The sequence below is a fragment of the Couchioplanes azureus genome (assembly GCF_014648355.1).
GTDB classification, from domain to species: Bacteria; Actinomycetota; Actinomycetes; order Mycobacteriales; family Micromonosporaceae; genus Actinoplanes; species Actinoplanes azureus.
Genome location: NZ_BMQY01000006.1, coordinates 1 through 115343 on the forward strand (window position 1 = coordinate 1; position 115343 = coordinate 115343).

A 115343-nucleotide genomic window follows, 5' to 3' on the forward strand; every position below is an offset into this window, starting at 1 on the left:
CGGCATCTCCCAGATGCACGTCAGCCGCCTGCTCACCAAGGCCCTCACCAAGCTGCGCACGCACCTGGCGACGGACGCCCTCTAGGCCACGCACACAGCAACGCCGGCCCGGTGCGGGCCGGCGTTCCTGTGTCTGCGGCTTGTCGGCTCAGCGCCGGGGCGCGGGTCTGTGCGGCTTGTCGGCTCAGCGCCGGGGCGCGGGTCTCTGCGGCTTGTCCGCTCAGCGCCGGGGCGCGGGTCTCTGCGGCTTGTCCGCTCAGCGCCGGGGCGCGGGTCTCTGCGGCTTGTCCGCTCAGCGCCGGGGCGCGGAGAGGGCCCGGCTGGCGACGCCGGTGGCCGGGCCGTACGCGGTGAGGAACTTGTCGCGGAACTGGTCCATCCGCCAGACCGGCGCGCCCGGCGCGGGCTTGATGCCGTCGGTCCAGTTCCAGCCGGCCACCCGGTCGAGCACGGCCTTGTCCTTGGTGACGATGGTGATCGGCACGTCGCGGCTCGCGCCGTCGCCGACCACGACCGACGACGGCTGGTGGTCGCCGAGGAAGACCATGACGGTGTTCTCGTCGCCGAACTTCTCCAGGTACGAGATGATCGTCGTCAGCGTGTACTGGATCGAGCGGCCGTACTCGCGCTTGACCTTGGCGGCGTCCTGCCAGACCGAGCCCGACCGCTTCGCGTCCTTCTTGATCTGCTCGTAGATGGCGCCGTCGCCGACGTCGTCCCAGTCGATGAAGCTGGGGATCGGCGCCCACGGGGTGTGGCTGGACACCAGTGGCATCTCCACGAACATCGGCGCGTGGGCCGGACCGTGCACGTTCTTCTGGAACCAGGAGAGCGTGTACTGGTCCGGCTGCGGCGACCAGCTGAACCGCGGACCGGCGTACCCGGTGTTGCGGGAGTCGTAGACCCGGTTGTAGCCGTAGAAGCTGCCCTCCGGCCAGGCGCGTTTGGCACCCGGCATCACGCTGATGGTGTCGAAGCCGGCCCGCTTGGAGAGGCTGGTCAGGGTGAGCCGCTCGCTGGCGGTCAGGTTGCGGTACCGCTGCTGGTTGTTGATCCACAGACCGGAGAGCAGGGTCGCGTGCGCCAGCCAGCTGCCGCCGCCCGCCGTGGGCGAGGTGAGCCAGCCGCTCTTGGCCACGTAGCCCGCCTTCGCCAGGTCGGCGGCGCCCTCCTCGAGCACCTTCACCGTGCCCGGCGCCAGCGCCGGGTCCTCGAGCGCCGACCGGCCGTAGCTCTCCACGAAGGTGACCAAGAGGTCCTTGCCGCGCAGCCCGGTGAGCAGCTGGTCCGGCGGCGTCGCCGCGAAGGCGTCGACCTTCACCTCGCGGGCGAAGTTCTCCTCGTCCTGCAGTCCGGCCTGCACCGCGACCACCCGGTCCCAGGCGTACGTCACGCTGGCGCGCGCCGCCACCGGGGTCTTCTCGAAGATCTGGACGCCCAGCACGAGCAGGACGACCCACACGGCGATACCGGCGAGCGAGGTCCGCGCGCTGGCCGTGCGGTGCCGCTCGGCCGCCTTGGCCACCCGCAGGGCGGCGCGGGTCATGAGCACGAGCACGGCGAGCACGAGCAGGACGATGCCGGCCAGGGCACCGACGGCCGCGGCCCGGCCGGAGGAGTCCTGGACGAACGCGTACGCGTCGTCGAACAGCTCCCAGTCGAGCACCAGGTCGAACGGGCGGGCGAGCACCTTGTTGAAGCCCATGTCGAGGGCCTTCTCGACGGTCAGCACGCCCAGCCCGGCCCCGAACGCCGCGGCCGCGATCCGCTTCCACCGGCCGCGCAGCAGGAGCACGATGCCGACGGCGAGGAACCCCTCGATCGGCAGCCGCACGTACGTTCCCGGCCGGGCGAGCCGGCCGACCACGTTCGGCATGATCAGCGCCGCGAAGATCAGGACGACGGCGCCGGCGGTCAGCGCCCGGCCGGCGATGCGGCGCAGCCGGCGGGGCTGCGCGGGGGTCTCGTTCTGCTGCGGCTCCGCCGGCACGTCGCGCGAGGCCGGTGCCGCGGGTGCGGGCCCGCGGAGGCGGGAGAGCAGCGCGGCGCGCAGTGAAACAGACAAAACGAGGTCCTCCTCCTCCGACATTCCCAACGGAGGAACGGATCTCCGGCGGCCGCAGTTCAATACCGCGCGCCGCGGCCGCGCTGTCCACACGTTATCCACAGCCCGTTTCGGCCGTTTCGGTGGGCTTCGAGGTCGCCCGGTTTCGGGGGTGCCCCGGCTGGATACGGTGGGAGGCCGGGGACGCCGCCCCGCCACCGACGACGGGAGTCCTCCGAGCTCATGCCACCGACCGCAGATTTGCCCGACCTGCTGCAAGGGGTGGCTCCGATCCTCGACCGGTGGGGCTACCTCGCCCTGGCCGGCATCATCGGCGTGGAGAGCTTCGGCGTACCCGCACCCGGCCAGACGTTGATGATCGCGGCGGCGATCTACTCGAACTGGGGCAAGCTCGACATCTTCGGGGTCGCGGCCGTCTGCTTCGTGGCGGCGGTGCTCGGCGACAACATCGGCTACTGGATCGGCGTCCGCGGCGGCCGCAAGGCGGTGCACCGCTTCGGCAGGTACATCTTCATCACCCCGCACCGCCTGGAGAAGGCGGAGCGCTTCTTCGCCCGCCGTGGCAACCGGATCGTCGTCGCGGCCCGCTTCATCGACGGCCTGCGCCAGCTCAACGGCGTGATCGCCGGCATCACCGCGATGCCCTGGAAGCAGTTCCTGCTCTACAACGCGATCGGCGCGGCGCTCTGGGTGGGCTGGTGGACGACGGTCGCATACCTGCTCGGCAACCACCTGGTGGCCATCGTCGAGCAGGCCCACCGGTACAAGTGGTGGGCTGTCGCCGCGGTGGTTCTCGCCGTCGGCGGGTACGTGCTCGTGCACGTGCGCCGGCGCCGCAACCGCGATGCCGAGGCGGTCGAGCAGGAATCCCAGGCTTGACCCTCACCCGTCCGGGTACCGCTGAGGTGACACCGGAGGGAGTGATGAGTGTGACTGCAACAGCCAGACCACTGGACCGCCGCCGGGACCGGGCGACCGCCGCCGGCGACGCCGCCGAGAAGGCCCGCGCGGCCGTCGCCGACCTCGACCACCAGCTCGAGACGATCGCCACCCTGACCGCGCAGCAACGGGACTCGCTGCGCCGGGCCACCGACGAGGCGGCGCGGCTCGAGCGCTCGCTGAAGGCGGCCGCCCAGCGCCGCGCCGAGCTGGTGAAGGACCGCAGGAAGGCGGTCGCCCGGGCGGAGAAGGCCCGCGCCAAGGCGCGTACGGCCGAGGCCAAGTACGACAAGGAGATGCTGGCCGAGCTCGTCCGCCGCGAGAAGGAACGGGACCGCGCGTCGCATCCGCCGAAGGGATAATCGCGGGATGACCACGATGGAGCGATTCGCGTTCGCCGGGCGTACGTGTGTGATCACCGGGGCGGCGAGCGGCATCGGCGCCGCGCTCGCGCTCGACCTGGCCCGGCGGCGCGCCGTGCTGGCGCTGGTGGACAAGGACGCCGACGGGCTGGCGCGGATCGCCGAGCTGGCCCGCCGGACCGGCGCCAAGGACGTCAGCACCCACGTCGTCGATCTGGGCGACGGCGGCGACCGGCTGGACCTGGCGGCCGAGGTGGCCGCCCGGCACGGCGGCACCGATCTGCTCGTGAACAACGCGGGGGTGGCGCTGAGCGGGACCTTCGAGCAGGTCGACATGAAGGACTTCGACTGGCTCATGGAGATCAACCTGCACGCGGTGGTGCGGATGACCAAGGCGTTCCTGCCCCAGCTGCTCGACCGTCGCGGCTCGCACGTGGTCAACGTGTCCAGCCTCTTCGGCATCCTCGCCCCGCCGGCTCAGGTGGCGTACGCGACCAGCAAGTTCGGCGTCCGCGGCTTCTCCGAGTCGCTGCGCCACGAGCTGTCCGGCCGGGTCGGGGTGACGGTCGTGCACCCCGGCGGCGTGCGCACCAACATCGCCACGAGCGCGCGGATCAGCGGCCCCGACGTCGACGGCGAGCAGGCGGCGCAGCTCCGGCAGTTCAGCGAGAAGGCGCTGACCCTGCCGCCGGAGGACGCGGCCCGGCAGATCGTCGCGGCGGTGCAGGCCCGCAAACCCCGGCTCGTGATCACCGGCCTCGCGAAGGTCGCCGACCTGCTCGTCCGGATCGCCCCGGGCCGCTACTGGGCCTTCCTCGAACGGCAGATCCGCCGACAGGGCTTCTGAGGCACTCGTCAGGGCCGTGTCGGCGCCATGTCGGCGCCGTGTCGGCGGGCGGCCGCAGGCTGGGCCCATGACCGCAGATCTCGTGATCGAGGCCGAGGGCCTCGTCAAGCACTTCGGTGCCACCAAGGCGTTGCAGGGGGTCGACCTCGCCGTACCGCGGGGCACGGTGCTCGGCGTGCTCGGCCCCAACGGCGCCGGGAAGACCACCGCCGTCCGGGTGCTCTCCACCCTGCTGGTGCCCGACGCCGGCCGCGCCCGGATCGGCGGCTTCGACGTCGTCCGCGACGCCGAGCGGGTGCGCCAGGCGATCGGTCTCACCGGCCAGTACGCGTCCGTCGACGAGGACCTCACCGGCCGGCAGAACCTGGAGCTCTTCGGCGCCCTGCTCGACCTGGGCCGCTCCGGCGCCCGGCGGCGGGCCGGCGAGCTGCTCGAATGGTTCGACCTGACCGGGGCGGCGGACCGGCCGGCCAAGACCTATTCCGGTGGCATGCGGCGGCGCCTCGACCTGGCCGCGAGCCTGGTCGGCTCCCCGGACGTGATCTTCCTGGACGAGCCCACGACCGGGCTCGACCCGGCCAAGCGCGAGGACATGTGGGACGTGGTGCGGACCCTGGTCGCCGGCGGCGCGACGGTCCTGCTCACCACGCAGTACCTGGAAGAGGCCGACGCGCTCGCCGACGCGATCACCGTGATCGACCACGGCCGGGTCATCGCCCACGACACCCCGGACGGGCTCAAGCGGGTGGTCGGCGGCCAGACCCTGGAGGTACGCCCGGCGCTCCCGGCCGACCTGCCGCGGACCGCGGCGATCCTCTCCACCGTCTCGTCGGGTGCGGTGGCCGACGAGATCCGCAAGGGCGTGCTCGCCGTGCCGGTCGCCGGCGACGCCGCGCTGACGGAGGCGGTCGCGCGGCTGGCCGGCGCCGGGGTCGCCGTCACGGAACTGTCCCTGCACCTGCCGAGTCTGGACGAGGTCTTCTTCACCCTCACCGGAGCCACCCGCAAGGAGGTCGCGGCATGACGACTCTGGTCGAGAGGCCCCGTACGCCGATCCAGCCGGCCGCGGCGCCGCAGCGGCGGCCGTGGCGCCTCCTGCGCCACTCGCTCGCGCTGGCGAAGCGCAGCCTGATCAAGACGTGGCGCACGCCGGAGGCGCTCATCGACGTCACCCTGCAACCGGCGCTGTTCCTGGTCATCTTCGTCTACGTCTTCGGCGGCGCGGTCGCCGGCTCGACCCACGAGTACCTGCAGTTCCTGCTGCCCGGCATCCTGGCGCAGACGATCGCCACGGGCTGCATCGCGATCGGCGTCAACCTCAACACGGACCTGCAGAAGGGCATCTTCGACCGGTTCCGCTCGCTGCCGGTGCCCCGCTCGGCGCCGCTGGTCGGCGCGGTGCTCGGCGACGTCGTCCGCTACCTGGTCGTCACGCTGGTGACGCTGGCGATGGGCTACGTCATGGGCTTCCGGATCACCACCGACCCGCTCCGCGCGGTCGCCGGCTGTCTGCTGGCGGTGCTGTTCGCACTCTGCCTGAGCTGGTTGCCGGTCCTGGTGGCGATGAAGGTACGCACGCCCGGCGCCGTACAGGGCGTGATGTTCGCGCTGATCATGCCGCTGAGCTTCGCCTCGAACCTGTTCGTGGCCGCCGAGACCCTGCCCGGCTGGATGCAGGCCTTCGTCGACGTGAACCCGCTCACCCATCTCGTCGGGGCGGTCCGGGGGTTGTTCGTCGGCACGCCGCTCGACGCTCACCTGTGGTGGACGCTCGCCTGGTGCGCCGGGTTCGTGGTGTGCTTCATGCCGCTGGCGCTCCGGGCGTACCGGAAGAAGGTGTGAGCAGCCGGTCCATCAGCTCCCGGATCTCGGCGACCGTGGTCGCGACGGGCTCGTCGCGGTGTGCGGAGAGCAGGGTCCGGCGGAGGTCCTCGGTGCCGAGGGCCTCCGTCAGCCGTCCGCTGCGTCCCGGTGGGAGCATCATGCTCATCGAGGCACCGGCCCGCATCGCGCGCGCCCACAGTCTGCGGGCCAGGTCCTCGTCACCGCGGTGGGCGGCGAGCACGGCACCGCCCAGCGCCCACGCGCCCGCGAGCGAGGTGTCGCCGGCCCGCAGCGCGTCCTCGCGGACCACCGTCAGCAGGGTGACGCCCCGCGCCTCCGCGTTCCCGGCCGGCTGCTCCGCCGCCGCCATCAGGTGCAGCACCGCCGCGGCCACCCGGAACACCCCCCGGTGCTGGGCGATGGGCTCCCCGAATTCCGCACACGCCTCGACCACGGCGTCGGCACAGGCGAGAACGTCCGCGAAGTCGCCCCGCTCCCACGCGAGATGGGCCAGGCCCAGACACGCCTGCGCCACGTCGCCGCGGTCGGCCTGCGGCGAGGCCGCCATCACGCGGAGCCGGACCTCGGCCTCGGCGTCGCCCTCCAGCGCCTTCCTCGCGTCGAGCAGGACCCGGGCCGACCGGGCGTCCTGGGCCGCGCCGACCAACTCCATGTGCCGCACGCTGCGGGCCAGCCACTCGACGGCGGTGCCCCGCCCGGCGCCGAAGGCATGGCCCACGGCCTGGGCGGAGATGGCCATCCCCCAGTGGTCGCCCACGGTTTCGAAGAGTGCGTACGCCGCCTCGGCGTCCACGATGGAGTCCTCCGGCATGCCGCCGCTCTCCCGCAGCACCGCCCGGGCGAACAGACCCAGCGCCCGCACGTAGGGATCCGGATGGGCGACGAGCAGCTCGGCGCTGCGCATCGTCCGTTCCGGTACGAACCAGGCGAACTCCGGCAGCGCATCGGCCAGGGCCGCATTCCGCGGGGAGATCTCGGCGGGCCGCTCCCGGGCGAGGACGCGCAACGCCCGCCCGGCGAGCACCATCAGCCGGGGCGGGCCGGTGATCGACCCGTTGATCCGGGCCAGCAGGCAGAGCCGGGCGAGCCGGTCCGCGTCCGGCAGCGGCTTGCCGCTCGCCCGGCCGGAGAAGAGGGCCGAGACCCTCCGCGCCGCCGGATCCTCCGCGTGCAGCACCATGCGGCTCCACGCGGACACCTCCAGGTGCAGATCCCGGATGGTCCAGAGCTGGAACAGGGCGTGGGCCACGTCCACCACGGCCGGCTCGTCGCCCTGCGCGAGGCTCCAGCGCAGCGCCGCGACCAAGTTCTCCTGCTCGCGAGCGGTCTCGGCGAGGGCGTCGAGCTGGCGCGGTCCGATGTGGTCGGCGCCGAGCGCGACCGCCCGGCGCCGGGCCCAGGAGACCAGGCCGGTCATCGCAGGGGTGCGGTCGCCGAGGCGGGCCTCGCCGTACTCGCGGACCGTCTCCAGCATCCGGTAGCGCGGTGGCCCGCCGTCGCCGTCGTCGAGGGTCAGCAGCGACTGCTCCACCAGGGCGGCCAGGCCGCGGCGGACGTCCGGCACCTCCGCGACCGCGGCCGCGGCCTCGGCGGTGAACGGCGCCGGGATCACGGCGAGCCGCTGCAGCAGCTCGCGGTCGTCCGGTGCCAGCAGCTCCCGGCTCCAGTCGACCATCGCCCACAGGCTGGCATGCCGCTCGGGCAGGCCGCGCAGCGCGTCGTCGAGCAGCGCGAACCGGTCGGCGAGGCCGGCCAGCACGTCGTCGATGGGCATGTGCCGCAGCCGGGCGGCGGCGAGCTCCAGGGCGAGCGGCAGATTGTCGAGCCGGTGGCACAGGGCGACCGCCCGTTCCGCGTCCCAGGTCACCGCGGCACCGCCGGCGCGGGCACGGGTCTCGAGCAGGTCGATCGCCTCGGCATCGGGCAACGCCGGGAGCCGGTGCACCAGCTCGCCCGCGAGCCCGAGCGGCGCCCGGCTGGTCGCCAGCACCGCCAGCTCCGGGGACGCGGCGGCGAGCAGGTCGGCGACGACGGCGGCCGCGGCGTCGAGGAGGTGCTCGCAGTTGTCGAGCACCACCAGGCCGTCCAGCTCGGGGACGACCGCGCGCAGCCGCTCCTCGGGAGTCAGCACCCGGCGCTCGCCGGAGAGCGCCGACGTGGGCGTGGCCGTCTCGGCGCCGCCCAGCGCGGCGAGGACCACCGGCAGCACCTCCTCCGGGGCCCGTACGCCGGCGAGCTCCACGACCCGGACCGCACCCGGCGCCCGGCGGGCCACCTCGGCGGCGAGCCGGGTCTTGCCGGCGCCCCCGGCCGCCACGACGGTCACCAGCGGCACCTCGGCGAGGCTCCGGAGCACGGCCGCCACGTCGGAGTCCCGTCCGACGAGGGTGGTCCCCGGCCGGCGCCAGGAGGCCGGCATGACGGTCCGCGCCGGTCGGCGGGGCGCGCCGGGCGGCTTCAGCTCGCCGCGCAGCAGCGCCAGGTGCACGTCGGCGATGACCGGGGACGGGTCGGCGCCGTACCGGTCGGCCAGCTCGGCGCGAAGCCGCTCGACGACCTCCAGCGCCTCGGCGTCGCGGCCCTGGGCCGCCAAAACCCGCACCAACAGCGCCGCGGCCGGCTCGTCGGGCGGGGTACGCGCGACCAGCAGCCGCAGGTCGGCGTCGTGCCCGCCGGAACCACACCCGGCGAGCGCCGCCTCCGCGCCCACCGCGACCACCTCGCCGAACAACCGGGCCGCCTCGGCGTCGCCCAGCTCGGGCACCGCGGGAAACAGGGCACGCGCGGCATCCGCCTCCCGGCGGGCAAGCTCGAGGTCGCCGGCACGCAACGCGGCCCGCGCCCGCCCGGCCAGGGCCCGCGCCGCCACGGCGTCGATCTCCACCTCGTCGGCGGGCACCCGGTAACCACCGGGAACCGCGGCGACGGCCAGCCCCAGCCGGCGCGCGCGGGAGATCAGTGCCTGCACCGCACCCGCGGAGTCCTCCGGCGGATCCCCGTGCCAGACGGCATCGACCAGCGCGCCGACCGAGACCGTACGCCCCGGCGCACCGACCAGCTCCCGAACCACCGCGGCCAGGCGTTCGCCGCGGACGGGCTGCCCGTCGACGGCCAGCGGGCCGAGAGTGGTGATCCGCACCCGCCCATTGTGCGGTCCCCCGGCCCGTCATCGTCCCGGTGGGTACTGAGGCAGGGCCGCCACCCGGATGAGCGCCTCCCGCTCAGGACCCTCCGGACCGCCGTCGTGGCCGGGCACCCCGATCAACCGGACCCATCTCGACGAAGCCGACGCCTCAGTTGAAGGATGCGTAGCGCTTGCGGTTCTGGCCGCCGATGGTGGTGAAGTCGCCGCCGGCGCCGATGGCGGCCCGGTTGCGGTCGACGGCGAGGGTGCGGACGCCGATGACGCCGTTGGCCTGGGGGGCCCAGCCGGTCAGCGCGCCGCGGGTGGTGACCGCCGCGAGCTTGACGCGGGAGACCGAGCCGTCGCTGCAGGCGCCCTGCGCGCCGTTGCGGGGCGTCGTGCAGGCCCGGTCGAAGTGGCCGCCGACGTAGATGGTGCCGCCCAGGGAGGCGACCGCCGTCACGTCGCCGTCGAAGACTCGCTGCCAGCGGACCGCACCGCCGGTGGTGTACGCGAGGACCCGTCCGCCCTGGCCGCCGGTGGCCGCGTACACCCCGGTGGAGTCGACGGTGATGGAGTTGACCTGAGCGTTGGCGGAGGGGCGGAAGCCGCGGTCCACCGCGCCGCCGGCCGGTGAGACGGCCGCGATGCGCAGCGTGCCGCTGACCCCGCCGACCTGGTGGAACGAGCCACCGAGGTAGACCCGGCCGCTCGTGACCGCGAGCGCGTGCACCGCGTCGTCGGCGCTGGGCCGCCAGCTGCCGTCGAGGCCGCCGCTGGTCAGGGAGAAGGCGGCCGCGTTGCGGCGGGTGTGGCCGTCCACGGCGGTGAAGCTGCCGCCGGCGTAGAGGCGGCCGTTGCCGACGGCGAGGGCGTACGGGGCGCCGGTCACCCGGTGCGCGAAGGTGCCGACCGCGCCGGACACCGCGTCGATGCGGGCGAGGTTGTCGCGTGACCGGCCGGAGATGCTGGTGAAGCTGCCGCCCGCGTACACCGAGGAGCCGTTGACCGCGAGGGCGCGCACCGTGCCGTTGGCCGCGGGCGACCAGTTCAGCAGGGCGCCGGAGCTCGCGTCGAAGGCGGCGAGCCGGGCCCGCGCGTAGTTCCGCCCGCCCCAGGCGACGCCGGTGAACGACCCACCGACGTAGACGGTGCCGCCGCGGTACGCGATGGCGTACACGGACCCGTTGAACAGCGGTGCCTTGTCCGGGCTGGCGCTGACCGCGTGGGCGGGCGCGGTGCCGGTGGCGGCGGCGACGGTGGCGGCGGCGGCGATCGTCAGCAGGGCTCGACGCGCGAAGTGGATGAAACGCACATTTCAATCAACCATCCCGACTGTGCGAAAGTCTCGCCGCCGCGCCGTTGCGATTCTTGCCGAGCGAGGCGACCCGCGCCTCCCGCCGCGGCTCGACGGCGCGCAGCTCCAGCATCGCCAGCCATTCCACGAGCTGCCGGTGCACCGCGTCCGGTCCGGTCAGCTCGCCCTGGGTGACCGGCCACTCGGCCGGGTGGACCACCATCGCCTCGGTCTGCCATCCGCCGAGCCCGCCGTGCGAGCCCACCAGCTCCTCGAACGCCGACACCTCGTCGGTCACCGGGTCGACGGCGCTGATCACCACGAGGTCGCCGACGTGCGCCGCCTGCTGGTGGCGCAGCAAGTCGGCGCGGGCCTGCGGACCGTACGGCAGCAGCGGGTCCTGCCCCTCGACGGTGCCGTCCACCAGCCGGTGCGAGCCGGCCGGGCCGTACGCCACCGGGCCGTCGTCCTCGCGCACCACCACCAGCCCGACGCCCGGATGCCCGGCGAGGCCGCCGACGAGCTGGGGATAGACCGCGTCGATGCGGGCCCGGTCGAGCCGCCCGGCGTGCCGGGTCAGGTAGATGAGCGCGAGGTTGCCCGAGGAGACGACCAGCACCGGCGCGATCGGCGAGTGCGGGAAACCCGGCTCCTTGGTCGCCTCCTCCTCGGCCGGGACGCTCGGCGCGTCGGTCTGGTCAGGCGCGGAGAGCCGGGCGACCACCTCCTCGAGGGTCTCGCCGTAGCGCTGCCGGAACGTCGCGCCCTGGCTCTGCCCGTGGTCGGAGAGCACGACGATGCGGTAGGCCCGCGCCGCCTCCCGGCCCAGCCGCTCCAGGACGCCGAGCATCTGGTCGAGGCTCTCCAGCTGCCGCATCGACTCGGGCCGGGCGGGGCCGGCGTGGTGGGCCACCTCGTCGTAGTCGACCAGGTCGCAGTAGACGACCGGGGCGCCGCGGGCCATCTGCTCGGCGACCAGCGAGACGTTCACGTCGCGCAGCAGGATCGAGGCGGGCCGCAGGGCCAGGAAGGCACCGGAGCGGCTGACCCGCGGCTCGAGGTTGCGCCGGCGCTGGAGCCGGGCCTGGTGCAGCTCGGTGAAGACCTCGCCGACGCCGAGCACGAGCGCGCGGGTGAAGCCGAACGGGCTGGCCATGAACGCCGCCCAGCCGCGCGCCGAGCGTCCGGGGAGCTTGCCGTGGCTCACCGTGAGCAGGCTGATGGCGGCGTCGCCGGAGAAGGCGTTGCCGATGCTGACCCCACCGTCGTGCAGCAGGCCGCGGCCGTCGGAGAGGCGCTGCTCGATCGCGGCCGCGTCGCGAGGCCGGTTGGAGACCATCAGCCGGCCGGTGTCCTTCTCGAACCAGCGGAAGGCCGGGATCTGCCGGGCGGCGCCGTGCAGGATGCCCGCCTGCGCGGCGGGGGTGGTCGAGGGCAGGCCGGTGTGCCAGCCGCGCATCGTGTGGGTGCCCGTACGCAGCCAGCGGCCGATGGTCGGCAGGTTGCCCGCGCGGACGGCCCAGCGCAGCACCGGCTCGCTGACCCCGTCGAGCTGGATGACGAGCAGCCCGGGCTCGGTGCCGGGCCGGGGCCGGTGCAGGTCGAAGAGCGGGCCGCCGGCCTGCCGGGCCTGGCGGCGCCGGATGCCGCGCATGAGCCGCTTCGACTCGGTGAGGAAGGTGTCCTCGGTGCCGCTGTCCATCATCCAGTCGAAGATCGCGGCGCAGACCACGGCGAGCACCGCGGCGACGCCGACGGTGGGCCAGCCGCTGAGCCGCTTCGACGGGTCCAGCTCCAGCGCCACGACCATGACGATGACCTGGGCCAGCACGCCCAGCAGCATCGCGCCCCAGCCGCCCAGGGCCGTGATGCCGGCCAGCAGCAGGGGGCGCAGCACCGCGCCGACCACCGCGACGAGCACCACCAGCCCCATCGTGTCGAGCACGTCCGTGGCGCGGACGCCGGGCATCAGCCAGAGCGTGACGGTGAGCACGGTGAAGGTGGTGATCCCGTTGCGCAGGACCGCGCGCAGCCGATCGAGGACGCGCCGCCAGGTCAGCAGCGCGCGCAGCCCGGTTTCCCCTCGTTGTACGGCCACGAGAAGACGATCGCACAGTCGGCCGCTCACCCGTGGGGCGGAACCGTGCTGTCGCCGTACGCGTCGGAACCGATAGCGTCGACTCCCGTGGAGGGCATTGTGCGTCGTCTGGTCCCTTGTGCCGCGCTCGCCGTGCTGTTGGGCGGCTGTGCCGGCAACGTGCAGAGTGTCATGGAAGAACCACCCACCACCTGGACCGTGCCCGGCAAGTACGCGTTCACCCTGGTGTCCGACTGCGGGGAACGCGCCCTGACCGGCAAGTTCCGTGTCACCGTCGAGAGCGACAAGGTGACTCGCACCGAGGGGCTGGACGACGCGGCGCGGCGGGCGCTGATGCTGCGCCTGGCCCATCTCGTACCGACGTTGCGGCAGCTCGAGGCCGAGGCCGAGACGGCGCGGCGGGAGGGCGCGGAGGTGGTGCAGGTCGAGCGGGACCTCGCCGACGCGCACCCGACGCGCATCATGATCGACGAATCGGCCACGGCCACGGACGACGAGTCCTGCTACACGATCGAGGACTACACGATCGGGTTAGCCGCCGAGCCGTCGGCGACGCCGTCGCGATAGGTTCGCCGCAGCTGCGAGGGACAGGGAGGCCCGCGTGCGGGTCGTGCCCGTTCTTGCCGCGATCGCGCTGCTCTCCGGATGCGCCATCCCGCCGGCGCCGCCGCCCGCGCCGTCGGCCCGGGCCGCGCCGGCCTCGCGCGTGGTGGCGTACTTCGCCGACTGGGGCGTGTACGGCCGCGACTTCCAGGTCCGCGACGTGGACGCCAGCGGCGCGGCGGACCGGCTCACCCACCTCGTGTACGCGTTCGGCAAGGTCACCGGCGGCACCTGCGCGCCCGGCGACGCGTGGGCCGCCTTCGGCAAGCCGTACAGCGCGGCGGACAGTGTGGACGGTGTCGCCGACGGCACGCAGGAGCTGCGCGGCACCTTCGGCCAGCTGCGCAAGCTCAAGGCCCGCCATCCCCACCTGCGGCTCCTCTGGTCGTTCGGCGGCTGGACCGGTTCGGACGGCTACTCCGAGGCGGCCCGCGATCCGGCGCGTTTCGCCCGCTCCTGCGCCGCGCTGCTGCGTGACCCCCGCTGGGCGGGGCTCTTCGACGGCATCGACGTGGACTGGGAGTATCCGAACGCCTGCGGGCTGAAGTGCGACCGCAGCGGTCCGCTCGCGCTCGGCGGCCTGCTCGGCGCGCTGCGCGCGGAGCTGGGACCGGACGCCGTGATCACCGCGGCGGTGCCCGGCGACCTCGGCAAGCTGGCCGCCACGGACTACGCGGGCGCGGGGCGGGCGGCCACCTGGCTCAGCGCGATGACCTACGACTTCTTCGGCACCGGCGACACGCCCGGGCCGACCGCACCGCATGCGGCGCTGACGGCGTACCCGGGGATTCCGCGGGAGACGGCGACCGCCGACGCTGCCGTGCGCCGGCTCCTGGCCCTGGGCGTGCCGCCCGGCAAGGTGCTGCTCGGTGTGGGTTTCTACGGCCGGGGCTGGAGCGGGGTGACCAGCGCGGCACCCGGCGGCCGGGCGCGCGGTGCGGCCGCCGGCTCCCATGAGAAGGGTGTGGAGGACTACGACGTGCTCCGCGAAAAATGCCCGCCGACGGGTACGGCGGGCGGCACGGCCTACGCGTTCTGCGGCGACCAGTGGTGGAGCTACGACACTCCCGAGACCATCAAGAGCAAGATGGCGTACGCCCGCAGCAACGGCCTCGGCGGCGCCTTCGCCTGGGAGCTCTCGGGCGACACACCGGACGCCCAGCTCGTCCGCGCGATGGCCGACGGGCTGAGCGGCTAGCCCACCCGGACCCAGACGTCGTCGATGATGCCATGGAACTGGTCGTTGTCGGCGTAGGCGCCCTTGCCGCCGATGCTGAGCGGGCGGCTGTTGGCCACCGACAACCGCGCCGAGATCGCCCGGCTGCCCCGGACCGCGCCGTCGACCACCACGGTCAGCGCGGTCGAAGTACGGCGGCATTCCACGGCGTGCCAGCTGCCGTCGGCGACGGAGACCGAGCTGCGCGCGATCTTGAGCCCGGTCCCGGAGCCGTGCAGCACGCAGCTGGGGTGTCCCGCCGCGCCGTCGATCTGCAGCTTCCACTGACTGCTCGTCGAGGAGTAGCCCTTCTGCACGATGTTCTGGCCGCGGGTGGTCTGGCTGCGGGCGAGCAGCACGGCCGCGCCGAAGGAGATCGGCCGGGTTCCCGGGTTGAGGGCGGCGGAGCTCGTGCTCTGCAGGGCGGCGTGCGGGCAGCCCGAGGTGGTGCGGCACTTCGCCGGGAACCGCAGCGCCTGACCGCTGCGGTGCGGGACCGCGCGGACCGTGCCCCCGTTGCCGGCGATGAGCCGCAGCGTGTGCCCGTGGCCGGACTCGTCGCGGATCCCGCTCGTCCGGCCGCCGTCGAAGGTGTACCGCGCGACGACGGTGCCGCCGGCGGCGGCCCGGGCCGCGGCGGTGACGGCCTGGGCTGCCCGGACGGCCGCCGCGCCGAGACCCGCCTGTCCGGACGCCGGTGCGGCCTGGGCCGCGGGAGCGGCGATGACTGCGGTCAGCAGACCGGCGAGAGCCCCGAAGACGGCGGCACGACGAGATTCCATGACCGAATTATTACTTGTGCGCCGATTATTCACCGCGTGAACGGCATGTGACACCGGGGTGTCGACCGGGTATGAAGCCGGCTCATGGCGCTGCCCATCGAGGACTACGCGATCATCGCCGACACGCAGACCGCCGCCCTGGTAGGCCGCAACGGCTCGATCGACTGGCTGTGCGTGCCCCGGTTCGACTCCGGAGCGATCTTCGCCGCCCTGCTCGGCACCGAGGAGAACGGGCACTGGACCATCGCGCCGGCCGCCGACGTGACCGCCGTGCGGCGCCGGTACCGGCGGGACACGATGGTGCTGGAGACCGAGTTCGAGACCGCCGACGGCGTCGTCCGGCTGATCGACTTCATGCCGCCCCGGGACGAGGCCCCCGACGTCGTCCGCATCGTGGAGGGCGTCCGCGGCCACGTGCCGATGACGATGAAGTTGCGCCTGCGCTTCGACTACGGCCACGTGGTGCCCTGGGTCTACCGGGAGCAGGGCGCGCTGGTGGCGGTCGCCGGCCCGGACGCCGCCTGGCTGCGGACGCCCGTGGAGACGCACGGCGAGAACATGGCGACCCGCGCGGACTTCACCGTGGGCCCGGACGAGCGCACGTCCTTCGTGCTCACCTGGCGTGCCTCGCACCTGCCGCCGCCCGAGCCGATCGACCCGGCCCACGAGCTCGGCGTCACCGAGGGGTACTGGCAGGGCTGGGTCTCGGCCTGCACCTACGAGGGCGAGTGGCGCGACGCCGTGGTCCGTTCCCTGCTCACCCTCAAGGCCCTGACCTACGCACCGACCGGCGGCATCGTCGCCGCGGCCACCACGTCGCTGCCCGAGAAGCTGGGCGGCGTGCGCAACTGGGACTACCGGTTCTGCTGGCTGCGCGACGCCACGATCACGCTGCAGTCCCTGCTCTACTCCGGATTCCAGAGCGAGGCGCTGGCGTGGCGCAAGTGGCTGCTGCGGGCCATCGCGGGCGACCCGTCGCAACTGCAGATCATGTACGGCGTGGCCGGCGAGCGCCGCCTCGACGAGTACGTCGCCGAGTGGCTGACCGGCTACGACGGCAACCCGGTACGGATCGGCAACGCGGCCGCCGAGCAGTTCCAGCTCGACGTCTACGGCGAAGTGATGGACGCGCTGCACCAGGGCCGGCGCGCGGGCCTCAAGGCCGAGGACCCCGCGTGGGGCCTGCAGGTCAAGCTCATGGAGTTCGTCGAGCGGCACTGGACGGACCCGGACGAGGGCATCTGGGAGGTGCGCGGTGGGCCGAAGCACTTCGTGCACTCCAAGCTGATGGCCTGGGTCGCCGCCGACCGCGCCGTGAAGGCGGTCGAGGAGTTCGGGCTGCCCGGCCCGGTCGAGCGATGGAGGGAACTCCGGGAGACCATCCGCGCCGACATCCTCGGGAAGGGGTACGATCCCGAGCGCCGTACCTTCACCCAGTTCTACGGCTCCGCGGAGCTGGACGCCGCGCTGCTGATGGTGCCGCTGGTCGGCTTCCTGCCCGCGACCGACGAACGGGTCGTGGGCACCGTGGAGGCGATCGAGCGGCACCTGCTCGTGGACGGCTTCGTGCAGCGCTACACCCAGCACCCGGGCACCGACGTCGACGGCCTGCCGCCCGGCGAGGGCGCATTCCTGGCCTGCACGTTCTGGCTGGCGGACAACTACGCGCTGATGGGCCGGCACGACCAGGCGCGCGAGGTCTTCGAACGCCTCCTCGCCCTGCGCAACGACGTCGGTCTCCTCTCCGAGGAGTACGACCAGAGCGAGCGGCGGCTGGTGGGCAACTTCCCGCAGGCGTTCAGCCACGTGCCGCTGATCGACACCGCCCGGACCCTCTCGGCCGCGACCGCCCCCACCGAGGCGCGCGTCCGCGAGGGCCTGCGGTGAGGGTCGCTCAGGCCGGCAGGTCCGGCTGCGTGGCCGCCGGCCGGGAGCGCAGCCGTACGGCGGTGATCGCCCGTCCGGTGACCTCGGTGACCTCGGCGGTGTGCCCGTCGATCTCGACCACCTCGCCCGGCTGTTCGGGGATGTGTCCCAGCCGGGCCAGCAGGAGCCCGGCCACCGTGGTGAAGTCGCCCTCCGACCGGTCCACGTCGACGCCGATGTCCGGCAGGTCGTGGATCGGGAACGTGCCCGGCAGCAGCATCGCGCCGTCGTCCTCGTGGACCACCGACCGCACGTCCCGGTCGCTCTCGTCGTAGATCTCGCCCACGATCTCCTCCACGAGGTCCTCCATGGTGACGATCCCACCGGTCGCGCCGTGCTCGTTCACCACCAGGGCGATCTGCTGCCGCTGCGAGCGCATCTGCGGCATCGCGTCGGAGACCTTCAGCGTCTCCGGCAGGAAGAGCGGCGCGAAGACGTGCCCGATGACCGGACCCTCCGCGCCGACCAGCTCGCGCAGGTGCACGACGCCGAGCACGTCGTCGAGGCCCAGCGGGCCGGTCACCGGCGCCCGGGAGTGACCCGCCTCGGCCAGCCGCCGCAGCGCCTCGTCGGCGCGCAGGACGGCCGGCAGCGTGAACACGTCGCGTCGCGGCACGAGCACCTCGCGCAGGGTCCGGTCGGCGATCTCGAAGGCGCCACTGATGATCGAGCGCTGCTCGGCGGAGAAACTGTCCTGGGTGGCGACGATGTCGCGGATCTCCTCGCTGGTCACCTCCTCGCGAGCCGTCTCGGGATCGCCGCCGCTGAGCCGCACGACCGCGTCGCTGACCTTGCCGAGCAGCCAGACGACGGGCCGGGTGAGGGTGGCGAGCAGGTTCAGCGGCCGCGCCACGGCCAGGGCCCAGCCCTCGGCACGCTGCATGGCGATGCGCTTCGGGGCCAGCTCCCCGAGGACCAGGGTGAAGAACGTGAGCACGACCGTCACCAGGATGATCGCGGCCGGTTCGGCGGCGCCGTCCAGGAACGCGAGCGGGCCGATCAGCGGCTGGGCCAGGGAGACGGCCGCGGCCGCCGACGCCAGGAAACCGGCCAGCGTGATGCCGATCTGGATGGTGGCGAGGAAGCGGTTGGGGTCGCGGGCGAGCCGGGCCAGCGTGACGCCCCTGCGGGACTCCCGTTCCAGCCGCTGGAGCTGACTCTCGCGCAGCGACACCAGCGCCATCTCACTGCCGGCGAAGAGCGCGTTGAGCAGGACCAGGATTACGACGAGCGCGATCTGCCAGCTGTAGCCACCCATCCGCGTACGTCTACCCAGAACAGTGGGACGCGAACCGCGGGCGTGCAACGGACGTCACGCGGAAACCGCGCGTAACCCATCGCCTGCGCCCAGCGGGAATGCGACGATCAACTCGATGATCGACACGACCCCGCCCTGGTGGCGCCGCGGGCCCGTGGTGGCCGCAGTGGTCGTGCTCATCCTGCTCACCGAGCTGATCATCGGCTGGCGGCCGCTCATGGAGGCCGTCGACCAGCTGCGCAAGCCGCAGTGGAACTGGGTCGCCGGCGCGCTCGTCGCCGAGGTGGCCTCGATGGGCTCGTACGCCCGGATGCAGCGCGCCCTGCTGCGCGGCGCCGGCACGAAGGTCCAGGTCCGCAAGCACGTGGCCCTGGCGTACGCGGCGCACTCGCTGAGCGCCACCCTGCCGGGCGGCCCGGTGTTCTCGACCAGCTTCAATTTCCGGCACATGCGCCGCTTCGGCGCGTCGCCGGCCGTGGCCTCCTGGTGCATCGCGCTCAGCGGGGTGCTGTCGACCGGCGCGCTGGTCGTGATCGGGGCGGTCTTCGGCATCCTGACCCGCAGCACCGGAAGCTGGCAGACGCTCCTCACCTACATGGGCGCGGCGCTGCTGGTGGCGCTGACCGTGCGGTTCCTGGCGCAGCACCCGGAGTGGCTGATCAGACCCGCGCGCCTGCTGCTCAGCGGGGTCAACCGGGTCCGGCGCCGGCCACCCGCGGCCGGGCACGCCCGGCTGGCCGGCTTCGTCGACCAGCTCCGGTCGGTGCGGGTCCGGCCGCTCGACTTCGCGTACGCCGTGCTGCTCGCGGTGGCCAACTGGCTGCTCGACGCGCTCTGCCTCTGGATGTGCTGCATCGCCGTGGGCGCCGACGGCATCGGTCCCGCGCCGCTCGTGATCGCCTACTGCGCGGGGATGGCGGCGGCGAGCGTGCCGATCGTCCCGGGCGGCCTCGGCGTGGTCGACGGCGCCCTCATCCTGGGCCTGGTCGCCGGGGGCCTGACCACCGGATCCGCGGTGGCGGCCGTGGTGCTCTACCGGCTGATCAGCTTCGGTTTCATCATCGGCATGGGCTGGCTGGTCTGGGCCGTGATGCGCTCTAGGGCAAGAACTCCTCGGGGCGTACCGGCCCACTAGCCGCGTCGGACTTGCGGCCGAACAGCTTCCAGCCGCGCTTCTTCTTCTCCGGCGGCCGGACGGCCTCGCCGTTGAGGACCGCCAGCCGGTGCTGCGCGACCGGGTTCTCCGGCTCCAGCTTCAGCGACTTCAGGAACGCCTGCCGCGCCTGGTCGGTGTGGCCCAGCGCGTCCAGCGTCACGCCGTGCGTGAAGTAGTAGTGCGCCTCCTTCGGGTCCAGCCCGATGGCCGTGCGGGCGGCCTGCTCGGCGTCCGCGTACTGCCGCTCGGCGGCGAGCAGCGACCAGGCCACCCGGTCGTGCCAGAGCGGGTTCTTCGGCTCCACGATGATCGCCCGGTACGCCATCGTGACCGCCTCCTCGTGGCGTCCGAGCAGGGTGAGCGCGCGGCTGGCCATGGCCAGCGGCCGCGCGTCCTCCGGCGCCAGCTCGATGGCGCGGTTGGCCGCCTCGAGCGCCTTGTCGACCTCGTCGAGCACCAGCCGGATGCGCGCCATCAGGATCCAGCCCGCGGCGGACCCGGGGTCGGCGGCCAGGACCGGTTCCAGATGGGCGGCCGCCGCGGCCGGGTCGACCCGCTCGAAGAGGGCGGCCGCGCGGGCGACGCCGATCTCGGTGGGCGTGGTGAGCCCCTCGGACCCGATCCTCTGCGCTTCGCCCGGCGCCGGGGCCCCGGGCGCCTGCGGCCGCTTGCCGGCGTCGACATCGGTCATCGGCGCGCTCCGGCCCGCACGAAGGTAAAGGTCACACGGTCATCATCGGCAGGTGCCCTGCGCTTTTTGAGCGCTTTCGCGGGAAAAACCCCCGCTAGCGCAGCTCGATGACGGCCTCCACGAGCAGCCAGACGCCGAAGATCGCGAAGAGCGCGGCGGCGCCGTACTTGATCGCCTTCTCCGGCAGGTGGCGGCCGAGCAGCCGGCCGACCCCGATGGCGAGCGCGTCGGCGGCGACCATGCCCAGCGTGGAGCCGAGCCAGGTGCCGAACCAACCGTACTGGGTGGCGAGGGTGATGGTGGCCAGCATGGTCTTGTCGCCCAGCTCGGCCAGGAAGAAGGCGCCGCCGACCGCCAGGATCGCCGAGCCGGTCGACCGCTCGGCCTTCGACTTCTCGTCCTCGGTGAGCTTGTCGCCGCGCAGCGTCCACGCGCCGAACGCCAGGAAGGCGAGGCCGGCCACGAGCGAGATCCAGCCGGTGGGCAGGGCGGCGCCGAGGCCGTAGCCGATGCCGACCGAGACCAGGTGCACCACCGCGGTCGCGACGGTGATCCCGATCAGGACCGGCAGCGTGCGGAACCGGGTGGCGAAGGTGAGGGCCATGAGCTGCGACTTGTCGCCCAGCTCGGCCACGAAGACGACGGCGAAGCTGACCGCCGTCGCGATGAGGAAACCGTTCATGACGAGAGACTCCCGGTGCGTTTCCGGACCGGGGCAGGGGCGCGGGGCGACCTCGACCCGGCCAGGTTGTCGTCGCGCGCAGGGCGCGCGGCATGGCCAAGTCGAAGGTCTCGCTCGCCCCGGCGGACCGGGGCCGCGTGGCCGGAAGCGCCGGGCCCTGCGGCTCGGCGGATCAGTATGTCGACCACGACGTTGGGAGCTACTCCCCTTCGCGCTCCGAAGCCTACCCGATCAACCTCCGGCCTGCCGGTGACGTGGATCTCCGGCCCGCGGCTGCCGCGGGCCGGAGATCCACGCTCAGTGGCCGGTGATCAGCTTCTGGAGGTCGAGCCGGGTCGGCGAGACGCCGGCCTCCGCCCGCTTGGCTGCCGCGGCGGACGGGTCCGGCGGCGGGAGCGGCTTGCAGCGCTTGTCGGACATGTTCGCCTTGACCCGCCTCGGCAGCTTGCCGGAGGCCAGGTACTCGGCGATGGTGTCGTCGACGCAGGCGTTGCCGAAGAGCGAACCCGAATGGGTCGTGCCGCCGACGCCCTCGACCAGCGCCGAGCGGGGGAACCGCTTGCGCACCTCCAGGCTGCCGGTGAACGGGGTCGCGGCGTCCAGGGTCTCGCTGATCAGCAGGACCGGCGGGGCGTTCCTGCCGTCCACCGCGACCGGCACGCCGGCCGGGGCGGCCCAGGTCAGGCACGGCGCGTTGTACCAGGCGTTGCCCCAGGTCTCGAACGGCGCCTGCCGGTGCACCCGCCAGTTGTCCGCGCGCCACGTCGACCAGGCGGCGGGCCACCGGGCGTCGGTGCACTGCACGGCGAGATAGATCGCGTACCCGTTGTCGGTGCCCTTGCCCTGCGGGTAGCTCGCGTCGAAGAGCGCCCGCAGCTCCTGCGGGTCCCGGTCGTTCACCCAGGCCGAGAACGCCGAGGCGACCGCCTCCCAGCCGAAGACGTAGTAGCCGGCCTGCAGGAAGACGTCCGTGAGCTCGTCCGGCCCGATCACGCCGCCGGCGGGGTGGTCGATCAGCCGCGCCTGCTCGCGGTAGAAGCGCTTCTCGACCGCCTTGCGGGTGCGGCCGAGGTGGAAGACGTCGTCGTGCTCGGCCAGCCAGCCGAAGTAGATCTTGATGTTGCGGTCGAACGCGATGTCCTGGTCCAGGTTGGCGTCGTACCAGACCCGCCCCGGGTTCACGTTGCCGTCGAGCACCATGCGGCGGACCCGCTGCGGGTGCAGAGTGGCGTAGACCTGGCCGAGGTAGGTGCCGTACGAGAAGCCGTAGTAGTTGATCTGCTCCACCCCGAGCGCGGACCGCAGGAGATCCATGTCCCGCACGGTGTCGACGGTGCGCAGATGGCCGAGGAGGTCGCCGCCGGCGGCGGCGCAGTCCGCGGCGTAGCCCTTGGCCCTGGCCCGCCAGGTCGACTCGAGGGCGGCCGTGGTGGGCACGTACGGGGGGCGGTCGTACCCCGTGTAGTCGCCGTCGCACGCGAGGGCCGGCTCGCTGGAGCCCACGCCGCGCGGGTCGAAGCCGATCCAGTCGTACGCCTGCCCCGCGCCGTGCGGCACGAAGCCGCCGAGCACCGAGAGGGTGAGCCCGGACCCGCCCGGCCCGCCCGGGTTGACCAGCATGACGCCCTGGTACTCCTCGTCGGGCACGGTGTGCCTGATGCGCGAGACCGCGAGTGTGATCTGCTTCCCGCCGGGCTTCGCGTGGTCGAGCGGCACGCGCAGCCGGCCGCACTGGGCCTTGCGCGACCGCAGCACGGTGCTCTCGCACTTGCCCCAGGTGATCGCGGAGTAGTCCGCGCCACCCCGGGTCGGCTCGGCCGTCGCGGCGGTGGCCGCAGCCGCGCCGCCCGCCACGAGCGCCACGATGGCGGCAACCGCCAGAATTCTTCTCATGCCTAGCCCTTCGCGTCGGTTCGCCCCATATGCTCCGGCGCCGCGCATCGGATAGCAGCCGTCCACGCCGGGGCGTTACCACGAAAGAGCCGTCCGAATGCCCCTATTGCGGCAGCCCCGCGCGGTTCGGCGAGGGCTGGCACGAAACGAGGATTGGAGGTCTTGCCTTCGTGACGGATGATGGTCGCCGGACGAAGGCGCGGTGACGCGGTGAGAGGGATCATGAGACTTGGTGGAGTGACCGGCCCGGCCGGGCGGCGCTGGCGTACGGCGACGGCGGCCATCGCGGCCGCGACCGTGCTGCTCAGCGCCGGTTGCAGCGGCGACGGCAAGTCAGCCGCTCCCTCGTGGCAGGAGGCCGGGGCCGAGGCGGGAGGCACGAGCGCGTCCGCTTCGCCGTCGCCGCAGCCCACGCTCAGCACGGTGGCGGTCACCTCCCCGGCCAGGGACGCGACCGACGTCCAGGCCATCGCCGAGATCAAGTACTCCTCCGAGGACCCGGCGAACACCTCGGTCGAGGTCGCGGACGCGAACGGCAAGAAGGTCGAGGGCACCCTCGACAAGGACGAGAAGGTCTTCCGCCCGGCCAAGGCGCTCGGCTGGGGCAAGAAGTACACGGTCACGGTGACCGGCACCGCCTCCGGCGACAAGGGCGGCACCGCCACCAGCTCGTTCACCGTGATGGACAAGCCGTCCAAGCTGGTCCGGGTGGAGAGCTTCCTCGGCGACAACCAGACGGTCGGCGTCGGGATGCCCCTGATGATCTCGTTCGGCCGCGCGATCCCGGAGAAGTACCGCGACGACGTGCAGCGCCGGATGCAGGTCACCGCCACGCCGGCGCAGGAGGGCACGTGGCACTGGGTGAGCCCCACCCAGGTGCACTACCGCCCGAAGGTCTACTGGAAGGCACGCTCGAAGGTTTCCTACCGCGTCCAGCTCCAGGGCGTGCCCATGGGCGACGGCTGGTACGGCCGCTCCGACTACACCGTCAACGTGAACATCGGCCGGTCCTTCGTCATGACGGTGGACAACAAGAGCAAGCACATGACCGTGACGCGGGACGGCAAGGCCGTCAAGCGCATCCCGGTCAGCCTCGGCCAGAAGAAGTTCCCGTCGGTCAGCGGCACGATGCTGGTCATGGAGAAACTGCGCAAGACCGTCTTCGACACGCGGGGCCGGTTCAGCGAGGAAGACGCCTACCGCACCAAGGTCGAGTACGCGCAGCGGCTGACCTGGGGCGGCCAGTTCATCCACGCCGCGCCCTGGTCGAACGCCGAGCAGGGCCGCCGCAACGTCTCGCACGGCTGCGTCAACGTCTCGCAGGACCTGGGCAAGTGGCTGTTCGACAACACCATGATCGGCGACCCGGTCACGATCCGCGGCACCGAGGAGCAGATCGTCAACGGTGACGGCTGGACCGACTGGAGCATGAGCTGGGAGGACTACCGGAAGGGCAGCGCGATCTAGCGATCCACCGGGCCCGCCCGAGCCGGCGGGCCCGGTGGACGCGGACGACCAGCTGCGGGAGATCAAGGCCGTGGTAGACGGCTACGACCACGTCGCGTTCGGCGGCGACTTCACCGTGGTGCCGCCGGACTGGCCCGCCGACAGCTCGCGCGACTGGCTGTGGCCGTCCGGCCTGTACTTCGACGGCACCACCGGATATCGCGAGTGCGACCAGGCGGACGTCGCGCACCCGCAGCGGACCGGCCGGTCGACCACCGTCTGGGACGTGAAGTCCGACTACGTCTTCAGCACCCGGCCGTGGCGCTGGTGCGCGGTCGGCGCCTCCGCGTATTCCGACCACGCCGTCGTGATCTACAGCATGCGGATCGCCTGAGGGGCGAGCGGCGGGATGCACCCGTACGCGCCAGAGAAATATGCGCCGACTCGGGGTAATCGTGGTGTCACGATGCGCTGATGGAGTTTCGGGGCCGGCAGCCGTGCTGGCTGCACCCGCACCTGGGGACGACGACTGTCGACGGCCGTACTCCCCGGGCGTACATGGTGGCGCTGCGGCACGTGGTCGTGACGCTGGACGCGGATCCGGAATGGCGGCGGTGGTGGCGGGCTTCCGGCGTACCCGAGTGCGAACTGGGCATCGTGGCGGAGGACCAGGACCATCTGCGGCCGAGCGCCGACATCCGCAAGGTACGCGGCAAGGTCCGCGCCAACTTCACCTGCGCGGCACCCGCCGCCGTGGACCGGCGCCCGGCCGAACTGTTCCCGCTGGCGGTACGCGAGGTCACCGGCATGTTCGAGGTGATCCGCGAGGCGATCGGCCTCGGTGACCTGCCGCCGGTGCCGGCGCTGCCCGATCTGCCCGAGCACCTCGCGGAGCTCGAGGTGACCCGCAAGCCGCCGCAACCCGATGTGACGCTGTCGCAGATCCAGGAGTTCTTCGTCGAGGACCAGCCGCCTATCCGGCGAGGCGATTGACCCGCTCCGGCCGGTGTGCGCCCGGTGACCGCGGCCGCGGCACCGCGACGGGCGCCGGCGCCACCACCACCGCCGCGCCGCCCAGGCCGATGCCCGCATAGACGACCGGCCGGGCCCACCGCAGCACCAGGCCGTAGAGCACCCCGAGCAGGGCGGTGGCGGCGGCCGCGACGACCAGTTCCGGAAAGCTCAGGTACGCCAGGTACGTCAGCACGCCCAGCAGCACCGTCGACACCCCGGGAGCCAGGAACCGGCGCAGGACCCCCTCGCCCTCCGGATGACGGTTGAGGAACACCAGCGCCGCCAGCGAGGCGAGCGCCAGCAGGACGACGATGCCGAGGGCGCCGCCGACCGCCAGCCGGCTCCCGAGCGCCACGACCGGCCGGTCGAGGAGGACGCAGCCGCCGATGATCAGGCCGCCGGTGAGGCTCTGCGTGAGCGAGGCCGGACGCCACGCGCCGAGCCCGGCGGAGAGCACCCGCTCCCGGCCGAGGGCCAGGAGATAGCGGACGACGGTGTGGTGCAGGGCCAGCATGGCGGCGAGCAGGCCGGCGACCACCAGCGCCCGGCCGAGCGGGACCGTCCACGACGGCAGGCGGGTGGCCGCGAGGTCGAAGGCGAGCTCGGGCCCGCGGGCGGCGGCCGCGGCGGCGATCCGGCCGGGACCGGTCGCCACGGCCGTCGCCCAGCTCGCCGCGGCGTACAGCAGGGCCAGGAGCAGGACGGACGCGACGGCGGCGCGGGCGGTCGTGCTGCGCGGGCGGCGGACGTCCGCCGCATGGGTGACCGCCGTCTCGAAGCCGACGAAGGCGAACGCACCGACGACGAGCAGCAGCCCGAGCACCGGGCGGGACACCTCCCCCAGGTGGCCGGGGTGCAGCGCGGCCCAGGACACCCGGCCGCCACCGGGGTCGAGCAGGTTCGCCACCGCGTACCCGGCGACCAGCACGATCCCGCCGGACACCGGCACGGCCAGCAGCCGGGCGGTGGCCGCCGGGCTCAGCAGCAGGCCGCAGAGCGCGACCACGACCCAGCACGCCGCGGCGACCGCCCACCAGGGCGCGTCGATCAGCGGTGCGGCCGCCGCGCCGACCGTGCCGTAGAGCCCCACCTGCAGGGCGTTGTAGGAGAGCAGCGCCAGCCACGCGGCGCCGACGCCCGCCGGGCGGCCGAGTCCGCGGGCGACGAAGGAGTACAGCGCTCCCGGGCCCGGCAGCCGGCGGATCATGCCGGTGCAGCCCACCAGGAAGAGCAGCAGGAGGGCGCCGAGGGCGAGGAAGAGCAGCGGCAGGGCCGGCAGGCCGCTGTCGGCGTACGCGCCCGGCACGACGGCGGTGACGACGGTCAGCGGGGTCGCCGCGGCGAGCGCGAAGCACGCGACGGAGGCGCCGCCGAGGCGTCCCGCCGCCACAGGAGGCGGGGGCATCGCTTCATCTGACGCCCCGAGGTCCCGGCTATCAACCCTTTGTCATCTATCAGTAACTACAGGTGAGAAGGTTGGCCTGCTCGATAGAGGAACGCCGATGCCGTTCCGGCCGCGGCGGCGCCGGTGCAGAACGGTCGCCGGAAACGCTCAGTTTGCGGCCAGGCGGACCGACAGACCAGGTCATGGGCATGCTCGCAACTCAGCAGCAACTGACGGCGTTCCTCTCCGCCGTGGCTGACCGGCCGGACGGACCCGCGGCGCAGTACGCGGCCGTCGAGTGTGCCGCGCGTGCCCTGGAAACCGACGCCGCCGTGCTCATCATCGACTCCGGCGTGGTCGCCTCGGTCGGCCTCCGCGCCGAGCAGGTGCCGATCGCCGCCGTGCAGCAGGCCGCGGCCGAGCACCGCGACACCTTCGACCTGGCGGGCGTCACCTACGACATCGCGTACGCCCACATCAGCGGCCCGGCGAACGGCCTGCTGGTCGTCGGCCGCCGCCAGGGCCCGTTCTCCGACGAGGACGTCTCGCTGCTGCGCGGGATGGCCCGGGTGCTCGAGCTCGGCCTCCAGACGCTGCACCTCGGGGAGGCGCAACGGCGGCAGGCCGAGGAGAACGAGAGGCTCGCCGGCTCCCTCCAGGAACGGCAGCGCCTCTTCGAACACCTCAGCCGGATCCAGCGCCTGATCGCCCGCCGCGCCCCGCTGCAGAAGATCCTCGACTCGATCACCACCAGCGCGACCGAGCTGCTCGGCCTGGAGATCGGCTCGCTCAACGTGCTGGAGCGGGACGACCCTTCGGTCGGCAGCATGGTCTCCAGCGTCGGCTTCCCGCCGGACATCCTGCCCAAGATGAAGCGTGTCCCGCTGCCCTCGGCGGGTGCCGCCGGCCTGGCCGTCATGACCAACGAGCTGGTCCTGGTCGAGGACTACGAGAACAGCCCCTTCGCCATCCCCGACGTCGTCCGGTCGCGCCTGCGGGCCGTCATGGCGGTACCCGTCCACGAGAACGGCGCGGTCGTCGGCTGCCTCACCGTCGGCACGTACAAGGGCCCGCGGCAGTGGGACAAGCAGTCCCAGGAGGTGCTGAGGGCGTTCGCCGAGCACGTGAGCCTGGCGCTGACCGACGCGCAGACCCTCGAGGCGATGAACCAGGCCTTCCACGACTCGCTGACCGGGCTGGCCAGCCGTGCGCTGTTCCTGAACCGGCTCGACGGCGCCTTCGCGTCGGCCCGGGAGGCAGGCACCGGGCTCGCGGTCCTCTTCGTCGACCTGGACCGCTTCAAGGTCGTCAACGACTCCCTCGGCCACGCCGCCGGTGACCTGCTGCTGACCGGCGTCGCCGGACGCCTCAAGGCCTGCCTGCGCCCGCTCGACTCGGCGGCCCGGCTCGGCGGCGACGAGTTCGCGGTGCTGCTCCCGGCGGCGCACGGCGTGGACGAGGCCGTACCCGTGGCCGAGCGCATCCTGCAGGCGCTGCGCGAACCGTTCGACCTGGCCGGCAAGGAGACGTTCGTCAGCTGCAGCGTGGGCATCGCGTACAGCCCGGCCGGCGCGATCGACGGCGCCCAGGAGCTCATGGTCCAGGCCGACCTGGCCATGTACCAGGCGAAGAAGGCCGGCAAGGACCGCGTCGAGATCTTCGAGCCCGCGATGCAGAAGTCCTTTCAGGCCGGGCTCCAGCTGGAGGCGGACCTGCGCCGCGCGGTAGTCCGGCACGAGTTCACGCTGCGCTACCAGCCGATCGTGCACCTGCGTACGGGCGAGATCACCGGCCTGGAGGCCCTGGTCCGCTGGCAGCACCCGGAGCGCGGCATCATCCCGCCGCTGGACTTCGTCCCGCTCGCCGAGGAGACCGGGATGATCGTGCAGATCGGCGAATGGGTCCTGCGCGAGGCCTGCCGGCAGGCGGCCGCCTGGAACGCCCGCCGGGAGGGCCGGCGTCCCCTGAGCGTCAGCGTCAACCTGTCGGCGCTCCAGCTCGACCAGGCCGACCTGCCGGAGACGGTGGCCCAGGCCCTCGCGGACAGCGGCCTCCCGGCATCGTGCCTGGTGCTCGAACTCACCGAGTCGCTGTTGGTGGACCACCGGACGTCGACGCTGCGCCACCTCGAGCGGATCAAGGCGCTGGGCGTACGGCTGGCCATCGACGACTTCGGTACGGGGTACTCGTCGCTGGCGTACCTGCGCCGCTTCCCGGTCGACATCATCAAGATCGACAAGAGCTTCGTGGACGACGTCGGCGACGTGCCGGCGGCGGCCGCCCTGACCCTCGGCATCATCCAGCTCGGCCAGGCCCTCAGCCTCTCCACGATCGCGGAGGGCATCGAGAAGGCGGGACAGCTGAGCGAGCTGGCGGAGGGCAACTGCGAGCTCGGGCAGGGCTACTACTTCGCGGAGCCCCTCACCGAGCAGGCGATGGGAGAGCTGCTCCTCACCCAGCCCTGACCCGGTCCGCTCCGCACTCCGTCAGCCGGACACGCGGCCCGCCAGGTAGCCGATCGAGGCCGCGCCCAGGCCCGCGAGGACGCTGCCGAGGGCGTAGGCACCCGCAAGCGCGCGGCGCCCGGCCCGGACCAGCCCCACCGTCTCGAACCCGAACGTCGAGTAGGTGGTCAGCGCCCCGCAGAACCCCGTGCCCAGCAACGCGGCGACCGCCGGGGCGACGGGCAGCCCGACCAGAAAGCCCAGCAGCAACGACCCGGCGACATTGACGATCAGCGTGCCCCACGGCACCGGCGACTCGCGCCTGGCCCGCACATACCGATCGGTCAGGTACCGCAGCGGCGCACCCACCGCCGCGCCCACCGCCACCAGCAGCACGGTCACCGGAACACCGCCGCTTCGGTGAGGGCGGTGCCGAGCCACACCGCGGCCAGCGCCCCGACGAGGGTCGCGGCCAGGTAGGTCAGTGCGGTGCCCGGCGCGGCCCGGAGGACGTCGACGGTCGCGGTGGAGAAGGTCGTGTAGCCGCCCAGGACGCCGACGCCCCAGAACGGGCGAAGCAAGCGCTGCTCCGGACGGAAGCGGCGGATGAGCACCATGAGCACGCCGATCAGGAAGCAACCGGTCACGTTGACAATCCACGTCGCCCAGGCGAAGCCCGCCGGCTCGTGCGGCCAGGCGACGGCGATGCCATGACGCGCCAGGGCGCCCACCACCCCGCCCGCCGAAACCGCGGCGAGGACCAGCCCCGAACCACCGCCGTCGCGAGAACCCCCGTCCTGGGCGGGAGCGGGTCCGCCGGCCGGGGCGTCGCCGGGGCAGGCGGCTTCCGGATCCACGGGATCACGCTAGCCCAGCACCAACCCGGTGCGACGCAGCGACTCCGGGCGTGTACGGCGACGACGGCCGTGACCACCAGGCCGGACGGAACCGGTCGAGCGGGGGCGGCGGCTGATCGGAGCGGTCAGCCGCCGCTGCGACCGAGCCCTATCGGGAGGCGGCTCGGCGGTATTGGCGGATCGCCAGGGGCATGAAGACGACGAGCGCGGCGCCGATCCAGATGAGGCTGTAGGCGACCGGATTGCGCAGCGCCCAGGTGTCCGGGACCGGGACGGCGGGGTTGGTGTTGCCGAAGAGCTCGCGGGCGGCCTGGGTCACCGAGGAGACCGGGTTCCATTCGGCGATGAACTTGACCACCGTGGGGAGGTTGCCGGTGGGCACGAAGGTGTTGGCGATGAAGGTCATCGGGAAGATGACGATGAAGCTGGCGTTGTTGACCACCTCCGGCGTGCGGACCGAGAGGCCGACGACCGCCATGATCCAGGAGATCGCGTAGGCGAACGTCAGCAGCAGGACGACCGCGAGGATCGCCTCGGGCACCGACGAGCGGACCCGCCAGCCGACGACCAGGCCGGAGAGGGCCATGACCACGAACGTGACGAGGTTGATGCCGACGTCCGCGGCCGTGCGGCCCAGCAGCACGGCAGAGCCCGACATGGGCAGCGTGCGGAACCGGTCGATGATGCCTTTCTGCAGGTCCTCGGCGAGGCTCGCACCCGTCCAGGTCGCGCCGAAGACGACGGTCTGGACGAAGATGCCGGCCATGAGGAACTCGCGGTAGTTGACCCCGGGCACCTCGATCGCGCTGCCGAAGACGTAGGCGAACAGCAGGACGAACATGATCGGGGACAGGGTCGAGAAGACCAGCACGTCCGGGACGCGCTTGATCTTCAGCAGATTGCGGCGGGTGATGACCGCGCCGTCCGCGAAGGCGGAGACCACGGCGTTCATCGCACGACCTCCTCTTCGAGGGAGCCGGCACTCGGCGAGGCCGCCGGGGACTCGGCGGCGTGACCGGTCAGCTCGAGGAAGACGTCGTCGAGCGTGGGGCGGCGTACGCCGACGTCCATGACCGACACCCCGGCCTCGTCGAGCCGGCGCAGCGCGTCGACCAGCACCGCCGCGGCGGGTCTGCCACCGTCCACCGGCGCGGACAGCTTGCGGGTGTGCTCGTCGACGCCGACCCGGCCCCGGCACGCCTGGCCGAGGGCCTCCGCAGCCTCGCGCACCCGGCCGGGCTCCGCGATCACCATCTCGATCACCTCGCCTCCGACCTGCGACTTCAGCTGGTCGGGGGTGCCTTCGGCGATGACCCGGCCGCGGTCCACCACGACGATGGAATCCGCCAGCCGATCGGCCTCCTCGAGGTACTGCGTCGTCAGCAGCACGGTGGTGCCGCCGGCCACCAGGTCGGCCAGGGTGGCCCACATCTCCGTGCGGCTGCGCGGGTCGAGCCCGGTGGTGGGCTCGTCCAGGAACAGCACCTGGGGCCGGGCCACCAGGGCACCGGCCAGGTCGAGCCGCCGCCGCATGCCGCCGGAGTAGGTCTTGACCGGCCGGTTCGCGGCGTCCTCCAGCCGGAACTGCTCCAGTAGCTCGCGGGCTCGTGCCGCGGACGGCTTCCGGCCCAGGTGGTAGAGGCGTCCCACCATGTCCAGGTTCTCGAAGCCGGTCAGGTATTCGTCCACCGCCGCATACTGACCGGAGACCCCGATGCGTTCCCGGACCCGTCGCGGCTCCCGCAGCACGTCGATGCCGAGGACCTGCGCCCGGCCGGAGTCGGGTTGCAGCAGGGTCGTGAGGACCCGTACGCATGTCGTCTTGCCTGCCCCGTTCGGCCCGAGCAGGCCCAGCACGGTGCCCTCGGCAATCTCCAGATGGAGACCGTCGAGGGCCTTGACCTCCCCGTATGTCTTCACGAGGCTGTCTGCCACCACCGCCATCGTCGTCATGCTGAGCGACGCTACGCGCGCCCTCCGACAATTTCCGTCCCGTGGCCCCGCACGGCGGGGACGCACGGGAGGCCGGGGACGGGCGTGGCGGCGCTCGTCCCCGGCCTCGTCCGGGCACGCTGCGCGCCACCGGCGTCGAGGCCGGCGGGCGCGCGAAGGATCGCGTGGCCGTCCACTGTAGGGGAACCGGTCCCGATCAGCACGGGACACCCTGGGGCGGCGCCGCGGCGAGCACCGGGGGAACCGGCGGCCCCGGCTCGGGACCGCGCTTGACCATCCGGTACGCCTGCCGGAGCCCGGCGTACAGCGGATAGCTGCCGAGGCGAACCAGGCGGTGCTTGAGGCCGGGATGGCCCGGATAGCCGTCCGGCAGGTAGCGGCGGTAGTACGCGACCAGGCGCCGGAAGAAGGCCCGCCGCTGCCGGGGGTGCAGGCGGCCGTCGTTGCCCGCGACCACCAGCAGGTGGTCGACCATCAAGGTGAACAGCTGGTGACGCAGCCAGGGCTCGCAGCCGCGGGCCGAGACCCAGGACAGCATCCGGTCGTACTGGTCGAAGACCTCGAAGTGGCGTTCGCTGCGGGTGGCGGTGATCGCACCGAGACGGCCGATCCGGTAGTGGTAGCAGACCCGGTCGAGGACGGCGATCCGCTGCGCGGCGATCAGCACCGGGTTGCTGAACGAGACGTCTTCGTACCATCCGGGCACGAAGCGCAGCCCGGCCTCCGCCAGCAGCCCGCGGCGCACGATCCGGTTCCAGGCCGTGTGCTGGAGCCGGATGAGGCTGGCGAGGCTCGGGTCGCGCAGCACGCCGCTGCTCGCGTCGGACGCCGCCCGGCCGTCCTCGTGCACCCGGAGGTGGTCGATCAGCAGGACGTCGGGCTGCTCCGCGCGCAGGCGGTCGAGCACCGCCCGCACCGAACCGTCGGGCAGCCAGTCGTCGCTGTCGACGAACCAGACATAGGTGCCGCGAGCCTCCGCCAGCCCCGCGTTGCGCGCCCGTCCCAGGCCGACGTTCTGACTCAGATGCACCACTCGCAGGTCGCCGTGGCGGGCCGCGTACGCGTCCAGCATCGCCCCGCAGCCGTCCGGCGACGCGTCGTCGACCGCGATGACCTCGACCGACGCCGCCTCCTGCGGGTTCAGGCCGGCCCGGATCGAGTCGAGGCACTGGTGGAGATAGCCCTCGACCCGGTACACGGGCACGACCACCGACAACAGCACGGTATTCATCCTGATCACGCTCGACCCCCCGGGTGACGAACGGCCGAACGGGGGTTGTCCGGAACACGTCGGGGGTGAGGCGGGGCGCAAATTCTCACGCCCGGCGCCCGGCGACCGATGGAGGCGGTACCGGATCGGTGGCTGGAGGGGGTAAGGCGTGGGCACAACGGACCGGCTGCTGCGTGCATCCGGCATCAGTGCGCTGGCCGCGATCCTCTGGTTCGTGGTCAACCTGGTGCATCCGGTCGGACCCCGGGCGCTGCTCTGGCTGCCGACCGTGGCCGGCAGCGTCATCCTGGTCATGGGCTTGCGCCGTACGGCGCGGACCGAGGCCCTGCCCGAGGCGACCCGGCGGTTCTGGCGGCATCTGACCGCCGCGGCGGTGTTCATCGGCATCGGCGTGGTGTCCCAGGCCGTGGACGTGCTGGCCGAGGAGGAGCCGCGCGGACTCCAGACGGGTCCCGTCATGCTGGTCACCTGCGCCGTCGGCGTACTGATCATCATGTTCGCGCTGTTCCGGCTGCCGCTCGAGCGGCAGTCCCACGGCGAGATGTTCCGGGTCGTGCTCGACGCCGGCACCCTGATGCTGGCCGCCGCCGTGTTCTTCTGGCACTTCTCCACCCGCGCGGCGCTGAGCCAGGGCGACGACAAGGCCATCTACCTCTCGTTGTTCGTCACGATCATCGCCCTGCTCGCCGTCTTCGCGGTGTCCAAGTTCGTCCTGTCCAGCCACGCCCACATCGACAACGGCGCGCTGCGGCTGCTGGCCGTCGCGATGTTCGTGGGGGCCGTCGCGCCGATGTTCCGCGGCCCGTTCGAGGCGGTGGACCCGCATCTGTTCCCCGACATGTGGAGCACGCCGGTCGTCTACTACTTCGCCGTCCTGGCCGCCGCCCGTCAGCGCACGGCGCTCGGCGGCAAGCGGCGGGGTGTCCCGGCGCCTCGGCGACGGTCGTTCAGCCTGCTGCCGTACGTGGCGGTCGCCGCCGTCGACGGCCTGCTGGTCTACGTGACCTGGACCAACGGCGAGGACGAGGCCGTGGTGGTCGGTTCGGCGGTGGTGCTCACCGCGCTCGTCGTGCTGCGCCAGCTCACCGCGTTCCGGGACAACAGCCGCCTGCTGGCGCGCCTGGACCACAGCGCGACCCACGACGCCCTCACCCAGCTGCCGAACCGCATCCTCTTCCACAGCCGGCTGCAGCAGGCACTGACCGCCCCGGGCGACCGTCCGGTGGCCGTGGCGCTGATCGACCTCGACGACTTCAAGGAGGTCAACGACACCCTCGGGCACGAGGTCGGCGACCTGCTGCTGGTCGGGGTGGCGAAGCGGCTGGAGGGCTGCGTCCGGGCCGAGGACACGGTGGCGCGGCTCGGCGGCGACGAGTTCGTCGTGGTGCTCGACGACGCCGACCCGGCCGCCGCGGACCTGGCCGCCGACCGGATGATGCGCGCGCTGCAGCAGCCGGTCTACGCCGACGGTCACGAGCTGCCGATCCGGGCCAGCATCGGCATCGCGGACGGGCGCTCCGGCGATCAGCCCTCGGTGCTGCTGCGGCACGCCGACATCGCGATGTACGCGGCGAAGAACCTGCCCGGCACGGCCTGCCTGCACTACGAGCCGAGCATGTCGGTGACCGGCAACGACCTCGGCGCGGAGCTGCGCTACGCGATCGACAACGACCAGCTGTTCCTGCTGTACCAGCCGATCGTCTCGCTCGACGACGGCCACATCATGGGCGCCGAGGCGCTGGTGCGCTGGGCCCACCCGGTCCGGGGCACGCTGGCGCCGGACGCCTTCATCCCGGTCGCCGAGCGCACCGGTCTCATCGTCCCGCTGGGGGACTGGGTCATGCGGACGTCGTTCGCCCAGCTCGCCGCGTGGAACGTGGAGCACGGCGACGCCGCCCCGCAGGTCCTCAACGTCAACGTGTCGGCCCGTGACCTGCGCGAGCCCGGCTTCGCCGAGCGCGTGGGAGAGCTGCTCGCCGAGTTCGACCTGGCTGCCGAGCGGGTGGTCCTGGAGATCACCGAGACGATGGCCCTGGAGCCCGGCCCGTCGGTGATCAACCTGCTCCGGCTGCGGGCCATGGGCGTCCGGGTCTCGCTGGACGACTTCGGCACCGGCCACTCGACGCTGACGCTGCTGCACGACTGCCCGATCGACGAGATCAAGCTGGACCGCTCCTTCACCCAGTCGGAGGTCGACGACCGCCCGCCGGTGTCGGCGGCGGTGATCCACCTGGCGCAGGCCCTCGGCCTGCACGCGGTGGCGGAGGGCGTGGAGACGGCGGACCAGGCGGAGCAGCTGTTGTCGCTGGGCTACATCGCGGCGCAGGGCTACCACTTCGCCCGCCCGATGCCCCCGGCCCGCCTCAGCGAACTGCTCGCGGCCAAGAAGTCCCTGATGCCCTCCGCGGCGCCGGCCGAAACCGTGCCCACGGCGTGATTCCCCTCTCGGGGTTGCACCGCGCGCATCCGGGTACATCCGGATGCGTAGGCGACTCACCCCGGGAGGTTCCGATGGGCACCGACGACAAGATCGACAACAAGGCCGAGGAACTCGGCGGCAAGGTCAAGGAGGGCGTCGGCAAGGCGACCGACGACGAGCGCCTCGAGGCCGAGGGCAAGGCCGACCAGACCACCTCGAAGTTGAAGCAGGCCGGCGAGGACATCAAGGACGCCTTCAAGAGCTGAGCTCCCCGCGTACGGAACGAAGGGCGCCCGCCGCTGCGGGCGCCCTTTCTCAGCTGCGCAGATAGGCGAGGACCGCCAGGACGCGGCGGTGCTGTTCCTCGTCGGGCGGCAGGTCGAGCTTGGTGAAGATGTTGCGGACGTGCTTCTCCACCGCGCCCTCGGTCACCACGATCGTGCGGGCGATCGCGGTGTTGGAGCGGCCTTCCGCCATCAGACCGAGGACCTCCCGCTCTCGCGGGGTGAGGTTACGCAGCGGGTCGTCGCGGCGGCGCCGGACCAGGAGCTGGCCGACGACCTCCGGGTCCAGGACCGTCGCGCCGGCGGCCACCCGGCGCAGGCCGTCCAGGAAGTCCGCGACCTCGGAGACGCGGTCCTTGAGCAGGTAGCCCACCGCGCCCAGGCGATCGGCGAGCAGGTCGTCGGCGTACTCCACCTCGACGTACTGCGACAGCACCAGGATCGGGCTGCCCGGCACCTGCCTGCGGGCCTCCACGGCCGCCCGCAGACCCTCGTCGGTGTGCGTGGGGGGCATCCGGACGTCCACGATGGACACGTCCGGCTTGTGCTCGACGATCGCGTCGACCAGCGAGGGACCGTCGCCGACGGCCGCGACGACGGTGCACTCGTTCTCCTCGACCAGCCTGACCAGGCCCTCGCGCAGGAGCACGGCATCGTCGGCAATCACCACCCGCATGCCGACAGAGCCTAGCGGGGCCCTGGCGCTACAGCGGCAGCGCGACCGTGAGCGTGGTGCCCGCTCCGGCGGGGCTGCGCACGTCCATCACCCCGCCCAGCGCCTGGACGCGGTCCGTGAGACCGGCCAGGCCGTGGCCCTTGGCGAGGCTCGCACCGCCCACCCCGTCGTCGGCGACCGTGAGCGTCAGCCCGGTGGCCTCCCGGCGCACGCTCACCTGCACCTCGGCCGCGTGGCTGTGCTTGGCGACGTTGGTGAGCGCCTCGGCCACCACGAAGTACGCCGTCGTCTCCACCGCCGGGTCGAGCCGTCCGATCGGCGGGGCGTCCAGGTCGACCGGAACCGTGCAGCGCCCGGCGAGCGCGGTCAGCGCCGCCTGCAGTCCCCGGTCGACGAGGATCGGCGGGGCGATGCCCCGGGACAGCGCGCGAAGCTCGTCGAGGGTCTCCCGGGTCTGCGCCAGGGCCTCGGCGACCGTGGCGCGCGCGGCGTCGGGGTCGGTGGCGAACTGCTGCTCGGCCCGGCCGAGGTCCATCGCCAGCCGGACCAGGCGCTGCTGCGGACCGTCGTGGATGTCGCGTTCGAGCCGCCGCAGCGCGATGGCCTCGGCCGAGACGGCGGCGGCCTTCTGGGCCTGGGCGGTGTCGCGGGCGGCCACCGCCTCGGCCACCCGCTCGCGCAGCTCGTTGACGCCGCTGAGCAGGGCGCGGGCGAACAGTCCCTCGAGCAGCGCCGAGCCGCGCAGGACGGGATACAGCGTGCCCAGGAAGAAGAAGCCGATGGCCAGGTGGAAGACGATCCGGGTCGAGGTGGCGTCGCCCAGCCCCAGCAACTCGGGCAGGTCGGAGTTCTCGGGGCCGCGCGGGAGCGACCACTCCCAGAGCGGATAGGTGAGGCCGCCGAGCGTGCCGGCCCACCAGGTCACCGCGAAGCAGAACGCGACGGTGCTCGGAACCCAGCGCAGGATGGCGTGGAGCAGGTCGAGCCAGGCCTGGCCGTCGGCGAGCGGCGTGAGGAACCGCCGGGCGGGGCCCGCCCCCGCGGGCGCTTGCTTGTAGTACGGATGCGGCAGCCGCAAGCCGATCACCGGGGCGATCCGCGCCCGCTCGACGGTGGCCAGGCCGCGCGCCAGCATCAGCGTGCCGGCCATGATCGGCACGCCGACCCAGATGACGGCCGTGCCGACGGCGACGGTGAGGCCGGTGAAGCCGGCCACCACGGCGACCAGGCCCAGGGGGAACCCCAGCAGGATGAACTGGGTGTCGAGGCCGACCTGCCGGAGCACGCGGCGGAGCGGGGCCTGATGTGCCGCCGGGACGAGGGTGGTGGTCATGTCCTAGACGGTAGGCAGGGCGGGCTCGCGAACCGATCCCGGTGGCCGCCGGATCGGAGGTAGGGTTAACCCCACCCCTGAGCTGTCCCGATCTGCCCCGCCGCCACCCCCGCGTGCGCGATGCTGGGGGCGTGAGGGACTGGAGGGACCTGCAGACGCGGGTGCAGCGCCGGGCCGAGGCGCTCGTCGGCTCCGGCCGGGAGCTGGGCGTGCAGGTCGCCGCCTACCTGGACGGGCGGTTGATCGTGAACGCCTGCGCCGGGGTGGCCGACGAGTCCACCGGCGCCCAGGTCACCCCGGAGACCACCTTCTTCAGCCCGGCGACCGGCAAGGGCCTGGCCAGCACGGCCGTGCACGTCCTCGCCGAGCGCGGCCAGCTCGACTACGACCTGCGCCTGGCGGACGTGTGGCCCGAGTACGCCCGCCACGGCAAGCAGGACACGACGTTGCGGCACGTCCTGTCGCACGCGGCCGGGGTGCCGGCGCTGCCGTCGTACACCACGGCCGAGGACTTCCTGGACTGGGACCGGATGTGCCGGACGATCGCGGGGTCCACGCCGCTGTGGCCGCCCGGCACCCGGCACGGCGTCCACGAGTGGACGTACGGCTGGCTGCTCGGCGAGGTGGTCCGCCGGGTCGTGAACCGGCCGATCTCCTGGGTGCTCGCCGAGGACATCGCCCGGCCGCTCGGCGCGGACCGTGAGCTGTTCTTCGGCGTACCCCCGGACCAGCTGCACCGGGTGGCCCGGCTGAAGGACCGCAACTGGACCACCGCGCTGGACCTGTTCAGCGCCAACCTGGAGAACTTCGACAAGGTCGCGCCGCCCGCGGTACGCCCCGACCCGGCGCTCGGCAACCGCCGCGACATCCTGCGCACGGACATCCCGGCGGTGGCCACGGTGAGCGCCCGCGGGATGGCCCGGATGTACGCCGCACTCATGGACGAGGTCGACGGAGTACGCCTGATCTCGCCGGACCGGCTGAAGCTGATCACCGCGGTCTGCACCGAGGGCCCGGACTGGACCATCGGCGGCGACCTGCCCAAGACGCTGGGCTACGTGGCCCAGCAGTCCGGGCGGATCGGCTGGGGCGGCAACGGCGGCGGCCTGGCCGGCTTCTACCCGGACCTGGGCCTGGCGGTGGCGGCCACGAAGAACTATCTGGGGGTCAGCGACCAGGACCCCATGGAGGCGTGCGCGGCCATGATCCACGACGCGGTCGCCGGACGCGACTGATCTCGCGACTTCTGGGCGTTTTGCGCCCTGAGGTGACGGTCACGGCGAAACGGCTAAGCCGTCGGCGGGGTACGCCGAACAGTCGTTCGTACCCGAACCCGGATGGAGGTGCCCGCTGTGCCGACCGTACTCATCGCCGACGACGAAGCCGACCACCGTGAGCTTCTCACTCTGGCGCTGCGCCGGCTGGGGCACGAGGTCGTCGCGGTCCGCGACGCGGCATCGGCGCAGCGGGCCGTCGAGGCCGGCGGGATCGACGCGGCCCTGCTCGACGTACGGATGCCCGGCACGTCCGGCATCGACCTGTGCCACGCCCTGCGGCAGGACCCGGCCACCGCCCACCTCCCGATCATGCTGGTCAGCGCCGACGTCTACGGCGAGCGGATCCGGGCCGGGGTCGAGGCCGGAGCCGACGACTACCTGACGAAGCCCTACCACCGGGCGGAGCTTGAGGCCCGGCTGGGCGCGCTGCTGCGGCGCCGGCAATGCGCCGCCACCGTGCCCGCGGCGGCCGCCACCGCCGCCATGCTCGCCGCCCGCGCCGCCCTGCCGGCGCCGATGCCCGTACGGATGGAGCGAACGTTGCCGCTGACGGCCTGATCGACCGCGTAGTGTCCCACCCATGGAGCCCGGGCAGGTGCGGTACCGCAGCGCCGCCGGGCGCTGGGTGCTGGTGGCGACCGTGCTCGGTTCGAGCCTCGCGTTCATCGACGGCACCGTGGTCAACATCGCGCTCCCCGCGATCGGCCGGGATCTCGGCGCGGACGCGGCGGGTCTGCAATGGACCGTCAACGGGTACGCCCTCAGCCTCGCCGCCCTGATCCTGCTCGGCGGCTCCCTCGGCGACCGGTACGGCCGCAAGCGGGTCTTCGCGGTCGGCGTCGCCTGGTTCGCGGCGGCGTCCCTGCTGTGCGGCGTGGCACCCACGACCGAACTGCTCGTCGGCGCCCGGGTCCTGCAGGGTATCGGCGGCGCGCTGCTGACTCCCGGCGCGCTGGCCATCCTCGAAGCGTCGTTCGTGCCCGGCGACCGGTCCCGGGCCATCGGCGCCTGGTCCGGGCTCGGCGGCATCGGCGGGGCACTGGGCCCGTTCCTGGGCGGCTGGCTCGTCGAGGTCGCCGACTGGCGGCTGATCTTCCTGATCAACGTCCCGATCGCGGCCCTCGTGCTCGTGGTGACCGCGCGGCACGTCCCCGAGTCCCGGAACCCGGCGGCCGCGCGCGAGCTCGACGTGACCGGCGTGCTCACCGGGGCGGCGGGCCTCGGCGGGCTCACCTACGGCTTCACCGCCTGGCCGGCGCAGGGCCCGGGCAACCCGGCGGTGCTGGCGTCGCTGGCGGTGGGCGCGCTCGGCATGGCCGGCTTCGTCGTCGCCGAGCACCGCTCCCGGCACCCGATGCTGCCGCTGGACCTCTTCCGCTCCCGGGCCTTCACCGGCGCCAACCTGGTGACGTTCCTGGTCTACGCCGCCCTCGGCGGCGTGTTCTTCCTGGTCGTCCTGAACCTCCAGGTGGTCGCCGGCTTCAGCCCGCTCGCCGGCGGCCTGGCCCTGCTCCCGATCACGGTGCTCATGCTGCTGCTCTCGGCCCGCGCGGGCGGGCTCGCCCGGCGGATCGGCCCCCGCATCCCGATGACGGCCGGCCCGCTCGTCTGCGCCGCGGCCCTGGTGTGGCTGTCCCGGGTCGGCCCCGCGGCGTCGTACCCGGCGGACGTGCTGCCCCCGGTGATCGTCTTCGGTCTCGGCCTGTCCCTGCTGGTGGCACCCCTGACCGCCACGGCCCTGGGCGCGCTCGACGACGCCCACGCGGGCGTCGCCAGCGGCGTCAACAACGCCGTGGCCCGGGCGGCCGGCCTACTCGCCGTCGCGATCCTGCCGCTGGCCGCGGGCATCGGCACCGGCGACCTGACCGACCCGGCGGCGCTGGCACCGACGTACCGGGCGGCGACGCTGATCTGCGCCGGGCTGATGGTCGCCGGCAGCGCGCTGGCCCTGGCCCTCGTGCCCGACCGGCTGCCCCGCGACATGCCCCGGGAAGGGGTCGCCGCCCGCGGCCAGAAGGGGCGGATGACGCGGTGAAGTAGGGTCGGTCGGCGCACGGGAAGTCAGCCATCACCACGGGGGGAAGTGGCTTTGTCGTCCACTGGGAACACGGCCGGCCGCCGCCGGCGGTGGCGCGAGTCCGAGGGCTGCGCGGCCACCGCGGGCGCGGTGCTGGCCATGGCGTCCTACTGCCTCGCACTGTTCGCCCGGGACACCTATCCGTTCGGCGACCAGTCCCGAGCCGTGAACGATCTGGCCAACCAGTTCATCCCCTTCCATGCCATGCTGTGGGACCTGGAGCATGGCGAGGCCAGCGGTGACCTCCTGTTCAACTGGAGCAGCGGCTACGGCGTGCCGTTCCTCGGCGACTTCGTCACCTACCTCGGCAACCCGTTCTCCTGGCTCGTCGGCCTCTTCCCGCGGGACCTGGTCGACCTGCCGGTCTTCCTCGTGACGCTGTTCAGCATCGGCCTCGGCACCGCGCTGATGACCGTCTTCCTCGGCCGGCTGCGGGCCGGCTCGCCCTGGGGCCGGGCGCTGCTCGGCGTCGGCTACGGGCTGTCCGCCTGGGTGGTCAACGACGGCACCTACGACCCCATGTGGATGTGGGGGATCGTCGGCCTGCCGCTCATCCTCCTCGCCATGGACCGGTGCCTGCGGGGGCGCAACTGGGCCCTCAGCAGCCTGCTGGTGGCCCTCGCCTGGGCGGGAAACTTCTACACCGCGGCCATGGCGACCATCGCCGCCGTGGCGGTGCTGCTGGCCCGGCTGATCCTCGCCGGCGGTCCGCTGCGTGACCGGTTCGTCACGCTGCTCCGGGCGGGGGTCATGACACTGGTCGGGGTGCTGCTCACCGCCCCCGTCCTCACCGTCAGCATGCTGGCCAGCAAGGGCTCCCAGCCCCCACCACCGGCCACCTACCGGGGCACGCCCGACGCTCTCGCGGTCCTCGCCCAGCTCCTGCCGGGCGGCCGCGCGGACTCCGCCATGCCGAACATCTTCATCGGCATCCTCGGTCTGCTGCTGGTCGCGGCCTTCCCGTTCCACCGCAAGGTCGCGCCGAAGGAGCGACTGGTCTGGCTGTCGCTCCTCACGCTGGTGACCCTGTCCCAGCTCTGGCGGCCGGGCATCCTGCTCTGGCACGGGTTCGCCCTGCCCAACGGCAGCCCCTACCGGGCGTCGTTCGTCATCACCGGCCTGCTTGTCATGATCGCCTGGCTGTCGCTGGCCCGGCGGCCCGATCCCGTCGCCCTGCTCGCCGGTGGCGGCCTGACCGCGGCCATCCTGCTGCTCTGCCAGAACCAACCCGCCGTCCGGGGCGGGACCTGGCTCACGGTGCTGGTGGGCGGCCCCGCGATGGTGGGCGCGCTGCTCGTGCTGCACTGGCGGCGGGAGGATCGGCGGCGGGCGGCCGCCTGGGCCCGCGCCGGTGCCGCGACGGTGCTGGCGGCCGGGGTCTTCGTCGGCACGGCCTACTCCGCGTACGCCCCGGACGCGATCCGTTCCACCATTGCGTTCTTCGACCCGCTGCCGAGCATGACCGAGGCTGCGACCCGCGCGGCCTTCGCCGACGTCCAACGGTCGCGGCAGTGGCCGCAGCAGCGCACCGAGACGGGGCCGCACCGCTTCGCCAACAACGACCCCGCCCTGCTCCGCGGCGAGGGCGCCCGCTACTACAGCAGTTACCTGCCAGCGAAGACCGCCGAGGCGCTCCAGGGTATCGGCATCAGCTGGACCATGCGGGGACGGCACATCCACAGCCCCGAGGATCCGGTGACCCGCGCGCTGATGGGCGTGATTGCCTACCTCGAACCGCGTCCCGGGGGCTACGCGCTGACCCCCGCGGGCCCGGCGGCACCGCTCGTCACGGTGCACCCCGGCGACGCCGCGGGCCGCGCGGTCACGGACTCCGTCTACGCCCGTCAGCAGGCGTTGCTGGGCGCCACCGTGTACGACGTACCCGAACTGCGGCACACCGCGGGCCCGGCGCCCGTCCGGACAGCGGACGGCTGGCGCATCCCGGCGGCCCGCAAGGGCGATCCCCGCACGGTGTTCTCGGCGCGCTGCACCCCGGGCAGCGACGCGTACTTCTACGACAGCTGGTTCGCCGGGCGGGTGCGGGGGCCGCAGTTCGATCTCCGCTTCCCCGGGAGCGAGGCGATGAACAGCAATCCGCTGCGGTTCCTGGGCACCGTGCCCGCCACGGGCGAGGTCCGGCTCGAGGTGAGCGCCGCGCGCACCCAGAACGTGTCCGGCGACGTGCTGGGCTGCCTCGATCGCGGCAAACTCGCGAATGCCGTGGCACGCCTGCGGGCGACCGGCGCGACCCGGGTCGAGACGGGCGGGCACACCATCAGCGCGGTGCTGCCCGCATCCAGTGCCGGGATGGCCGTGATCAAGGTGACCGCCGTCGACGGCTGGACGTGCTCGACCGACCGCCGCGGTGCCGTCGCGCCGACGTCTTTCCACGGGTTCCTCGGCGTACCGCTGGAGGGTGGGGCGTCCCGGGTGGACTGTTCCTACCAGCCACCGGGACTCCGCGCGGGACTGTTCGTCAGCGCGCTGGCGCTCGCCGCGCTCCTGGCGGGGCTGCTGTGGAACAGGCTCGCGGTGCGGCTCGACCGGCGCCGCTCGCCCGCCGCCGGCCCCGAGCTGCCGCAGCCACGGTGGCCCGTGCACGACGCGGCGGACGACGAGCGGGGCGTTCCCGCCGGAAGGTGACGGCCGTACGGGTCAGCGGCCGCGCGCGAGAGCACGGGGCCGGCCGGGTTCCAGCGACCCGTCGTCCGCGCCGGCGGCGGCGTCCCGGTGCGTCAGGATGCGGCGCGAGAGCAGGAAGGTGACCGGGATGGCGGCCGCCGCGGCGGCCAGCGGAGCGATCCGCTCGCCGGTCCCGAACCACTCCACCAGCACGAAGACGCCCACCGAGGTGACCACGAAGTTCGTCAGGTTGGTCAGCGGGAACAGCAGGAACTTCCGCCAGGTCGGCCGGGTGCGGTAGGTGATGTAGGTGTTGAGGAAGAACGAGCCCACCATGCTGATCAGGAACGCGATCACGAACGCCGGGTAGTAGGGCAGCCAGGTGTGCAGCGCGAGGTACAGCACGTAGAACGTGCCGGTGTTGATCACACCGACCACGGCGAACTTGACCAGCTGGGCCAGCTGGACCGGCATCAGCGGGCCCGCCCCGCGGCCGCCACCCGGCTGTCCGCGCCCGGCTCCTGCGGCGCGGTCGCGCGCGGTGAGATGAAGGCCTGACCGCCCGCGCCCTTGCCGCCGAACGCCTCGCGGGGCACGTTGGTCTCCTTGATCAGGAAGTGCGGGCGGCGCTTCGACTCGTAGTAGACCCGCCCGATGTACTCGCCGATCAGCCCCAGCATGGCCATCTGCAGTCCGCCGAGGCCCACGACGGCGACCAGCAGGGTCACATAGCCGGGCGTCTCGACCCCACCGGCGATCGCGGCCACCGTGATCCACCCGGCGTAGAGGCCGGCGAGCGCCGCCAGGACCAGGCCCACGTAGATGGCCAGCCGCAGCGGACGGCTGTTGAAGGAGATCAGGCCGTCGATGCCGTAGTTGAGCAGCGCGCCGAACCGCCACTTCGTCGCGCCGGCCTCCCGCGCGACGTTGCGGTAGTCGAAGGTGACCGTGTCGAAGCCGATCCAGGAGAACAGGCCCTTGGAGAAGCGGTTGGACTCCGGCAGCGAGAGCAGGGCGTCGACCGCAGCGCGGGAGAGCAACCGGAAATCGCCGACGCCGTCGGTGAGCTCGACGTCGACCATCCGGTTGATGAGACGGTAGTACAGCCGGCTCACCAGGCTGCGCAGCCACCGGTCGCCGTCGCGGGTCCGCCGCGCCACCACCTGGTCGTGACCGCGGCGGTGGAGTTCGATCATCCGCTGGATCAGCTCCGGCGGGTGCTGGAGGTCGGCGTCCATCAGCACGACGGCGTCGCCGGTGGCCTCCCGCAGACCGGCGAGCATGCCCGCCTCCTTGCCGAAGTTGCGGCTGAAGGACACGTAACGCGTGCTGTCCGGGTGCCGCCTCGCCAGGGCGCGCAACCGGTCCAGGGTGGCATCGGCACTGCCGTCGTCGACATAGCACAGCTCGTACTCCACGCCGAGCCGGCCCAGCGTCGCGCGGATTCTCTCATCGAAAAGCTCGATGACGTCTTCCTCGTTGAAGCACGGAACGACAATTGACAGGAGCATGGAGTCACTTCCGAAAGCGTTGATTTCCCCGTGTAGAGCCGGCCGGCTCGCCGCCCCTGCCGGCATGCTACACACGGCGATCCAGTCCGGAAGTGCAAGATCATCGGGCCGGTGAGCGGCCTGCCCACTAAGCTCAGGGCACCGTGGAATGCGCTGGTCATCGCGATCCTCGACCCAGCGGGCGTCCACTATGGATAACGGTCCGGAGACTTCCCGCGGCTATCTCATAGTGATCGTGATCTTCTTCACCGGGACCGCCCGGCGAAAGGGAATTCCGCGGCGCCGAAATCGATGCGGCCGCGCGCTGGATTCCCCGGGACACCGCCGGCACCATCGCGTCACGATTTGTCGGCGGCACACCCCATGCGACCCCTGCCGACCCGCCGGCACGAGCGCGACATCTAAACATGGAACAGTGACAAGATCTACACCGATCGGTGCCCGGCGCCCACGCAGACGCCCCTGAGCTGCATCGATGCACTTTGAGAGGTGAGCCACTCACCTCCCGTTCTTGCCTGACGACCCCGTCGCCGCTACGGTCTGCCACTGCATCGCCGGCCGACGTCCGGCACCGCATCGTTACGACAGCCATTCCTGCCACCCGCGCCGAGGCTTGCCCGCCTGTAGCCACCGGCGCGTGCGCTGCCGCTCGCCTTCTCATCGGGGGAACACTGATATGACAGCCTCGACCCGCGCGTCGAACTGGCGGTTGCTCACCGCCGGGCTCGCCGCGGTCACCCTCACCACCGCCCTGCCCTCCGTCGCCCAGGCGGCCCCGGCCTCGCCCGTCACCGCGGGCGTGCTGGCCGCCGCCGAGGCCGACGCCGGCCTGGCGACGTACGAACAGAAGCTGGCCGTGGCCGTGAAGTTCGGCCGCGGCGACGACACGGCCCTCGTGGAGCGCGGTGACCGCGACTTCGTCATCGAGATCTGGAAGCACGTCAAGGACAACGGCGACTTCCTCGAGGTACGCGCCGCCGCCGAGCAGGCCTACGGCACCATGTCCGACGACGTCAACCCGGACGCCACCAGCGAGGCCTGCTACGAGTTCATCACCACCGGCGTGTTCGCCGCGTACGACCGCGACATCGAGCGCGAGAAGCGGGAGGCCGAGGCGAAGCGCCTGTCCGACCAGGCCCGCGCCGCCGCCGCGGCCAGCATCGACGTCGTCGCCGACGCGGCCATGCTCGGCGGCACCGACGCCGACTTCGCCCGGCTCATCTGGACGCGCGTCGAGAACGACGCCAAGTGGCCCAAGGTCAAGGCCGCCGCGGCCGCTGCGGTCGGCGGCACCGCGGAGCAGCAGCGCGAGTTCATCGCCGCCGGCCTGGCGGCCGCCGCCAAGCAGGACACCGACCAGCGCATCGCCGACGACCAGGCGAAGACCGAGGCGGAGAAGGCCGCGGCCCGCGCCCGCGCCGCGAAGCAGTTCGCCGCCAACCGGATCGGCCTGCCCGTCACCGAGCAGCTGCTGAGCATGCCGGATCGTGACTTCGTCGTCTCGGTCTGGAACCACGAGGCGGACGGCACGGAGGTCCAGGTCGCCGCGATCAGCGCCGCGCGCAACCTCGACCCCGCCGCCTGGAAGGCGTTCATCGACACCGGCATCCACCAGGCCAAGGACCGCGACATCCAGAAGGCCCTGGAGGCCGTCGAGGCGGAGGACCGGCGCCAGGCCAAGGACGTCCAGACCCGCGCCGAGAAGGCCGGCAACCGCAACCTGGCCCTGGCCGCGCGCAACGCCCTGGCCGGCAACGCCGACGCGGTCGCCGCCTTCGTCCGCCAGGGACAGTACGAGATCCGGCCGGACCTGCCCGACCGGCTCCAGGCCGGCCACACCGGCATGTGCCTCGGCGTGCCGAGCGGCTCGCTGAAGAAGGGCGAGCACATCATCCAGTGGCAGTGCAGCGCCGCCCAGGACCAGGGCTGGGTCTTCCTGCCCAAGGCGGACGGCTACTTCGAGGTGCGCAACAGCCGCAGCGGCCAGTGCCTCGCCATCGGCTCGGGGTCCAAGGAGGACAGCGCCCACGCCATCCAGTGGACCTGCAACGGCGGCAAGGAACAGCTGTGGGCACCGCAGACCGACAGCACCGGGCTGACCCGGTTGAAGAACAACAACAGCGGCAAGTGCCTGGGCATCCTCGACGCCGCGAAGACCGGCGCCGCCCACGCCGTCCAGGAGCCGTGCGCCGCCAAGCCCGAGCTGGGCTGGCACAAGCGCCCCCGCGGACTGGTCAACTTCTCGGCCGGCTCGTTCAACGGCGACGCTCGCGAGGACCTGCTCGCCGTCGAGCTCAGCAGCGGCAAGCTGTGGCTCTACCCCGGCACCGCCAAGGCTGACGCGTTCGCCGCCCGCGTGGCGATCGGCGGCGGCTGGAACACCATGGACAAGCTCACCACGGGCAAGTTCAACCGCGACGAGCACGACGACCTGATCGCGGTGGACAAGGGCACCGGCAAGCTGTACCTCTACCCCGGCACCGGCCGTGCGGCCCTCGGCGCGCGCGTCGAGATCGGCACCGGGTGGAACGGCATGGAGAAGCTGGCCGCGGGCCGCTTCAACGGCGACGCCCACGAGGACCTCATCGCCGTGGAGGCCTCCTCCGACAAGCTCTGGCTCTACCCCGGCACCGCCGCCGGCGGAGCGTTCGGCGCGCGGGTGCTGCTCGGCACCGGCGGCTGGAACAACATGGACAAGCTCACCGGGGGCAAGATCAACCGCGACGAGCAGGACGACCTGGTCACCGTGCAGAAGAGCACCGGCAAGCTGTTCTTCTACCCCGTCAACGCCAACGGGACGCTCGGTGGGCGGGTCGAGATCGGCACCGGCGGCTGGAACGGCATGAGCGAGCTCACCCTCGGCCGCTTCGATGCGGACCAGCACGACGACCTCCTGGTCACCGAGAACTCCAGTGGCAAGCTGTTCCGCTACGCGGGAACGGCGGAGGGCGGCAAGATCGGCGGCCGTACCGAGCTGGGCATCGGCGGCTGACCCACGCGCACCCCGGGGCCGGCTCTCCACCGATGGAGGGCCGGCCTCTCGCGTGATGCTTGAATACCCGGCATGCGTCCCGAACTGACTCCTCCGCCGAAGCTGGCCCCCGGTGACCGGGTGGCGGTCCTCTCGCCGTCCTTCGCCGCACCCGCCGAGTTCCCGGCGGTGCACGAGCGGAGCATGCGGCGCCTGCGGGAGGAGTTCGGGCTGCAGCCGGTGGAGTTCCCCACCACGCGGCGCCACTCGTCGCCGCGGGAGCGGGCCGCGGACCTGATGGCGGCGTACGCCGACCCCGGCATCCGCGCGGTCTTCGCGACCATCGGCGGCGACGACCAGATCACCGTGCTGCGGCACCTCGACCCGGCCGTGTTCCGGGCCGATCCCAAGCCGTTCTTCGGCTTCTCGGACAACACCAACCTGCTGAACTGGCTCTGGCACCACGGCGTCGCCGGCTATCACGGCATGTCCACGATGATGTTCCTGAGCCGCGCCACCGGCGTCGGACCCGAGATCTCCGCCTCCCTGCGGGCGGCCCTCTTCGACGGCGGCGACCTGGAGATCACACCGGTCGGGGAGTTCCGCGAGGAGGAGCTGAACTGGGCCGACCCGGTCGCCCTCACCGGCACCGTGCCGTCGTACCCGAGCCCCGGCCGGGTGTGGCACCGCCCGGAGCGGGTGGTGACCGCGCCGACCTGGGGTGGCTGCCTGGAGTCTCTGCATCCCACGCTGGCCGCGGACCGATGGGTCCGGCCGGTCGAGGACTACGCCGGATGCGTCCTGCTGCTGGAGACCTCCGAGGAGATGCCGCCGGCCAGGAGCGTCTTCCGGATGTTGCGCGACTTCGGCGAGCGGGGCCTGCTGGAACAGTTTCCGGCCGTGGTGCTGGCCACCGCCAAGGCCACGGCGCTCTTCGACGTCCGGCCGCTCGAACGGCGGGCCGCCTACCGGGAGGAGCAGCGGGAGGCCGTGCTCGAGGCGTTCGCCGCGTACCACCCCGAGGCGATGATCGTCTTCGGGGTGGACTTCGGGCACACCGATCCGCAGTGGGTGCTCCCGTACGGCGGCCGGATCACCGTCGACGGCCCGGCGCGCCGGATCACCGCCCACTACTGAGCTCGTACCGGCGGGTCACCCGTGGCCCGATGCCGGTGAGGATCTCGTGCGGGTTCGTGCCGGCCCAGTGCGCCCAGTCGGCGACGGTCGGCTCGCCGTCGTCGCCGGGACCGAACATGACGGCGTACTCGCCCGGGCGGACCGGCAGGTCGCCCACGTCCAGCACGACCTGGTCCATGCTGACCCGCCCGGCGATCGGGCAGCGCACCCCGCGGACCGCCAGCGACGCCCGCCCGGCCGCCTGGCGCGGCACGCCGTCGGCGAAGCCCAGCGCGACCAACGCCAGGGTGGTCTCGCGCTCGGTGACGAAGTCCGGACCGTACGAGACTCCGGTACCCGGCGCCACCCGCTTGGTGAGCAGGACCTGAGCGCGTACGGTCATCGCCGGCCGCAGCCCGAAGCACCGGCCCGGCACCGGCTCGACGCCGTAGAGGGCGATCCCCGCGCGCAGCAGGTCGTAGCGGGCCCGCGGCAGATGCAGCGCGGCGGCCGAGTTGGCCAGGTGCACGATCGGCGGTTCGAGGCCGGCGGCGGCCGCCGCCTCCCGGCCCCGCTCGAACTCGCGGAGCTGCGCCCGCAGGCCGGGGGCGTCCGGGTCCTCGGCGTTGGCCAGGTGCGACCAGAGGCCGCGGACGTGCAGCAGCCCGGCGCCGGAGAACTTGCGCGCCCAGGCGAAGAGCTGCGCCCATTCCTCGACGGGCGCACCACCGCGGGACATCCCGGTGTCGAGCTTGAGGTGGACGTTCGCCACCGTCGCGGCGCGTTCGGCCGCGTCCGCGAGCGCCTGCAGCGCCTCCACCGCACCGACGGACACGTCGATCCCGGCGGCGAGGACCTCCTCGAACGTCTCGGCCGGGGAGTAGAGCCAGAGCAGCATGGGCGCGGTCAGTCCCCGCCCACGCAGGGCGAGCGCCTCGGCCACCGAGGCCACGCCGAGCCAGGTGGCGCCGTGGCGCAGCGCCGTACGCGCGACCTGCTCGGCGCCGTGACCGAAGCCGTCCGCCTTGACCACCGCCATCATCCCCGCCGGACCGGCCGTCGCGGCGAGCAGGCGGGTGTTGCCGGCGATGGCGTTCAGGTCGACGACGGCCTCCGCCATCGCCGCGGCGGGCCGGGCATCCGCCGGCGTGGAAATCGACACCCGGCGGATGGTGGCCGACGGCCCTGTTCATTCTGAAGGCCATTTACTGGTCATTCGACCCCCGTCACAGACAGTTTCCGAACCGCCACCACTTTGCGGACGGAGCAATAATGGCAGGCGCCTGACCTGGATCGACGAGCGCGTGGACGCGATTGACGAAAACGATACAGGCGGGCGGGAAGAATGGCGCGACGGTCGGGACGGGGAGGTACGCAGCCCAGCATGGCGAACGGTGAGCAGGCGGTGACGCGGCTGGAGGAATACCTCCGGTCGGCACGCGATCGGGCCTTCGTCGGCCGCGCGGCCGAACTGGCCGCGTTCCGCGCGGCCCTCGCCGGCGACGCCGTCTTCACCGTGCTCTACCTGCACGGCGCCGGCGGCACGGGCAAGACCACGCTGCTGCGGCGCTACGCGGTCGAGGCGGAGCGGACCCGCCGTCAGGTCATCCGGGTCGACCGGTTCGAACCGGGCGGCCTGATCCCGGCGTTGCTGGCGGCGATGCCACCGACTCCGGCCGGCGCGCCGGGCCCGGTGGTGCTCGTCGACGAGTTCGAGCACTGGCAGCCGGTCGAGTGGTGGCTGCGCGAGGAGTTCCTGCCCGGGCTGCCGGTGGGCACGGTCGTCGTGCTCGCCGCCCGTACGCCGCCCGGGGTGGAGTGGACCGCCGATCCGGGCTGGAACGAGGTCCTGCGCGTCCTGGAGGTCGGCGACCTGTCCCCCACCGAGGCCGAGATGCTGCTGGACCGGTATGCGATCCCCCGCCGCCGCCAGCGGTTCCTCGCCGAACTGGCCGGCGGCAATCCGCTCGCCCTGCGCCTGGCGGTGGAGGCGGCCGGGACCGGCAAGGACGACGACGAGATCCGCCTCTGGCTGGCGCAGGCCGTGGTGCAGGAGGTCGTGGGCGAGCTGCCGTCGGCCGCGCACCGGCACGCCCTGGAGATCTGCGCGTACGCGGAGACGACCACCGAGATGCTGCTGCGTGCCACGGTGGCCGAGGGTGACGCCGTGGATCTGTTCCGGTGGCTGTGCGCCCTGCCGTACGCCGAGAGCGGTCCGAGCGGTGTGCGGGTGCGCCCGTTCGTCCGCAACGCCGTCCGGACCGAGGTGCAGTGGCGCGACCCGTTGCGGCACGATGCGGTCCTGGCCCCTCTCGCCGACGGCCCGGCGGTCGTCGAGCCACTGCCCCGCCCCGAGTTCGACGTGGCGGTCCGGGACGCGTTGCGCGCCTGGCGCCGGCCGGACCTGCTCGCCGGCAACCCACTGGTGCACAGCCGCATGGTGGTCACGTCGGACGCCTCCGCCGAGCCGGTGTCGGCCCTGCGGGACGTGCTGCAGTCCACTCTGGAGGCGCTGGGCGCGGATCCGCGGCAGGGCAAGCAGCACCGGGCGCTGGTCGCCACCTACCTCGGCGGCGCGCCCACCCAGGAGGCGGCCGCGGAGCGCCTCGGTCTCCCCTTCAGCACCTACCGCCGGCACCTCAACCGGGGCCTCGAGGTGCTGTGCAGCCTGCTGTGGCGCCGCGAGTCGACCGGCCTCGACCTCATCTGACCGCGGCGGGCCGGTTCGCACCGGCGAGGGCGGTCGCGATCAACAGATCGAGCAGCTCCGGGTACGGCGTGCCGGCCGCCTGCCACATCCGCGGGAACTGCGACATCGCGGTGAGCCCGGGCATCGTGTTGACCTCGTTGACGGTCAGCCCCCGGTGCGGGTCGACGAAGAAGTCGACGCGCAGCAGGCCGGCGCAGCCGAGCGTACGGAAGACCCGGATCGCCTCGGCGCCGAGCCATTCGGTGGTGTCCGGGTCGACGTCGGCGGGGACGCAGAACTCGGTGCGGCCCTCGCGGTACTTGGCGTCGTAGTCGAAGAACCCGGTGGTGACCCGGATCTCCAGCGGCGGGCTGGCGACCAGCCGCCCGTCCGGCAACTCGAGCACGCCCACGTCGATCTCGCGTCCGGGCACGCCGGCCTCGACGAGCACCTTGGCGTCGCAGAGCCGGGCCGCCTCGACGGCTGCGGGCAGCTCGGCCCAGTCGTCCACCCGCGAGACGCCGATGCTGGAGCCACCGCGGGCCGGCTTGACGAAGGCGGGCAGGCTCAGGCGGCTCCGCTCGGCCGCGGTCACGGCGTCGTTATCGCCGCGCAGCACGACGCCGTCGGCCACCCCGATGCCCTCCGCGGCGAGGATCTTCTTGGTGAACTCCTTGTCCATGGAAGCGGCGCTGGCCAGGACGCCGCTGCCGACGTACGGGATGCCGGCCAGCTCCAGCACGCTCTGCACCGTGCCGTCCTCGCCGTACGGGCCGTGCAGGATCGGCATGACGACGTCGACGTCGCGCAGGGCCTCCAGCGCGCGGAACAGGCTCTCGACGAGCGTGGGCCGCCAGCCGTCCGGCTCGGGCGTCATCGCGCGCAGCACCGCCTCGTCGACCTCCGCGGTGGCCCGGTCGGTGCCCACGATCCACTCACCCTCGACGGAGATGCGGACCGGCACCACCTCGTACCGGCTGCGGTCGAGGCTCTGCACCACGCCGGCCGCCGACCGGCAGGAGACGTCGTGTTCGGTGCTGCGCCCGCCGAAGAGGACCGCCACTCGGACCGTTGGGGGCACGTCGCATCACTCCACGCTCAGATGTTCTCGCCGACCGCGTGGATGGTGCGGCATCCGGGTGCTCATCCGGAAGGTCAGTTACTGATCAATCGCGGCGAGCGCCCGCAGCTCGGCGGCGAAGATCAGGTCCGGGTCGAGGCCCATCGACCGGAAGTTGCCCTCGATCTCCAGGCTCACCAGGCCGTGCAGCCGGCTCCACGCGGTGATCGCGCGTAGCAGGACGGCCGGGTCCGCCTCGCCGACGCCGGCAGCGAGCTGCCGGGCCAGCGCCGGCTCCGGCTCGGGTCCCGGGCCGACCGCCTCGAACAGGACCTTCATCGCCTGCTGCGCCGCCGACACCAGGCGCGGGTCGTGCGCGTCGTAGCCGGGCAGCGGCGCGGCGAAGAGCAGCCGGTAGCGGTGCGGCTGGGCGAGTGCCCAGGACCGGTACGCCGCGGCCAGGTCGTCCTGCCGGCGCGGCACGGCCGTGATGGCGGCGGTCAGGTCGGCGTACGCGTCGAGGATCAGCTCGGTGAGCAACGTGTCCCGGTTGTCGAAATACCGGTACAGCGCCGGGCCGGACACGCCCAGCTCCTTGGCGATCGCGTTGAGCGAGAGTGCTTGCGGCCCGCCCTCGGCGAGCTGTCGCAGCGCCGCCTCCTTGACCTCCTGGCGCATCTGCGCCCGGAAGCGATCACGGATCCCACGGGAAGCCATGCCACGACGCTACAACCCTTGCCCCAGGCGAGACCCTCTAGCAGTACGGCACGTTCATTTCTGGGCGGTTCCGCCCGGCATCTTGACAGGAAAAGTTTGATAGTGCGTGAATGTGTTCTCGTATGGAAATACTTCGATGTCTATCTCGAGGAGCACATGCCATGAGCGCCATGCCCGGCCGCTGGAGGCCGGCCGTCGTCACACTCGGGGCGGCCCTGTTGCTGGCCGGCGCCTGCGCCAAGGCGGAGGACGGCGGCACCTCCACCCCCGCCGGATCCGATCCCTCCGCCGGCGCCCAGGTCGTCCGGTCCGCCGCCCCCGGCGCCAAGACCTGCACGCTGGACCGGTTCGGCGCTCGCAAGCTCGACCTCACGACCGCGAAGATCGGGTTCTCCCAGTCGGAGAAGGAGGCCAACCCGTTCCGCATCGCCGAGACGAAGTCCATCAAGGACGAGGCCGCCCGGCGCGGCATCCCGGCCGGAAACCTGCGGATCACCAACGCGAACTCGCAGTTCAACAAGCAGATCAGCGACGTCGAGCAGATGATCGACTCCGGCGTGCAGCTGGTCGTCGTCGCCCCGCTGAACTCCGACGGCTGGGACTCGGTCTTCGCCAAGGCCTCGGCCCGCAAGGTGCCGATCATCACCATCGATCGCAAGATCAATGCCACCCCGTGCGCCGACTATCTGACCTTCATCGGGTCGGACTTCGAGGAGCAGGGCAAGCGGGCCGCCGACAAGATGGCCGCCGCGCTGGGCAACAAGGGTTCGGTGGCCATTCTGCTCGGCGCGCCCGGCAACAACGTCACCACGCTGCGCACCAAGGGCTTCAAGGACCGGATCGCGACGATCGCGCCGGACATCGCGATCGTGTTCGAGCAGACCGGCCAGTTCTCCCGCGAGGAGGGACAGAAGGTCACCGAGCAGCTACTGCAGTCCAACTCGGACATCGACGGCATCTACGCCGAGAACGACGAGATGGCGCTCGGCGCCCAGGTGGCGCTCAAGGGCGCGGGCAAGCGGAAGGGCGAGGTCAGGATCGTCTCCATCGACGGCACCCGCGGCGCGGTCCAGGCCATCGCCGACGGCTGGATCGACGCGGTGATCGAGTCCAACCCGCGGTTCGGCCCGCTGGCCTTCGAGACGGCGACCAGGTTCTTCGCCGGCGAGCCCATCCCCGAGGACATCATCATCAGCGACCGCGAGTACGACCGGAGCAACGCCAAGGCCGACCTCGCCAGCGCCTACTGAGGCTCCCGACCGGAGGAGAACCGCCGTGACCGCCCCTCGACCCGGATCCTGGCGCCGCCCGCTCGCCGTGATCGCCGCCGTACTGACCTGTTCGGCCGGCGCCCTCCTCGCCACCCGGTCCCCCGCCGCGGCCTTGCCCGCCGACACGGCGTACCCCGCCCGCAGCGGCTTCGAGCCGAAACCTCCCCCGCTCAGCACGCCCTGGACCGACCAGGTGTCCACCGCCGACCCGCTCCCGGAATACCCCCGGCCGCAGCTCACCCGGCCCGAGTGGCAGAGCCTCAACGGCGTCTGGCAGTTCGCCGGCGCCACGAACCTCGACAGCCCGCCGGTGAACACGCAGCTGGGCGAGGAGGTGCTGGTGCCGTACCCCATCGAGAGCGCTCTCAGCGGCATCATGCGCCGCCAGGACCACTCGTACTATCGCCGCAGCTTCACCGTCCCGGCCGGCTGGTCCGGCCGCCACGTGCAGCTCAACTTCGGCGCGGTGGACTGGCAGTCCAAGGTCTGGGTCAACGGCACGCTGCTCGGCACGCACGAGGGCGGCTACGACAAGTTCTCCTACGACATCACCGGCGCGCTGCGGCCCGGCGCCAACGAGATCATCGTCGGCGTCTGGGACCCGACCGACAGCCAGGACATCCCGGTCGGCAAGCAGCGCCTCGGCCGCGGCGGCATCTGGTACACGCCGTACTCCGGCATCTGGCAGACCGTCTGGCTGGAGCCGACGCACGCCGCGCACATCACCCGCCTCGACACCACCCCGAACGTCACCGCGGGCGGGCTCGACCTGGTCGTCCAGGCGGCGAACGCCGACGGCCGGGAGGTCACCGCCCAGGTGCTCACCGGCGGCACGGTGGTCGGCACGGCCACCGGCACGGTCGGCTCCCCCCTGCGCGTCCCGGTCCCGGACGCCCGCCTCTGGAGCCCGGACGACCCCTTCCTGTACGACCTGAAGGTCACCCTCGCCGGCGGTGACGTGGTCGGCGGCTACTTCGGCATGCGCTCGCTGGGCAAGGCGATGCTGGGCGGAGTGCTGCGGCCGACCCTGAACGGCAGGTTCCTCTACCAGCTCGGCACCCTCGACCAGGGCTACTGGCCCGACGGCATCTCCACCGCACCCACCGACGCCGCCCTGCGCTTCGACCTCGAGCAGCAGAAGGCGCTCGGGTTCACCATGGTCCGCAAACACATCAAGGTCGAAAGCGACCGCTGGTTCTACTGGGCCGACCGCCTGGGCCTGATGGTCTGGCAGGACATGCCGGCCCTGGCCAGCGGCCGGGAGCCCTCGGCCGCGGGCCGCCAGCGCTTCGAGCGCGAGCTCGAGGAGATGATCGACGAGCACAAGGGCATCACGTCGATCGTCCAGTGGATCCCGTTCAACGAGGGCTGGGGCGAGTACGACGCCGGCCGCATCGCCGACACGGTGAAGGCCTGGGACCCGACCCGTCTGGTCAACCACAACTCCGGCTCCAACTGCTGCGACTCCGACCCGGACCCGGGAAACGGCGACGTGATCGACGACCACATGTACGTCGGGCCCGGGATCACCCGCGCGCCGACCGCCACCCGGATCGCGGTCAACGGCGAGTACGGCGGGCTGGGCCTGCGGGTACCCGGGAACGAGTGGCCCACCGCCGGCAAGTTCGCGTACGAATGGCTGCCCGACTCCACCGCCCTGACCGACCGCTACGTCCAGATCACCGGCAAGCTCGCCGACCTGATCACCGGCAACGGCCTCTCCGGTTCCGTCTACACCGAACCGACGGACGTGGAGGAGGAGCTCAACGGCTTCTTCACGTACGACCGGAAGGTCCGCAAGATGGACTTCACCCGCGTCCGCGAGGTGAACCTCCGGGTGCTCGGCGCGGCGAACGGCACCGTCCTGCCCACCGACCGGCTCGCCTCCCTGCGGGTCACCACGCCCGGCTACACCGACCGCTACCTGCGGCACCGCGACGGCCTGGCGCGAACGGACATGATCACCGCGGGCAGCCCGGCCACCGACCGCCAGGACGCCACCTATCGCGTACGCCCCGGGCTGGCGAACGCCGCCTGCCACTCGTTCGAGTCCCGCAACTTCCCCGGCCGGTACCTGCGGCACCGCGGACACCGCGTCTACAACGAGGCGGACACGGGCGGCACCTTCGCCGCGGACGCCACCTTCTGCGCCCGACCCGGCCTGTCCGGCGGCGGCACCTCCCTCGAGGCGTCCAACCTGGCCGGTCACTACCTGCGCCACCGCAACGCGGAGGTGTGGGTCGACCGGGACACCGGCGGGCCCTTCGCCCACGACGCCACCTGGGCGGTCTCCACGCCGCTGTGGCGCAGCGGGGCCGGCCTGGCCGTCGGGCAGAAGCGCTCGTTCCGGGTCACCACCGCCGGCTACGACAACCGCTACCTGCGCCACCGCGACGCCCTGGCCCGGACGGACGTGATCACCACCGGCAGCCCCGCCACCGACCGGGCGGACGCCACCTTCACCGTGCGCGCCGGTTTCGCCGACACGAGCTGCTACTCGTTCGAGTCGGTCAACTTCCCGGGACAATTCCTCCGGCACGCGGGCTACCGCCTGCAAAGATCCCCGAACGACAACACGACGCTGTTCCACCAGGACGCGACCTTCTGCGCACAACCCCCGCTGAACGGCGGCGCGAGCACCGTATCGCTGGAATCCCTCAACTACCCCGGCTATTACTGGCGCCACTACGCCGAAGCGGTCTACATCGCCGGCAACGGCGGCGGCAACCCCTGGGACAACCCGGGCAGCTACGCCGCCGACGCCACCTGGCACGACGCCGACCCGCTGGGCTGACGCACATGGCGCTGCTCGAAGTCGTCGACGTCTGCAAGGAGTTCCCCGGCGTACGCGCCCTGGACGGGGTGTCCTTCACCCTGCAACCGGGCGAGGTGCACGCCCTCGTAGGAGAGAACGGCGCCGGGAAGTCCACCCTCATCAAGGTGCTCACCGGCGTCCACCACCCCGACCGCGGCCGGCTGCGCTACCGCGCCGAACCGGTCCGGTTCGACTCCCCCATGGACGCCCAGCGAGCCGGAATCTCCGCGATCCACCAGGAGGTCAACCTCATCCCGCTGATGAGCGTGGCCCACAACCTGTTCCTGGGCCGCGAGCCACGCACCACGCTCGGTCTGCTCGACGAGAAGCGCATGGTCCGCGAGGCCAGGGAAGTACTGTCGCGCTACGGCGTCGCCACCGACGTACGCCGGCAGCTCGGCACTCTCGCCCTGGGAGCCCAGCAGATGGTCGCCCTGGCCCGAGCGGTGATGATCGACGCGAGGGTCGTCATCATGGACGAGCCCACGTCATCGCTCGAACCCCGGGAGGTAGAAACCCTCTTCGGCGTCATCGGCGACCTGCACGCCAAGGGCATCGGAGTCGTCTACGTCAGCCACCGCCTCGACGAGCTGTACCGGATCTGCGACACGGTCACGATCCTGCGCGACGGGAAGGTGGTGCACACGGGGAGGCTCGCCGATCTGGAACGCATCAGGCTCGTTGCTCTCATGCTGGGCCGGGAGACGGCGACGGTACGCCGCCAGGGCTTCACCACCTTCGCCACTCACCACAGCAGCAGTCGTTCCGGGACACCGTCTCCGATCCCGGGGAACCGGCAGGCCACACCGAGCCCCGCCGGCGCCGACGCAGGCCGAACCCGGGCAGATGCCAATCCCGCACCGCGCCACACCGGCGCAACCGACGACGAGCCGCAAGCCCACCCAAGCCGCCCCCGCGCAACCGACGACCACGCACACGCCCACCCAAGCCACACCCGCGCAACCGACGACCACGCACACGCCCACCCAAGCCACACCCGCGCAACCGACGACCACGCACACGCCCACCCAGGCCACACCCGCGCAACCGACGACCACGCACACGCCCACCCAGGCCACACCCGCGTAACCGGCAGCGATGCACGAGCCGACACGAGCCAACGCCCCACGGACACGGACCATCCGCAAGCCGACGCAAGTCGCTCGCAGGTCGGTGAGGGCGACTCGCACGCTGGTGATCCGGTGTTGAGGGTTACCGGCCTCAGCAGCAGGCAGCGACTGCACGACATCGGCTTCACGGTGCGGCGAGGCGAGGTCGTGGGGCTGGGTGGCCTGCTCGGTGCCGGGCGCAGCGAGACGATCAAGGCGATCGCCGGCGCGTACCCGATCGACAGCGGCGTCATCGAGGTCGACGGCAAGGACCTCAGACATCCCACCACCGTCCGGGCGGTACGGGCCGGTATCGCCGTGTTGCCCGAAGACCGCAAGGCCGAGGGAATCGTGCCTGGTCTCTCGGTGCGCGAGAACATCGCGCTCGCCGTCCTGCCCCAGCTGTCGAGGTGGGGCCTGGTGTCCGACCGCAAGATCGACAAGATCGTGGACCGGTACATGACCCGCCTGCGAATCAAGGCATCGAGCCCCCACCAGGGCGTCGGCGACCTCTCGGGCGGCAACCAGCAGAAGGTCCTGCTAGCCCGGCTCCTCGCCACCAACCCCCGCATACTGCTCCTCGACGAGCCGACCCGCGGCATCGACATCGGCGCCAAGGCCGAGGTGCAAGGTCTGATCGACGATCTGGCCGCCGAAGGCCTCGGCGTGGTCCTCGTCTCCTCCGACGCCGAAGAACTCGTCGAAGGCTCCCACCGAGTCGTAGTCCTCCGCGACGGCACCATCATCGGCGAACTCCAGGGCGAGAACGTCACCACCGAAGCACTGCTGGAAACAATCGCCACGGCAGCCCACGAAGCAGCGACCGGACCGGCAGTCACCGAGCCGGTAGCTGCCACCGGACCCACAGCCGCCAAGCCAGCAGCTGCCACCGGACCCACAGCCGCCAAGCCAGCAGCTGCCACCGGACCCACAGCCGCCAAGCCAGCAGCTGCCACCGGACCCACAGCCGCCAAGCCAGCAGCTGCCACCGGACCCGTGTCCGCGGGCGAGGCAGCCGGTCCCTCACCCGCCACCGGGCCGACAGCACCCGAACCGCCACCCACCACCGGAGCCACAACACCCCAACCACCACGCCCGATCGGGCCGACAACACCCCAACCACCACCCACGACCAGAGCCACCACATCCCAGCCGCCACCCACGACCGGGGCCGGGTCGGGGGCTGGACCGGCAGCGGCGGGCAGGGTGAGGGACCGGGAGGTTGGCGATGACGACTGAGGTCGTGGCCGGCACACGGGCCGGCGTGGATCTGGGACGGGTGCGCGCCTGGTTGCCGAGATACGGCGTCTACGCCGCGATCTTGGTCCTGGTCACTTACAACCTGCTCTTCACGCCGAACTTCTTGACCCCGGGCAACCTACGGACCCAGCTCGTCCAGGTCGCGCCGGTCGTCATCGTGGCGCTCGGTATGGCGCTGGTGATCGGCACGGAGGGAATCGACCTGTCGGTCGGCTCCGTGATGGCCCTGGCGGCCGCACTGATCCCGCTCTATCTCGGTTACGGTGTCATCGCTGCCGTCCTCGTCTCGGTGCTCGCCGGTGTGGCGGTTGGCCTGGTGAACGGCATCCTGGTCGCCCGGGTCGGATTGCAGCCCATCGTGGCGACCCTGGCGCTCTTCGTCGGCGGCCGGGGGCTCGCGCTGGTCATCTCCGACGGGCAGCTCAAGGACATCCGCAATGAGAGCCTGCTCTTCCTCGGCTCGGGAGACCTGCTCGGCATTCCCGTGCTGGTGTGGATCGCCGCACTGCTGGTCGTCGTCATCGCCTTCGTGGTCCGGCGGACGGTTCTCGGCCGACGGCTCCTCGCCATCGGCGGCAATCGCCCCGCCACGGAACTCGCCGGTGTTCCGGTCACCCGCGTCCTCCTCACTGTCTACATAGTCTGTGCCGTTCTCGCTTCCTTTGCCGGCTTGCTGGCAGTCGCTCGCATCCAGTCCAGCGACGCCTCCTCGGTAGGAATGCTCATCGAGCTTTCCGCCATCACCGCCGTGGTGGTCGGCGGCACCCCGCTGACCGGCGGCACGATCCGCGTCGTGGGCACCGTCGCCGGCGCTCTCCTCATGCAACTCGTGGTGGCCACGATGATCAGGCACAACCTGCAGCCGTCCACCACCGAGATGGTGCAGGCCGTCATCATCCTCGTCGCCGTCTTCGCCGCCCGGGAGAGGAAGAACCGGTGAACCCGCACACCGATCCCTCGACAACCCCAGCCAACACCGCCAACCCAGCCAGAGTGACCAACGCGGCCTCCACCGCAGCCTCAATCACCGATCCGTCCACACCACCCTCAGGTACCGCTGAGCCCCTCACCGCCGCCGGCATCACCAAGCCAGCCACAGCATCCGCGGACACCACCAACGCAGCCACAGCATCCGCCGACACCACCAACGCAGCCACAGCCGTCAGCACGGCGACCGCTGCCATCGCAGCCACGAAGCGAGCCCGCGCCGACGCGGCTGTGGGCACACCGGCGTCCGCGAGTGCGGCCGCAGCCGCTGCGAGGGAGTTACGCCGGTCGCAGCGCATGGTCCGGCTCGCGGACCTGATGCAGCGGCAGGGGGCGCTGGCCGTTCTCGTCGTGGTCGTGGTCATCGCCTCAGCGGCGTTTCCCCACTTCCGCAGTTATGACAACGCCGGCACGATTCTGATCGCCGCGGCGCCGCCCGCCCTTCTCGCGCTAGGTATGACCTTTGTCATCATCACCGGTGGCATCGACCTTTCCGTGGGATCTCTTTATGTCCTCGGCGGCGTCATCTCAGCCTATGCGTCTCAATGGGGTTTGATTCTTGCATTCTTCTTACCATTGGTCGCATGTGGACTGATCGGCTTGATGAACGGCTTGCTCATCGCCCACACTCGGATGGCGGCGTTCATCGTCACTCTCGCCACGCTTCTCGGCGCTCGCGGTCTCATGCGTGCCCTCAGCGATGAGGGCTCCACCACCTACCTCGTGAGCGACGAGGCGTTTCGCGGCTTCGGCACGGGCGCGTTCCTCGGCATCGGTTACCCGGTGTGGCTGGTGGCGGCGGTTTTTGGAGTAGGCATGGTGCTGTTGTCACGTACCCGGTTCGGACATGCGGTCTATGCCGTCGGCGGGAGTGAGGATGCCGCGCGCCTCATGGGCGTGGCCGTGCGGCGTACCAAAGTGTGGGTCTATGTCATTTCCGGCCTGCTCGCGGGCCTGGCCGGGGCGATCAACGCGGCCAAGCTCGGCTCCGGTGTCACGGTGCTGGGCGTCGGCATGGAGCTGGACGCCATCGCGGCGGTGGTGATCGGCGGCACGCTGCTGACCGGCGGCGCGGGCACCATCGCGGGCACGATCGCGGGTGTCCTACTACTGGGGGTGATCCAGAACATGCTCAATCAGGTGGGCAGTGTGCCCACCAGTTATCAGCAGGTCATCAGCGGTGCCTTCCTCGCCGCGGTGGTGGTTGCACAGACCTTCCTGGTTCGCCTCCGTCGCATGACCTGAAACGGAGCTCCACCGACCGGAACACAGACGCGCGGAACACAGACACAAACGGGCGGAAGGGGGCCCCAGGGGCCGGAGGCACATGAGTCGATCGCCGCATGCCCGCCGGAGGTCGCACGAGCGGAGAGCGCGACCCTGTTCCGCACCAAAGCGGGACGGGGCGAGGCGCGACGCCGCGGGGCGAGGCGCGGCGGGGCGCGGTGCGGCGAGGCGCGACGGCCGCAACGGGGCGGGGCGCGAGGCGACGCGGCGAGGCGCGACGCGGCAGGGCGCGACGCGGCAGGGCGCGACGCGGCGAGGCACGACGCGGCAGGGCGCGACGCGGCGAGGCACGACGCGGCAGGGCGCGACGCGGCGAGGCACGACGCGGCAGGGCGCGACGCGGCGAGGCACGACGCGGCGAGGCGCGACGGGCGCAACGGGAAGGGGTGCGACGGGGGCGGCGCAGCGGGGCGGGACGCGACGGGACGAGGCGCGACCGGGCGCGACGCGACGAGACGAGGCGCGACGCGACGAGGCGCGACGGGACGAGGCGCGACGCGACGCGACGAGACGAGGCGCGACGCGACGAGGCGCGACGGGACGAGGCGCGACGCGACGAGGCGTGTCCACCGGGCGCGCAAGCTGTGAACGCAACGCCTGGCAGGATGGCCGCATGACCACGCCCACCCTCGTGTACGACGGCGATTGCGCATTCTGCACCTCCTGCGCCCACTTCATCGAGCGCCGTATCCCGACACGCGCCACCGTGGTCCCCTGGCAGTTCGCCGACCTGGACGCCCTCGGCCTGACGCTCGAGCAGGTGGAGGAGGCCGTGCAGTGGGTCGCCGCGGACGGCACGATCGCCTCCGGGCCGGACGCCGTCGCGCTGCTGCTGCGCGACGCCGGGCGGCTGTGGGAGGTGCCCGGGCGGGCGTTGCAGCTCAAGCCCGTCGGCCTGCTGGCCTGGCCGGTGTACCGATGGATCGCCGGCCACCGCCACCTCATGCCGGGCGGCACCGCGGCGTGCTCGTTGCCGCGGGCGACGCGCGAGCGACTGCACGACGCCTGATCAGAACTGCATCGGCGGCTGACCGACCGCGCCCGGAACGTCCCCCGTGGCGTCGGTCGCCTCGGTGGACGCCGCGCTCCGCGCGGGACAGCGCAGGCACGACCGGGCGAGGCCGCCGACGCCTGGTCCTCCTGCCGGGGAACGTGCAACTCAGTTCAGGCGTGCCGTACCCAACACGTGCCCCTGACCGTCCGCCACGGCCACCGTGCTCACGTCCCGCAGCTGGATCGAGCTCGCCCCGGTCACCCTGGCGTTCCCGCTCGGGGTGGTTCCCCACGTCGCGGCCTGTTCGGCCGCGCCGCCGCCGGCCCTGCGGACCTGGCAGACGAAGGGGCCACGCCCGCTGAGCCGGGACACGGTCAGATCGATCGAGACGCCCCAGGTCTTGCCGGTGAGCACGGCCTGACCGGAGAGACCACTACCCACCGCCGGCTCAAAGGTCGCCGTGACCGCCGGCGGCGACTGCCCCGGCGTCGCCTGTGGCCGGCTCGGCGCCGCCTGCGGCGGGGGCGGCGACGGCCGTTCGTCCCGGTCCAGAACGATCCCGGCCGACACCCCCGCCACGAGGGCGACCGCCGCGGCGGCCAGCCAGCGGATGCCGCTGCGGCGGCGTTGCCGGGCGCGTTCCGCGCGCATCCGGCCGAGCAGGCTGGCGATCCGGTCCGCGCTGGGCCGCTCGCCGGGTGCGACCGCCGCCGGCGGGGAGTCCTGCAAGGACCGCAACAGCTCGGGTACGGACCCGAGCCGCTCCACCTCCGCCCGGCAGTCGTCACAGTCCAGCAGGTGCGCGTCGAGCCGGTCGGTGTCGGCGTCGTCGAGGCCGCCGAGCAGGTAGCCGCCGAGCAGCCTGCGCAGCTCGTCGTGGCCGGGGATCATCGCAGCACCCCCATCTCCTCGAACGCCTGCCGCAGCGCGCGTACGGCGTAGTACGCCCGGGACTTCACCGTGCCCTCCGGCACCGCCAGGTTCCGGGCCGCGTCCGCGACGGTCTGTCCCTCGTAGTACATGGCCTGCACCACCGCCCGGTGGTCGGCGGAGAGCCGCTCCAGCGCCTCGGCGACGAGCCAGCCCTCGACCAGCTGGTCGACGTTGTCGGAGGCGGGCACTGCTTCGACCGCCGCCTCGTCGGCGACCAGGTGCGGCCGGCGCTGTTCGGCCCGCCACGCGTTGGTCACCACGTTGCGTGCGATGGTGAGCAGGTACGACCGGGTACGCCCCGGGGCCGGGTCGAGGTGGTCGATGTGCCGCCAGGCCCGCAACAGCGTCTCCTGCACCAGGTCCTCGGCCTTGTGCCGGTCGTGCACGTACCGGGAGATGAAGCTGAGCAGGACTGCGTAGTGCTCGGTGTAGAGCGCGGTCATCAGCTCCTCGTCGGGACTGACCCGTCGCCGCATGGCTGCCTCCCGCCCGGTCCGATGCCTCGTTGTACCCCGGCGGGGGCCGCCCGGTTCGATCCGCGCGCGGCAAACAGGCCCGGTCCCTCGAACGGGACCGGGCCTGTGCCGCCGGAAGGTTGCTCAGCAGGCTCCGGGGCCACCGAAACGGAAGGTGCGGTCGCTGAGGGCCAGAACTCCGTAGTGCGGGCTCGTGGCCCGTACGGTCGCCCGGGGTTCCGGTCCGTTGGTCATCGAGATGGTGCCGATGCGGGCCGCGCTGCCGTCCGAGACCACGAGGCCGTTGCCCATGTCGGTGCAGGGCCGGTCGGTGGACGCGGCGACCTCGCCGAACCATTGGGTCAGGCCGCCGCGGGTGTAGGTGCCGTCCCAGAGTCGGTCGGGGAAGTAGCCGATCCACTCGGAGTCGTACGCGATCCACCACACCCCGTTGGAGTGCTGGATGCCGAACCGCTTCTGCACGCCGGTCGGGAGGGTGTCGCCGGGTTTGATCGACGCGTTGCCGTACACCTCGAAGCCGCACGCGTTGTAGCAGCTCGGCTCGCGGTTCTTCCAGTAGTAGACGAACAGGTGGGGGTCGTCGTCGCCGTTCACCTGCCGGTCCACGGTCCAGCCGACCTCCACGATCTGCCGGCCGTCGGCGGACTGCACCGCGATCTCGGCCAGCGTGTGGAAGTCGCCGCGGGCCAGCTCAGGCTTGGCGATGCTGACGTTCGCCCAGGTGCCGTCGGTCTCGCCGGTCTGGGTGCCGACCGCGTAGTGGAAGAACACGTCGCCGGTCGCCCGGGTCACCGGCCCGGCGGGCGGCGGCGCCGGCGGCACGAGCGAGGTGTGGACCCTGCGGAGGATGCCGGCCCTCGAGTTGCGGCCCTTCGGCGCGTATTCCGGGACCGGGACCAGCGATCCGCTGGGATCGGCCGACGCGGCGTCCGCCCCGGCGGCCGCGATCGCGGCGCTGCTGGCACCGGCCCGCGCCCGCTTGAGCTTCGAAGGCCGCTCGCCCCACGGCAGCAACGCCGGCGGTACGGGTGCCGGGCCGCCCATGGCCTCGGAGACCGCCGAAGAGACCGGCGAAGAGACCGGCGAAGAGGCCGGCGAAGAGGTCGGCGAAGAGACCGGCGAAGAGACCGGCGAAGAGACCGCGGAAGAGACCGGCGAAGAGACCGGCGAAGAGACCGCCGAGGAGACCGGCGGAGAGGCAGACGATTCGGCACTGGCTTGCAAAGTCCACACGATTCCCGTGGAACCGACTACGGCTGCGGCAAGGCCGGCGGCGAGCACACCGCGGCGGGAGTTCGACACGTATCCGTCCTCGTTTTCGGGGGGTAGCTCGGAGGCGGGACGAGGGGGGACCTCCGGGCACCGGCTCTCGCAGGCGTCGCCGACCATATAACGCTTCGGATACCGGTGGCTGCGCTCGCGCGACCATTCCGCCTGATCGGAGGAGGTCATGGGCCGATCCGGTGAAACATCGGTCAATTCGCTCGACCGTGAGTATCCGAACCGTCGCTGTGGGGCGAATTCCGCCTCGGCGAAGAAAGAGGCAAACCACCGTGAGGTTCTTTCGGGTCCCGGCGAATTGCGGAAAGTCGTTGATCAATTATCGCCCACCACGGCGGCGCGCCGCGCCCGCCGGATCCTCCACGGAGGTATACCCTAGTGAACTCATGGGTTTTGTATGCAACCGGGGAGCCGCCGTGACCGACATCCGCCTCGACCATCTCGCCATCGCGCAGCGCCTGGCCGCCGAACCGCACTCCTGGGCGGTGACCCCCCGCTTCAATGCCGTCGACCGCTGGTACCACCGGCTCGCGGCGGAACCGGACTACGAGGTGTGGCTGCTGACCTGGCTGCCGGGCCAGGGCACCGACCTGCACGACCACGGCGGTTCGGCGGGGGCGTTCCACGTCTTCTCGGGCACGCTCGTCGAGGAGACCGTCGCCGTCTCCCCCGGCGGACCGCTCCGGGCCACCGCTCGCGAGCTCGGCACGGGCGCCGGCCGGCGGTTCGGCAGCCGGCACATCCACCGGATCACCAACCGCTCGGACCTCCCGGCCGTCAGCATCCACGCGTACGGCCCCGCCCTGACCACGATGACGCACTACCGCATCAGCGCGTCGGGCCTGGATGTCGTGACCGTCGAACGCGCCGGCTCCCAATGGTGACCGCCGGAAGCGCCGCCCCGGGCCGAGCGCCCGCGGGATCGGTGGGGATCGACGAGATGCTCGCCCGGGCACGGGCCCGCCTGGTGCGGCTCGGCCCACATGAGACCCATCGCGCCATGGCCCGCGGCGCGGTCCTGATCGACATCCGACCGGCGGCGCAGCGGGCCGAGCACGGCGAGATTCCCGGCGCGATCGTCATCGAGCGCAACGTGCTCGAATGGCGTCTCGACCCCCGCAGCGACGCCCGCCTGGCCTTCACGCACTACGACCTGGAAGCGATCGTGACCTGCCAGGAGGGATACACCAGCAGCCTGGCGGCCGCGGCGTTGCAGGACCTCGGACTGCGCCGGGCGACCGATCTCGCGGGCGGCTTCCGAGCGTGGCGGGAGGCCGGCCTGCCGACCGCCTGAGAGGCCGGCCTACCGGGAGGCCGGCCTGCCGCGCGAAAGCCGCCGTGCCGGCACCCGGAGGAGGACGGGTGCCGGCACGGCGGGCGTCACACGGTGACGCTGGTGTACTGCTTTCCACCCTCGGTGACCACCCGCACCGAGGCGACCTGATCCGGCGGCACCAGCGCGCTGCCGTCCAGCGTCGTGCCCTCGTTGGCGCCGGCCTCGGAGACGACCCAGCTTCCGGCCAGGACCGACGTACCGTCCTTGGCCACGACCTCCAGCCGGCACCGCTCACCCCGCGGAATCCCGGAGACCGCCGCCTTGATCCGCACCCAGCCGGGCGCGGGCGCGACCGCGACCGCGATCCGCGCCTTCGTCCCCGGGTCCACCGCCGTAGCCGTCCTGGTCCCCGGCACCGCCGGCTGGGCGTTGGGCGGAGGCGGAAGCGGGGTCGGCGCCGTCGACTGGCCGACCGCCACACCGGTGGCCACCGACGCCGCGATCACGACCGCAGCGGCCACTCCCACCAGGGCGGAACGCCGGTGGCGGGTTCCGGCCGACTCCTTCCGTATCTGCCGCAGCGTGCGCTGCAACAGCAGGTCCGCGTCGTCCGGCGGCCCGTCCAGCAGCATTGCCTCGGGCACCGCTTCGAGCGCCATCGTCCACTCCCGCAGGGATTCCACCTCGGCCCGGCACTCGTCGCATTCGGCGAGATGCTCGTCGACCTCGCGGATCTGGTCCGCGTCCAACGACTTCGTCAGGTAGCCGGCGAGGTCCACGTGATTCGTCTTCATGATGCAGACCGTTCCGTTCCGGCGGGGCTCAGCGCCTTCTGCTCGCGTAGTGCCCGGAGTGCATAGAAAGAGCGTGACTTGACGGTTCCGGGTGGGATGCCCAGCGTCTTGGCCGCCTCCGTCACGGTGCTGCCCTGCAGGTAGAGCTGCTCGAGGACCTCGCGGTGCTCGGCGGAGAGCCGGCTCAGCGCGTCCACGACGACCATCGAGTTGACCACCCGTTCGGCGTGGTCGTCGTCGGACGCCACCTCCACCGGGCTCTCCCGCACCTCGGGGGCGCGGGCGTTGCGGGCGCGGACCTGGTCCACGACGATGTTGCGGATCACGGTGAGCAGCCAGCCGCGCACCGACCCCTTGCCGTTGACCAGGCTGTCCGGGTGCCGCCAGGCGCGGACCAGGGCCTCCTGGACGACGTCCTCGGCGGCGGCGCGGTCGCGGGTCAGCTGGGTGGCGTACGCGAGCATCGCCCGCCCGTGCTCCTCGAACAGCGATCTGACCAGTGCCTCATCAGCCACCTCCCGGCGACGGTGGAGTCTCAACCCCGGCATCTCTTCCCCCCGGTGACGGCGGTCCCCATGACCTCGACCCTTCGTCGCTCTGACTCTCCACACACGTATGCCGCGTCACAACGGTTCAAGCAAACCTCACTGAACCGGATCCGGCAGGCCTCCGTGTGGAGTACATCCGCTTCACAAGGGGGAGAACAATGAAGCGCACCAGCATCGCCGCCGTGGCCGTCGCCGTGACCGGCGTCTTCGGGCTCACCGCCTGTGCCCAGCCCGCCGAGACCGCGGCCGTCGAGGTCGCGGCCGCCGAGTCCACCACGCCACCGGCCGCGGACGCGCCCGCGGATTCCACCGGAGTATCGGTCCCGGAGCTGGCCGGCGCCGAGACGCCCGACGCGCCGGCGACCCCGGTCCCCGAGCCGACCGTGGCGAAGACCCAGAAGTGGGTGAAGATCTACAGCGGTGCGTCCCGCAAGGACGTCACCCCGCCGGCCAGCATCCGTACGGGCAGCAAGACCGTCGAGCTCAAGGCCGTCCCGAACGCGCAGATCGGCACGTACGTCACCGACGGCGCCGGCCGTACCCTCTACCGCTTCGACGAGGACAGCAACAAGCCGCCGCAGGCCACCTGCAACGGCGACTGCGCGAAGGCCTGGCCGCCCCTGCTGATCAAGTCGCCGGGCAAGATCTTTCCCGAGGGCCTCGACCCGAAGAGCCTCGGGTACGTCGAGCGCGCCGACGGAACCTGCCAGGTGACCATCGACGGCTGGCCGGTGTACTACTTCGCGAAGGACGCCAAGCCGGGCGACATCCTCGGCCAGGGTGTCAACGGCACCTGGTTCGCCGTGAACCCGAAGGGCGGCAAGACCAAGCCGCTGCCGGACTCGATCCAGCCCGCTCCCGCCCAGGGCGGCGAGGGTGGCGAGGGCGGCGACGCTCCCGCCGACCCGGGCTACTGACGGCCGGTCAGAGCGGATAGACGACGGCCGAGCGGCCGCTGTACGGCCGCCGGGTGCCGTCCCGCTCGTGGCCGGTGCCGGGGGCGTCCAGCCAGACGATGTACGGCACGTTCGAGGCGAGCCCGCTGATGGTGGCGGTGATCGTGCAACCGTCGCCGGCCGGCACCTCCTGCCACGTGTAGGGCGGCTGAGTGCCGGAGACGATGGTCTGCTTGACCGCGGTGATGCGGTAGTCGGAGTCGTACTGCCGGGGCCAGGTGACGGTCAGCTTGCCCGCGCCCGGGGTGACCTCGAGGGGAATGAGGACCGGGTCGACGGTCCACTCCTTGGCGCACCCCTCCGGCGGCGACGGCAGGAACGAGACCGGGGGCAGCGCGGGCGACCGGGAGCCGCGGTAGGAGGTCTTCGGGGTCGGCGTGGCGCTGCCGGCGGCGTAGATGGTCCAGCCGTCGCCGGGTGCGGGAGTCGCGCTCGCGGAGGGTGCGGGCGTACCCGTGGCCGAGCCGAGCCCCAGGACCCCGCATCCACCCACGGCGAACGGGACGGCGAGCACCGGCAACAGGAACTTGATGAGCCGCATGCCTGAAGGTTCGGCCCGCCGGGCGGATCCGTTAGGCCCAGCGGTCGGCGACCTTGTGGAGCAGGTGCCCGGCCATCTCGAGGCCGTACTCGGCGCGCTCGACGCGCGTCCGCAGGCCGGTCTCGTCGCTGAGCAGCAGGCCGTCGCCGTCAGGCCGGTAGGTGCCCTTCGCGCTGCGCCGGCGGCCGGCGATCTTGCCCTCGTACGACCAGTCCTCGGCCAGCCAGAGCCGGACGGTGTCGTCGGCGTTGCGCCAGTAGCCCGCGTAGTCGCCGGGCCGGCCGTCGGGACGTGGCTGCGAGAGCGTCACGGCGTCGTCGGGCTTGCCGCCGAAGGCGAGGGCGAGCAGGGACGCCGAGGTGAAGATGGTGGCGTCGAGGTCCTTGGTGCGCATGATGCTCCGGCGGGCGTGGGGGACGGGGAACTCCTTTGTTCGGCCGCCTTGAGCCGTTCTTGAGGACCATGCTGTTCCCAGCTCAAGACGAAGTAAAGCTCATGCCGCGCCAACCCTGACCGATCTGTCCAGGCCGACACCCCCTGGCATCGGAGAGGAGCGACATGAACCAGCGCCGTGCTGCCCTGTCCTTCCTCGCGCCTGCCGCCCTCGGCGCGGCGCTGTTCACCCAGGCGAGAGCCCTGCACCGCAGGGAGCAGCGGTTCCGCCTGCTGACCCGCAACTCCACCGAGATCGTGATGATCACCACGCCCGGTGGCCGGATCACGTACACCGGCCCGGGCGTCACCCGCGTGCTCGGCTGCACGCCCGGCGCGATGACGGGTACGGACCTCCGCCGCCGGGTGCACCCGGACGACCATGCCGTCGCGGTCGCGCACCTGACCAAGGTCGCCGCCCGGGCGGGAGTCACCGCGATCTGCCGGATCCGCCTGGCCCACGAGGACGGCTCGTACCGGACGATGGAGGTCACCAGCGCGAACCTGCTCGACGAGCCGAGCGTCCTCGGCATCGTCAGCAACTGCCGCGACGTGACCGAGACGGTCCGGGCGCACGAGCGGCTCAGCTACGAGGCGAGCCACGACCTGCTGACCGGCCTCGGCAACCGGGCGCTCTTCGGCGCCCGCGTCGCCGACGCCGTCGCCCGTGCGGGGCAGCAGCCGATCAGCATCGTGCTCGTGGACCTGGACGACTTCAAGACGGTCAACGACACCCTGGGGCACGCGGTCGGCGACGGCCTGCTGGTCGAGGTCGGCGAGCGGATGCGTGCCAACGTACGCCCGACCGACACCGTGGCGCGCCTCGGCGGCGACGAGTTCGCCATCCTCTTCGAGGGGCTGGGCGGCGGCGACGTCGACCGGGTGCTGGACCGGATCGCGGACGCGCTGGCCGTACCCGTGGACATCTCCGGGCACCTGCTGGCCGTCCGGGCGAGCTTCGGCGTCGTGGACGGCCGCGGCGGCGACGACGCCGGCGACCTGCTGCGCCAGGCCGACATCGCCATGTACGAGGCGAAGGAGCGCGGCGAGGGCGGCTACCAGCGCTACCGGCCGGGCTCCGAGGCACCGGGCGCCGAGCGGCGCCGGATCACCACGGCTCTGACCGCCGCCCTGCAGCGCGACGAGCTGGTGCTGCACTACCAGCCCGTGGTGGCCCTGCCCGAGGGCCGGCTCACCGGGGTCGAGGCGCTCGTGCGCTGGAACCACCCCGAGCGGGGCCTGCTGGGACCGGGCGACTTCATCCCCGGCGCCGAGCTCACCGGGATGATCGTGCCGCTGGGCCGCTGGGTGCTGCGCGAGGCCTGCCGCCAGGCCGTGGCGTGGACCGCGGAGCTCGGCGACCGGGCGCCCGGCACGATGTCGGTGAACGCCTCGGCGCGCCAGCTCCAGGAGGCCTCGTTCGCGTCCGACGTCGCCGCCATCCTGGCGGAGACCGGGATGGATCCCCGGCGGCTGACGATCGAGATCACCGAGTCCACCGCCGTCGGCGGCGGCGCGACGCAGGAGAGCCTGCGCGCCCTGCGCGCCCTGGGCGTCCGGTTGTCCCTGGACGACTTCGGCACCGGGGCGTCGACGCTCAGCCTGCTCGCGAACTGCCCGGTGGACCAGATCAAGCTGGACCGGTCCTTCGCGCCGGTTCCCGGCCCGGACGCGATCGCGGGGGCGGTGCTGCAGATCGCCCGGGCGATGGGCGTCGAGGCGGTCGCGGAGGGCGTCGAGACCTCGGCGCAGGCGGCGAAGCTGGGTGATCTCGGTTACGTGCGGGCGCAGGGCTTCCACTTCGCCCGGCCGATGAGCCCGGAGCAGATCGCGGCCGCGATCAGTGAGCCGGCGGACTCCCTCGCAACGCGGCCATGACGGCTGCGGCCAGCGTTTCCACGTAGTCGTCGCCGATCGGCGTGCGGGACACGGCGAGCCGCCAGTAGAGCGGGCCGACCATGAGGTCGACCGCGAGTTCCGGGTCGGCGCCCGCGGGCAGCTCGCCGCGCTTGACGGCCTGTCCGACGATCTGCTCGCCGACCGTCAGCTGATGGGTGCGCAGCGCGCGCTGCAGGGTCTCGGCGATCTGGGGATTGCGGGCCGCCTCGGCCATCAGGTCGGGAATGATCTGCGAGGCGATGCGGTGTTGCAGCGCCTTGCTGACGACGAACATCAGGAGCTGCAGGTCGCTGGCGAAGCTACCGGTGTCCGGCATCGGGACGCTACGCTCGGCCACGCCGGAGACGATCTCCAGCACCATCTCCAGCTTGTTGCTCCAGCGGCGGTAGACCGCGGTCTTGCCGACGCCGGCCCGGCGGGCCACCGCCTCGATGGAGAGCCGGCCGTAGCCGACCTCGGCCAGCTCGTTCATCACCGCGTTGCGGATCGCCGCGGTGATGTCGCCGCGGAGCACCGCCGCCCCGGCGGGTGCACGTTTACCTGTCGCCACGGGGGACACTATATACGCGACGACGTGACGGTTGCGTTTCGACGTTCCGTGGGCTAAATTTCCGGCTAACGTCGATACGACGGCGTTTCATCGCGGCACACTGATTAGTGTGGTGCCGCGCATGCACCCAGGTCCTCCGCCCCTGACGGACCGACGAGATCGGAGCGCTACCCCATGCCCCAGACGGCGGTCGCCGATTCCGACACCGGCACCCCGCTGCGGGAGCTGGCCCGCCGGCACGGCCTCACGGCGGCGGGCAAGCTGCCGAGCCTGCCCGCGTACACGCGGATGCTGTGGTCGTACCGCCACTTCATCTCGTCGTACGCGAATGCCAAGGTCACGTCGTCGCTGGGCAAGACCCGGCTCGGCATGGTGTGGCAGGTGCTCACGCCACTGATCAACGCGGCCGTGTACTACGTGATCTTCGGCTTCGTCCTCGACACCGCCCGCGGCGTGGAGAACTTCGTGCCGTACCTGTGCACCGGCGTCTTCATGTTCCAGTTCACCCAGTCGGTGGTGCAGGCCGGGATCCAGTCGATCAGCGGCAACCTCGGGCTCATCCGCGCGCTGCACTTCCCGCGCGCGAGCCTGCCCCTGGCGATCACCACGGTCGAGATCCGCAACACGCTCGCCTCGATGACCGTCCTGATGCTGATCGCCCTCGGCTTCGGCGAGCCGCTGACCCTGGACTGGCTGCTGGTGATTCCGATCTTCCTGCTCCAGGCCGTCTTCAACGCCGGCCTGGCCATGGCGGCGGCCCGGCTGGGCTCCAAGGTCGCCGACTTCAAGCAGCTCGTGCCCTTCATCATGCGCATCTGGTTCTACGGCTCCGCCGTCCTCTACCCGGTGACCATGTTCGAGCAGAGACTCGACGGTTGGCTGCTCGCGGTCGTCGAGGCCAACCCGCTGCTCGTCTTCATCGAGCTCATGCGGCACGCCCTCATGGAGGACGTGCCGCTGGCGGCGTCCCCCACGGTGCTGTGGCTGGAGGCCCTCGCCTGGACCCTCGTGGTGGGGCTCAGCGGGTTCGTCTACTTCTGGCGCGGAGAGAAGGGTTACGGCCGTGGCTGACCAGCGTGAACCCACCGTGATCGTGGACGACGCCCACGTCGTGTACCGGGTGCACCAGGCCGGTGGCGCCGGCACGCACAGCCCGGTCGCCGCCTTCAAGCGGATCATCACCGGCACCAAGCCCGCCACCCTGCGGGAGGTGCACGCGATCAAGGGCGTGAGCTTCGTCGCGTACAAGGGCGAGGCGATCGGCCTGATCGGCACGAACGGCTCCGGCAAGTCGACGCTGCTGCGGGCGATCGCCGGCCTGCTCCCCGTCGAGAAGGGCGCGATCTACGCGGCCGGCCAACCCTCCCTGCTCGGCGTCAACGCGGCCCTGATGAACGACCTGCCCGGCGAGCGCAACGTGGTGCTCGGCTGCCTCGCCATGGGGATGACCCCGGAGCAGGTGAAGTCGCAGGTCAAGGAGATCATCGACTTCTCCGGCATCAACGAACGTGGCGACTTCAGCTCGCTGCCGATGCGGACGTACTCCTCCGGCATGGCCGCCCGGCTGCGCTTCTCGATCGCGGCGGCGAAGAAGCACGACGTGCTGCTCATCGACGAGGCGCTGGCCACCGGCGACGCGAAGTTCCGCAAGCGCAGCGAGCAGCGGGTCCGCGACCTGCGCGCCGAGGCGGGCACCGTCTTCCTGGTCAGCCACAGCGAGCAGTCGATCCGGGACACCTGCGAGCGCGCCATCTGGCTCGAGTCCGGGCTGATTCGCGCCGACGGCCCCACCGACGCGGTGCTCAAGGAGTACGAGGCGTACGTCAAGAAGTGACGGTCCAGGGCGGCCGGGCGGCCCCCCTGGAATCCGTCCGCGCTATCGCATCGACAGATGCACGTGGTTGGTGTGATCGCTGTTCGGTTCACCCGTGCCGCGCAGGTACGGCTGCCATCCGCTGCTCGGCAACCAGATCCGCTTGAACCAGATGACGTAGAGCACGCCCAGCCGGCCCTCGTTGTCGACGAAGTAGTCCGCCAGGCGGTCGCCGTAGGTCCGGTTGGCGCCGGTCGCGACGCCGCCGAAGCCGTCCTTGTCGGCCGCGAAGTCGCAGGCCCGGCCGAGCGGATGCTCGCCGCTGCCCTGCGGGCGGAAGCACGACACGAAGTGGTCGAAGCCGTCGGCCTGGGCCTCCTTCATGGCGTGCAGGGTGCGGGGCGTGATGCAGCCGCTGGTCGTCGGGTCGTCCAGGCTGCACGACTCGTCCGGCAGCTCGCCGTTGGGGTTGCGCGGTGCGGCACCCGCCTGCGCACTGTTGCCGCCCGGGGCGCTGCCGCCCGGGCCGCCGGCCGCGGCGTTCGCCGCCTTCAAGGCCTTGTCCGCCTGAGCCTTGCGCTTGGTCATGATGTCGAGCTGGCGCTGCTGGTCGCGAACCTCCGCGTCGATCACCAGCTTCGCCTTCGCCTGCTTGGCCCGGGTCTCCTGCAGCTGCCGCAGCGCATGCTCCTGCTTCACGGCGACGGACTCCAGCGTCGTGGCGCGATCGAGCAGGCCCTGCGAGGAGTCCGCCGTCAGCAGGGCGGTCATCGGGCCGAGCCGGCCGGTGCGGTACGACTGCCGGGCGATGTCGTCGAGGGCGCCCTGCCGGGGGCCGAGCTCGGCGTCGATCGCCTCGAGCTTCGCGGCGACCTCCTGCTGGCGCTTCTTCGAGCGGGCGAGCGCCTCCCGGGCCTCGACGAAGCCCTTCGAGGCCGCCTCGAGCTGCTCGACGAGCGACTTCGAGCCGCCTTCGCCGTCGTCGCCGGAGTCTCCCGGCGCCGCGGGCGGGCGGGGCGCGGCGCCGGCCGTGGTGGGGGCGGCGAGCGCCAGCCCCGAGGTGGCGACGAGGACCGCGAGCACGCTCGCCAATCGCCGCCGGAGAGGGTCGAGCCTCACGTGCGTTCCTTCCGTCGGCCGCCGACCGGGTTAGCTGACGGGTTCGGGACGGAAGCGATCCCTACCGCAAGACTCTGCGGATTCACCCCATTACCGGTTGGGTCCCCGGCTCGCCTTTCGGCGATTGGGCGGCGGTTCCGTGATGGAACCGTGACGAAGACTACCCACGGATTTCCACCATCGACAGGTGTCGCACTGTGTGCATTCGTTCGCACACAAGCAGTTAGAAGTGTGAGGCGGAATGCAACGACTCACATTGATGGCCCGTTACGGGCCGCGACCTGCGTCATCCCATCGAGCGGTAACGCAAAGTCGTTGCGTGGTAACACTTTTCTCCCCCTCGCGGGCGCTGATGCGACGGCCGTCTTCAGGTAAGCTTTCCGCCGGTCACTGCCAGGAAGGCACCGCCCCCAAGGTGCCGGCGGACCACCGCTCAATCGCCACGCGGCGAATCGGGGAACCACCTTGAAAAGGGGTGAATCCGCAGAGCCTTGCGGTAGGGATCGCTTCCGTCCCGAACCCGTCAGCTAACCCGGTAGGCGGCAACACGGAAGGAAACTGCATGACGGCAAGACCCGGCCGGTGGCTGGTCCTCGCCCTGGCACCACTGCTCGCGATCACCATGATCGTCGCCCCGGGAGCCCCCGCGTCCGCGGCGCCCGGCGGAAGCTCGTCGACCCCCGACGACGGCAAGGCGAACCCGATGCTCAACGACGTCCTGGACAGCACGGGGCGTCGCTTCCTGGCCGCCAAGGCCGCGGTCACCCGCTCCACCAAGGCGCAGGCCAAGCTGGCCGTGCAGGTGAAGGACGCGGAGGCCCGGCGGGACGCCCTGCTGCCCCAGGTGAACGCCGTCGCGGCCCAGCAGTACCGCACGGGCGGCCTGTCGACCATGGGCTTCCTGCTCAACGTCCGGTCGCCGGACGCGTTCCTGGAGAAGGCGGTCTCGCTCGAGGAGATCAACGCCGTCAACGACGGCAAGCTGCAGAAGCTGCAGGCCGCCATCGACCAGGTCGCCACCGCGAAGGCCCGGCTCGACCAGGAGATCAAGGTTCAGAACCAGAACCTCGAGGCGATGCGCAAGCAGAAGGAGTCCGCGGAGAAGGCGCTCAACCTGGTCGGCGGCAAGGCCGTGACGGGCGGCTTCGTCACCCTCAAGTCGAAGGTGGCCGCGCCCGCGCCGCGCAACGGCGACGGCGAGTTCGCCCCGGAGGGGTGCAACGTCGACGACGAGACCACCGGCGGGTGCGTCACGGCCCGGACGATGCACATGTACAAGGAAGTCAAGAAGGCCGGCTTCAACCGGTTCGTGGGCTGCTTCCGCCCCGGCGGCCCGTTCGAGCATCCCAAGGGCCGCGCCTGCGACTGGTCCCTGCAGAAGAGCGGCTTCTCACCCTGGCACAACCAGGACACCCGCGAGTACGGCAACAACCTGATGGCCTTCCTGGTCCGCAACGCCGACCGGCTGGGCATCCTCTACGTCATCTGGAACAAGATGGTCTGGTTCCCGGCGACGGGCTGGAGCTCGTATTCCGGCGACAGCGACCATACGGACCACGTGCACGTCTCCATGCTGTAGCAGGCCCCACGCGCGCGAAGGAGCCCCCGCCGTCCGGCGGGGGCTCCTTGCTTTGCGGTGCCGTCCTACTGACCGCTGGCGCGACGGACCGGCGCCCGCCCCGCCGGCTGGGTCGGGGCCGGGCCGGTCGGCGGCGCCGGCGGGATCGCCACCACCACCGGCTTGACCTGGGTCACGGTCACTTCCTTGCCGTGGTGCAGCAGCTCGAGCCGCGCCGAGCCGCCGCCGTTGCGCAGCGAGTACGTCACCTCGTTCGCCGACACCTCCACCCGCACCCGCAGGCCCCGCCACAGCAGGGAGAACTCCAGGCTGTTGATCCGGGTCGGCAGCCGCGGCGAGAAGGAGAGCCGGCCGTTGTAGTCGCGCATGCCGCCGAGCCCCGCGACCAGCGCGATCCAGGAGCCGGCCAGCGACGCCACGTGCACGCCGTCCCGGGCGTTCTGGTGCAGGTCGTGCAGGTCCATCAGGGCCGCCTCGCCCAGGTAGTCGTGGGCCAGCTCCAGGTGACCCACCTCGGCGGCCAGGACGGCCTGGATGCACGCCGACAGCGACGAGTCGCGGACGGTCCGGGCCTCGTAGTAGGCGAAGTTGCGGGCCTTCTCCTCCGGGGTGAAGGCGTCGCCGCGGACGTACATCGCCATCACGAGGTCGGCCTGCTTCACGACCTGCTTGCGGTAGAGATCGAAATACGGATAGTTCAACAGCAGCGGGTACGCCTCCGGCGGAGTGTTCTCGAAGTCCCACTCCTGCAGGCGGGTGAACCCCTCCGACTGCTGGTGCACGCCCAGCTCCCGGTCGTACGGGATGTGCACGGCGGCAGCCGCGTCCCGCCAGGAGGCCATCTCCTCCTCGTCCACGCCGAGCCGGCGGGCCAGGTCGGGGTGGCGCTTGGCGGCCTCCACCGCCGCGAACAGGTTCTGCTGGGCCATCAGGTTGGTGTAGACGTTGTCGTCCACCACCGCCGTGTACTCGTCCGGGCCGGTCACGCCGTCGATGTGGAAGCGGCCGTGCCGGTCGTGGTGGCCCAGCGAGCGCCACAGCCGGGCGGTCTCGACGAGCAGTTCGAGGCCGACCTCCCGCTCGAAGTCGTAGTCGGCGGTGGCGGAGACGTAGCGGCGGACCGCGTCGGCGATGTCGGCGCCGATGTGGAAGCCCGCGGTGCCGGCCGGCCAGTACGCCGAGCACTCCTGCCCCCGGATGGTGCGCCACGGGAACGCCGCGCCCTGCAGGCCCAGCGTCTGCGCCCGCTCCTTGGCCAGGTCCAGCGTCGAGTGCCGCCAGCGCAGCACGTCGGCCGCCGCCGAGGGCTGGGTGTAGGTCAGCGCCGGGAGCACGAACGTCTCGGCGTCCCAGAACGTGTGGCCGTCGTAGCCCGGGCCGGAGAGCCCCTTGGAGCCGATCGGGCGCTTCTCCGCCCGGGCACCGGCCTGCAGCGTGTGGAAGAGCCCGAAGCGCACCGCCTGCTGCACCTCGGGGTCGCCCTCGACGCGCACGTCGGAGTGGTCCCAGAACTCGTCGAGGAACTCCCGCTGGGCCTCGATCAGGCCCTCCCAGCCGTCCAGCCGGGCGCTGGCGAGGGCCGCGCCCACCTGGTCCCGCACGGCGGGCAGGGAACGGTTGCTGGACCAGCCGTACGCGGCCAGCTTCACGACCCGCAGCTTCTGCCCCGGTTCGAGCTTGCAGGCGACGGTGGTCCGCAGCCAGTCGGGGTGGCCCTCGGTGGTGACCGCGTGCTTGCCCGGCGCCTCGACGAGGTGCTCCATCGCCGCGGCCATCCGCAGGTCGCTGGCCTTGGTGCGGTGCACGAGCAGGCCGCCGGTGCGCTGTTCGAGCATCTCCTCGGCCTGCAGCGGGTGGTCCAGCACGGCCGCCACGCGGGGGTCCTTGCTGGTCGGCGGGAGCTGCTCGTTGGCCACCAGCTCGGACTGCAGGATCAGCCGGGCCGGGGAGTTGAGCGGCTCCACCTCGTACAGGAAGGCGACGACCGCGCGCTGGGTGAAGGACACCATGCGCACGGTGCGTACCCGGATCGCCTGCCCGGACGGGGACACCCATTCGACGATCCGTTCCAGGGTGCCGGCGCGCAGGTCGAGCGTGCGCTCGTGGGAGCGCAGCTCGCCGTAGCGCACGTCGAACGGCTCGTCGTCGACGAGCAGGCGCATGAGCTTGGCGTTGGTGACGTTGACCATCGTCTGACCCGACTCGGGGAAGCCGTAGCCGGCCTCGGCGTACGGCAGCGGCCGCAGCTCGTAGAACGAGTTCAGGTAGGTGCCGGGCAGGCCGTGCGGCTCGCCCTCGTCCAGGTTCCCGCGGATGCCGATGTGGCCGTTGGCCAGGGCGAAGACCGACTCGGACTGGGCCAGGAGCTCCAGGTCCAGCCGGGTCTCCCGGATGTGCCAGGGGTCGACGGGGTAGGCCCGTTCACGGATCACGGTGGTGCCTCTCGCAACTGAGAAGAGAAGAAAGTCAGATGTGGGGGTTACCGGGTGAGGAGCTCGGCGAGGTCCTGCACCACGATGTCGGCGCCGTGCTCGCGCAGCGCCTCGGCCTGGCCCACGCGATCCACGCCGATCACGATGCCGAACCCGCCGGCCCGGCCGGCCTCGACGCCGGCCAGAGCGTCCTCGAAGACGGCACAGTTCTCCGGCGGGACGCCGAGCAGCTTCGCGCCGTACAGGAACGTGTCCGGCGCGGGCTTGCCGGGCAAGTTTTCCGCACGGGCGGTGACGCCGTCTACCCGTACCTCCAGGTAACCGTCGATCTTGGCCGCCTCGAGCACGTCCTTGCAGTTGGCGCTCGCCGACACGACGGCCCGGCGCAGCCCCGCCTCCTGGGCGGCGCGCAGGTAGTCCACCGAGCCGGGGTAGACCTGCACGGCCCCTTCACGAATTTTCTGCAAAACCAGCAGGTTCTTGCGGTTTCCGATGCCGTTGACGGTCTCCTCGTCGGGACCGTCGGTGGGCAGGCCCTCCGGCAGGGTGATGCCGCGCGAGGCCAGGAAGGTGCGGACACCGTCGGCGCGTTGACGCCCGTCGACGTAGCGGTGATAGTCGGCACCGGAGTCGAACGGGACGTACGCCTCGCCGAGCTGGGTGGCGCGTCGCTGCAGGTAGGCGTCGAAGGTCGACTTCCACGCCGCGTTGTGGACCAGGGCGGTCTGCGTCAGCACGCCGTCGAGATCGAAGAGGCATGCCGTCACGTGAGGAGGTAGTCCGAGCACCGGCCTAATGTAGTCGCCTCCGCCGAAGAACACGCTTGAATGCGGATGACGACATTTCCACGGCGTTTCATGCGAAGTTCAACCGGCGGCTGGTACGCCGCCCCGCAGGTCAGCAGCGGTGATCCGCCCGGGAAGATCCATCCGCAGCCCGATGGTGGTCCCGATCGGACCGGTCGCCATGGTGACCTCGTCGCACAGCTGGTACGCCAGCCAGATGCCCCGGCCGCCGTCCTCGAACGCCTCGGGCACCGCGGGCGGCCGCTGGTGCTCCTCGGGGATGCCCGGCCCGGAGTCCGTGACCGTGCACCAGATCGCCGTCGGGGTCCGGGTCAGCCGGAGCCGCCCGCTACCGCCGGCGTGCAGCACGACGTTCGTGATCACCTCGTTGACGGCGAGCACGAAGCCGTCCAGCCGGTCGCCGAGCAGGCCCGGCGCGATCCGCTGGATGACCTCGTGGCGCAGCACGGTGATGTCGTCCCGGCCGAAGACCCGGTCGAGGAGGTCGCCGCCGCCTTTTGCCTGCAGTGAAGGAGCGTCCGGCGGCTCCCTGCCCGGAGCCGGACGCAGCATCTCCTGGCCGACGGTTTCCTCCACCGCCGAGCAGCCTACGCTGTGTGCCGCCTCCGTGGCAGTTCTCGGAGCGCCGTATTCAAGATCAGAAAAGATGGGACAGCGTACGCAGGATCTCCGCGTAGAAGTTCCCGTCGATGTCGCGGTAGAGGCTGAACTTCATCCCCGGGCTGCCGAAGAAGGGCCGCAGAGTCCACGCGAGCTGGGTGCCGACGAAGCCGAACAGCAGGATCCAGATGTAGAGCAGCGTCATGCTGGGCGGCGCCGGCTGGCGCGCCGGCTGCGGTGCGGGGCGCTGGTGTCCGATCGGCGTCAGCATGTAGCCCGGCGGCACCTGCGCGGTGGCCGGCGTGGTGACGGCCGGCGTGGCAGCGGCCGGCGTGGCGGCGGCCGGGGCCGGGGCCGGGGCGGTCGTGCCGTTCACCGCGGCACCGGCCGGGACCGGCTCGGGGGCCGGTTCGGGCGCCTTGACCGCGGGAGCGGCCGGCGCCTCGGTCCGCTCCGGCGCGAGCAGGCCGTTCTCGTTGAGCACTCGCATGCCACCGGTGAGGAAGCGCAGCCCGACCAGCGCGGAGAGCGCCAGGATCACCACGTTGAGCAGCTTGAAGAAGCCGTAGTCGGGCGCGGTGATCAGGAAGAAGAGCGCGATCGGGGCGAACGCGAGCGCCAGCATGGCGGTCACGGTCAGCGCCACCATGACCAGGGCGAGGGACTGGCGAACGGACAGCCGCGCCCCGAATACCAGGTTGAACAGGTAGAGCGTCGGAAGGCAGATGGCCAGGGTGACCAGGAACAGCAGCGGCAGCTTCACCGCGGAGGTCAGCGCCATCAGCACACTGTGGAAGGATCCCAGCACCGCGCCGTAACAGGCCAGGGCGATCACCGAGCTGACCAGCATCTGCCCGGTGAGCTTCGGCAGAGAGCGGTCCTCGACCACCTGCTGCCAGATCCCCTGCCTGTCGCGCAGTATTCGCTCGATCACCAACAGTCCGGATGCGTTCGCCATTGGTCGCCACCCTTCGATCGTGACGCCGATACGCCCTCGCACCGACGTGTGGCGAACGATACGGCACCGTGTCAACGACACGGAACCGTCATTTCCAGGTGAGCGAAAAGTCCGGTCAGCGCCAACCGACGTCGATGCGGTCACCCCGGTCGTCGAAGAAGTGCAGCGCGTCCATCCGTACGCCGATCGCCAGCGGATGCCCCGGCGAGACCGCCGGATACGGCGCGAGCCGCACCGCGACCTCGGCCGGGCGCCGGTGGTGGCGACCCGGGTCGCTGAGCACGGAAACCTTCTCCGGGCGCTCCGGCGCCGCCCGCTCCGAGCGCCCGGCCAGCCGCTGCAGGGCGCCGCCGACCCGGCGCAGCGCCCCGCCGGCGGGTACCGCCCCGGCGGCGAGCTTGCCGAGTTCGTCGACGACGATCGCGGTGGCGCCGATGTCGAGGAAGGCCAGCGACTCGTGGCCGTGGTGCTCAAGATAGCGGATCCGCCCCCGCAGCACGTCGCCCGGCGCGTCCGGGGCGACCGGGGTGAGCGCCTCGGCCCGCATCCCGACCACGATCCGCTCGCCGTGGTAGTGCGCGATCGCCCGCGCGCGGATGTCGTGCCACGGCAGATGGAGGGCCTGCTCGCCGAGCTGGAGGACGACGTAGCGGTCGAGGTGCACGTACACCGACGCCTCGAGCAGGTTCATCCGCGGGGAGCCGAGGAACGCGGCGACGTGGAGGGTGGCCGGGCGTCCGTACACCTCGGTCGGGGTGCCCACGTCCTGCAGCACGCCCCCGCGCATGATCGCGACCCGGTCCGCCATGGTGAGCGCCTCGGCCTGGTCGTGCGTCACGTACATGGTGGTGACGCCGAGCTCGCGGGTCATGCCGGTGATCTCCGCGCGCAGCTCGGCGCGCAGCCCGCTGTCGAGGTTGGACAGCGGCTCGTCCATCAGGAACAGGCCCGGGCGGCGCACGATCGCCCGGCCCATCGCCACCCGCTGGCGCTGGCCGCCGGAGAGCTGCGTGGGTTTGCGGCCCAGCAGTTCGCCGATGCCCAGCGCGGCGGCGACGTCGCCGATCCGCTCGGCACGCGGCCCGGGATCCACACCGGACAGCTTGAGCGGAAACTCGATGTTGCCGCCCACCGTCATGTGCGGATAAAGCGCGAAATCCTGGAATACCATCGCGATCTGGCGATCCCGGGGCGGTACGTCGGTCACCGGCTCGCCGTTGAGCAGGATGGTGCCCGAGGTCGGGTCCTCGAGGCCGGCGATCATGCGCAGGATGGTGGACTTGCCGCAGCCCGAGGGGCCGAGCAACACCAGGAACTCCCCGTCCCGCACGTCGAGGCCGACGTGCGAGACTGCCACGGTTCCGTCCGGCCAGACCTTCGTAACGTCCTTGAGCGCGACGGTGGACACCGTCAACCTCCTGCATGCGAGCTGCGACGATGGCCTAGCGTGACCAGACGCATGCAGAACTGCCATCGGGTGAACGGCTATTGACGGCCAGTCACCCAACCGTCACAGCTATCGATGCGGGCCCTCGCCGAGCAGCACCCGGCGGACGACCCGCTCGGCGGCGCCGCCGTCGTCCAGATAGCAGAACCGCTCCCGGAAGCGCGCCCGTTTCTCCGCCGCCGCGGCGCTCTCGTACGCCCGGCCCCGGAAGATTTCGACCAGCTCGCCGAAGGTGGTGGCCACCTCGCCCGGCGGCAGCTCCATCAGGTCGAAGTACACCCCGCGCACCTCCCGGTACGCCGCCCAGTCCGGCGCGAAGATCACCAGCGGCCGGTCCAGTACGGCGAAGTCGAACATGGCCGACGAGTAGTCGGTCATCATCACGTCCGCCGCCAGATACAGGTCCTCCACCACCGGGTACGCCGAGACGTCCACGATGCGCCCGCGCCGCGCGGGAGCCTCGTGGTCGGCGGACACAAGGAAGTAATGGGCCCGGACCAGCAGCACGGTCTCCGGCCCGAGGGTGTCGGCGAAGGCCTCCACGTCCAGCACCTGCCGGCCCGGCGGCAGCCATTCGCGGTGGGTCGGGGTGTAGAGGACGACCCGCTCGTGCGGGGCGATGCCGAGCTTGCGCCGGACGTCCGCGGTCTCCTGCGCCGTCGCGCGGGCCAGCCGGTCGTTGCGCGGATAGCCGACCTCGAGCGTCTCGTACCGGCAGGGATACGCGCGCTCCCAGGCGATCGTCGTGTGCGCGTTGGCGGTGACGCTGAAGTCCCAGCGGTCCGCGCGGCGCATCTGCGCGTGGAAGTCCTGGTCCTTCGCCGCCGCCGGGTGATCGGCCTGGTCCATCCCCATCTTCTTCAGCGGGGTCCCGTGGTGGGTCATCAGGTGCGTCGTGCCCGCCCGCTTGCGCACCCAGTTCGGCCAGTTCACGTTGTTGACCAGCCAGCGGGCCCGGGCCAGCGCGCGGAAGTACGCCGGCGTGCCCGTCACCACGTACTCCGTGCCCGGCGGCACGGACTTCACCCGGCCGCGGTTGACGACCCACACGGCCCGGACGCCGGGGGCCAGCTCGGCGGCCTTGTCCGCGATGGCGGCCGGATTGCAGCTCACCCCGCGATACCAGTACGCGGCGTACAGCGCCAGGTTCCGGTCCACCGGCAGGCGCAACTGCAGCAGGTAGTAGGCGCGGTAGGCGGCCTGCCGTACCCGGCGCGCGACTCTCCTCGCCCGGACCGCCGGCACCCGGCGTGCCCGGCCGAGCGCCCGGACCACGGCAATGGCCCGCTGCATCGCCTCGAAGAGGAAGTAGGAACCGCTCGCCGCGAACCGGTGCCGCAGACCCGTCGTGCCCGGGGGGCGCCGGTAACCGGCGGCCGGGCGGTAACGATGGAAGTCCTCGGTGATGCGGTCGAAGAAGCGCTTGCGCGACGCCTTCCTCACCCGCTGCGCGTTGCCCAGCACGACGAAGTAGTGCCACATCATCCGCTGGAAGAGCACCGGCCGCAGCACCTCGGCCCGTTCGGCGTACCGGTCCACCAGCGCCATGGTCTGTGCCCAGTGGTGGAAGATCTCGAAGTGCCGGTCGTCGAGGGTACGGGTGATCGCACCGGTGCGGCGCTGCCGGTAGTGCACGCAGGTGCGGCTCAGAGCACTGATCCGGGACGCCGCGGCGAGCAGGGGAACGGTGAACGAGAGGTCCTCGTACCAGCCCTCGGCGAATCGCAGGTCCAGCTTGAGCAGCAGCTCGCGGCGCACGACCTTGTTCCAGGCGACGTGCAGCAGGTTCAAGACCCGGGGCCACTCCTGCGCCGTGAAGGTCTCCGGCGCCTTGGCGAGCACCCGCCCGACCCCCGGGGCCTCCACCCGGCCGTCCCAGTGCACCTTGTCGAAGCCGACGACCAGCACGTCCGCGGCGGTCTCGGTGAGCCGGTCCGCGACCGCGGTCAGCGCGCCCTGGGCGAGCCAGTCGTCGCCGTCGACGAACCACACGTACTCGCCCATCGCATGGTCCAACCCCGCGTTCCGGGACCGCCCGGGGCCGACGTTCTCCGTCAGCGACACCACCCGGACACGCGGATCGCGCTCGGCGTACTCGGCGAGGATGGCGCCGCTGTTGTCCGGGGAGCAGTCGTCCACCGCCACGATCTCGAAGTCGGTGAAGGTCTGCTCCAGCACGGAGTCCAGGCACTGCCGCAGGTAGCCCTGCACCTTGTAGACCGGCAGGACCACGCTGAGCAACGTCATCGGTTCTCCCCGGAGCGCCAGTCCCGGACCGCGCCGGAAAGGAATTGCAGGCAGACGCCGGCGGCCACCAGCAGTTCACCGGCCGTCGCGACGCCGGCCAGCGCGAAGACGGTCAGCAGCGTCACCCGCCCGTCCCAGCCGAGCAGGGCCCGCTTCGCCCCCGGGCCGGGCGCGCCCTTCTCCATCCGGGCCGTCAGGTCGTAGTGGTGCAGCGCCAGCGCGAAGAGCAGCGCGAACAGCGCCGGCGGCGGCACCTCGCAGATGAGCGCGACGGCGACGGCGAACAGATACTCCGCGGCGCGCAGCCCGGCCGGCACCAGCCAGTCGAGCGGCCCGCCGTGCGCCCCCCGGGCCGCCAGTCCGCCGCCGAGCACCACCGCCGCGACCACCACGAGCCACACCGACGCGTCGCCCGCCCGGACCAGCTCGATGTGCGCGTCCCCGCCCCACCAGGAGCCCCAGCGGGTGCCGCGCGGCGCCCACCCGGCGGCCACGGCCACGATCAGCGCCAGGGGCGCGACCGCCGCCAGCCCCGCCCAGAACAGCGGCCGGGAGAGGCCCGCGGCGCTCACCGTGCCGCGCACCATCCGCCCGTCGTCGCGGTGCCGCGACGTGTCGACCGTCTCCAGCACGCCGACGCGCATCGAGATCGAGCGCAGCGACCTGAGCGCCAGCGTGTACGCGGCGGCGAGCAGCCCCCACGCCACCACGGCGGCCAGCGCCACCCGGCCGTCGGTGCACGCCGCCAGGACCGCCATCAACGCCCAGCGCTCACCGATCGGGAAGACCACGATCCGCTTCAGCCAGTACGCGAGCGACCCGGTGTCGGCCTGCACCTTGTTCGAGGCGCGGCTGAGCCGGGCACCCACCCCGCCGCCGGCGTCGGCGTTGCCCGCGGTGCCCACCGCCTGACGGGCGGCCGCCTCGTCGTGCAGGGCGCCGTACCAGGTGTCGGTCATGTGCCGCACGGTCTGCAGCACGATGGCGGTGACGGCGAGCGGCCACGCGTACGGCAGGCCGGCCCGCTCGGCACCGGCGGCCAGCCCGGCGTAGACGGCGTACTCCTTGGCCCGGTCGGCCATGGTGTCGAGCCACCCGCCGAACGAGGAGAACCTGCGGGTGTAGCGGGCGAGCTGGCCGTCCACGCAGTCGAGCACGAACCCGAGGTAGAGCAGGACGGCGCCGGCCACCATCGCGGGGCGCGACGCCTGCCAGAAGGCGAGCGCGGCGGCCACCGCGAAGCACACGGACAGCGCGGTGACGCCGCCGGGAGTCAGTCCGGCCCGGGCGCAGAGCTTGGTGACCAGCGGAGACCAGGTGCTCACCGCGTACGTGGTGAAGAAGTCGTCCCGCTCCTTGACGGCGAGCCGCAGCAGGGCCTTGTCCTCGTCGACCGCCTCGACGGCTTCCCGGGCGGCGACGAGTTCGGCGTGGTCGTGCACCCGCGCGGCGTGCAGCAGCCGCACCCGGGTGGCGATCGGCACCAGCCCGGCGTCGAGCAGCGCGGGAAGGAGCAGGTCGAGCGCGTTTCCGCCGCCCCGCCCGCCGGGACCGGAGCCACCGTCCTCGGCGGCCGCGATCGCCTTCTCCGCGGCGGCCGCGGCCAGGCGGAGGTCGGCGGGGGCGAGGCAGAGGGCGCCCGCGAACCGGGTGGGACCGTCCGCGGCGGGGACCAGCCGGCCCCGATCCTCCCTGAGCCCGCCTCCCGTGCCACTCTCCGTGGCGACCACGAGGGCGGTGCTGCGTCCGGCCGGCTCGGTGGCGAGAGTCCACAACAGACTCGGGTGCGCGACCAGGTCGCCGGCGCAGAGCAGCAGGGGCTCGGCGGCCTGGACGGCGATCCGCGCGAGCTCGCCGAGCTGCGCCCGGACGTCGTCGCCGCCCACGGTCAGCACGGTCGAGGCACCGGCCGCGGACAGGCCGGCGGTCAGCTCGTCCGCGAGCCGGACGGCGTCCGCCGGGTCGAGATCGTTGCCGGTGCTGCCGCACAACACGGCGAGCGTCACCGCGACATCCCTCCCACCAGAACCGCCGATCGCAGAGAGTAAAGGGCGGAATTCGCCCCGATGGTAACAGCGGGCAAGGGAGGGGTACGGGAAGCCCTTACGGGAACATGAGCCGCCTTCTCCCCCTGCGGACCGAGGGCGGGGTCGCGGCGCGCGCCTACCGTGGATTGCAGGCCGGGCAGCCCGTCCGGCCGACAGGTCAGGCACCTCGCCTGGCCCACTTCGAAGGAGTGGATGACATGGCTCGCCGTCTGGCCCGCCCCCGCGACGACCGATGGATCGCCGGCGTGTGCGCCGGCCTCGCCCGCCGCTTCGGCATCGGCTCGGGCACGATGCGGCTGATCTTCGTCGTCTCCTGCCTGCTGCCCGGCCCGCAGTTCCTGATCTATCTCGCCCTCTGGATCATGCTGCCCAACGAGTGACCCTTCGGTGGCCGGCGCCCTCGTCGGGTGCCGGCCACGCTCGTCAGCGGGTCACGGGCTGGTGAACTCCACGGTGACCTTGGTGTAACCGAGCCGCCCGAAGAGGCTGACCAGCATCTTCTGGGTGTTCTCCCGGGCCCGCTGGTCGAGCCCGCTGGCCCGGGCCGCCTCGGTGATCCGCTCCTGGGCGAGCTGGTAGACCCGCTGCTGCCGGCCGGGATCGCTGGAGAAGGCGTCCCCGATCCGGTTGAGCAGGCCCCGCTCCTCCGCCACCACGTAGCTGCGCTGCATGTCCAGGGCCGCCTGCCCCTGCTGCGGCGGCGGCAACGTGAGATGGACGGCCTTGTTCTCCTCGTCGACGGTCAGGGCCCCCGAGGCGAGCTGACCGAAGTCGACGTACTCCTCGACCGTGCCGGAGCCGACGAACAGCGTGCGCTTGTTGACCAGGAATTCGGGGATGTTGTCCTTGTTCTCCTGCAGGTCCACGATGACCTGGAAGGTGCCGTCCGCGGCCACGTAGCGGCTCAGGTCACGCATCGACTGCAGCAGGACCGGCTGGCTGCGGTCGGTGGTCTTGTCCGAGAACGGGTTGTCGAAGCTGGGCAGCACGTTGATCGCGCGCAGGCCGAGACACAGCGCCACGATGAGCGCGAAGACCACCCCGGTGAAGAGGAGCACCCGCACGAACGCACCGGGTCCCCGCGGCTCGCTCGCCATCGGCCCGGTGACCGAGGGCTCGGACGCGGCCGGCGGCGCGGTCGCGGACGCGGGCTCCTCGATGGCCGGATACTCCCTGGTCGGCTCGTCGACGCCGGACGGATTCGCCATCGCCGGACACCCCTTCCTCTCGTGGGCCCTGCTTCCCACGGTACGGAAGGAGTACGACAGTCGCAGCGCCTCAACCCCCGAAAGCGTTCAAACCGGTCAATTTCTGCCCGATGACGAGCTGGTGGACCTCGGAAGTTCCCTCGTACGTGAGCACGCTTTCGAGGTTGTTCGCGTGCCGGAGCACCGGGTACTCGCCGCTGATCCCGTTCGCGCCGAGGATCGTGCGGCACTGCCGCGCGATCTTGATCGCCTCCCGGACGTTGTTGAGCTTGCCGACGCTGACCTGCTCCGGCCGCAGCCCCGCGCCGTCCGCGCGCCGGCCGAGGTGCAGCGCCAGCAGGTAGCCCTTCTGCAGCTCCAGCGCCATGTCGGCCAGCTTCGCCTGGGTCAGCTGGAAGCCGGCGATCGGGCGGCCGAACTGCTCGCGGGCACCGGCGTACGCGATGGCGGTCTCCAGGCAGTCCCGGGCCGCGCCGAGGGCACCCCAGACGATGCCGAAGCGGGCCTCGGTGAGGCAGGTCAGCGGCCCCTTGAGGCCCCGGGCCAGCGGCAGCCGGGCGGAGTCGTCCACGCGCACGTCGTCCAGGGTGATCTCACCGGTCGCGGAGGCGCGGAGCGAGAGCTTCTTCCCGACCTCCCGCACGGAGAACCCGGGCGTGGTCGTCGGCACGGCGAAGCCCAGCACGCCGTCGTCCGAGCGGGCCCAGATCACCGCCACGTCGGCGAGCGGCGCGTTGGTGATCCACATCTTGCCGCCGTGCAGCACCCAGCCGTCGCCGTCGCGGCGGGCCCGGGTCGCCATGGTGCCCGGGTCGGAGCCGTGGTCCGGCTCAGTCAGCCCGAAGCACCCGATCAGCTCGCCGGACGCCATGCCCGGCAGCCAGCGCTGCTTCTGCTCCTCGCTGCCGAACTTCCAGATCGCGTACATGGCCAGCGAGCCCTGGACCGACACGAGGGAACGGACACCCGAGTCGGCGGCCTCCAGCTCCATGCAGACCAGGCCGTACTGGACCGCGGAGGCGCCGGCGCAGCCGTACCCCTGCAGGTGCATGCCGAGCAGGCCCAGCTTGCCGAACTCGAGGGCCAGCTCGCGGACGGGCACCTCGCCCCGCTCGTACCAGTCGGCGACGTGCGGGCGGACGCGCTCGTCGGCGACCCGGCGCACCAGCGCCCGGACGTCACGCTCCTCGTCGCTCAGCAGGTCGTCGAGGTCCAGCAGATCCAGCGGTGAGACGGGCATGCCGTAAAACTAACAGTGTTAGTTGTCGATGACGAGCACCCGGGCGTGAATCTGGTTGCGCTGCTGCAGCGCGGCCCGCAGCGCGCGGTGCAGCCCGTCTTCGAGATAGAGGCCGCCGTTCCACTCCACCACGTGCGGGAACAGGTCGCCGTAGAACGTCGAGTCCTCGGCGAGCAGCTTGTCGAGGGCCAGCTCGCGCTTGGTGGTGATGAGGTCGGCCAGCCGGATCGGCCGCGGCGGGATCTCGGCCCACGCCTTCAGCGTCGTGTGATGGTCGGGGTACGGCGCTCCGTCCCGCACCGCTTTGAAGATCACGACGGCACGCTCCCCTCCGGTCCTCGCTCTGGCCTTACCCGGCAGACGGGCAGGTACGCCTGTCAGCCTAGCGAGCCGCCAGCCCGGTCACCGGCGCCGTCCTCGACCCGGCCACCCATGGTCAGGTGTCCCTCGCGACAGCGCCCCCCGTGGCGGTCCACCGGCCATGATGCACCACCTCGTCCATCGGGCGGTGCCCCCGGCGTAGTGATGGTGACCTCTTGTCGGCCGCCGGATAGCCCACGGCCAGCACTCCGACCGGGGTGAATTCCTCCGGTACGCCGAAAGCCTCCCGAAACGCACCGACCCGCTCCGCCGGCATGCCGAAGAACAGCGAACCCAGCCCCTCGTTCACGGCGGTCAGGTGCATGAGCAGCGCGGCGAAGCCCGTGTCCACGTCCCAGTACGGCACCGGCCACCGGCGCTCGTCCCGGTCGGTCCAGCCCTTGTCGGCCTGGGCGTACCGGTCGAGGTAGACCGACTTGTTGGAGAGCGCGACGACGATCAAGGGAGCGGTGCGCATCCGCCGCAGCCAGGAGTCCGCGGGCCCGTCCCCGGCCGTGACCGACCAGTAGAGCTCCCGGTCCTGCGGCTTCTGGAGCACGAGGAAACCCCAGCCCTGGGAGAAGCCCGCCGACGGCGCCCGCAGCGCGTGCTTGAGCAGCTTGTCCACGATCTCCGGCGGCACGGGGCGCTCCGGGTCGTACGTGCGGACCATCCTGCGCCGGCGGACGACCTCGTCGAACTCCACGGCTCAGCCCACCACCCGGATGCCCCAGGAGGCCCGCCAGGCCTCCCCGGGCGCCAGCACGACCAGGTCACGCCCGGACCGGAACGCGTCGGGCGGGCAGGTCATCGGCTCGATCGCCAGGGACCGCCGGAACCGCTCGCCGCTGAGCGTGTCACCGGTGAACACCTGCCACCACTTGAAGCTGTCGTCGCCCCAGACCGTCACCGACCGGCCGCCGTCCGGCGCCGCGATGGTGACCGAGGAGCCGCCGTCCGCGTCGGCGATCAGGTCTCCCCAGGTCGTGTCGAGCTCGGCCGTGCCGACGCGGCGCGGCTCGGTGAAGTCGAACTCGCCGCCGGCCACCTTGACCGCGCCGATCGGCAGCATCCGGGCGTCGGTCAGCAGCTTCATGCGGCCCGGCACGCGCAGCACGGTGTCGTCCACGGCCACACCCGGGACCCGCAGGTACGGATGCACCGAGAACCCCCAGGGCGCGTCGGCGTCGCCGGTGTTGGTGACCTCCTGGTCACAGCGCAGCCCGCCGGCGCCCACGCTCCACCGGGTCCGCAGCGTGAGCGACCACGGATATCCGGCCTGCGCCGGCAGGTCGAACTCCAGCGTGACGGCATCCGGCGCCCGCTCGGCGAGCCGCCACCGGGCCCAGTTGACCAGCCCGTGGATCGCGTTGTGCGTGCCCGGCTCGGTGAGGGGCAGGTGATACGTCGTGCCCTGGAAGGTGTAGCGCCCGTCGCGGATCCGGTTGGGCCACGGCGCGAGCACCTGCCCCGCCGAGGCGGGCGAGATCTCGTCGGGCCCGAACCCGTCCACGATCTCGGCCGCGCCCACGGCGTACTCCCGCAGCACGCCGCCGACCTCCGCGAGCGTCGCCCGCTGGCCGCCCGCCTCGATCGTCCACTGGGTCCCAGACTTCGCCGACACGACATCCGTCATGCAAAGGACATTATCGGTTCGCCGGGGCGTCGGCCGGGGGGCGGTAGCGACCGAGCGCGGGGAAGGCGAGGGCCAGCACCACGGCCAGCCCGGCGGCGGCGAAGCCACCGCCCACCCAGGACGCCGTCGGTCCGGCGAGGTCCGCGGTGGCGCCCGCGCGCAGGTCGCCCAGGCGCGGGCCGCCGGCCACGACGACGGTGAAGACGCCCTGCAGGCGGCCGCGCAGCCGGTCCGGCGCGTACACCTGCAGGATCGACTGCCGGTAGACCGCGCTGACGAGGTCGGCCGCGCCGCCTACCGCGAGCAGCGCCACCATCAGCCACAGCGAGCTCGCCAGCCCGGCCAGCCCGACCGCCACGCCCCAGCCGACCACGGCGACGACCAGCGCGACGCCCTGGCGCCGTACCCGGCCGATCCACCCGGAGGTGAGGCCGCCGAGCACCGAGCCGATCGCGATCGCGGCGAACAGCCAGCCGACCGCGGCGCCGCCGCCGAACCGGTCGTCGGCGATCTCCGGGAACAGCGCCCGGGGCATCGCCAGGACCATCGCGACGATGTCCACCGCGAAGGACAGCAGCAGCACCGGCTGGGTGGCGAGGAAGCGCAGGCCGTCCGCGATGCCGCGCAGGCCCGCGGTGGGCTTCCCGGCAGGGTCCCCGCCGTGCTCCGGCGGGATGGACGGCAGCTTGTACGCCGCCCAGAACGAGATGGTGAAGAGCGCGGCGTCCACCGCATAGGCGATGGTGACGCCGGTGCCGGTGGACCAGGTGCCGAAGATGAGGCCCGCGGCGAGCGGGCCGAGCACCCCGCCGGCGGTCGTCGTGGTGTAGGAGAGGGTGTTGGCCGCGGGCACCAGCGCGGCGGGCACGATCCGCGGGATGATCGCCTGCCGGGTCGGCGAGCTGATCGCGAAACCGGCCGACTGCACCGCCGTGAGCGCCAGCAGCAGCACACCGCTGCGCATCCCGAGCAGGGCCTGCACCAGCAGCCCGACCGTGGACAGCCAGGCGAGCGTCGAGCTGGCGATCAGCAGCTTGCGCCGATCCACCACGTCGGCGGCGGCGCCGCCCCAGAGACCGAAGATCAGCAGGGGTACGAGCCCGGCGATGCCGAGCAGGCCCACCCAGGCGGACGAGTGCGTGATCGCGAACATCTCGACCGGCACGGCCACCGCGGTGAACTGGAAGCCGAAGAACGAGACGCCGTTGCCGATCCACATCCGCCGGTACGCGACCCCGCGCAGCGGCCGTACGTCGATCATCCAGCTCTTGCCGGCCCGCTCCTCGACGACCTTCTCCGCCGCCTCGACGGGCTCCTGGCTCACGGGGCGAGCCGCTCGACGACCCAGCTCGCGCCGGTGCGGCGGTAGCGCAGCCGGTCGTGCAGGCGGTTGCTGCGCCCCTGCCAGAACTCGACCGTCTCCGGCACCACCCGCAGACCGCCCCAGTGCGGCGGGGCGGGCACCTCGCCGTCGGCGCCGAAGCGCTCGACGGCGGCCGCGAGCCCCGCGTCGACGGCGGCGCGGTCGGGCACCACCCGGCTCTGCGGGCTCGCCCACGCGCCGAGCTGCGAGCCGCGCGGCCGGCTCGCGAAGTACGCCTCGGTCTCGGCCCGGTCCACCTTCTCCACCGCGCCGCACACGATCACCTGGCGCTGCATGGCGAACCAGGGGAACACCAGGCTCGCCTGCGGATTCTCCAGCGCCTCGGTGCCCTTGCGCGACGTGTAGTTGGTGAAGAACACGAAACCGCGCTCGTCATAGCCCTTGAGCAGCACCGTCCGAGCACTCGGCCGGGCGGCGGCGTCCGCGGTGGCGACGATCATGGCGTTGGGCTCGGGCAGCGCGTACTCCAGAGCTTCGGAGAACCAACGGCCGAACTGCTCCGGCCAGGCCGCGGCCAGGTCCGTCTCGAGCAGCGCCCCGCGCTCGGTGTAGTCGCGCCGCATCGCGGCGGGCAACGGTGGGTCCGGCGTCACATGCGTTCCTTTTCCGAGATCGACCCAACGAACCTAAGTCGTGTACGCCGCCACGTCGCCTCCGCGAGGATAGGTGTCGCAGACAGCACATTCCCGCGGGTCGACCGGCCGGTCACCGGCGGGCAAGATGAGACACCCACGGCTTCGACCAGCCGGACTCCCCAGGAGGCGTCGTGTCCGATTTCAAGCCGGGCCTGGAGGGCGTCGTCGCCTTCGAGACCGAGATCGCCGAGCCCGACAAGGACGGCGGCTCCCTGCGCTACCGGGGAGTCGACATCGAGGACCTGATCGGCCAGGTGTCCTTCGGCAGCGTCTGGGCGCTGCTGGTGGACGGCCGGTTCGGGCCCGGGCTGCCGCCCGCCGAGCCGTTCCCGGTGCCGGTGCACTCCGGTGACATCCGGGTCGACGTGCAGTCCGCGGTCGCGATGCTGGCGCCGTACTGGGGGCTCTCCCAGCTCCTCGACATCGACGACGACCAGGTCCGCACCGACCTGGCGCGGGTGTCGGTGACCGCACTGTCGTTCGTGGCGCAGGCCGCGCGCGGGCTGGGGCTGCCGGCCGTGCCGCAGAAGGACATCGACAAGGCGCAGACGATCGTCGAGCGGTTCATGAAGCGCTGGCGGGGCGAGCCGGACCCCCGGCACGTCAAGGCGGTCGACGCGTACTTCATCTCCGCCGCCGAGCACGGGCTCAACGCCTCCACCTTCACCGCCCGGATCGTCGCGTCCACCGGCGCGGACGCCGCCGCCTGCATCTCCTCCGGCATCGGCGCCCTCTCCGGGCCGCTGCACGGCGGCGCGCCCTCGCGCGTGCTGCACATGATCGAGGCGGTCGAGCGCAGCGGCGACGCCGAGGGATACGTCCGGGGCGTCCTCGACCGCGGTGAGCGCCTGATGGGCTTCGGCCACCGCGTCTACCGCGCCGAGGACCCGCGTGCGCGCGTGCTGCGGCGCACGGCCCAGGAGCTGGGCGCGCCCCGCTTCGAGGTGGCCGAGGCGCTGGAACGCGCCGCCCTCGCCGAGCTGCAGGCGCGCAAGCCCGACCGCATCCTGGCGACCAACGTGGAGTTCTGGTCCGCGGTCGTGCTGGACTTCGCCGAGGTCCCGGCGCACATGTTCACCTCCATGTTCACCTGCGCCCGGGTGGCCGGCTGGAGCGCGCACATCCTCGAGCAGAAGAAGCTCGGCCGCATCGTGCGGCCCAGCGCGCGCTACGTGGGACCGCCCGCCCGCAAGCCCCAGGACGTGGAGGGCTGGGAGTCGGTCCCGCATAATCTGTAATGGCTTCGCCACCGAGGAGAAGGACCCCCCGTTGACTGATCCGATCCGCATCCCCGACGACCTCAAGCCCGTCGACGGCCGCTTCGGTTCCGGGCCGAGCAAGGTGCGTCCGGAGGGCGTCGACGCGCTCGCCCGGGTGTCCAGGACCCTCCTCGGCACGTCGCACCGGCAGCAGGCGGTGAAGCGGCAGGTGGCCCGCCTCCGCAACGGGATCGGCGAGTTCTTCTCCCTTCCGGAGGGGTACGAGGTGGTCATCAGCAACGGTGGCACCAGCGCCTTCTGGGAGACCGCCACCTTCGGGCTGATCCGCGACAAGGCCCAGTTCGCCGAGTTCGGCGAGTTCGGCGCCAAGTTCGCCAAGGCGGTCGCCGACGCGCCGTTCCTGGCCGAGCCGACCGTCCACCGGGCCCCGGGGGGCAGCGCGGCCTACCTGAGCGCCGAGCCGGGCGTCGACGCCTACGCGAGCGTCCACAACGAGACGTCGACCGGCGTCGCCGTGCCGGTCAAGCGGGTCGCGGGCGCCGACCCGGGCGCGCTGCTGCTGACCGACGCCACCTCGGGCGGCGGCAGCCTGGACGTCGACCTGACCGAGACCGACGTCTACTACCTGGCGCCGCAGAAGGCGTTCGGCTCCGACGGCGGACTCTGGATCGCGCTGATGTCACCGGCGGCGATCGAGCGGGCGCACGAGATCAAGGCGTCGGGACGCTACATCCCGCAGTTCCTCGACCTCGTCACCGCCGTCGAGCAGTCCCGGCTCGACCAGACGTACAACACCCCGGCGCTGGCCACGGTCTTCCTCGCCGCCGAGCAGATCGACTGGATGAACGCGCAGGGCGGGCTGGGCTGGGCCACCAAGCGCAGCGCCGAGAGCGCGGCGGCCATCTACGGCTGGGCGGACCGCTCCGACGTGGCCTCGCCGTTCGTCACCGACCCGGCGCTGCGCTCCCAGGCGGTCGCCACGATCGACTTCGTCGAGGGCGTGGACGCCGCCACGATCGCCAAGGTGCTGCGGGCGAACGGCATCGTGGACACCGAGCCGTACCGCAAGCTGGGCCGCAACCAGCTGCGGGTGGCGCTCTACCCCACCGTCGACCCGGCGGACGTGGAGGCGCTCACCCGCTGCATCGACTTCGTCGTCAGCCGGCTGTGACCTTACGGGCCATGACGATCTCCCCGTCGTCGATCTCGCCGGTCTCGGCGAAGCCCGCGGAGAGGTAGAGCGCGCGGGCCCGGTCGTTGGACGGCACGAAGCTGAGCCGTACGGTATGGGCCCCGTGCTCGCTCGCCGCGAAGGCGACGGCGGCCTCGAGCGCCTGCCGGCCCAGCCCGCGGCCCTGGAACCGGTGGTCGATCATGAGGCGGACGAGGACGTGCTCGCCGGGGGTGTCGCCCGGATGCAGCAGCACGAAGCCGACCAGCTCACCGTCCGCATAGACGGCGCGCGGTTCGGCCTGCGGATAGATGTGGGTCTCGGCGATGCCGACGACGTTCGGCGCCACGAAGCCGGACTGGTCGGGAGCGACCTCCAGCTTGATGACGGCGCGGAAGTCGTCCTTGGTCACCGGGCGGAGTTCGACGGTCATGCCGCCTTTCTAGGACCGCGCACCGCGCCCCGGCAAGGCGTTATCCGCTGAAGATCATCTTTGCTGGTCAATGACTTCGACGGCGTGGCATACCACCATTGGGTGACCAAGGCGCGTACCGTGTTCCGAAACGCGCCCGGGTGGCTGACTCTCGGGAACAGGCCAGCGACGGGACGGAGGCAACGCATGCGGCCGGTACGCTTCGTCGCCCTCTCCGAGGACGGTCAGGCCCTGGTGCTCGCCGACGAGGTCGGCCGGCTCCTGGCACTCCCCATCGACGAGCGGGTCAGCGGCGCCCTGCACCACGAGGGCGGCGGCGCCGGCACGGTCGCTACGACCGGCACGGCGCTGGCCGTGCCGGGCGAGTCCATGGCGACGCTGTCCCCGCGCGACATCCAGGCACGGATCCGCTCGGGCGAGTCCGCCGAGGACGTCGCGCGCGTCGCGGGCGTGCCGGTCGACCGGGTCCTGCGCTACGCCGGACCGGTGCTGCAGGAGCGGGCCATGCTCGCCCAGCACGCCCGCCGCACCCGGCTCAAGACCTCGGACTCCGGCGCCCCGCTGGCCGAGGTGGTCGACAGCCGGCTCGCCCAGCACGGCATCGACACAGAGAAGATCTCCTGGGACGCGTTCCGCCGCGACGACGGCACCTGGCGCATCATCGCCACCTGGCCGTCCGGCAAGGCCACCGCGCAGGCGGTCTGGGACCTGGACAAGGGTCGCCAGGTGGTCGCGCCGCACGACGACATGGCGCAGTATCTGTGCGCCGAGCGGCCGACCCAGATCCTCGGTCAGGAGCCCGCCCCCGAACGCGGCGGCCACGAGCGCGGCGGCCACGGCCTGCCCGGCCCCGCCCGGACGGCGGAGCCCGGTCGTGGCGGTCGAGGCCTGCCGGCGACGGACGCGCCCCGCCCGGTCCGCGACCCGATCCGGGCCGGACGCGACGCCCTGCTGGCCTCCCTCGACCGCCCGCTGGGCGGCGACCGTTCCGGCCGCGGCCTCGAGCCGGCCGCACCGGAGACCCGCCGCCCGGTCGCCGGCGGCGCCGCGGCGCTGCTCGGCGGCGGCGCCGGCTCGGCCTTCGACGACGACGCGGACCTGCCCAAGGAGGTCCCGGCGGTGCCCAGCCTGGCCGTCCTCCGGCCGCGCCGCACCGTCGGCGCCCAGACCGGCGAGTCCGAGGCGGAGGAGCCGGCGAAGCCGCGCAAGCGCCTGCCGAGCTGGGACGACGTGCTGTTCGGCGGCGGCCCGGCCGCCCGCGAGAGCTCCTGAGCCATCGATCCGGCTGCCGGATCCCGCTGCCGGGTCCGCGGCGAGGGGTCGTGCGCTACCAGGTCCGCAGGGTGGTATAGGCGCCGTCCGGCTCCACGCGCACCAACGCGATCTCGCCGAGCGTCCACGAAGGCCCGGCATAGGCGTCGAGCGTCTTCCGCACGGCGTCGTCGTGCGCGTACATCACGGTCAGATGCGGGGTGAACGGACGGCTGTCCGGTGACAGCCCGACGCGCCGCGCGGCCGCCCGGATGTCCTCGCTGAGGTCGCCCAGCTCACCTTCGACTCCGGCCCAGGTCACCCGGCCGGCGAAGTCGCCGCCACCCCGCAGGCGGAGCTCACGCCCGCGGGGCACGCTCACCATGCCGAGGGCGTCCTCCAGCGCGGGCCGGCACTCCTCGGCGACCTCGCCGAGGAAAGCGAGCGTCACGTGCCATTTCTCCACCGCCGTCAGGCGTTGCCGGCTCGGCCCGAGTCGCTGCCGCAGGTCCTTGCGCACATGGTCCGGGGGATAGATCGCCACGAAAAGCCGCACGCGGTGACCCTAGCGGAGGCGCACCCCGGCGGCGTGCAGCTCCTCCTCCACCCGCAGCCGCTCCAGGTCGCGGTCCATCCCGTCGAGCGCGGTCAGGTGGTGCGGCAGGCCGAGGGCCTCGCTGGCCAGGGAGAGCCGGTGATCGTACGCCCGCACCACCGCGGCCAGCCAGGCGGCGGACTCGACGGTGGGACCACCGCGCCGTTGCCGGCCCAGGCGCCGCAGATCGGCGGCGAGTTCCTCGACCCCCGGGCCGGGCACCGGCGGCGCCGCGAACGCGCCCCCGGCACCGAGCCGGCGGTCGAGCCGGCGCAGGGCCCGATTCCGCTGCCGCTCGCGCCGGGTCCACAGGCGACGCCCGGGCAGCCCGTCCGCGCACGCCACGACGGCGACGGCACAGGGAAGGGACAGCAACGCCAGGAGCGCCGCCACGACGACAATCATGTGCGAGATGCTCACGGGATGACGCTAGGCCGTCGCGGACCGCCACCGAGAGGGCCGTTCGGATGACTCGGTCTGCCAGCTTCGCCCGGCACGGCACGACCTTGCCCAACACACCGCCGACCCCCTGCGGGCCTGCTCCGGGGTCTGCGCCCGCCTCGCGCGGTCAGCCGATCCGGCGGTCCCGGCCGGCGAGGTAACCGGCGACCATCTGCGGCACCATGAGGGCCGCCATGAGCGCGAGCGGCAGCCGCCAGCTTCCGCTGTGCTGGTAGAGCGCGCCCACGACGATGGGTCCGGGGATCGACAGCAGATAGCCGGCGCTCTGCGCGAAGGCGGACAGCCGCGCCACGACGGCGGCGTCCCGCCCGCGCAGCGCGATCATCGTCAGCGCCAGCGGGAACGCGCAGTTGGAGATGCCCAGCAGGGTCGTCCACACCCAGGGTGCCGCGGCGGGCGCGACGCACAGCCCGGCGAACCCGGCCAGGCCGAAGAGCCCCAGGCCGACGGCGACCCCGCTCTGGCGCGGCAGCCGGCCCGCCACCGCGGAGAGCCCGAACGACAACGGCACCCCGAGCAGCGCGATCACCGCGAACAACAGGCCCGCGGTGCTCGCCGACAGACCCGCGTCCCGGAAGACCTGGGGCAGCCAGCCCATGATCACGTACGCGGCGGTGGACTGCAGCCCGAAGAAGACGGCCAGCGCCCAGGCCACGGGCTCACGCCACAGATTCGGCGCGGGCCGGACAGGCCGTCCAGCCGCGGCAGTGTCCCGCTTGGAGCCCGGAGTCTCCGCTTTGCCCGGACGTACGGCGGTGCGGTTGCGCGCGAGGCGGACCCACAGGGGCAGGGCCAGCGCGGCCGCCACCGCCCACACGCCGAGGCCGAGCCGCCAGTCCCCGCCGAAGGCACCGGTCAGCGGCACCGTGACCGCCGCGGCGGTGGACGCGCCGAGGTTGAGGGCGACCGAGTACAGGCCCGTCATGGCGCCCACCCGGTCGGGGAACCACTGCTTGACGACGACGGGCAGCAGCACGTTGGCCAGCGCGATCCCGGCGAAGGCCAGCGCGGTCAGGGCCAGGAAGAGGGGCGTGCCGCCGGCCCAGGGACGCACCGCGAGGCCGAGCGCCAGCGCCGTCGCACCCACTGCGACCGCTCCCGCAGTCCCCCACCTGCGGGCCAGCAGGGGCGCGGTGGAACCGATCACCGCGAAGCAGAGCGCCGGCACGGAGGTGAGCAGACCGGCGACCGTGGCGCTCATGCCGAAGCTCTCGCGCACCTCGGCGAGAACCGGCCCCAGGCTGGCCACGGCCGGCCGCAGGTTGATCGCCGCGAGCACCAGCGCGGCCACGGCCAGGCCCCGGCCGCGCACGGCGAAGAGGCCACCGCCCCGGCCGCCCGAGCCACCCGTGGCGGAACCGCCCGGCCCGCCCGTAGCAGGGGCGTCCGCAACCGCAGTCCCGGCAACCGCACCGCCCCCGGCAGGACCGTTTCGGATCACGGCGCTGTCGCTGGTGACAGGGGAACGTCCGGTGCTGTCAACGTCATGGGACCGATCATAGAATCATGGGATGAATCTGGGTCCGGTCCCGAGAGCGGAATCACTGTCCGGCCGCGTGATCGCCGAGCTGCGCCACCAGATCACCTCGGGCGCGTGGCCGGTCGGCCACCGCATCCCCACCGAGCCGGAGCTCGTCACCCAGCTCGGCGTGGCCCGCAACACCGTCCGCGAGGCGGTACGCGCCCTCGCCCACAACGGGCTGCTGGACATCCGGCAGGGCTCGGGCACCTACGTCGTGGCCACCAGCGAGCTGGCCGGCGTCATGCAACGCCGGTTCGCCACCGCCGACCCGGCCCACGTACGGGAGCTGCGCGGCACCCTCGAGGCGGCCGCCGCGGCCTTCGCGGCCCGCCGGCGTACCGATGACGACCTCGACCGCCTGGAGGCCCTCTACGCCCGGCGGGAGCAGGCCTGGACCACGGGTGAGCGGGACGCCTTCGTCGACGCCGACGTGGCGTTCCACCAGGCCGTGGTGGCGGCCTCGCACAACGAGGTGCTGGTCGCGCTCTACGCCGACCTGGGCCAGGTGATCAGGGAGTCACTGCGCGGCCATTTCGGCGCCTCGCTGAGCCAGGACGAGTACAAGGAGCATCACACCCTCCTGGAGGCGATCCGCGCCGGAGACGCCGCGGTCGCCACCGCGGAAGCCGCCTCGTACACGTCATCCTGCGAGACCGCCCACTAGAGCGGTCAGGCGGCGACGGCGGGCCGGTCCTCTTCCGCCTCCGGCGTGCGGATCAGGGTCAGCCGCGGCCGCGGGTCGGCCTGCACGCTGAGCCGGTCGCCGCTGGCCCGCAGCTGCCAGAGCAGCGCCGCGGCCGTCGCCACGAGGCAGACGATCCCGGCCGCCCAGATGCTCGACGGCACCCCGAAGTGCTCGCCCCACCAGCCGGCCAGCGAGGCACCGGCCGGCGTCGTGCCCAGGAAGACCAGGACGTACAGCGCCATGACGCGGCCCCGGTAGCGGGCGTCCACGCCCATCTGCACCCGGTGGTTGCAGGCCTGGGCCAGATAGATCGAGAAGAAGCCGGTGGGTACGAGCAGGATCATCGCGACGGCGAACGTCGGCGCGAAGCCCACCGCCACCTCGAAGACGCTGAAGGCCAGGGCCGCGCCGAGCACCCGGTACGCGCCCGGCCTGGTGCGCCGCCCGCTGCCCGCGAGCGCCCCCACGAGCGCCCCGGCCGCCAGCGCCGTGGTCAGCAGGCCGAAGGACGACGGGCCGGCGTGGAAGTGGATCTTCGCGAGGGCGGCCAGGGTGACCGGGAAGTTGAAGCCGATCATGCCGATGGCGGCCATGAGCCCGATCGGCAGCAGCAGGTCCTGCCGCTTCCAGACGTACCGGAGACCATCGACGATCTTGGCGTCGCCGGCCTTGACCGGCTTGCCCGTGCGGTAGAGGTCGGCCGGGCGCATCCGCCAGTAGCTGAACACCGGCGCGATCGCCAGCACCGTGGCGATCAGGAACACCGGGCCGGTGCCGAACACCGCGAGGGCGACGCCGGCCAGCGCCGGCCCGCCGATGCGCGCGGTGTTGAACGTCGCCGCGGACAGCGCCAGCGCGTTCGGCAGCAGCGGCAGCTCCACCAGCTCGGAGACGAACGCCTGCCGTACCGGGGTCTCGATCGCGCTGGCGGCACCGAGCAGCAGCGCGAAGAGGAACACGTGCCAGAGCACGACCACACCGCCGGCCACGAGGGCGGCGAAGACGATCGCGGTGACCGCGAAGATCGCGTTGGCGACGATCAGCAGCGCGCGCTTGTCGTAGCGGTCAGCGAGCTTGCCACCCCAGAGCGTCAGCAGCAGCACCGGTATGAACTGCAGGGCCGTCACCAGGCCCAGGGCGCCCGGCGAGTTGCCGGAGAGGTCGAGCACCAGCCAGTCCTGGGCGGTGAACATCATCCAGACGCCGACCAGCTTCACCAGCTGACCGGTCGCGAAGATCCGATAGTTACGAACTTGCAGGGACCGGAACGTCGTGCTCAGCACTGCCCGCACTCGGCTGCGCCTCCTCCTCGGTCGTACGCGTCATCGCCATGTGACGGCAGCGACAGGAGGCGGACCGGTCAGGACCGGGCGACCTGCTGCAGGATCTGCGCCGCCCGTTCGAGGGTGTCGCGTTCCTCCGGGGTGAGTTGGGCCAGCTGCCTCGCCAGCCACTCGTTGCGCGCCTCCTCGAACTGCGCGTAGACGACCCGGCCCCGCTCGGTCGCCATCAGGAAGACCTGGCGGCGGTCGGTCGGGTGGGGCGTACGCGCGACGAGGCCGCGCTCCTCCAGCTTTCCGACGATCTTGGTCATCGTCGGCGGCTGCACCCGCTCCACGTCGGCCAGCTCCCGGGGCGTCAGCGGACCGGACAGCCGAAGGCTGGTCAGCGCCGAGAGCTGGCTGAACGTGAGATCCCCGATGGGCCGGGCCTGGCGCACCCGGCGGCCGAGCCGGGTGATCGCCTCGCGCAGCGAGATGGCCAGTTGCTCGGCTGACATGCGCTCCGCCACCGACCGCTCCATCACGTTGATTAGCCTAGCTAATGAGCTAGGCTAACGACATCGAGTTCGCCTATGACCGTAGTCACCGGGCACGGTAACGCACCGGCTCAGAGAAGAACGGACTCCAGCGGGCCACGAAGGAAGTACAGGACGAAGAGCACGGCCACGCCGTACAACAGCGGCTGCACCTGCCGGGCCTTGCCGACGGCCAGCTTGATCACGACGTACGAGACGACGCCCGCGCCGATGCCGTTCGAGATCGAGTACGTGAACGGCATCAGCGTGATGGCCAGGAAGGCCGGGATCGCGATCTCGGGGTCCGTCCAGTCGATCTGCCGGACCGCCGTCATCATCAGGAAGCCGACCACCACCAGCGCCGTCGACGCCGCCTCGAACGGCACCACCGTGACCAGCGGCGCCAGGAACATCGCCAGCAGGAACAACACGCCCGTGACGAGGTTGGCGACACCCGTACGCGCCCCCTCGGCGACACCCGACGCGCTCTCGATGAACGACGTGTTGCTGGACACGCTCGCCGCGCCACCGGCCGCCGCCGCGACGGAGTCGACCAGCAGGATCTCCCGCGTCCGCGGAGGCATGCCCTCGGCGTCGAGCAGCTCGCCCTCCTGGCCCACGGCCACCATCGTGCCCATGGTGTCGAAGAAGTCCGTGATCAGCAGCGTGAACACGAACATGAGAACGACCAGCCAGCCGGCCCGGCTCCACGAGCCCAGCACGTTGAACTCGCCCACCAGCGACAGGTCCGGAACGTCGAAGACCTTCTCCGGCAGCGTGGGCACGTTCAGCGACCAGCCGCCGGGGTTGGGCTTGCCGTTCACGAACGACGGGCCGATGTGGGCGACCGCCTCGACGACGACCGCCAGCACGGTCGTCGCCAGGATGCCGACCAGGATCGCACCCTTCACCCGGCGGACGAAGAGGATCAGGGTGAAGAGCAGGCCCAGGCAGAAGACCAGCAGCGGCCAGGTCGTCAGCTTGCCGCCGACGCCCAGCTCGACCGGCACGGTCGTGCCCGCCGCGTCCGGGATCCGCCGGACGAACCCGGCGTCCACCAGGCCGATCATCATCAGGAACAGGCCGATACCGACGCCGATCGCGGTCTTCAGCGCGGTCGGCACCGCCCGGAACACCGCCGTCCGCAGCCCGGTCAGCACCAGGACGCCGATCACCACACCCTCGATCACCACCAGGCCCATCGCGTCGGCCCAGGTCATCTCGGGCGCGATCTCGTACGCGACCAGCGCGTTCACGCCGAGCCCCGCGGCGAGCGCCAGCGGGAACCGGGCCACGACGCCCATCAGGATCGTCATCACCCCGGCGACCAGGGCCGTACCGGCGGCGAGCGCGGTCATCGGCAGCCGCGCGCCGGTCGCGTCCACGCCCGCGGCCAGGATCAGCGGGTTGAGCACCACGATGTAGGCCATCGTGAAGAAGGTCGCGAACCCGCCCCGGACCTCCCGCCCGAGCGTCGAGCCGCGGGCCGAGACCTCGAAGAAACGATCAAAACCATTGCGAGGGGTACGCCCGCCGCCGGCGGCGGGGGACTCGTCATTCGCGCTTGCGGAGGCAGTGGACATGAGGGCCCTTCCACGCGGAGCAGCAAGGTGTCACGCGCATCGAAGCAGAAGGAAGGGCCGGGCAGAAGATCGGGACTGTTACAACTGTCACGACCGCCCACGGGAGATCTCGTGGGACGTACGCTCGTTCACGTGGCCGACCCGTCCCCCGCCCCGCGCGCAGCCTCTCCGAGCACCGAGGAGCCGCACATTCCCGGGCTGGACGCGGTCACCGGCACCAAGCCCCGGCCGGAGCCCCTCGACCCGCCGATGGTCCCCTTCGCCCTGGCCGGCATCGCGGCCTTCGCGGTCGCGGGCGTGATCATGCTCCTCGCCGACGCCCCGGACGACTGGCAGAGGACCTGCCTGGCGGGCCTGCTCCTGGGCATCCCGGGCTTGATCACCATGCTCCGGCACGACGCCCACCGCCGCCGCCGGCGCGCCCTGACCCACCCCGAGTTCCGCATCACCGACCCGGGCTGAGCACCTCTGCGACAGGTACCCGCGCGCCCGCGCGGGTTTCCACGGCCTCGCGGGCTTACAACGACCTCGCGCGCTCCGAACGACCCTGTTGCCGGCGTCCCATCGCCGTCGCCGCGCTCCCGGGTCGTGCGTGGCCGGACTCAGCTGTGGCCGTAGTCCTCGGCGGGCTCGCTGGCCTCCACCGAGCCGTGGCCGCGGCTCACCGCCACCGCCTCGACCTCACTGTCGTCGTAGACCGTCGGCAGCTCCTCGACCGGCTGCTCCGCCGCGCCGAGCAGCGCCTCCGAGTGCGCGCCGCAGCCGTGGTCGGCGCTGACCGCCCGGGCGTCGTCGGGGGCGTACAGGTTGCCGCAGACGCCGAACATCGCCCGCATGGACCCGGCGAGCGGCAGGTAGAAGCCGCACGTGCCGCAGCGGGCGTTGCGCGGGGCCGCGGTGGCGATCGGGGCGTCCGGGCCGGAGTCGCCCTCGTACCAGCGCTGGGCGGTCTCCATGCGGCCCTCGCGGGACATCACCCGGGACCGGCCCAGCCCGAGCTCCCAGGAGACCTCCTCGACCGCGGCATCGTCGCTGAGCACGTAGCCGGGAGCGAGCCGCTCGTCGTCGGGCGCGGTCGGCATGAGGTCGCCGACGCCGAGGTCGCCCGGCTGCACCCGCTCGTTCCACGGCACCCAGCCGGGGGCCATCAGCGCGTCCGGGCCCGGCAGCAGCACGGTCTCGCAGACGGTGACGTGGCGGGACCGGGGCACCCGGGTCACGGTGACGGCCCAGCGCCAGCCCTGGTAACCGGCCAGGTGGCTCTCGAAGAAATGGGTGACGACCCGGTCGCCCTCGGCCACCGCCTCGAGGTGTTCACCGACGTCGGCGGGGTCCACATCGGTGATGGCACCGCGCGCCACGCCGACCGCATCGGCACAGACCTGGTCGAGTCGGGCGGCACGGTTCGCGGCGGTCCTGGTCGTCACCGGGTCATTGTCCCCCACCGGCCAACCTCCGCGGCAACGACTCCCCCACATAGTTGTCCACAGCCCTCGAGCGCTCGTCCCGACGATCCGCCATGCTGCTGAGGCAGTCTCCGGCAGGGCGGTCGCATGCATGGTCTGTCTGCGGTCGGCCGCGACGGACTTGTGCCGGCCGCAGCGGCAGCGCCGGCCCGGCCGGCCGCGGCGGAAGGGTCAACTCGTGGTCGGCCGCGGCGGACGCGCCGCTCGCGGTCGGCCGTAGCGGGAGCGGCGGCCCGCAGTCGGCCGCGGCGGACGCGCCAGGTGGTGATCGGGCTCGCCGGGGACGCCGGCGGTGGGGAGGCGACGCGGGTCGCCCTGATGCGACAGGATGGGGCGATGCCGCTGCTTCCCACGATCGGACGCACCGTCGGCACCGGCGTCAGGGCGATGCGGATGCTGGTGCGAGGCGGGCTGCGCGGCAGCGCCTGGGCGACCCGCCGGGTGGGCGACGCCCGGGCCCGGGGCGCGGCCGGCGAGATCGGCATGATCCGCCTCTTCGACCTGCACGCGCTCTCCTGCGCCGGCGACACCCTGATCGCCATCGGCCTCGCCGGGACGATCTTCTTCAACGTGCCCCTGGGCGAGGCCCGCAGCAAGGTCGCGCTCTACCTGCTCGTCACGATGGTGCCGTTCGCGCTGCTGGCGCCGGTGGTGGGCCCGCTGCTCGACCACTTCCGGCACGGCCGGCGATATGCGCTCGCCGCGGCGATGCTCGGCCGCGCTTTCCTGGCCTACGTCATCTCCGACAATTTGCTCGGCTGGGGACTCTATCCCGCGGCGTTCGGCGTGCTGGCGCTTTCCCGGGCATACGGTGTGGCCAGATCCGCGGCCGTTCCCCGGCTCCTGCCGGAGGGCGTCGGTCTCTCCCAGGTGGGCGCCCGGGCCAGCGTCTACGGCACCTTCGCGGGCGCGGTGGTGGCGCCGATCGGCCTGCTCGCGTTCAAGATCGGTCCGCAGTGGCCGCTGCGGGTCTCGTCGATCATCTTCCTGGTCGGCATGGTGATCGCGCTGCGCCTGCCGCCGCGCGCCGACTCGGACCCTCCCGAGGAGGTGCCCCGCCCGTTCCGGACCATGCTGCGCCTGCGCCGCGGTCCCGACCGGCCGCTGTCCGGGAGCCTCGTCGTCGGCACTCTGATCGGCAGCGCCAGCTTCCGCTGTCTGTACGGTTTCCTCCTGCTCTACCTCGCCTTCGCGGTCAAGGCACAGGGGCTCGGCACCGACCTCTTCGGCCGCGACATCGGCAGCCAGGGCGCGGTGGCCCTGGTCGGCGGCGCCCTGGCGGTCGGCACGTTCCTCGCCACCGCGATCGGCACCCGGCTGCGCATCCGCCGCCCGGCGGCCCTGCAGTCCGGCGGCCTCACCATCACGGCCGCCGTAGCGGTCCTGACAGCGATCTTCTTCACGCTGCCGATGGTGGCGCTGCTGTCCCTGGTGGCCTCCGTCTTCAGCGGCATCGCCAAGCTCGCGGTCGACGCCAGCATCCAGGAACGCGTCCCGGAACGCCTGCGAGCCAGCGCCTTCGCCCACTCGGAAACCGTCCTGATGATCGCCTGGGTCATCGGCGGCGCGGTCGGCATCATCCCCCTCCACGGCCGCCTCGGCATCACGCTCGCCGCCCTCTTCGCCGTGGCCGCCGCAGTCCGAGGCACGATCGTCGCAACCCGCCTCCACGGCGAACGCCTCCACGGCCGCCCCGACGTCGCCGCCGAGGAAGCCAACCCCCCGGAACAACCCACCGCCGAACACCCCACGACCCGGCAACCCACCCCCGAGCCCTCCACGACCCGGCAACCCACGCCCGAGCCCTCCACGACCCGGCAACCCACGCCCGAGCCCTCCACGACCCGGCAACCCACGCCCGAGCCCTCCACGACCCGGCAACCCACGGCCGAGCACCCCACGACCCGGCAACCCACGGCCGAGCACCCCACCGCTCGGTCCACGTCACTCCACCCGGCAAGCCAGCTCACCCCACCGCACGGGATCGGTGCGCAGACGGCCTCCGATCCGCCCGCACCGCCGCCGAGGAAACCGACCGGCCGCCGACGCCGCCTGTTCTCCCGCACCGGCACCCCGGCCAGCGAGCCGCTGCCTACCCAGCCGTGGGGATCTCCCACGCCGCCGGCAGCTCCTACACCGCCACCGGCAGCCCCTACACCGCCACCGGCAGCCTCCACTCCGCCGCCGGCAGCCTCCACACCGCCACCGGCAGCCTCCACACCGCCACCGGCAGCCTCCACACCACCAGCGGGAGCCCCCACACCGTCACCGGCGACAGCCGCGCCTTCACCCGAACGACCCGCGACGCCGGAACAGCCCCGCGACGACCTCGCGCCGCCCGGCTTCCACATCTACCGGCCCTCGTCCGCCGCCAACAGCAACAGCTCTCACCCCGACGAGGCCGGGCGGTGATCCCGGCCCGCCTGCTGATCGTCACGGCGGTCGAGCCCGAGGCCGCCGCCGTCCGGGCCGGACTCGATGCCGCCGCCTTCCGGGCCGGAGTCGACGCCGCCGCCATCCGGGCCGGAGTCGACGCCGCCGCCATCCGGGCCGGAGAGGATGCCGCCGCAGCCGATGCCGCCGCGGTCAACGCCGCCCCAGCCGATGGCGGCGCGGTCAACGCCGCCCCAGCCGATGCCGCCGTGATCGATGCTGCCGCCACCCGGGCCGGAGACGACGCCGCCGCGGTCAACGCCGCCGCAGCCGACGCCGCCGCGGTCAACGCCGCCGCAGCCGACGCCGCCACGGTCAACGCCGCCGCGGTCTACGCCGCCGCAGCCGACGCCGCCGCAGCCGACGCCGCCCCAGCCGATGCCGCGCCGGTCAAAGCCGCCGCAGTCGATGGCGGCGAAGTCATTGCCGCCGCGGTCAATGCCGCCCCAGCCGATGGCGGCGCGATCGATGCCGCCGCGGTCGATGTTGTGCCGGTCGGGGTGGGGCCTGCGGCCGCGGCGGCCGGCACCGCCCGGCTGCTGGCGCTTGCCGAGGCTCGGGGTCGCCCCTATCGGGCGGTGATCTGCGCCGGGATCGCGGGCGGTTTCGTCGGGCGGGCGGAGGTCGGAGCGACCGTGCTGGCCGCCCGCAGTATCGCCGCGGATCTCGGTGCCGAGACGCCGGACGGCTTCCTGCCCGTCGAGGAGCTCGGCTTCGGCAGCAGTGTCGTCGAGGCCGACGGTGTCCTGCTCGCGGCCTTGTCGTCCGCCCTTCCGGACGCCGTCGTCGGTGACGTGCTGACGCTCGCCACGGTCACCGGCACCGCGGGGACGGCCGCGGAGCTGAGCGCCCGTTTTCCCGCCGCGGTGGCCGAGGCGATGGAGGGCCACGGCGTGGCCTGCGCGGCGCGGGCCGCGGGGGTGCCCTTCGCCGAGATGCGGACCATCTCGAACCCGATCGGCCCGCGCGACCGGGCCTCCTGGCGTCTCGAGGAAGCATTCTCCGCCCTCACCGACGCGATCGCGAAGGTCTGTGGATAACTCTGTGGACAACCACCCCGGCCCGCTGGAGGGCGGACAGCTTCCGGGCTTTCGGTGATACCGGCCGGGAGGACGCCGATCCGCACACCCGGCGGCGACCCGGCGTGGTGCCGGGCCCCGCGCGGGGGTGTGGCGATCCAGACACCGTCCGGTACGGGCTTCCCACCGCGCCCGTCGTTACGGTGAGGGACGTGGCGCTTTCACTGGCGGTCTCGCCCTGCCCCAACGACACCTTCGTCTTCCACGCCCTCGTGCACGGCCTGGTTCCCGGCGCGGCGACCGTCGACCTCACGTTCGCGGACGTCGACGTGACGAACACCGCGGCGGAGCGCGGCGAGTTCGACCTGGTGAAGGTCAGCTACGCGGCGCTGCCGTGGCTGCTCGGCGACTACGAGCTGCTGCCCTGCGGCGGTGCGCTCGGCCGGGGATGCGGCCCGCTGGTGCTCACCCGGGGCGGTCACGACGGCGACCTCACCGGTGCCACCGTCGCGGTCCCGGGCGACCGCACGACGGCCTACCTGCTCTTCCGGCTCTGGTCGCAGGGCAACGCCCTGAAGCGCATCGAGGTGGTCCCGTTCGACCGGATCATGCCCGGCGTGGCCGACGGCACCTACGACGCCGGCCTGGTGATCCACGAGGCGCGGTTCACCTATCCCCGCTACGGGCTGACGGCGCTCGCCGATCTCGGCGAATGGTGGGAATCGGAAACCGGCCTGCCCATCCCGCTCGGCGCGATCCTGGCGCGCAAGGGCGTCGTCGACCCGCGGGCCGCCACGGAGTGGATCCGCGCCTCGGTCAGCATGGCGTGGGCCGATCCGGACGCGAGCCGGGAGTTCGTCCTGGCCCACGCGAACGAGATGGAGCCCGACGTGGTGCAGCAGCACATTGCGCTCTACGTCAACGAGTTCACCCTCGACCTGGGCAAGGAAGGTTTCGCGGCGGCCGACGCCCTGCTGGGCCGGGCCGCCGCGGCGGGACTCACGCCCGCGGTGCCGACACTGCTGAGCTGATGCGGCGAAGGCCCCGGCCGGGCAGACGGCGCGGAGGCGCCGCAGGCCGCGGACGAATCCCCGGAGGACCCCGGACGGCCGGGAACGGCCGGGAACGGCCCCTGAGTGTCCCGCGCCGAGCCCGGGACAACCCACGAGGCCGCCCGTGACGGCTGAAGGAGCAGACGGGCAGACGAGAAAGGCCGCCCCGAGGGGCGGCCTTCGTCGTCCAGCGAGACGTCAGACTTCGAGCTCGCGCGCCACCGCGTGCACGAGCTGGGCGATCTTCTGCGCCGTCCGCTTGTCCGGATAGCGCCCGCGCCGCAGGTCCGGCTGGACCTTCGCCTCCAGCACCTTGATCATGTCTTCGACCATGCCGTGCAGCTCGTCGGCCGGCCGGCGGCGCAGCTCCGCCACCGACGGCGGGGCGTCCAGCACCTTCACGCCTAGCGCCTGGGCTCCCTTACGGCTGTCCACCACCCCGAACTCGACGCGCTGACCTGCCCGCAGGTCGGCGACCCCGGACGGCAGGGCGCCCTTGGGCAGGAACACGTCCCCGCCCTCGTCGCTGGTGACGAACCCGAACCCCTTCGCCGCGTCGTACCACTTCACTCGACCCGTGGGCACGCTGACCTCAACTTCACTCAATGGACTCGATTGCTCACGGCTAGGTTATCGAGCGGTGGGTCAGGACCCAACCGCTATCTCGTCGAGCAGAACGGGCAGCCCGGTCAGGTCGGGGAGCACGTGCGCCGCCCCGGCCCCGGCCAGCTCCTCCGGGGTGCAGGGACCGGTCGCCACGCCGATGCCCGGGACCCCGGCCGCGTTCGCCGCGACCATGTCGGCCACGTGGTCGCCCACGTACCACCGGACGCCGTGCTCGGTGAGCGCCGTCGCCTTGCCCTCGGCGAACAGGTCGCCCGCCAGCTCGTCGTACTCCATCCCGAGGTGGGCGAGGTGCAGGGCCGCGAGGCGGCCCAGCTTGGAGGTCACCACCACGACCCGCAGACCCCGCTCCCGTACGGCGGCCAGCGCGGCGACCGCGCCCGGCATGGGCACGGTCGGCGCGATGGCGTGGTCCGGGTACAGAGCTCGGTAGGTGGTCACCGCCTCTTCCACGTCCGCCTCGGAAAACCACTCCCGCAACTCGGTGCGCAACGGCGGCCCCAGCCGGGTGACCGCGAGATCGGCGTCGACGTGCACGCCGGTCGTCGCGGTCAGCGCCCGGTATGCCGCGCGGATGCCGGGCCGGGAGTCGATCAGAGTCATGTCGAGGTCGAACCCGACGGCCCCCGTCATGCGGACAGACTCGGCAGGACCCCGGCCACGCGGAAAGCGGGAAACCTCACGGCGTGGTGGTCGGCGTGTACGTCAGGCGCTCCACCGGCAGCGGGAAGGTCTGGTCGTCACCGAACGGCGAGGGGCCGCCGGCCCGGTCGCTCACCAGCTCGGACACGACGAGGTGCCCCTCCTTGATCGAGGACTCCCGGCCCGGCTTCTGGGTGGCCCGGCCGGCCGGAACCGCCGTACCCGGCATCTTGTTGCTTGCCCCCACAGGTCACTCCCCTTGGTCTCTCCGTCGGCCCGGCCACGCCCCGGACCCCCGCCAATCGTCCCATGGCGGCTAGCGTTGACTGCGATGGCCACCGCATTCGCCGACCAGCTCCGGTCGCTCTCCGACGACGCCCTGGGCGCGCTCATCCAGTTGCGCCCGGATCTCGTCGTACCCGTGCCGTCCGACATCTCCGCGCTCGCCGTCCGCGCCCAGTCCCGGGGTTCGGTGGCCCGCTGCCTGGACGGCCTGGACGAGTTCACCCTCGCGGTCCTCGACGCGGCACGGCTCAGCCGGGCCGAGGACACGGCGCTGACCTCGCTCTCCGCCATCCTGGCGCTCGCCTCGGCGGCGCCGGCCGACGACGTCCGGGTCGCCGTGGGCCGCCTGCGCAGCCGCTTCCTGCTGCACGGTCCGGAGGAGGCCCTGCAGGTGGTCGGCGCGGTGGACGAGGTCACCTCGCCGTACCCGGCGGGCCTCGGCCGTCCGGCCGACTACCTGGACGCGCAGGCGGCGGCTCTCTGCGCCGACAAGGCCAAGCTCCGCCGTACGGTGCTGGCCGCGCCCCCGGGCGCCCGGGCGGTGCTGGACCGCCTCGCGGCCGGTCCCCCGGTCGGCGCGCTGGCGGCGGGCGGAGTCGCCGAGCCGGTGCGGTGGCTGATCGACAACCACATCCTGGTGCCGGTCACCGAGGCCGGCCGGGCCCCTCGCCCCGACGGCGAGCTGGTCGAGCTGCCCCGCGAGATCGGGCAGCTGCTGCGGCGGGAGTCGGGACCGCTCGGCCCGCTGCGCCCGCTGCCGCCGGCCCCGGACGGGCCGGTCCGCGATCCGAAGGCCGTCGACTCGGCGGGGGCCGGGCAGGCCATGGAGGCCGTACGCACCACGGAGACGCTGCTGGAGGCCCTGTCCGCCGAGCCCGCCACGGTGCTCAAGACCGGCGGCCTGGGCGTACGCGATCTCAAGCGGCTCGCCCGCACGGCCGGCCTCGACGAGCCCGCCACGGCCCTGCTGCTGGAGGTGGCGTACGCCGCCGGCCTGCTCGGTGAGTCCGACGCGGCGGGCACCGGACGGGGCGTCACGACCAGCCGCGCGGCCGGCGCGGTGGACGAGATCTTCCTCCCCACCGGCGCCTACGACCTGTGGCGGGCGCTCAGCATCGCGCAGCGCTGGGAGGCGCTGGCCAACTCGTGGCTGGCCATGACCCGGCAGCCCGGCCTGGTCGGGCAGCGCGACGACCGCGACCGCCCGATCAACGCGCTGGCGCCGGACGCCGAGCGGGCGGGCGCCCCGCAGGCACGCCGGGAGGTGCTGGCCGCGCTGGCCGACCTGCCTGCGGGCTCCGCGCCGCACCCCGAGGAGCTGCTCGGCCTGCTCGCCTGGCAGACGCCTCGCCGGGCCCGGGGGCGCGAGCAGGCGCACCGCGACGCCCTGGCCGGCGCGGCGACGCTGGGCCTGACCGGGCTCGGCGCGCTCACCTCGTACGGGCGGCTGGTGCACTCGGGCGACGACGAGGAGCACGACCCGCTCGGCGCCGGACCGGACGGCGAACGCCTGCCGGGCGCGTCCGACGCCGTCCGCGCCCTCGACGCGCTGCTGCCGGCTCCCGTCGACCACGTCCTCGTGCAGGCGGACCTGTCCGTCGTCGTACCGGGGCCGCCGGAGCCGGAGCTGGCCGCGGAGCTGGACGTCGTCGCCGAGCTGGAGTCGGCGGGCGGGGCCAGCGTGCACCGGGTCACCGCCGCCAGCGTCCGCCAGGCGCTCGACGTCGGCTACGCGGCCGCCGACCTGCACGCGCTCTTCCGCCGCCGGTCCCGGACGCCGGTGCCGCAGGCGCTCACCTATCTCATCGACGACGCCGCCCGCAAGCACGGCGGCCTGCGCGCCGGTTCCGCCGGCTCCTACCTGCGCAGCGACGACGAGGCGCTGGTCGCGGAGGTGCTGGCCGACAAGCGCCTGGCCGCCGCGTCGCTGCGCCGGCTCGCGCCGACGGTGCTGGTCAGCCCCCTGCAACTGGCCCAGCTGCTGGGCGCGCTCCGGGAGGCCGGGTTCGCCCCGGTCGCCGAGGATGCCGCGGGGGCGGCCGTGCTGTCGCGTCCCAAGGTACGGCGCGCTCCCACCCGTACCCCGGTCTCGTTCCGGCTCGGCGACCAGGCCGGGCCCCCGGCGCTGACCGGCCCCCTCCTGGCCGGGGTGGTCGAGCAGATCCGCCGCGGCGACATCGCCACTCGCGCGGCACGCCGCGCTCCCGTCACCGTGCGGGCCGCGACCGGGCAGAGCGTGCCGGGCCTCACCTCCGTGCAGGCACACAGCCAGGCGATGGCGGTGCTGCAGCAGGCCGTCCGGGACAAGGCCCGGGT

The 115343-nt window shown here is 72.4% G+C and carries 102 protein-coding genes, 1 pseudogene and 2 riboswitches (1 of these 105 running past the window's edge); of the genes and pseudogenes, 47 read left to right on the plus strand and 56 right to left on the minus strand.

Features of this window, described 5'->3' with window-relative positions:
* A pseudogene (locus IEY99_RS35285) lies at positions 1-85 on the plus strand (RNA polymerase sigma factor SigF); the annotation flags it as partial.
* 207 nt (positions 86-292) lie between these two features.
* Here the strand turns inward: IEY99_RS35285 and IEY99_RS21565 are convergent.
* On the minus strand, positions 293-2065 hold the full coding sequence (locus IEY99_RS21565; protein WP_229799066.1) for a sulfatase-like hydrolase/transferase: 1773 nt from the start codon (positions 2063-2065) through the stop codon (positions 293-295).
* 222 nt (positions 2066-2287) lie between these two features.
* Between IEY99_RS21565 and IEY99_RS21570 the strand changes: the two genes are divergently transcribed.
* The 5 genes from IEY99_RS21570 (at position 2288) to IEY99_RS21590 (ending at position 6055) form a co-directional block, all read left to right on the plus strand.
* Entirely contained in the window at positions 2288-2944 is a 657-nt protein-coding gene (locus tag IEY99_RS21570) for a DedA family protein (RefSeq protein WP_189205852.1), read from the plus strand.
* A gap of 50 nt (positions 2945-2994) precedes the next feature.
* Positions 2995-3366 carry a hypothetical protein gene (locus IEY99_RS21575; protein ID WP_189205853.1) on the plus strand — a complete coding sequence of 124 codons (372 nt, stop codon included), beginning with the start codon at positions 2995-2997 and terminating at the stop codon, positions 3364-3366.
* A gap of 7 nt (positions 3367-3373) precedes the next feature.
* A complete protein-coding gene (locus IEY99_RS21580) occupies positions 3374-4213 on the plus strand; it encodes an SDR family NAD(P)-dependent oxidoreductase (protein ID WP_229799068.1) in 840 nt (279 codons plus the stop codon).
* Between the two features lie 67 nt (positions 4214-4280).
* On the plus strand, positions 4281-5237 hold the full coding sequence (locus IEY99_RS21585) for an ATP-binding cassette domain-containing protein (protein WP_189205854.1): 957 nt from the start codon (positions 4281-4283) through the stop codon (positions 5235-5237).
* Positions 5234-6055 carry an ABC transporter permease gene (locus tag IEY99_RS21590; RefSeq protein ID WP_189205855.1) on the plus strand — a complete coding sequence of 274 codons (822 nt, stop codon included), beginning with the start codon at positions 5234-5236 and terminating at the stop codon, positions 6053-6055. Before IEY99_RS21585 ends, IEY99_RS21590 begins: the two co-directional genes overlap by 4 nt.
* Here the strand turns inward: IEY99_RS21590 and IEY99_RS21595 are convergent.
* The 3 genes from IEY99_RS21595 to IEY99_RS21605 form a co-directional block, all read right to left on the minus strand.
* Positions 6015-9197 carry an ATP-binding protein gene (locus tag IEY99_RS21595; protein ID WP_189205856.1) on the minus strand — a complete coding sequence of 1061 codons (3183 nt, stop codon included), beginning with the start codon at positions 9195-9197 and terminating at the stop codon, positions 6015-6017. The two genes, IEY99_RS21590 and IEY99_RS21595, sit on opposite strands and share 41 nt — an antisense overlap.
* Positions 9198-9351: 154 nt before the next feature.
* Positions 9352-10497, minus strand: a complete 1146-nt coding sequence (locus IEY99_RS21600; protein WP_229799070.1) for a hypothetical protein — start codon at positions 10495-10497, stop codon at positions 9352-9354.
* Between the two features lie 7 nt (positions 10498-10504).
* Positions 10505-12577, minus strand: a complete 2073-nt coding sequence (locus IEY99_RS21605) for an alkaline phosphatase family protein (RefSeq protein ID WP_189205857.1) — start codon at positions 12575-12577, stop codon at positions 10505-10507.
* An 87-nt stretch (positions 12578-12664) separates the two neighbouring features.
* On the opposite strand from IEY99_RS21605, the gene IEY99_RS21610 reads away from it, so the two are divergent.
* Both IEY99_RS21610 and IEY99_RS21615 read left to right on the plus strand, forming a co-directional pair.
* Positions 12665-13144 (plus strand): DUF6174 domain-containing protein, encoded by a 480-nt coding sequence (locus tag IEY99_RS21610; protein WP_229799072.1) that lies wholly within the window; start codon positions 12665-12667, stop codon positions 13142-13144.
* Between the two features lie 34 nt (positions 13145-13178).
* On the plus strand, positions 13179-14378 hold the full coding sequence (locus IEY99_RS21615) for a glycoside hydrolase family 18 protein (protein WP_189205858.1): 1200 nt from the start codon (positions 13179-13181) through the stop codon (positions 14376-14378).
* Here IEY99_RS21615 and IEY99_RS21620 read toward each other — a convergent pair.
* A complete protein-coding gene (locus tag IEY99_RS21620; protein ID WP_189205859.1) occupies positions 14375-15178 on the minus strand; it encodes a LamG-like jellyroll fold domain-containing protein in 804 nt (267 codons plus the stop codon). The genes IEY99_RS21615 and IEY99_RS21620 overlap by 4 nt on opposite strands.
* An 84-nt stretch (positions 15179-15262) precedes the next feature.
* Here IEY99_RS21620 and IEY99_RS21625 point away from each other — a divergent pair, with 84 nt between their 5' ends.
* A complete protein-coding gene (locus IEY99_RS21625) occupies positions 15263-17065 on the plus strand; it encodes a glycoside hydrolase family 15 protein (protein WP_189205860.1) in 1803 nt (600 codons plus the stop codon).
* Positions 17066-17072: 7 nt separating this feature from the next.
* Here the strand turns inward: IEY99_RS21625 and IEY99_RS21630 are convergent, their stop codons facing one another.
* Positions 17073-18362: a hemolysin family protein gene (locus IEY99_RS21630; RefSeq protein ID WP_189205861.1), complete on the minus strand. Its 1290-nt coding sequence runs from the start codon at positions 18360-18362 to the stop codon at positions 17073-17075.
* 115 nt (positions 18363-18477) lie between these two features.
* Between IEY99_RS21630 and IEY99_RS21635 the strand changes: the two genes are divergently transcribed.
* On the plus strand, positions 18478-19497 hold the full coding sequence (locus IEY99_RS21635; protein WP_189205862.1) for a lysylphosphatidylglycerol synthase transmembrane domain-containing protein: 1020 nt from the start codon (positions 18478-18480) through the stop codon (positions 19495-19497).
* Here the strand turns inward: IEY99_RS21635 and IEY99_RS21640 are convergent.
* The 3 genes from IEY99_RS21640 to IEY99_RS21650 all read right to left on the minus strand — a co-directional run bounded on the left by IEY99_RS21640 (position 19460) and on the right by IEY99_RS21650 (position 22784).
* Positions 19460-20209, minus strand: coding sequence for a tetratricopeptide repeat protein (locus tag IEY99_RS21640; protein ID WP_189205863.1), 750 nt, complete (start codon positions 20207-20209; stop codon positions 19460-19462). The genes IEY99_RS21635 and IEY99_RS21640 overlap by 38 nt on opposite strands.
* 94 nt (positions 20210-20303) lie before the next feature.
* On the minus strand, positions 20304-20891 hold the full coding sequence (locus IEY99_RS21645; protein ID WP_189205864.1) for a TMEM165/GDT1 family protein: 588 nt from the start codon (positions 20889-20891) through the stop codon (positions 20304-20306).
* 297 nt (positions 20892-21188) lie between these two features.
* Positions 21189-22784: an alpha/beta hydrolase gene (locus IEY99_RS21650; protein ID WP_189205865.1), complete on the minus strand. Its 1596-nt coding sequence runs from the start codon at positions 22782-22784 to the stop codon at positions 21189-21191.
* 222 nt (positions 22785-23006) lie between these two features.
* Between IEY99_RS21650 and IEY99_RS21655 the strand changes: the two genes are divergently transcribed.
* From IEY99_RS21655 to IEY99_RS21665, 3 genes are all read left to right on the plus strand, one after another.
* Positions 23007-24251 (plus strand): L,D-transpeptidase, encoded by a 1245-nt coding sequence (locus IEY99_RS21655; RefSeq protein WP_189205866.1) that lies wholly within the window; start codon positions 23007-23009, stop codon positions 24249-24251.
* Positions 24252-24285: 34 nt separating this feature from the next.
* Positions 24286-24624, plus strand: a complete 339-nt coding sequence (locus IEY99_RS21660; RefSeq protein WP_189205867.1) for a hypothetical protein — start codon at positions 24286-24288, stop codon at positions 24622-24624.
* An 80-nt stretch (positions 24625-24704) separates the two neighbouring features.
* Positions 24705-25223, plus strand: coding sequence for a hypothetical protein (locus tag IEY99_RS21665; protein WP_229799074.1), 519 nt, complete (start codon positions 24705-24707; stop codon positions 25221-25223).
* Here IEY99_RS21665 and IEY99_RS21670 read toward each other — a convergent pair.
* Positions 25204-26649 carry an APC family permease gene (locus tag IEY99_RS21670; protein WP_189205868.1) on the minus strand — a complete coding sequence of 482 codons (1446 nt, stop codon included), beginning with the start codon at positions 26647-26649 and terminating at the stop codon, positions 25204-25206. The two genes, IEY99_RS21665 and IEY99_RS21670, sit on opposite strands and share 20 nt — an antisense overlap.
* Positions 26650-26837: 188 nt before the next feature.
* Here IEY99_RS21670 and IEY99_RS21675 point away from each other — a divergent pair, with 188 nt between their 5' ends.
* A complete protein-coding gene (locus tag IEY99_RS21675; protein WP_229799076.1) occupies positions 26838-29093 on the plus strand; it encodes a putative bifunctional diguanylate cyclase/phosphodiesterase in 2256 nt (751 codons plus the stop codon).
* A gap of 21 nt (positions 29094-29114) precedes the next feature.
* Here the strand turns inward: IEY99_RS21675 and IEY99_RS21680 are convergent, their stop codons facing one another.
* The 5 genes from IEY99_RS21680 to IEY99_RS21700 form a co-directional block, all read right to left on the minus strand.
* Complete coding sequence (locus tag IEY99_RS21680) at positions 29115-29474, minus strand: fluoride efflux transporter FluC (RefSeq protein WP_189205870.1); 360 nt, start codon at positions 29472-29474, stop codon at positions 29115-29117.
* Positions 29471-29836 carry a fluoride efflux transporter FluC gene (locus IEY99_RS21685; protein ID WP_229799152.1) on the minus strand — a complete coding sequence of 122 codons (366 nt, stop codon included), beginning with the start codon at positions 29834-29836 and terminating at the stop codon, positions 29471-29473. The genes IEY99_RS21680 and IEY99_RS21685 overlap by 4 nt, the downstream gene beginning before the upstream one ends.
* 241 nt (positions 29837-30077) lie before the next feature.
* Positions 30078-30881 carry an ABC transporter permease gene (locus IEY99_RS21690; protein ID WP_189205872.1) on the minus strand — a complete coding sequence of 268 codons (804 nt, stop codon included), beginning with the start codon at positions 30879-30881 and terminating at the stop codon, positions 30078-30080.
* Positions 30878-31882 carry an ATP-binding cassette domain-containing protein gene (locus IEY99_RS21695; protein WP_189205873.1) on the minus strand — a complete coding sequence of 335 codons (1005 nt, stop codon included), beginning with the start codon at positions 31880-31882 and terminating at the stop codon, positions 30878-30880. Before IEY99_RS21695 ends, IEY99_RS21690 begins: the two co-directional genes overlap by 4 nt.
* A 196-nt stretch (positions 31883-32078) precedes the next feature.
* Positions 32079-33113, minus strand: a complete 1035-nt coding sequence (locus IEY99_RS21700) for a glycosyltransferase family 2 protein (RefSeq protein WP_189205874.1) — start codon at positions 33111-33113, stop codon at positions 32079-32081.
* 148 nt (positions 33114-33261) lie between these two features.
* Between IEY99_RS21700 and IEY99_RS21705 the strand changes: the two genes are divergently transcribed.
* Both IEY99_RS21705 and IEY99_RS21710 read left to right on the plus strand, forming a co-directional pair.
* Positions 33262-35550, plus strand: a complete 2289-nt coding sequence (locus IEY99_RS21705; RefSeq protein WP_189205875.1) for a putative bifunctional diguanylate cyclase/phosphodiesterase — start codon at positions 33262-33264, stop codon at positions 35548-35550.
* Between the two features lie 74 nt (positions 35551-35624).
* Positions 35625-35798, plus strand: a complete 174-nt coding sequence (locus IEY99_RS21710) for a CsbD family protein (protein ID WP_071805229.1) — start codon at positions 35625-35627, stop codon at positions 35796-35798.
* 49 nt (positions 35799-35847) lie between these two features.
* Here the strand turns inward: IEY99_RS21710 and IEY99_RS21715 are convergent, their stop codons facing one another.
* Together IEY99_RS21715 and IEY99_RS21720 are read right to left on the minus strand one after the other, a co-directional pair.
* Positions 35848-36492: a response regulator gene (locus tag IEY99_RS21715; RefSeq protein WP_189205876.1), complete on the minus strand. Its 645-nt coding sequence runs from the start codon at positions 36490-36492 to the stop codon at positions 35848-35850.
* A gap of 28 nt (positions 36493-36520) precedes the next feature.
* Positions 36521-37825 (minus strand): sensor histidine kinase, encoded by a 1305-nt coding sequence (locus tag IEY99_RS21720; protein ID WP_189205877.1) that lies wholly within the window; start codon positions 37823-37825, stop codon positions 36521-36523.
* A gap of 131 nt (positions 37826-37956) precedes the next feature.
* On the opposite strand from IEY99_RS21720, the gene IEY99_RS21725 reads away from it, so the two are divergent.
* The 4 genes from IEY99_RS21725 to IEY99_RS21740 all read left to right on the plus strand — a co-directional run bounded on the left by IEY99_RS21725 (position 37957) and on the right by IEY99_RS21740 (position 43822).
* Positions 37957-39060, plus strand: coding sequence for a serine hydrolase domain-containing protein (locus tag IEY99_RS21725; RefSeq protein ID WP_189205878.1), 1104 nt, complete (start codon positions 37957-37959; stop codon positions 39058-39060).
* A 117-nt stretch (positions 39061-39177) separates the two neighbouring features.
* Entirely contained in the window at positions 39178-39660 is a 483-nt protein-coding gene (locus tag IEY99_RS21730; protein WP_189205879.1) for a response regulator transcription factor, read from the plus strand.
* Positions 39661-39682: 22 nt separating this feature from the next.
* Entirely contained in the window at positions 39683-41137 is a 1455-nt protein-coding gene (locus IEY99_RS21735) for a DHA2 family efflux MFS transporter permease subunit (RefSeq protein ID WP_189205880.1), read from the plus strand.
* 54 nt (positions 41138-41191) lie between these two features.
* A complete protein-coding gene (locus IEY99_RS21740; protein WP_189205881.1) occupies positions 41192-43822 on the plus strand; it encodes a YfhO family protein in 2631 nt (876 codons plus the stop codon).
* A gap of 12 nt (positions 43823-43834) precedes the next feature.
* On the opposite strand, the gene IEY99_RS21745 is transcribed toward IEY99_RS21740, so the two are convergent.
* Both IEY99_RS21745 and IEY99_RS21750 read right to left on the minus strand, forming a co-directional pair.
* On the minus strand, positions 43835-44275 hold the full coding sequence (locus tag IEY99_RS21745) for a GtrA family protein (RefSeq protein ID WP_189205882.1): 441 nt from the start codon (positions 44273-44275) through the stop codon (positions 43835-43837).
* Positions 44275-45312 carry a glycosyltransferase family 2 protein gene (locus tag IEY99_RS21750; protein ID WP_189205883.1) on the minus strand — a complete coding sequence of 346 codons (1038 nt, stop codon included), beginning with the start codon at positions 45310-45312 and terminating at the stop codon, positions 44275-44277. Before IEY99_RS21750 ends, IEY99_RS21745 begins: the two co-directional genes overlap by 1 nt.
* Before the next feature lie 676 nt (positions 45313-45988).
* Between IEY99_RS21750 and IEY99_RS21755 the strand changes: the two genes are divergently transcribed.
* Together IEY99_RS21755 and IEY99_RS21760 are read left to right on the plus strand one after the other, a co-directional pair.
* Positions 45989-48304, plus strand: coding sequence for an RICIN domain-containing protein (locus IEY99_RS21755; protein WP_189205884.1), 2316 nt, complete (start codon positions 45989-45991; stop codon positions 48302-48304).
* Between the two features lie 72 nt (positions 48305-48376).
* Entirely contained in the window at positions 48377-49420 is a 1044-nt protein-coding gene (locus IEY99_RS21760) for a S66 family peptidase (protein WP_189205885.1), read from the plus strand.
* Here the strand turns inward: IEY99_RS21760 and alr are convergent.
* Positions 49404-50561 carry an alanine racemase gene (gene alr / locus IEY99_RS21765; protein ID WP_229799078.1) on the minus strand — a complete coding sequence of 386 codons (1158 nt, stop codon included), beginning with the start codon at positions 50559-50561 and terminating at the stop codon, positions 49404-49406. The genes IEY99_RS21760 and alr overlap by 17 nt on opposite strands.
* A 222-nt stretch (positions 50562-50783) precedes the next feature.
* Here alr and IEY99_RS21770 point away from each other — a divergent pair, with 222 nt between their 5' ends.
* Complete coding sequence (locus IEY99_RS21770) at positions 50784-52109, plus strand: P-loop NTPase family protein (protein WP_189205886.1); 1326 nt, start codon at positions 50784-50786, stop codon at positions 52107-52109.
* On the opposite strand, the gene IEY99_RS21775 is transcribed toward IEY99_RS21770, so the two are convergent.
* Both IEY99_RS21775 and IEY99_RS21780 read right to left on the minus strand, forming a co-directional pair.
* Complete coding sequence (locus tag IEY99_RS21775; RefSeq protein WP_229799080.1) at positions 52102-53169, minus strand: D-alanine--D-alanine ligase family protein; 1068 nt, start codon at positions 53167-53169, stop codon at positions 52102-52104. The two genes, IEY99_RS21770 and IEY99_RS21775, sit on opposite strands and share 8 nt — an antisense overlap.
* Before the next feature lie 78 nt (positions 53170-53247).
* Positions 53248-53865: a TetR/AcrR family transcriptional regulator gene (locus IEY99_RS21780; RefSeq protein WP_189205887.1), complete on the minus strand. Its 618-nt coding sequence runs from the start codon at positions 53863-53865 to the stop codon at positions 53248-53250.
* Between the two features lie 161 nt (positions 53866-54026).
* Between IEY99_RS21780 and IEY99_RS21785 the strand changes: the two genes are divergently transcribed.
* The 6 genes from IEY99_RS21785 to IEY99_RS21815 all read left to right on the plus strand — a co-directional run bounded on the left by IEY99_RS21785 (position 54027) and on the right by IEY99_RS21815 (position 63603).
* The gene (locus IEY99_RS21785) at positions 54027-55115 is read left to right on the plus strand and encodes an ABC transporter substrate-binding protein (protein WP_189205888.1); all 1089 of its coding nucleotides are present in this window, start codon (positions 54027-54029) and stop codon (positions 55113-55115) included.
* Between the two features lie 25 nt (positions 55116-55140).
* Positions 55141-57930 carry an AbfB domain-containing protein gene (locus tag IEY99_RS21790; RefSeq protein ID WP_229799082.1) on the plus strand — a complete coding sequence of 930 codons (2790 nt, stop codon included), beginning with the start codon at positions 55141-55143 and terminating at the stop codon, positions 57928-57930.
* 5 nt (positions 57931-57935) lie between these two features.
* Entirely contained in the window at positions 57936-60299 is a 2364-nt protein-coding gene (locus IEY99_RS34410; RefSeq protein WP_229799084.1) for a sugar ABC transporter ATP-binding protein, read from the plus strand.
* Positions 60289-61260: an ABC transporter permease gene (locus IEY99_RS21805; RefSeq protein WP_189205889.1), complete on the plus strand. Its 972-nt coding sequence runs from the start codon at positions 60289-60291 to the stop codon at positions 61258-61260. The genes IEY99_RS34410 and IEY99_RS21805 overlap by 11 nt, the downstream gene beginning before the upstream one ends.
* Positions 61257-62552, plus strand: coding sequence for an ABC transporter permease subunit (locus tag IEY99_RS21810; RefSeq protein WP_229799086.1), 1296 nt, complete (start codon positions 61257-61259; stop codon positions 62550-62552). Before IEY99_RS21805 ends, IEY99_RS21810 begins: the two co-directional genes overlap by 4 nt.
* Positions 62553-63207: 655 nt before the next feature.
* On the plus strand, positions 63208-63603 hold the full coding sequence (locus tag IEY99_RS21815) for a thiol-disulfide oxidoreductase DCC family protein (RefSeq protein WP_189205890.1): 396 nt from the start codon (positions 63208-63210) through the stop codon (positions 63601-63603).
* A gap of 150 nt (positions 63604-63753) precedes the next feature.
* Here IEY99_RS21815 and IEY99_RS21820 read toward each other — a convergent pair whose 3' ends face one another.
* The 3 genes from IEY99_RS21820 to IEY99_RS21830 all read right to left on the minus strand — a co-directional run bounded on the left by IEY99_RS21820 (position 63754) and on the right by IEY99_RS21830 (position 66041).
* Positions 63754-64479, minus strand: a complete 726-nt coding sequence (locus tag IEY99_RS21820) for an anti-sigma factor family protein (RefSeq protein WP_189205891.1) — start codon at positions 64477-64479, stop codon at positions 63754-63756.
* Entirely contained in the window at positions 64476-64997 is a 522-nt protein-coding gene (locus tag IEY99_RS21825) for a sigma-70 family RNA polymerase sigma factor (RefSeq protein ID WP_189205892.1), read from the minus strand. Before IEY99_RS21825 ends, IEY99_RS21820 begins: the two co-directional genes overlap by 4 nt.
* A 123-nt stretch (positions 64998-65120) precedes the next feature.
* Positions 65121-66041, minus strand: a complete 921-nt coding sequence (locus IEY99_RS21830) for a neprosin family prolyl endopeptidase (protein WP_189205893.1) — start codon at positions 66039-66041, stop codon at positions 65121-65123.
* On the opposite strand from IEY99_RS21830, the gene IEY99_RS21835 reads away from it, so the two are divergent.
* From IEY99_RS21835 to IEY99_RS21845, 3 genes are all read left to right on the plus strand, one after another.
* On the plus strand, positions 66040-66390 hold the full coding sequence (locus IEY99_RS21835; RefSeq protein WP_189205894.1) for a hypothetical protein: 351 nt from the start codon (positions 66040-66042) through the stop codon (positions 66388-66390). The two genes, IEY99_RS21830 and IEY99_RS21835, sit on opposite strands and share 2 nt — an antisense overlap.
* 304 nt (positions 66391-66694) lie before the next feature.
* On the plus strand, positions 66695-67162 hold the full coding sequence (locus tag IEY99_RS21840; RefSeq protein ID WP_373293411.1) for a cysteine dioxygenase: 468 nt from the start codon (positions 66695-66697) through the stop codon (positions 67160-67162).
* A complete protein-coding gene (locus tag IEY99_RS21845) occupies positions 67156-67572 on the plus strand; it encodes a rhodanese-like domain-containing protein (RefSeq protein ID WP_189205896.1) in 417 nt (138 codons plus the stop codon). The genes IEY99_RS21840 and IEY99_RS21845 overlap by 7 nt, the downstream gene beginning before the upstream one ends.
* A gap of 86 nt (positions 67573-67658) precedes the next feature.
* Here IEY99_RS21845 and IEY99_RS21850 read toward each other — a convergent pair whose 3' ends face one another.
* Together IEY99_RS21850 and IEY99_RS21855 are read right to left on the minus strand one after the other, a co-directional pair.
* On the minus strand, positions 67659-68348 hold the full coding sequence (locus tag IEY99_RS21850) for an anti-sigma factor family protein (protein WP_189205897.1): 690 nt from the start codon (positions 68346-68348) through the stop codon (positions 67659-67661).
* Positions 68345-68896, minus strand: a complete 552-nt coding sequence (locus tag IEY99_RS21855) for a sigma-70 family RNA polymerase sigma factor (protein ID WP_189205898.1) — start codon at positions 68894-68896, stop codon at positions 68345-68347. Before IEY99_RS21855 ends, IEY99_RS21850 begins: the two co-directional genes overlap by 4 nt.
* A 158-nt stretch (positions 68897-69054) precedes the next feature.
* Between IEY99_RS21855 and IEY99_RS21860 the strand changes: the two genes are divergently transcribed.
* Entirely contained in the window at positions 69055-69813 is a 759-nt protein-coding gene (locus IEY99_RS21860) for a hypothetical protein (RefSeq protein ID WP_189205899.1), read from the plus strand.
* A gap of 7 nt (positions 69814-69820) precedes the next feature.
* Here IEY99_RS21860 and IEY99_RS21865 read toward each other — a convergent pair whose 3' ends face one another.
* Together IEY99_RS21865 and IEY99_RS21870 are read right to left on the minus strand one after the other, a co-directional pair.
* Entirely contained in the window at positions 69821-70393 is a 573-nt protein-coding gene (locus tag IEY99_RS21865; RefSeq protein WP_189205900.1) for a hypothetical protein, read from the minus strand.
* A gap of 31 nt (positions 70394-70424) precedes the next feature.
* Complete coding sequence (locus IEY99_RS21870; protein ID WP_189205901.1) at positions 70425-70787, minus strand: hypothetical protein; 363 nt, start codon at positions 70785-70787, stop codon at positions 70425-70427.
* 164 nt (positions 70788-70951) lie between these two features.
* Here IEY99_RS21870 and IEY99_RS21875 point away from each other — a divergent pair, with 164 nt between their 5' ends.
* Positions 70952-72703 (plus strand): putative bifunctional diguanylate cyclase/phosphodiesterase, encoded by a 1752-nt coding sequence (locus IEY99_RS21875; protein ID WP_189205902.1) that lies wholly within the window; start codon positions 70952-70954, stop codon positions 72701-72703.
* Here IEY99_RS21875 and IEY99_RS21880 read toward each other — a convergent pair.
* Positions 72666-73274 carry a TetR/AcrR family transcriptional regulator gene (locus IEY99_RS21880; protein ID WP_189205903.1) on the minus strand — a complete coding sequence of 203 codons (609 nt, stop codon included), beginning with the start codon at positions 73272-73274 and terminating at the stop codon, positions 72666-72668. The two genes, IEY99_RS21875 and IEY99_RS21880, sit on opposite strands and share 38 nt — an antisense overlap.
* Before the next feature lie 174 nt (positions 73275-73448).
* Between IEY99_RS21880 and IEY99_RS21885 the strand changes: the two genes are divergently transcribed.
* On the plus strand, positions 73449-74345 hold the full coding sequence (locus tag IEY99_RS21885) for an ABC transporter permease (RefSeq protein ID WP_189205904.1): 897 nt from the start codon (positions 73449-73451) through the stop codon (positions 74343-74345).
* Complete coding sequence (locus tag IEY99_RS21890) at positions 74338-75108, plus strand: ABC transporter ATP-binding protein (protein ID WP_189205905.1); 771 nt, start codon at positions 74338-74340, stop codon at positions 75106-75108. Before IEY99_RS21885 ends, IEY99_RS21890 begins: the two co-directional genes overlap by 8 nt.
* A 42-nt stretch (positions 75109-75150) precedes the next feature.
* Here the strand turns inward: IEY99_RS21890 and IEY99_RS21895 are convergent, their stop codons facing one another.
* Entirely contained in the window at positions 75151-76206 is a 1056-nt protein-coding gene (locus IEY99_RS21895; protein WP_189205906.1) for a coiled-coil domain-containing protein, read from the minus strand.
* 3 nt (positions 76207-76209) lie between these two features.
* A riboswitch (cyclic di-AMP (ydaO/yuaA leader) is annotated at positions 76210-76347 on the minus strand.
* Between the two features lie 279 nt (positions 76348-76626).
* A riboswitch (cyclic di-AMP (ydaO/yuaA leader) is annotated at positions 76627-76764 on the plus strand.
* 4 nt (positions 76765-76768) lie between these two features.
* On the opposite strand from IEY99_RS21895, the gene IEY99_RS21900 reads away from it, so the two are divergent.
* Positions 76769-77785, plus strand: a complete 1017-nt coding sequence (locus IEY99_RS21900) for a coiled-coil domain-containing protein (protein ID WP_189205907.1) — start codon at positions 76769-76771, stop codon at positions 77783-77785.
* 65 nt (positions 77786-77850) lie between these two features.
* Here IEY99_RS21900 and IEY99_RS21905 read toward each other — a convergent pair whose 3' ends face one another.
* From IEY99_RS21905 to IEY99_RS21935, 7 genes are all read right to left on the minus strand, one after another.
* Positions 77851-80217 carry a glycoside hydrolase family 65 protein gene (locus tag IEY99_RS21905; protein WP_189205908.1) on the minus strand — a complete coding sequence of 789 codons (2367 nt, stop codon included), beginning with the start codon at positions 80215-80217 and terminating at the stop codon, positions 77851-77853.
* Positions 80218-80264: 47 nt separating this feature from the next.
* The gene (locus tag IEY99_RS21910) at positions 80265-81005 is read right to left on the minus strand and encodes an HAD family hydrolase (protein WP_189205909.1); all 741 of its coding nucleotides are present in this window, start codon (positions 81003-81005) and stop codon (positions 80265-80267) included.
* A 78-nt stretch (positions 81006-81083) separates the two neighbouring features.
* Positions 81084-81599 carry an ATP-binding protein gene (locus IEY99_RS21915; protein WP_189205910.1) on the minus strand — a complete coding sequence of 172 codons (516 nt, stop codon included), beginning with the start codon at positions 81597-81599 and terminating at the stop codon, positions 81084-81086.
* A 61-nt stretch (positions 81600-81660) separates the two neighbouring features.
* Positions 81661-82581 carry a hypothetical protein gene (locus IEY99_RS21920; RefSeq protein WP_189205911.1) on the minus strand — a complete coding sequence of 307 codons (921 nt, stop codon included), beginning with the start codon at positions 82579-82581 and terminating at the stop codon, positions 81661-81663.
* A gap of 115 nt (positions 82582-82696) precedes the next feature.
* Entirely contained in the window at positions 82697-83989 is a 1293-nt protein-coding gene (locus IEY99_RS21925; protein ID WP_189205912.1) for an ABC transporter ATP-binding protein, read from the minus strand.
* 108 nt (positions 83990-84097) lie between these two features.
* Positions 84098-86275, minus strand: coding sequence for a bifunctional glycosyltransferase/CDP-glycerol:glycerophosphate glycerophosphotransferase (locus tag IEY99_RS21930; RefSeq protein ID WP_189205913.1), 2178 nt, complete (start codon positions 86273-86275; stop codon positions 84098-84100).
* On the minus strand, positions 86272-88281 hold the full coding sequence (locus IEY99_RS21935) for a DUF5941 domain-containing protein (protein ID WP_189205914.1): 2010 nt from the start codon (positions 88279-88281) through the stop codon (positions 86272-86274). Before IEY99_RS21935 ends, IEY99_RS21930 begins: the two co-directional genes overlap by 4 nt.
* 239 nt (positions 88282-88520) lie before the next feature.
* Between IEY99_RS21935 and IEY99_RS21940 the strand changes: the two genes are divergently transcribed.
* Positions 88521-88703 (plus strand): PspC domain-containing protein, encoded by a 183-nt coding sequence (locus tag IEY99_RS21940; protein ID WP_189205915.1) that lies wholly within the window; start codon positions 88521-88523, stop codon positions 88701-88703.
* Between the two features lie 51 nt (positions 88704-88754).
* On the opposite strand, the gene IEY99_RS21945 is transcribed toward IEY99_RS21940, so the two are convergent.
* The 7 genes from IEY99_RS21945 to pdxH form a co-directional block, all read right to left on the minus strand.
* A complete protein-coding gene (locus IEY99_RS21945; protein ID WP_189205916.1) occupies positions 88755-89531 on the minus strand; it encodes a DUF4230 domain-containing protein in 777 nt (258 codons plus the stop codon).
* Positions 89532-89601: 70 nt separating this feature from the next.
* On the minus strand, positions 89602-90771 hold the full coding sequence (locus IEY99_RS21950) for an acyl-CoA dehydrogenase family protein (RefSeq protein WP_189205917.1): 1170 nt from the start codon (positions 90769-90771) through the stop codon (positions 89602-89604).
* 18 nt (positions 90772-90789) lie between these two features.
* Positions 90790-91086, minus strand: a complete 297-nt coding sequence (locus IEY99_RS21955; protein ID WP_189205918.1) for a type II toxin-antitoxin system VapB family antitoxin — start codon at positions 91084-91086, stop codon at positions 90790-90792.
* A gap of 121 nt (positions 91087-91207) precedes the next feature.
* Positions 91208-91837, minus strand: a complete 630-nt coding sequence (locus IEY99_RS21960) for a nitroreductase family protein (protein ID WP_189205919.1) — start codon at positions 91835-91837, stop codon at positions 91208-91210.
* A 3-nt stretch (positions 91838-91840) separates the two neighbouring features.
* On the minus strand, positions 91841-92767 hold the full coding sequence (locus IEY99_RS21965) for an aldose 1-epimerase family protein (RefSeq protein WP_189205920.1): 927 nt from the start codon (positions 92765-92767) through the stop codon (positions 91841-91843).
* A gap of 10 nt (positions 92768-92777) precedes the next feature.
* On the minus strand, positions 92778-94028 hold the full coding sequence (locus IEY99_RS21970) for an MFS transporter (RefSeq protein WP_189206218.1): 1251 nt from the start codon (positions 94026-94028) through the stop codon (positions 92778-92780).
* Between the two features lie 59 nt (positions 94029-94087).
* A complete protein-coding gene (pdxH, locus tag IEY99_RS21975) occupies positions 94088-94714 on the minus strand; it encodes a pyridoxamine 5'-phosphate oxidase (RefSeq protein WP_189206219.1) in 627 nt (208 codons plus the stop codon).
* A gap of 203 nt (positions 94715-94917) precedes the next feature.
* Here pdxH and IEY99_RS21980 point away from each other — a divergent pair, with 203 nt between their 5' ends.
* Both IEY99_RS21980 and serC read left to right on the plus strand, forming a co-directional pair.
* The gene (locus tag IEY99_RS21980) at positions 94918-96024 is read left to right on the plus strand and encodes a citrate synthase 2 (protein WP_189205921.1); all 1107 of its coding nucleotides are present in this window, start codon (positions 94918-94920) and stop codon (positions 96022-96024) included.
* Between the two features lie 31 nt (positions 96025-96055).
* The gene (gene serC, locus IEY99_RS21985) at positions 96056-97177 is read left to right on the plus strand and encodes a phosphoserine transaminase (RefSeq protein ID WP_189205922.1); all 1122 of its coding nucleotides are present in this window, start codon (positions 96056-96058) and stop codon (positions 97175-97177) included.
* On the opposite strand, the gene IEY99_RS21990 is transcribed toward serC, so the two are convergent.
* Positions 97164-97610: a GNAT family N-acetyltransferase gene (locus IEY99_RS21990; RefSeq protein WP_189205923.1), complete on the minus strand. Its 447-nt coding sequence runs from the start codon at positions 97608-97610 to the stop codon at positions 97164-97166. The two genes, serC and IEY99_RS21990, sit on opposite strands and share 14 nt — an antisense overlap.
* 186 nt (positions 97611-97796) lie before the next feature.
* On the opposite strand from IEY99_RS21990, the gene sepH reads away from it, so the two are divergent.
* Complete coding sequence (sepH, locus tag IEY99_RS21995) at positions 97797-98882, plus strand: septation protein SepH (protein ID WP_189205924.1); 1086 nt, start codon at positions 97797-97799, stop codon at positions 98880-98882.
* 55 nt (positions 98883-98937) lie between these two features.
* Here sepH and thpR read toward each other — a convergent pair whose 3' ends face one another.
* The 3 genes from thpR to IEY99_RS22010 form a co-directional block, all read right to left on the minus strand.
* Positions 98938-99417 carry an RNA 2',3'-cyclic phosphodiesterase gene (thpR, locus tag IEY99_RS22000; RefSeq protein WP_189205925.1) on the minus strand — a complete coding sequence of 160 codons (480 nt, stop codon included), beginning with the start codon at positions 99415-99417 and terminating at the stop codon, positions 98938-98940.
* A gap of 9 nt (positions 99418-99426) precedes the next feature.
* On the minus strand, positions 99427-99876 hold the full coding sequence (locus IEY99_RS22005) for a hypothetical protein (protein WP_229799087.1): 450 nt from the start codon (positions 99874-99876) through the stop codon (positions 99427-99429).
* A gap of 148 nt (positions 99877-100024) precedes the next feature.
* The gene (locus tag IEY99_RS22010) at positions 100025-101230 is read right to left on the minus strand and encodes a CynX/NimT family MFS transporter (protein WP_229799089.1); all 1206 of its coding nucleotides are present in this window, start codon (positions 101228-101230) and stop codon (positions 100025-100027) included.
* A 199-nt stretch (positions 101231-101429) separates the two neighbouring features.
* Here IEY99_RS22010 and IEY99_RS22015 point away from each other — a divergent pair, with 199 nt between their 5' ends.
* On the plus strand, positions 101430-102104 hold the full coding sequence (locus IEY99_RS22015; protein WP_189205926.1) for a FadR/GntR family transcriptional regulator: 675 nt from the start codon (positions 101430-101432) through the stop codon (positions 102102-102104).
* A 5-nt stretch (positions 102105-102109) separates the two neighbouring features.
* On the opposite strand, the gene IEY99_RS22020 is transcribed toward IEY99_RS22015, so the two are convergent.
* From IEY99_RS22020 to IEY99_RS22030, 3 genes are all read right to left on the minus strand, one after another.
* A complete protein-coding gene (locus IEY99_RS22020; RefSeq protein WP_189205927.1) occupies positions 102110-103417 on the minus strand; it encodes an MFS transporter in 1308 nt (435 codons plus the stop codon).
* A gap of 68 nt (positions 103418-103485) precedes the next feature.
* Positions 103486-103929, minus strand: a complete 444-nt coding sequence (locus IEY99_RS22025) for a MarR family transcriptional regulator (RefSeq protein ID WP_373293423.1) — start codon at positions 103927-103929, stop codon at positions 103486-103488.
* 86 nt (positions 103930-104015) lie between these two features.
* Positions 104016-105506, minus strand: coding sequence for an NCS2 family permease (locus IEY99_RS22030; protein WP_189205929.1), 1491 nt, complete (start codon positions 105504-105506; stop codon positions 104016-104018).
* A gap of 249 nt (positions 105507-105755) precedes the next feature.
* On the opposite strand from IEY99_RS22030, the gene IEY99_RS22035 reads away from it, so the two are divergent.
* Positions 105756-105968: a DUF2530 domain-containing protein gene (locus tag IEY99_RS22035; RefSeq protein ID WP_189206222.1), complete on the plus strand. Its 213-nt coding sequence runs from the start codon at positions 105756-105758 to the stop codon at positions 105966-105968.
* Between the two features lie 140 nt (positions 105969-106108).
* Here IEY99_RS22035 and IEY99_RS22040 read toward each other — a convergent pair whose 3' ends face one another.
* Complete coding sequence (locus IEY99_RS22040) at positions 106109-106951, minus strand: DUF3027 domain-containing protein (protein ID WP_189205930.1); 843 nt, start codon at positions 106949-106951, stop codon at positions 106109-106111.
* Positions 106952-107308: 357 nt separating this feature from the next.
* On the opposite strand from IEY99_RS22040, the gene IEY99_RS22045 reads away from it, so the two are divergent.
* From IEY99_RS22045 to IEY99_RS22055, 3 genes are all read left to right on the plus strand, one after another.
* A complete protein-coding gene (locus IEY99_RS22045; protein ID WP_189205931.1) occupies positions 107309-109384 on the plus strand; it encodes an MFS transporter in 2076 nt (691 codons plus the stop codon).
* Positions 109385-109827: 443 nt separating this feature from the next.
* On the plus strand, positions 109828-110445 hold the full coding sequence (locus IEY99_RS22050; protein WP_189206223.1) for a futalosine hydrolase: 618 nt from the start codon (positions 109828-109830) through the stop codon (positions 110443-110445).
* A gap of 191 nt (positions 110446-110636) precedes the next feature.
* Entirely contained in the window at positions 110637-111455 is an 819-nt protein-coding gene (locus IEY99_RS22055; protein ID WP_189205932.1) for a 1,4-dihydroxy-6-naphtoate synthase, read from the plus strand.
* A gap of 219 nt (positions 111456-111674) precedes the next feature.
* Here the strand turns inward: IEY99_RS22055 and IEY99_RS22060 are convergent, their stop codons facing one another.
* Genes IEY99_RS22060 through IEY99_RS22070 form a run of 3 tightly spaced genes read right to left on the minus strand, consistent with a single transcriptional unit; the run spans position 111675 to position 112989 of the window.
* On the minus strand, positions 111675-112061 hold the full coding sequence (locus IEY99_RS22060) for a cold-shock protein (protein WP_189205933.1): 387 nt from the start codon (positions 112059-112061) through the stop codon (positions 111675-111677).
* A gap of 60 nt (positions 112062-112121) precedes the next feature.
* Entirely contained in the window at positions 112122-112733 is a 612-nt protein-coding gene (locus tag IEY99_RS22065) for an HAD family hydrolase (RefSeq protein ID WP_189205934.1), read from the minus strand.
* A gap of 46 nt (positions 112734-112779) precedes the next feature.
* Positions 112780-112989, minus strand: coding sequence for a hypothetical protein (locus IEY99_RS22070; RefSeq protein ID WP_189205935.1), 210 nt, complete (start codon positions 112987-112989; stop codon positions 112780-112782).
* A gap of 84 nt (positions 112990-113073) precedes the next feature.
* Here IEY99_RS22070 and IEY99_RS22075 point away from each other — a divergent pair, with 84 nt between their 5' ends.
* Positions 113074-115343, plus strand: partial view of a helicase-associated domain-containing protein gene (locus tag IEY99_RS22075; protein WP_189205936.1) — the 5' portion only. Its footprint extends 157 nt past the window's final position; the window shows 2270 of its 2427 coding nt (coding positions 1-2270); it begins with the start codon at positions 113074-113076; the stop codon falls past the right edge of the window.

Excerpts from the sequence above, each read along its gene's own strand:
- IEY99_RS21940 (WP_189205915.1), top strand. The coding sequence starts at position 88,521 with ATGGCTCGCCGTCTGGCCCGCCCCCGCGACGACCGATGGATCGCCGGC.
- IEY99_RS21970 (WP_189206218.1), bottom strand. The coding sequence starts at position 94,028 with ATGATCGACGTACGGCCGCTGCGCGGGGTCGCGTACCGGCGGATGTGG.
- IEY99_RS21640 (WP_189205863.1), bottom strand. The coding sequence starts at position 20,209 with ATGACCGATGTCGACGCCGGCAAGCGGCCGCAGGCGCCCGGGGCCCCG.
- IEY99_RS22065 (WP_189205934.1), bottom strand. The coding sequence starts at position 112,733 with ATGACGGGGGCCGTCGGGTTCGACCTCGACATGACTCTGATCGACTCC.
- IEY99_RS21715 (WP_189205876.1), bottom strand. The coding sequence starts at position 36,492 with ATGCGGGTGGTGATTGCCGACGATGCCGTGCTCCTGCGCGAGGGCCTG.
- IEY99_RS21945 (WP_189205916.1), bottom strand. The coding sequence starts at position 89,531 with ATGGCGAATCCGTCCGGCGTCGACGAGCCGACCAGGGAGTATCCGGCC.
- IEY99_RS22035 (WP_189206222.1), top strand. The coding sequence starts at position 105,756 with ATGGTCCCCTTCGCCCTGGCCGGCATCGCGGCCTTCGCGGTCGCGGGC.
- IEY99_RS21590 (WP_189205855.1), top strand. The coding sequence starts at position 5,234 with ATGACGACTCTGGTCGAGAGGCCCCGTACGCCGATCCAGCCGGCCGCG.
- IEY99_RS21865 (WP_189205900.1), bottom strand. The coding sequence starts at position 70,393 with ATGCGGCTCATCAAGTTCCTGTTGCCGGTGCTCGCCGTCCCGTTCGCC.
- IEY99_RS21990 (WP_189205923.1), bottom strand. The coding sequence starts at position 97,610 with ATGACCGTCGAACTCCGCCCGGTGACCAAGGACGACTTCCGCGCCGTC.
- sepH (WP_189205924.1), top strand. The coding sequence starts at position 97,797 with ATGCGGCCGGTACGCTTCGTCGCCCTCTCCGAGGACGGTCAGGCCCTG.
- IEY99_RS34410 (WP_229799084.1), top strand. The coding sequence starts at position 57,936 with ATGGCGCTGCTCGAAGTCGTCGACGTCTGCAAGGAGTTCCCCGGCGTA.
- IEY99_RS22025 (WP_373293423.1), bottom strand. The coding sequence starts at position 103,929 with ATGGAGCGGTCGGTGGCGGAGCGCATGTCAGCCGAGCAACTGGCCATC.
- IEY99_RS21570 (WP_189205852.1), top strand. The coding sequence starts at position 2,288 with ATGCCACCGACCGCAGATTTGCCCGACCTGCTGCAAGGGGTGGCTCCG.
- IEY99_RS21825 (WP_189205892.1), bottom strand. The coding sequence starts at position 64,997 with ATGCGGCGACGGGTCAGTCCCGACGAGGAGCTGATGACCGCGCTCTAC.
- IEY99_RS21855 (WP_189205898.1), bottom strand. The coding sequence starts at position 68,896 with ATGCCGGGGTTGAGACTCCACCGTCGCCGGGAGGTGGCTGATGAGGCA.
- IEY99_RS21860 (WP_189205899.1), top strand. The coding sequence starts at position 69,055 with ATGAAGCGCACCAGCATCGCCGCCGTGGCCGTCGCCGTGACCGGCGTC.
- IEY99_RS21585 (WP_189205854.1), top strand. The coding sequence starts at position 4,281 with ATGACCGCAGATCTCGTGATCGAGGCCGAGGGCCTCGTCAAGCACTTC.
- IEY99_RS21965 (WP_189205920.1), bottom strand. The coding sequence starts at position 92,767 with ATGACGGATGTCGTGTCGGCGAAGTCTGGGACCCAGTGGACGATCGAG.
- IEY99_RS21630 (WP_189205861.1), bottom strand. The coding sequence starts at position 18,362 with ATGGGTGGCTACAGCTGGCAGATCGCGCTCGTCGTAATCCTGGTCCTG.
- IEY99_RS21755 (WP_189205884.1), top strand. The coding sequence starts at position 45,989 with ATGACAGCCTCGACCCGCGCGTCGAACTGGCGGTTGCTCACCGCCGGG.
- IEY99_RS21665 (WP_229799074.1), top strand. The coding sequence starts at position 24,705 with ATGGAGTTTCGGGGCCGGCAGCCGTGCTGGCTGCACCCGCACCTGGGG.
- IEY99_RS21700 (WP_189205874.1), bottom strand. The coding sequence starts at position 33,113 with ATGAATACCGTGCTGTTGTCGGTGGTCGTGCCCGTGTACCGGGTCGAG.
- IEY99_RS21720 (WP_189205877.1), bottom strand. The coding sequence starts at position 37,825 with ATGACCACCACCCTCGTCCCGGCGGCACATCAGGCCCCGCTCCGCCGC.
- IEY99_RS21675 (WP_229799076.1), top strand. The coding sequence starts at position 26,838 with ATGCTCGCAACTCAGCAGCAACTGACGGCGTTCCTCTCCGCCGTGGCT.
- IEY99_RS21580 (WP_229799068.1), top strand. The coding sequence starts at position 3,374 with ATGACCACGATGGAGCGATTCGCGTTCGCCGGGCGTACGTGTGTGATC.
- IEY99_RS21845 (WP_189205896.1), top strand. The coding sequence starts at position 67,156 with ATGGTGACCGCCGGAAGCGCCGCCCCGGGCCGAGCGCCCGCGGGATCG.
- IEY99_RS21650 (WP_189205865.1), bottom strand. The coding sequence starts at position 22,784 with ATGAGAAGAATTCTGGCGGTTGCCGCCATCGTGGCGCTCGTGGCGGGC.
- IEY99_RS22015 (WP_189205926.1), top strand. The coding sequence starts at position 101,430 with ATGAATCTGGGTCCGGTCCCGAGAGCGGAATCACTGTCCGGCCGCGTG.
- IEY99_RS21645 (WP_189205864.1), bottom strand. The coding sequence starts at position 20,891 with ATGAACGGTTTCCTCATCGCGACGGCGGTCAGCTTCGCCGTCGTCTTC.
- IEY99_RS21950 (WP_189205917.1), bottom strand. The coding sequence starts at position 90,771 with ATGCCCGTCTCACCGCTGGATCTGCTGGACCTCGACGACCTGCTGAGC.
- IEY99_RS21625 (WP_189205860.1), top strand. The coding sequence starts at position 15,263 with ATGGCGCTGCCCATCGAGGACTACGCGATCATCGCCGACACGCAGACC.
- IEY99_RS21850 (WP_189205897.1), bottom strand. The coding sequence starts at position 68,348 with ATGAAGACGAATCACGTGGACCTCGCCGGCTACCTGACGAAGTCGTTG.
- IEY99_RS21835 (WP_189205894.1), top strand. The coding sequence starts at position 66,040 with ATGGCCTCGGAGACCGCCGAAGAGACCGGCGAAGAGACCGGCGAAGAG.
- IEY99_RS21670 (WP_189205868.1), bottom strand. The coding sequence starts at position 26,649 with ATGCCCCCGCCTCCTGTGGCGGCGGGACGCCTCGGCGGCGCCTCCGTC.
- IEY99_RS21690 (WP_189205872.1), bottom strand. The coding sequence starts at position 30,881 with ATGAACGCCGTGGTCTCCGCCTTCGCGGACGGCGCGGTCATCACCCGC.
- IEY99_RS21770 (WP_189205886.1), top strand. The coding sequence starts at position 50,784 with ATGGCGAACGGTGAGCAGGCGGTGACGCGGCTGGAGGAATACCTCCGG.
- IEY99_RS21735 (WP_189205880.1), top strand. The coding sequence starts at position 39,683 with ATGGAGCCCGGGCAGGTGCGGTACCGCAGCGCCGCCGGGCGCTGGGTG.
- IEY99_RS21750 (WP_189205883.1), bottom strand. The coding sequence starts at position 45,312 with ATGCTCCTGTCAATTGTCGTTCCGTGCTTCAACGAGGAAGACGTCATC.
- IEY99_RS21780 (WP_189205887.1), bottom strand. The coding sequence starts at position 53,865 with ATGGCTTCCCGTGGGATCCGTGATCGCTTCCGGGCGCAGATGCGCCAG.
- IEY99_RS22030 (WP_189205929.1), bottom strand. The coding sequence starts at position 105,506 with ATGTCCACTGCCTCCGCAAGCGCGAATGACGAGTCCCCCGCCGCCGGC.
- IEY99_RS21875 (WP_189205902.1), top strand. The coding sequence starts at position 70,952 with ATGAACCAGCGCCGTGCTGCCCTGTCCTTCCTCGCGCCTGCCGCCCTC.
- IEY99_RS21620 (WP_189205859.1), bottom strand. The coding sequence starts at position 15,178 with ATGGAATCTCGTCGTGCCGCCGTCTTCGGGGCTCTCGCCGGTCTGCTG.
- IEY99_RS21635 (WP_189205862.1), top strand. The coding sequence starts at position 18,478 with ATGATCGACACGACCCCGCCCTGGTGGCGCCGCGGGCCCGTGGTGGCC.
- IEY99_RS21695 (WP_189205873.1), bottom strand. The coding sequence starts at position 31,882 with ATGACGACGATGGCGGTGGTGGCAGACAGCCTCGTGAAGACATACGGG.
- IEY99_RS21920 (WP_189205911.1), bottom strand. The coding sequence starts at position 82,581 with ATGGCGAACGCATCCGGACTGTTGGTGATCGAGCGAATACTGCGCGAC.
- IEY99_RS21820 (WP_189205891.1), bottom strand. The coding sequence starts at position 64,479 with ATGATCCCCGGCCACGACGAGCTGCGCAGGCTGCTCGGCGGCTACCTG.
- IEY99_RS21655 (WP_189205866.1), top strand. The coding sequence starts at position 23,007 with ATGAGACTTGGTGGAGTGACCGGCCCGGCCGGGCGGCGCTGGCGTACG.
- IEY99_RS21870 (WP_189205901.1), bottom strand. The coding sequence starts at position 70,787 with ATGCGCACCAAGGACCTCGACGCCACCATCTTCACCTCGGCGTCCCTG.
- IEY99_RS21710 (WP_071805229.1), top strand. The coding sequence starts at position 35,625 with ATGGGCACCGACGACAAGATCGACAACAAGGCCGAGGAACTCGGCGGC.
- IEY99_RS21885 (WP_189205904.1), top strand. The coding sequence starts at position 73,449 with ATGCCCCAGACGGCGGTCGCCGATTCCGACACCGGCACCCCGCTGCGG.
- IEY99_RS21745 (WP_189205882.1), bottom strand. The coding sequence starts at position 44,275 with ATGCCGGTCCAGCTGGCCCAGCTGGTCAAGTTCGCCGTGGTCGGTGTG.
- IEY99_RS21830 (WP_189205893.1), bottom strand. The coding sequence starts at position 66,041 with ATGGGCGGCCCGGCACCCGTACCGCCGGCGTTGCTGCCGTGGGGCGAG.
- IEY99_RS22045 (WP_189205931.1), top strand. The coding sequence starts at position 107,309 with ATGCCGCTGCTTCCCACGATCGGACGCACCGTCGGCACCGGCGTCAGG.
- IEY99_RS21785 (WP_189205888.1), top strand. The coding sequence starts at position 54,027 with ATGAGCGCCATGCCCGGCCGCTGGAGGCCGGCCGTCGTCACACTCGGG.
- IEY99_RS21930 (WP_189205913.1), bottom strand. The coding sequence starts at position 86,275 with ATGACGTTGCTCAGCGTGGTCCTGCCGGTCTACAAGGTGCAGGGCTAC.
- IEY99_RS21900 (WP_189205907.1), top strand. The coding sequence starts at position 76,769 with ATGACGGCAAGACCCGGCCGGTGGCTGGTCCTCGCCCTGGCACCACTG.
- IEY99_RS21815 (WP_189205890.1), top strand. The coding sequence starts at position 63,208 with ATGACCACGCCCACCCTCGTGTACGACGGCGATTGCGCATTCTGCACC.
- IEY99_RS21805 (WP_189205889.1), top strand. The coding sequence starts at position 60,289 with ATGACGACTGAGGTCGTGGCCGGCACACGGGCCGGCGTGGATCTGGGA.
- IEY99_RS21760 (WP_189205885.1), top strand. The coding sequence starts at position 48,377 with ATGCGTCCCGAACTGACTCCTCCGCCGAAGCTGGCCCCCGGTGACCGG.
- pdxH (WP_189206219.1), bottom strand. The coding sequence starts at position 94,714 with ATGCGGCGCGACTACACCGAGCGCGGGGCGCTGCTCGAGACGGACCTG.